The following is a 110,469-nucleotide window of genomic DNA, read 5'->3' as shown; positions in this document are numbered from 1 at the left end:
CCATCCGCATGCAGGGCACGCCAATCTACGAACTGGTGTCGGGCGCCTACCAGGTGCCGCTGGTCGGCGCCTTCGTGCCGCTGGTGTGCGGACTTTACTGGCGCCGCGCCACCACGCAGGGGGCACTCGCTTCGATTTTGTTCGGCATCGGCACCTGGCTGCTCTTCCTGTCGATGCCCTGGAGCGCCGAATTCCCAGCCCAGCTGGCCGGCGTGCTCGCCTCCTTCGGCGGCATGGTGGCCGGCTCGCTGGCGCCGCAGTGGGTGACCAACACCCGCACGCCGCATCGGATGCTGGCGACCGAGCCGGCCTGAAGCGGGGCCGGGGGAGGGCCGCCCTTATAATCGAGGGCTTTGCGAGCGGCTTCTGCTCGGTTTTTGCGCCGCTTTTTCATTCAATTCCATGCCCATTTACGCCTACAAGTGCAGCGCCTGCGGCTTTGCCAAGGACGCCCTGCAAAAAATGTCCGATGCGCCGCTCACGGTGTGTCCGGCGTGCGGCGCGAGTGCATTCGAAAAGCAGGTCACCGCCGCCGGTTTCCAGCTCAAGGGTTCCGGCTGGTACGTGACCGATTTCCGCGACGGCGGCGGCAAGAAGGCCGAAGCCGCCACCGCTGCACCCGCGAGCAATGGCGACAGCGCCGCCGCGCCAGCCGCCAAGACAGCGGAAGCTTCCAGTCCCGCGCCTGCACCCGCCCCCGCCTCCAGCCCTGCGCCGGCGCCAGCCGCCGCCAAGAGCGACTGACGAGCGACTGAGAACAACACACCATGCTCGCCCTGCGCAAATGGCTGTTTTCCGGCTTGCTGGTGATCGTTCCGCTGTTCATCACCCTGGCGGTGCTGAAGTGGATCATCGACACGCTGGACCAGACGCTCTTGGTGCTGCCCGGGGCCTGGCAAACATGGCTGCACGAAAACAACGTGCGCGGGCTGGGCGTGCTGTTCACTCTGGCCATCTTGCTGGGCGTGGGTGCCATTGCAAGCAACTTCGTGGGCAAGCGCCTGCTCGGATGGGGCGACGCGGTGGTGCGGCGCATTCCCGTGGTGCGCTCGATCTACTCCAGCGTCAAGCAGGTGTCGGACACGCTGTTCTCCGAGAACGGCAATGCCTTTCGCACGGCGGTGCTGGTGCAGTGGCCCCGCGAGGGCGTGTGGACCATCGCCTTCGTGACCGGCACGCCCGGTACCGGCGTGGTCGAGCACCTGGGCGGCGGCGACTACCTCGGCGTCTATGTGCCCACAACGCCCAACCCCACGGGCGGTTATTTCGTGATGCTCAAGCGCAGCGACTGCATCGAACTCAAGATGAGCGTGGACGAAGCGCTCAAATACATCGTCTCGATGGGCGTGGTCGTTCCCGGCGGCCCCTCGACCCTCGCGAACAAGTAAGAAACGCGCCTTTGCGGCGCTGGAAATCAAGATATGGCCATGCGTACTCACTATTGCGGTCTTGTGACCGAAGCCCTGATGGGCCAAACCGTCACCCTGTGCGGCTGGGTCAACCGCCGCCGCGACCATGGCGGCGTCATCTTCATCGACGTGCGCGACCGCGAAGGCTACGTGCAGGTGGTGTGCGACCCCGATCGCGCCTCGACCTTTGCCGTGGCCGAGAACCTGCGCAACGAGTTCTGCGTGCAGATCACCGGCCTCGTGCGCGCGCGCCCCGAAGGCACCACCAACGACCAGCTCAAGAGCGGCAAGATCGAAGTGCTGTGCCATGAGCTCAAGGTGCTCAACCCCTCGGTCACGCCCCCGTTCCTGCTGGACGACGACAACCTGTCGGAAACCACGCGCCTCACGCACCGCGTGCTCGACCTGCGCCGCCCGGCCATGCAGCGCAACATGATGCTGCGCTACAAGGTGACGATGGAAACGCGCAAGTTCCTCGACGCCAACGGCTTCATCGACATCGAGACGCCGATGCTCGGCAAGTCCACGCCCGAAGGCGCGCGCGACTACCTGGTGCCCAGCCGCGTGCACGACGGCAGCTTCTTCGCGCTGCCGCAGTCGCCCCAGCTCTTCAAGCAGCTGCTGATGGTGGCCGGCTACGACCGCTACTACCAGATCGTGAAGTGCTTCCGCGACGAAGACCTGCGCGCCGACCGCCAGCCTGAATTCACGCAGATCGACATCGAGACCTCGTTCCTCGCCGAAGAAGAAATCCGCGAGATGTTCGAAGGCATGATCCGCAACGTGTTCCGCAATGCCGCGGGCATCGACCTGCCGGTGTTCCCGACCATGACGTACGGGGACGCCATGTTCAAGTACGGCTCCGACAAGCCCGACCTGCGCGTGAAGCTCGAGTTCACCGAACTCACCGAGCTCATGAAGCGCGTGGAGTTCAAGGTGTTCTCCAACGCCGCCACCATGCAGGGCGGCCGCGTGGTTGCACTGCGCGTGCCCGGCGGCGGCGCCGAAGGCGGCCTGTCGCGCGGCGAAATCGACGCGTACCAGGAGTTCGTCAAGATCTACGGCGCCAAGGGCCTGGCCTACATCAAGGTCAACGACGCAGCCGCCGGCCGCGAAGGCCTGCAGAGCCCGATCGTCAAGAACCTGGACGACGCCTCGCTGGCCGAGATCATTGCCCGCACGGGTGCCCGCAACGGCGACATCCTGTTCTTCGGCGCAGACAAGGAAAAGGTCGTCAACGACGCCATTGGCGCGCTGCGCGTGAAGATCGGCCACAGCGCCTTCGGCAAGAAGTCCGGGCTGTTCGACGACCGCTGGGCGCCTCTGTGGGTGGTCGACTTCCCGATGTTCGAATTCGACGAGGAAGGCCAGCGCTGGAGCGCCGTGCACCACCCGTTCACGGCACCGAAGGACGGCCATGAAGACCTCATGGACACCGCGCCCGAGAAGTGCATTGCCAAGGCCTACGACATGGTGCTCAACGGCATCGAGATGGGCGGCGGCTCGGTGCGTATCCACCGCGAGGAAGTGCAGAGCAAGGTGTTCCGCGCGCTCAAGATCAGCGCCGAGGACGCCCAGCTCAAGTTCGGCTTCCTGCTCGACGCGCTGCAATACGGCGCCCCGCCGCACGGCGGCATTGCCATCGGCCTCGACCGCCTCGTCATGCTCATGACCGGCGCCGAGTCGATCCGCGACGTGATCGCCTTCCCCAAGACCCAGCGCGCGCAAGACCTGCTCACGCAGGCGCCGAGCCCGGTCGACGAGAAGCAGTTGCGCGAGCTGCACATCAAGCTGCGCAACACGCCCCAAACCGCCTGATGCGCGCATGACGACGAGCACCCGGCCCTGGAAGATCCCGGAGTCGGTGCTGGTCGTCATTCATACGCCGGCGCTCGACGTGCTCTTGATCCGGCGCGCCGATGCCAACGACTTCTGGCAATCGGTCACCGGCAGCAAGGACCTGGCCGACGAGCCGCTCATGCTCACCGCCGCGCGCGAGGTGGCCGAGGAAACCGGCATCCAGTGCGGCGAGGGCACGCCCCTGGCCGCGCGGCTGGTCGATTGGCAACTGAGCAACGTCTACGAAATTTACCCGGGCTGGCGTGCCCGCTATGAACCGGGCGTAACGCACAACACCGAGCACCTGTTCGGCCTGTGCGTGCCCGAGCGCCTGGTGCCCACCCTGTCGCCACGCGAGCACACCGACTGGAAGTGGCTGCCCTACCGCGAGGCGGCCGACGCGTGCTTTTCTCCGTCGAACGCCGAAGCCATTCTGTTGCTGCCAGAATTTGCCGGATGAACCTGCCGGCACACACACTCCGGGTCGCAACCTACAACATCCACAAGGGTGTGCAGGGCATCGGCCCGGCGCGGCGCCTGGAGATTCATAACCTGGGGCACGCTATCGAGCAGCTCGACGCAGACATCGTCTGCCTGCAGGAGGTGCGCAAGATGAACCGGCAGGCCGCGCTCCGCTTCGAGCGCTGGCCTGAGCTTCCCCAGGCCGATTTCCTCGCGCCCGAGGGCTACACCGCCGTTTATGAAACCAATGCCATTACCCGCCACGGCGAGCATGGCAATGCGCTGCTCACCCGCTGGCCGGTGATCCGCACCGGCCACCAGGACATTTCCGACCATCGCTTCGAACAGCGCGGGCTGCTGCACGTCGTCATCGAGGTGGAGGGCCGGCCCGTGCACGCCATCGTCGTGCACCTGGGGCTCATCAAGGGCAGCCGCGTGCGGCAGGTCGCACGGCTGCGCGAGTTCATCGAACGCGAAGTGCCGGCCGGCGAGGCGGTGGTCGTTGCGGGCGACTTCAACGATTGGGGCGCGCGCATGCGCTACGCCATGAACGCCATGGGCCTGCGCGACACCAGCGACCTGCGCGGGGCGCGAACGCTCACCTATCCTTCGCGCCTGCCGGTGGCTCAGCTCGATTTCGTCTATGGGCGGCAACTGGAGCCCGTCGCCTGCTCGGTGCCGCGAGGCCCGATCTGGGCACGCATGTCCGACCACCTGCCGCTGGTCGCCGATTTTGCGCTGGCATGAGCCGCGCTTTCGCTGGCTTCTCCCTGCTGGGCCCGCTAAATGCGTTCGCTGATACCATGCGCGGATGCTGAGGAAAACCGACGTGGAACCGCGCCCTGACGGAAACAACGACGACGAGGGCACCCCTGTCTCGGTGAAGATCCGCGAACGCCTGACTGCCGCGCGCAGGCGCTTCAACGCCAACGACAACATCGCGGAGTTCATCGAACCTGGCGAGCTCGAGTCGCTGCTCGACGAAGTCGAAGTGAAGATGAAGGGCGTGCTCGAAAGCCTGGTGATCGACCTCGAGAACGACCACAACACCGGCAACACCGCCCGCCGCGTGGCCAAGATGTACCTCAACGAAGTGTTCAGGGGCCGCTATGTGGCGCCGCCTTCGCTCACCGAGTTTCCCAATGCCGAGCACCTGAACGAGCTGATGATCGTCGGCCCGATCACCGTGCGCAGCGCCTGCTCGCACCACTTCTGCCCGATCATCGGCAAGCTGTGGATCGGCATCATGCCCAACGAGCACACCAACGTGATCGGGTTGTCGAAGTACGCGCGACTTGCCGAATGGGTCATGGGCCGGCCCCAGATCCAGGAAGAGGCCGTGGTGCAGCTGGCCGACCTGATCCAGGAAAAAACCCAGCCCGACGGCCTGGCGCTCGTCATGGAAGCCGAGCACTTCTGCATGGCCTGGCGCGGCGTGAAGGAAATGGACAGCAAGATGATCAACTCCGTGATGCGCGGCGTGTTCCTCAAAGACCCGAGCCTGCGCCGCGAATTCCTCTCCCTGCTGCCGAGAAAGAGCTGAACATGCTGGTCCGACTTCTCTACGCGAGCCGCGCCGTCGATACCAGTCCCGAGGCCATCGACGCCATCCTCGCGCAATCGCGCACGCACAACCCCTCCTGCGGCATCACGGGCATTCTTTGCTACGGCGCGGGCACCTTCCTGCAGGCCATCGAAGGTGGGCGCATGGCCGTGAGCGAGCTCTACGGCCACATCCAGCGCGACGCGCGCCACAAGGACGTGGTGCTGCTGCACTACGAAGAAATTTCCGAGCGCCGCTTCGGCGGCTGGACCATGGGGCAGGTCAACCTCTCCAAGCTCAATGCCTCGACGCTGCTCAAATACTCGGAAAAGCCCGAGCTGAATCCGTACGCGGTGTCGGGCAAGGTCTCGCTGGCGCTGCTCGAGGAATTGATGGCCACCGCGGCCATCGTCGGCCGCCACTGAAGATCGTGGTGCCCGCGCTCGGTACTTCGCATTCCCCCGGCCTCGCATAACCCGGGGTGCCGCTCTCTGCCTTTGCGCTGATCCTGCTCGCCGGGATCATCCACGCCAGCTGGAATATCGCCGCCAAGAAGGCGAACGGCGACGCGCGTTTCGCTTTGCAAAGCGGCGTCTTCATGGCCGTTGTGTGGGCCCCCGTTGGCCTTACGCTGGGCTGGAGCGTGGTGCCGACCTGGGGTTTCACGGAGTGGGGCTTCGTCGCGCTGAGCGGCGTGCTGCATGTCATCTACTACGTCATTCTGCTGCGCGGCTACCGCAAGTCCGATCTCACCGTCGTCTATCCGCTGGCGCGCGGTTCGGGACCGCTGCTGTCGTCCCTGGTGGCCATCTTGTTCCTTGGCGAGCGCATCAGCCTGATTGGCGTTGCGGGCATTGCGGGCGTGGTGCTGGGCGTGTTCCTTGTGGCCGGCGGACCCGGCCTGTGGCGAAAGAAGCATGACCCGGCCCAGCGGGCGCGCGTTCAGAAGGGCGTCCGCTACGGTGTTCTGACGGGGGCCTTCATCGCGGCCTATACGGTGGCCGACAGCTATGCGGTGAAATTCCTGGCCATGTCCCCGATCCTGCTCGACTACTTCGGCAACCTGGTGCGCGTGGGCCTGCTGCTGCCCGCCGGACTGCACGACCGCGCCGAAACAGCGCGGATGTGGCGCGCGCAGTGGAAATACGCGCTCCTGGTGGCGGTGATCAGCCCCGTTTCGTATGTGCTGGTGCTCTATGCGGTGCAGCAGGCGCCCATTTCACATGTCGCACCGGCGCGCGAGGTCTCGATGCTTTTCGCCGCGCTGATCGGCGGCCATCTGCTGCGCGAGGGCGACCGCTTGCTGCGGCTGCTGGGCGCCGCCTTCATCGCCGCCGGGGTGGTGGCGCTCGCGCTGGGGTGAGATGAACGCGCCGCTGCTGTTCGGATGCGATTTTTCCTGCGCGCCCACGTCGCGCAAGCCGATCGTCATTGCGAGCGGCCGCATGGGCGAAGCGGGAGATCTGGCGCTGGCGGGGCTCCAGTGCTTCACCACCCTCGACGCCTGGGCCGAGTGGCTGCGCAGCGAGCCGGCGTGGATCGGCGGCTTCGATTTTCCGTTCGGCCTGCCGCGTGAACTGGTCGAGCAATTGCGGTGGCCGCGGGAATGGAATGCGCTCATGGCCCACTATGCGAGCCTGAGCCGCGCGGAGATTCGCGCCACCTTTGCCGCCTTCTGTGCCGCCCGCCCGGTCGGTGGCAAGTTTGCGCACCGCGCCACCGACGCGCCCGCCGGTTCGAGCACGTCGATGAAATGGGTCAATCCGCCAGTGGCTTTCATGCTCCATGCGGGCGTGCCTCCGCTCCTTGCCGCCGGCGCGAGCCTTCCGGGGCTGCACATCGGCAGCAACAAGGACCGAATCGCGCTCGAGGCTTACCCCGGGCTGCTGGCCCGCGAGCTGATCGGCCGCCGTAGCTACAAGAGCGACGAGGCGGCCAAGCAGACGCCCGAGCGCCTGGCGGCGCGCACGAGCCTGCTCGCCGCGCTCGACGCGGGCACCACGCGCCTGGGCCTGCGGGTGGCGCTCAGCAAGGCGCAACGCACCGAATTGCTGGGCGACGCGCGCGGCGATCACATCGATGCGGTGCTTTGCCTTGTACAGGCTGCGTGGAGTGCTCAACGCGCCTCCACGCCCGGGCCGGGTTTCGGCTTGCCGGAGAACTTCGATCCGATCGAGGGATGGATCGTCACGGCCTGAGCCTCCTTGTCCTACAGGGTTTCGCGCCGGCCACGACTGCCGCGTCTTTAGACCGAAAGCTAGATTGAAAAGGCGGTTCGGCCTTGTCCGGACCCCCTGCGCGCAAGCTGCGCGCGTCACCCGCTCTTCGGAGCGAAACGGAGGATTCCAATGAAAAGAACTGGTCAGACTATCGCCATGCCGTTTTCGCGCTCATGGTTCACCATGCTGTTGCTGGCGGGCGCGGCGTTGACGCTTGCCGCGTGCGACGCTTCGGACAACCGCACTGCGGGCGAGAAACTCGACAGCGCCATTGCAAAGACCGAGAAGGCGGCCGAGACGGCCGCCGCCAAGACAGGGGAAGCCGTCAAGGACGCCAAGGCCAAGATCGATGCCTCCGGCACCACCGCCGAGGTGAAGGACGGCATGGCCAACATGACGGACGCCGCAAAGAGAGCCGGTACAGCCGCGAGCGCGACAGTGGACGATGCCGCGATCACTGCATCGGTGGCCGCGGGTCTGGCCAAGGACCCGGACCTGAGCGCGATCAAGATCGACGTGGACACCAAGGCAGGCGCAGTCAGCCTGAAGGGGCCCGCGCCCACGGCCGCCGCCAAGGCGCGCGCGGAGGAGATCGCCAAGGGCGTACAGGGGGTGACCTCGGTGGACAACCAGCTCGAAGTGAAGAGCTGAGCGCGCTTTGCCGATCCAAAACAAGAAGCCCGGTTCAACCGGGCTTTTTGCTGGGCGGAGCTATCGAGGCAGCAATCAGTGGCCGAGCCAGTCCTTGAGCTCGTCCGCGTGCTCTTCCTCGTCGGAAAGAATGTCTTCCAGCATGCGCCGGGTGGTCGGGTCCTTGTCGCCGATCAGCGCGATCATCTGCCGGTAGGTTTCCACGGCAATGCGCTCGGCCACGAGGTTGGCGCGCACCATGGCCTGCAGGTCTGTCGATTCGTCGTAGCCGGCGTGGCTGCGTTCGAGGAGGTGCGAGGGAGCAAAGTCGGGCTCGCCGCCCAGCTGCACGATGCGTTCGGCAATGCGGTCGGCGTGGGCCGACTCTTCGTTTGCGTGCACCAGGAATTCTTCTGCAATGGCAGGCGACGACACGCCGCTGGCGGTGAAATAGTGGCGCTTGTAGCGCAGCACACACACCAGTTCGGTGGCCAGCGCATCGTTCAGCAGCTTCACGACGTCGTCGCGCCAGGGGCCGTAGCTCGGCGTGACCGCGCCTTCGTCGAGGCTGTTGGCCGCCGCCTCGATGGCCTTTTCATCGAGCACCAGGTGCTCGTGTCTTGCCGGGTTGGTACCCGGGGAATTCGCATTCATGGGGGGTCCTTTCGTGGGCTGGTGTTTTTCTGATGCATCAATGTGTTGACGACGTCTGCCACATCGGATGTCTTGAGCAGAGCAGCCAGTACCGCCGTGAACGAGAGCAGGCGCCACGGCTTGATCAGCACGATGGCAGCGCCCGTGGCGGCGGCAATGGCCATGAGCTTGGCCGGCTCCCTGCGCGCATAGTGCTCGAGCAAGGGGCGTGCGAGCTGGCCCACCGCATGGGCCGGATGCCGGCGCCACCAGCGCTCGGTCATGCTGCGCGCCACGGACGTCCACCGATGCCGGCTGCTGCGCGGCGGCGCCTCTTGCTGCGCGCCTTCTGCGGCGTACATCTCCGGATGGTCTTCTTGCCCCGCGTAGCTCCTGCTGCGGCGGCTCTCGCGCGGCTCGTCGTCTTCGCCGTTCAAATGCCGCACGAGCGCGCGGCGCGAAAGCGCAAGGCGTTCCTGCGGCGTGAGCGAGCTGCGGTCAGTGCCGTTCATGGCGGGCTCCTGCTTCGTGCAACGCCTGCAAGTCTGCCTCGACCTGGGCGCGAAGATCGTCGAACGCGTAGCCCGGGAACGGACGGCTCGCCACCCAGGCGCAAATGCCGGCAATCACCAGCGCAACGCCCGGCACCGCCACCAGCACCCAATGGAAGCTGCCATGCAGCACGCCCATCAATACCGCAACCCCGATGAGGCCGAGCGCCAGCATGGCACTCGCCGCCGCGACCACGCCCGCAACGATGCGGGCGACGAGCCCGCGCCCCGCCTCGGAGGCTTCCTGCCTGACAAGAGCGGCGTAGTTGGCAGCGTGTTCGGCGATGAGTTCCGGATGCCCGAGCACCGTGGAAAAAATCGGATGAAGCATGGTGCGCGGAATCGGTGGAACGGGACGTCAGCGGATCAGTATTCGTCCCGGCGGCTGCGGCTGGCCAGCACGATGAGTGCGGTAATTGCGGCGCCGGCTGCGGCGGCAATCAGCACCGAGCGAACCGGCTGGTCGGAGATGTAGCGGCCGGTGACGTCCGCTGCCTGCTCCAGGCGGCGTTGTGCGCGTGCGCTGGTGGTCGAGGCGGCGTCGAGGCCACGCTGCACGGCTTGCTGCACGCGCGCTGCCAGCTGTTCGACCGCCGGTTCCGCGTCGCGGCGCAGTTCGCGGACCTTCTCGCCGGCCGCATTCACCGCGTTCTGTGCGTAGGCGCGGGTGGACTCGACAGCCTCGTTGGCGGTCTGGCGTGCCTCGTCGGCGAGTTGCGAGGGAGTCTTGGTCGTGTTCATGAGAATTTCCTTTCCGGGGAGATGAATTGCGGGAGCCCGTTGATCGTAACTACGCTACTTGCGCCTGAGCAAGCCGGCCAGGAAACTGGCAATGGCAAGTACGGCGAAGATCACGAAAAGGATCTTGGCGATTCCTACCGCGCTGGCGGCAATGCCGCCGAAGCCGAACACCGCGGCAATCAGCGCAATGACCAGAAACACCACCGTGTAATGCAACATGTGGACTCCTTCGAGACTTCGCTCGTTGTTGTGGGATTGCGCGTTCAAAAAGGTGAAATGAACGGCACAGGAGCAACCTTAAGTGGCGCCCCTGCAAGGCCCTGTCAGCGGCTGGGCGCGCGGAACGTAGGAGACGACCGAGTTCCCCCTTCACTTGCCGTGCATGGGCGTCCGCCCCGGCGCGCGATCGGCTGTGCCTCAGAGTGGCTTGACGACCGGCAGCATCGCGCTCAGGCGCGTGCCCCGGCCCGGCGTCGAAGAGATCGTGAGCTTGCCGCGCGCGGCCTCCACCCGGTGCCGCATGCCCGCGAGGCCGTGCGTCGAAGGGTGGATGCGGTGGGGGTCAAAGCCCTTGCCGTTGTCGGCAACTTCCACGATCACGTGGTTCTCGTAGTTCTTCAGCACGATGGTCGCCTCGCTGGCTTCGGCGTACTTGCCGATGTTGGTGAGGCTTTCCTGAACCATGCGGTAGATGGTGAGCTGGCGCGATTCGTCCATGGTCACGGGCTCGAGCGCCATCTGCACCTGGATGCCGGAGCGTTCGGCGAATTCGCGCCCGAGGATTTCGAGCGACGCAACCAGTCCGAGATTGGACAGCGACGACGGCCGGAGGTCCTCGATGATGCGGCGTTTGAGCGCGATGCCGCTGTTCAGCAGCTCGGTCAGGTGCTGCAGCCGCTGGGTGGCGTCAGGCGCTTCCAGCAGCCTCGACTTGAGGCGGGCGACGTCCAGCTTGGCCGCCGTCAGCAGCGAACCGAGCTCGTCGTGCAGCTCCCGCGCGAGAAAGCCGCGCTCGGTCTCCCGCACGTCCTGCAGGTGGGTGGCCAGCTCGGCCAGGGAGGCCGTGCGTTCGCGCACCTCGTCTTCGAGCGCGTTGCGCTCGCGCTGCAGCGTTTCCTGCTGGCGCTCGCCGATGGAGCGAAGTGCATGGGTCTGCCGCAGGTACAGGAAGAACGCGATGAGGGCGGCGATGGCCACGATGGCGGTGCCGAGGCGCGCGAGCTGCAGCGATTTCATCACCTGCACCTGGCTTTCCTGCAGGGTCTTGTTGCTGGCCGCCACAAGGTCGTAGGCGCTCTTGCGGATGGCTTCCATTTCCTCGCGTCCCACGTCCGTGGTGATGACGAACTTCCAGGCATCCTCCTTGCCGTCCTGCCGCAAGCGTACGCTCATGTCCATTTCGGCTATCTTGCGCAGCACGTGCTTGGAGAGCTCCGCCAATTGGGTACGCTCGGCGGGCCGTTCGGCGTAAAGTTGGCGCAATGTGGCAAGGTATCCATCGACCTGCTTCACGGCAATGTCGTAGGGTTGGCGGTAGCTGGTTTCGCCGGTCAGGAGGTAGCCGCGCTGCCCGGTTTCGGCATCGAGCATGCTCTGCAGGATCAGGTTGATCGTGGCGCGCACTTTTTGTGCCTCGTCGATGTTCGCCAGGGCCTGGGTCGACTGGCGGTAGCCGGCCTCGTTGATGCCGACGAGGGCCAGCGCAGCCAGCGCCGCGAGCAGCAGGCTCACGGCCATTTTTGGAGGAGCTAGCCAGTGCATGAAACTTTCAAAGGTGCTTTCAGCACAAGTTCGTGAATAATTGACAACAACCAGGGGATCGGCATGTTGCGGCTTCCTAGGTCGCAACACAACGAAGAAAGTAACAGATGATCAAAATTGGAATTGTGGACGACCACGCTATCGTGCGTTCGGGCCTGCGGCAGTTCTTCTCCGAGCACGTGGACTTGCGCGTGGCCGGCGAGGCCGCCAGCGGACGCGAGGCCATCGAGCTGGTGCGCACTACGGAACTCGACGTGCTGGTAATGGACCTTTCCATGCCGGGACAGAGCGGCATCGACGCGCTTGCCATGATCCGCGCCAAGGCGCCGGACGTCGGCATTCTCATCCTCAGCGGCTACCCCGAAGAGCACTACGCGATGAACCTCATCCGCCAGGGCGCGAGCGGGTATCTCAACAAGGAGTGCGATCCGATGGAGATCGTCAACGCGATCCGCACCATCTCGCTCGGCCGCCGCTACATCACGCCGGCCGTGGCAGAACTGCTCGCCCGCCAGCTCGACCGCAAGGACGACGCCGCGCCGCACGAGCAATTGTCGGAACGCGAATTCCAGGTGTTCCTGAAGCTTGCCAAGGGCGAGACCGCGGGCGACATCGCCAAGACGCTGTCGCTCTCGGTCAAGACCGTGAGCACCTACCGCACGCGCCTCATGGAAAAGATGAACCTGTCTTCCAACAGCGACCTCACCTACTACGCGCTGAAGAACAAGCTGATCGATTGAGATTGGAACCGGCCAGCGGCTGAAGAAGAAGAGGGCGGGGAAGTCCGGCGCGGCTTCTCCGGCCTCTTTTTCATTCCGTGCCGGCGGCGGGCCGATGAGCCACCGCCTCCAGGATGCAGAAGTCGACCAGCGCGTCGATCTCGTTCGACTTGTCGAACACCGCATCCACTCCGAACTCGGCGCAGCGCCGCCGGATGTCGGGCGTTGCATAGTTGCTGAGCACCACCACCTTCTGGTTCGGCCGGCGCGAGGTGCAGGCCTGGAGCACGCCCAGCCCGCTTCCCTGCTTGAGAAAAAGATCGACCACCGCGAGGTCCCACTCGTCGCTGTGGTCCTGCAGCCATTGGCGCGCGTGCGCCTCGGTCTCGGCAAAGCCGACAACCGTCGTGCAGGTGAGTTCTTCCAGGGTACCGATGAGGTTTTCACGGATCGTGAGGTTGTCTTCGACGATGTATGTCTGCAATCTGGTATCCATGCCGAACCGCGCTTCCTCTGTTGGCAGGTGTCGCGAATGCCCCTGCTGGCGATTGCCTGCGCATCGAAGATTGAGGCGTCGCCGAAACGCATCATGCAGGGTTCGGAGGATGGGTGTTGTAGGCGGGTTCTGACGACCCGGCCTCGCGAGCCCTTCCGTAGGCAATGCCGCACGGTTTCTGCGGTTTATTGCCGACCCGGGCAATCGAAGGGCGGGTATATCCACGTTCCATGGCGACGAACGTCCTTCGCAACCGGCCGCTCTGGCTCAAGCTGCTTGCAGCTTTCGTGCTGCTGTTCGCGGCGCTGGCGGTGGTGGTCGCGTTTTTTCCGTGGGACACGTTGCGCGAGCCCATCAACCGCTACGTCAGCGAGAAGACCGGTCGCAAGTTCGAGATCACCCGGCGGCTCGATGTGGGTGTGGGGCTGCGTGGCGCCACGGTGAAGTTCGACGGCATCGAGTTTGCCAATCCCCCCTGGGCCCGCGATCCGTACCTGGTCAAGGCCGAGCGCGCCGAGTTCGACATCCGGCTGTGGCCGCTGCTCACGCAGAAGATCGTGATTCCGCGCCTGGCACTGTTCTCGCCCACGCTGGGCCTTCAGATGGAACCGGACGGGCGGCGCACATGGGCGCTCGGCAAGGACACCTCCGATCCCGGAACCGTTCCCGTCATCGGGCTGATGCAGGTCGACAACGGCACGATCGATTTCCTGGCCACGCACCTGGGCGTCGATCTGCACGCCGACGTGAGCTACGACACCAGCCGCGGCACACTGCCGCTCAGCTACCACATCAAGGGTCGCTACAAGGGCCAGCCGCTCACGGCCGAGGGCCGCACGGGCAATGTGCTCCAGCTCAAGTCGGCGGGCCAGGAGCCCTTTCCGATGGAGATCAATGCTGCGGCGGGCCAGACCCGCTTCAAGGCAGAAGGCACCGTGACCGACTTCGCTGACCTCGACGGCATCGATGCCAAGTTCGAACTCAAGGGCCAGACGCTCGGTGCCCTGTTTCCGCTGCTTGGCATCGCGCTGCCGGAGACCTCTCCCTATGCGCTGAGCGGCGACCTGCGCAAGCGCGCCAAGCTGTGGGAGGTGGCAGGGCTCAAGGGCAGGCTCGGCCTTTCGGACATTGCCGGCGACATGCGCTTCGACCAGGCCGGACAATTGCCGCGGCTCGCGGGCGAGTTGCGCTCGCGCCTGATGGACATGGACGACCTGGGCCCCCTCATCGGCTTGCCGCCGACCGAGCGCTCGGCCAAGGCGGTCGAAGGCGTGGCACCGCCGCCCACCATCAAGCAGGCCAAGCGGGCGGCGGGCGACAAGGTGCTGCCTACCGCCACGCTGGATTTCGACCGCCTGCGCGCGATGAACGCCGACGTGAAGTACACGGCCGATCGCATCCGCAACGTGCGCGACGTGCCGCTCGACCGCGGCAGCGTGCAGGTCAAGCTGACCGACGGCGTGCTCGCCCTCGACCCGCTCGACCTGGGCGTGGCCGGCGGCAAGCTGGCCGGCGCCATCCGCATCGACGCCACCCAGAACCCGGCGGACATTCGCGCCTCGCTCGACCTGCGCAACATGCAGCTCAACCGCGTGGTGCCGAAGATCGAGACCATGCGAAGCAGCTTCAGCCGCCTGGACGGCCGGGTCAATCTCTCGGGGCGGGGCAACTCGGTGGCCAGCTGGCTCGGCGGCGCGTCGGGCGACGTGGCGGCCCTGACCGGACGAGGGCGGTTCAGCAACCTGCTGCTGGAGTTCATGGGGCTGGACGGCGCCGAGATCATCAAGTTCCTGCTGCGCGGCGACCAGAACGTCGAACTGCGCTGCGCCGCAATGGCGTTCGACGTCAACAAGGGCGTCATGACCAGCCGCAGTGTGGTGCTCGACACCGTCGACACAGTTTTCTATGCCACCGGCCAGGCCAACCTTGCAACCGAAAAGCTCGACTTCGTGGTGCGCCCCGAGCCCAAGGACGCGAGCTTCCTGTCGCTGCGCACGCCGCTCGTCATCGGCGGCACCTTCGGCTCGCCGTCCGGCGGCGTTCAGGTGGTTCCGTTGGCGGAGCGCGGCCTGGCAGCGCTGGTGCTGGGCGCGCTCAACCCGCTGCTGGCGCTGGCGGCGACCATCGAGACCGGGCCGGGCGAGGATGCGGACTGCAAGGGCGTGCTGTCGCAGGCCAACAAGCCCGGCACCGGCGCTGCGGCCAGCGGCGCGGCCAAGGCCAAGGGCGCGAAGCAGCGCTGAGGCCGCAACCGGACGAGGAGGGCGGCCGAAGGAGGAGGTGCCCTCAGGCGGCGCACGTGCGGTGCGCGCACACGCTGCAATGCGGATCGCGCGCAATCTGCAGCGTATCGAACGCCGTGCGGCGCCCATCGAACATCAGCAGCTTGCCTGCCAACGACGGCTCGATGCCCGCGAGCAGCTTCAGCGCCTCGCTCGCCTGCAGCGTGCCGATGGTGCCCACCACTGGACCGAACACGCCAAGCACCGCGCAGAGCGTTTCCTCGAAAGCCGCGTCGGGCGGAAAAATGCAGGCGTAGCAGGGAGAGGCCTCGTCGCGCGTGTCGTAGACGCTCAGCTGGCCGTCGAAACGGATGGCGGCGCCCGCCACCAGCGGCCTGCCGTGCGCCACGCAGGCGCGGTTCACTGCGTGCCGCGTCGCAAAGTTGTCGCAGCAGTCGATCACCACGTCCGCCGCCTCGACCAGGCGCGACAGCAGCGCCTCATCGGCGCGGGTGGCGTGCGTTTCGATGGAGATGCCGGGATTGATGTCGCGCATGGCCTGTGCGGCCGATTCGACCTTCAGGCCGCCCACCCGCGCATGGGTGTGGGCCACCTGGCGCTGGAGATTGGTCAGGTCGACCTCGTCGTCGTCCACCAACGTGACATGCCCGACGCCGGCCGCGGCAAGGTACAGCGCCACCGGGGAGCCCAGGCCGCCCGCGCCGATGACCAGCGCGCGGCCGGCACTGACGCGCGCCTGGCCGTCGATGCCGAATTCTTCGAGGAGGATGTGGCGCGAATAGCGCAGCAGGTCGTCGTCATTCATGGTGGCTCACCCCAGGCCTTTGCCAAACGAAAAAATACCGCGGCCCGGCAGCGCCGGTTCCGCGGTATTTCCGGATCTGAAAGCGCCGAGCTCCCGATCAGTTCTCTTTTTTCTCTTCCTTGTTGTCGACAATGACCTGCGTCTTGCTGACAAGCACCGGCTGGCCCTTGAGGCGGTTGAGCGCCTGCACCAGCGGAAAGTCCTTGTCGGTGCCGAACTCGGGCACCTTACGGTCCTGCGGCGGCTTCTTGGCTTCTTCCTCGAGGCGCTTGCGGGCTTCGTCGCGTGCCTTCTCGCGTTCCGGGTCCTTCGTCTCGGGGCCCTGGCCGCTGGCCAGATGCTTTTCGAGGTCGGCCTCGCGCATGCGCAAGGCGGCGAAGGGGCTGCCCTCGGCGCTCTCGTCGATCAGCACGTTGGGCACGATGCCCTTGGCCTGGATCGACGTGCCGCTCGGCGTGTAGTAGCGCGCGGTGGTGATCTTCAGGCCCGTGTCCGGTCCCAGGGGGCGCACCGTCTGCACCGAGCCCTTGCCGAAGGTCTGGCTGCCCATGATGGTGGCGCGCTTGTGGTCTTGCAATGCGCCGGCCACGATTTCGCTGGCCGAGGCCGAGCCTTCGTTCACCAGCACCACCAGCGGCACGGTCTTGAGGGCCGCGGGCAGGTTGCGCAGCGGGTCGCTGCCGGAGCGGCGCTGGTAGAACTCGGGAGCCGCCTTGTAGACCGACTTGCTTTCGGCCAGCTGGCCGTCGGTCGAGACCACGGTCACGTTCTCGGGCAGGAAGGCTGCGGAGATGGCCACCGCCGCGTCGAGCAGGCCGCCCGGGTCGTTGCGCAGGTCGAGCACCAGGCCCTTCAGGTTGGGGTCTTCCTTGTAGATGTCCTCGACCTTCTTCACGAAGTCGTCCACCGTGCGTTCCTGGAACTGCGACAGGCGGATCCAGCCGTAGCCCGGTTCCACGACCTTGCCGCGCACCGACTGGGTACGGATTTCCTCGCGCGTGATCGTTACCGGAAAGGTGCGGCTTTCGTCCTTGCGGAAGATGGTCAGCAGCACCTTGGTGTTGGCCTCGCCGCGCATGCGCTTGACGGCCTCGTTGAGCGACAGGCCGCGCACGGCCGTGTCGTCGATCTTGGTGATCAGATCGTTCGGCTTCAGGCCGGCGCGGAAGGCCGGAGAGCCCTCGATGGGCGACACCACCTTGATGAGGCCGTCTTCCTGCGAAATTTCGATGCCGACGCCCACGAAGCGGCCGGTCGTGCCTTCCCTGAATTCCTTGAAGGACTTCTTGTCGAAGTACTGGGAATGCGGGTCGAGGCCGGCGACCATGCCGGAAATGGCGTCGGAAATGAGCTTCTTCTCATCGACGGGTTCGACATAGTCGCTCTTGACCATGCCGAAAACGGCTGCGAGTTGCTGCAATTCCTCGAGGGGGAGCGGCGCGAGCGAGCCGCGTGCGACCGTCTGCAATGAGACGGTGGTCAAGACGCCGGCAACGGCGCCGGCGGCGACCCAGCCGGTAATCTTCAATTTGTGGCCCATCATGAGTGATTGTCCTTGTCGGCTGTCGAACCAATATACACAGCTTGGAAGCAAATTGCCTGCCGGGGTTCCACGGGGGAGCGCCGCCGAGGGGTTTTAATTCTTCAGGCCTTGCCTTGCGAGGCCACCGCTGCTGCAGCCTTTTCGGCGGCCGCGGCGTCGCCCAGGTAGTAGTGCCGCAGCGGCTTGAGATCGTCGTCCAGTTCGTAGACCAGCGGAATGCCGTTGGGAATATTCAGGCCGACGATGGCGTCGTCCGAAATACCGTCGAGGTACTTGACCAGCGCCCGGATCGAGTTGCCGTGCGCGGCCACCACCAGGCGGCGACCGGTGCGGATGGCTGGCGCCATCGATTCGTTCCAGAACGGCAGCACGCGCGCCACGGTGTCTTTCAGGCACTCGGTCAGCGGAATCTGCTCGGGCGAGAGCTTGGCGTAGCGCACGTCGCTGCGTTCGCTGCGCGGATCGTCGGCCTCCAGGGCTGGCGGCGGGGTGCCGTAGCTGCGGCGCCAGACCAGCACCTGCTCATCGCCGTATTTCTTGGCGGTTTCGGCCTTGTTCAGGCCCTGCAGGGCGCCGTAGTGGCGCTCGTTCAGGCGCCAGGAGTGCACCACGGGCAGCCAGGTGCGGTCGAGTTCGTCGAGGGTGTGCCAGAGCGTGCGGGTGGCGCGCTTGAGCACGCTGGTGTAGGCCACGTCGAAGTCATAGCCCTCGGCCTTGAGCAGCCGGCCGGCCTGCTTGGCCTGCTCGATGCCGGTTTCGGTCAGGTCGACGTCGGTCCAGCCGGTGAAGCGGTTTTCGAGATTCCAGGTCGATTCGCCGTGGCGGATCAGTACCAGTTTGTGCATGTGGGAGGCCTTTGGCAGCGCTTGGGAAAACCAGCATTCTAAAATCCCGGGTTTGCCATCCAAGGAACCCCCGTGAAATTGATCGAATTCGTCACCGCAAACTGGATGCTGATCCTGATCGCACTCAGCTCGGGTGGCATGCTGGCCTGGCCGCTGATTCGCGGCGGCGCCGGTGGCGGCACCCTCACGGCACAGGCGGCGGTGCACCTCATCAACCGCGAGCGCGCGGTGCTGGTCGACGTGCGCGATCCCGAAGAGTTCGCCACCGGCCACATGATCGGCGCCAAGAACGTGCCGCTGAACCTGCTGGAAGAAAAGCTGACCGGCGCGGTCAAGAACAAGAACGTGCCGCTGCTCTTGGTGTGCGCCACCGGCGCCCGCGCCCAGCGCGCCGTGGCCATGGCCAAGAAACTCGGTTACGAGCAGGCCCAAGCCGTCTCCGGCGGCCTCAAGGCTTGGAAAGAGGCTAACCTGCCGGTTGAAAAAGCCTAAAGTCTTCCCAAGGTACAGCGTATGCAAGCCGTAAAGATGTACACCACCGCGTTCTGCCCGTACTGTGTTCGTGCGAAGCAGATCCTCAAATCCAAGGGTGTCGACGAGATCGAAGAAATTCGCATCGACACCGATCCCGAGGCCCGCAGCACCATGATGGAAATCACCCAGCGCCGCACGGTGCCGCAGATTTTCATCGGCGACACCCACGTGGGCGGCTGCGACGACCTGATGGCGCTCGACAGCCGCGGCGGTTTGGTGCCCCTGCTGCAAGCCGCCTGAAAACGAATCAGCCGGGTGTCACGGAAGCGGTTCCGGGCGCCGGGCGATAATCGCCTGCTCATTCATCTGCAGCCCGCTGCGGGAACCTCTCCCCGGCGGGCATTGTTTTGATTCTCGAAAGTTCAGCCATGGCCGACCAGCAAGCCCAAGATCCCGTTTTCCAGATCCAGCGCGTCTACCTCAAGGACCTGTCGCTCGAACAGCCCAATTCGCCCGGCATCCTGCTCGAACAAGAGCAGCCAACCGTCGACATCCAGCTCGGCGTGGACGCCCAGCCCGTGGCTGAAGGCATCTTCGAGATCACCGTGTCGGCCACCGTGCAGACCAAGATCCAGGACAAGACCGTGTTCCTGGTCGAAGCCAAGCAAGCCGGCATCTTCGAGATCCGCAACCTGCCCGAAGACCAGATGGGCCCGATCCTCGGCATTGCCTGCCCGCAGATCGTCTACCCGTACCTCCGCGGCAACGTGGCCGACGTGATCCAGCGCGGCGGCTTCCCGCCCGTGCACCTGGCGGAAATCAACTTCCAGGCCATGTACGAGCAGCAGCAGGCACAGGCCGCTGGTCAGCCCGCCCCGACCCTCGCACAGTAAACCGGCACAACGCCGCCAACGCCGGTGAAGATCTGCGTTCATGGCGCCGGTGCCTGGGGCACGGCAGTGGCCGTCAATGCGGCCCTCAACACCGCCGTTGGCCACGAGGTCACGCTCTGGGCGCGCGATGCCGCCCAGGCCGACGCCATTTCAAAGGCGCGCGAAAACACCCGCTACCTTCCGGGGCTGGCCTTGCCGGCCTCGCTCGCGGTGCGGGCCGGCGAAATCGGCCAGGCGCATGCTGGCGCCGACTTGGTCATCGTGGCCACGCCCATGGCGGCCCTGCGTGAACAGCTCATTGCGCTGCGCGGCTGCATCGCGCCGGTCGCGTGGCTGTGCAAGGGCGTGGAGCCTGCGCTCGACCCTTCTTCTCCCACCTCCTTCGGCCTGCTCGCCCACGAGATCTGGGCGCAGGTTGCTCCAGATTTGATAGCGGGCGTGCTCAGCGGACCGAGCTTCGCGCAAGAAGTGGCCGAAGGCCGCCCCACGGCGCTGGTGGCCGCGAGCCCGCATGCCGTGGTGCGCGATGCGCTGGTCGAGGCGTTCCACGGCCCGGCGCTGCGCGTCTATGCCAATGAGGACATCGTCGGCGTCGAGGTGGGCGGCGCGGTCAAGAACGTGCTGGCCATTGCCACCGGGCTGTGCGACGGCCTGGCACTGGGGCTCAATGCGCGCGCCGCGCTCATCACGCGCGGCCTGGCCGAAATGACCCGCTTCGGGCTGGCGCTCGGCGCGCGGGCCGAGACTTTCATGGGCCTTTCAGGCCTTGGCGACCTGGTGCTGACCGCGACCGGCGACCTGTCGCGCAACCGCAAGGTGGGCCTGCTGCTGGCGCAAGGGCAAACCTTGGCGCAGGCCGTGGCCTCGCTCGGCCACGTGGCCGAAGGCGTGTATTGCGCGCGCACCGTGGTGCAGCGTGCGCGGGGCCTGGGGGTGGAAATGCCCATCGCCGAAGGCGTGGTTGCGCTGCTCGATGGCCGGGTGAGCCCGCAGGAAGCCGTCGCCTCGCTCACCGGCCGCGATCCGGTGCCTGAAACCGTCCGGACCCCCGGGTCCCGCGGTTCACCCTGACAAGACTGAAGAGACAAAAAAGAGCCATGAGCCCTCGCTTTGATTTTTCGGCGCCGGCCTTGGCCGCGCTGGCCCAGGCCGACGCCGCCCGCGCCTTGCAGGAAGACGTGGCCAACGGTGATCTGACCGCCTCGCTGGTCGACCCGGGCCGCAGGGCCCGCGCCCGCGTGCTGGCGCGCGAATCGGCCGTGCTGTGCGGTGCACCCTGGGTCGAAGCCACGGTACGGCAACTCGATCCGCAAGCCCGCATCGAGTGGCTGTGCGCCGAGGGCGAGCTCTGCGCGGCTGACCAGACGGTGCTCGAGATCGAAGGCTCGGCCCGCGCACTGCTGACGGCCGAGCGCACCGCGCTCAACTTTCTTCAGCTGCTGAGTGCGGTCGCCACCAAGACGGCGCTGTATGCCGACGCCGTTCGCGGCACGCGCGCAAGCATCGTCGACACCCGCAAGACCCTGCCGGGCCTGCGCCTGGCGCAGAAATACGCGGTGCGCACCGGCGGCGGCGTGAACCACCGCATCGGTCTTTACGACGCGGTGCTCATCAAGGAAAACCACATTGCGGCGGCCGGCGGCGTGGCTGCGGCGCTGCGTGCGGTGGCACCTGTGGCCGATCGCGCTGCGTTCGTCGAAGTCGAGGTCGAAACGCTGGCGCAGCTGCGTGAGGCCTTGGACGCAGGCGCGCGCATGGTGCTGCTCGACAACATGGACCTGCCCACGCTGCGCGAAGCCGTTCGCATCAACGACGCGGCCGGCGACGCACGCAAGGCGGTGCTCGAAATATCGGGTGGCGTCACGCTCGAAGGCCTGCGCACATTGGCCGAAACCGGTGTGGACCGTATTTCCGTCGGTGCGCTCACCAAAGACGTGAAGGCCATCGATTTCTCGATGCGCTTCCAGGAAGGCTGAGGACGGCGGCCGTGGCTTCTTCTTTCGTCATCGACGTCGACTACGAACAGCCGGCGGCCGAAGCCGGCTCGGCCTGCGACACCCGCCACGCATGGGCGCGCGTGCCGCCCGAACCTTCGCCCGACGAACGCATCGCCTTGAAGGAGCGCATTCGCCGCCTCCTGCGCGAGCGCAATGCGGTGATGGTGTCGCACTTCTACGTGCATCCCGACCTGCAGGACCTGGCCGAGGAAACCGGCGGCATCGTGAGCGATTCGCTCGAGATGGCGCGCTTTGGCCGCGACCACGCAGCGCAGACGCTGGTGGTGTCGGGCGTTCGTTTCATGGGTGAAACCGCCAAGATCCTCTCGCCCGAGAAGCGCGTGCTGATGCCCGACCTGGACGCCAACTGCTCGCTCGACCTCGGCTGCCCGGTCGACGAGTTCAGCGTGTTCTGCGACCAGCACCCGGACCGCACTGTGGTCGTCTACGCCAACACCAGCGCGGCCGTGAAGGCGCGCGCCGACTGGCTCGTGACCTCCAGCTGCGCGCTCGACGTGGTGAGCGCGCTGCACGCGCAGGGCCGCAAGATTCTCTGGGGCCCCGACCGCCACCTGGGCGACTACATCCAGCGCCAGACGGGCGCCGACATGGTCAGCTGGAACGGCGCCTGCGTCGTGCATGACGAGTTCAAGGCGCTGGAACTCGAACTGCTGAAGAAGGCGCATCCCGCCGCAAAGGTGCTGGTGCACCCTGAGTCGCCGGCCGACGTGATTGCGCTGGCCGACGCGGTGGGCTCCACCTCGGCGATCTTGAACGCGGCGCAGCGCATGGACGCGAACGAGTTCATCGTTGCTACAGACAGCGGCATGCTGCACAAGCTGCGCACGCTGAATCCGGGCAAGACATTCATCGAGGCGCCCACGGCTGGCAATGGCGGCACCTGCAAGAGCTGCGCGCATTGCCCTTGGATGGCGATGAACGGGCTGGTGGAGCTGGCGAATGCGCTGGAAACGGGGGCAGGCGAAATTCATGTCGACCCTGCGCTGGGGCTGCGGGCGCGGGTGCCGATTGACCGGATGCTGGCGTTTACTGCGGGCCTGAAGAATGGCCAGGCGGCCGGAAGCCTGATTGCAGGCATCGGCGCCGCCTGAAGTCTTGTTCCCTCTCCCTCCGGGAGAGGGCTAGGGTGAGGGCAGCGGCCTCACAACATCGCGCCGGCTTTGCTGCCGCGGCCCTCACCCCAACCCTCTCCCCAAGGGGCGAGGGAGCAAAACCTCAAAACTCCAGCGTACAGCTGTCCCCCAGCGCCTCTCTCCACACGCGCACCCGCGCGAGCGAAGCGCGAAAGTCCGGCAGCGCATCCGCAATGAACAGGCACAAATTTTCCAGCGTCGGCGGATGCAGCCCCTCCACGTCGTCCAGCAGGTGATGGTCCAGCAGCTCGCGCACGTCATCCAGTCGGCGGCGCAGCAGCCCCAGGTCGACCACCATGCCCGTGACCGGATCGCGCTGGCCCGCAAGCCACACCTCGGCGTGGTACGTATGGCCGTGAATACGGCGGCTGCCTTCCACCTCGATGTCGCGCTTCAGCGTGTGGGCGGCATCGAAGAAAAAGCGCTGGCTGATGGTGAATCGCATCTGAAAAGTCTCTCCGCGCTCAGCGGATTCCGGTGATCTTGTGGGTCTGCACGCTGAGGCGCCATGCGGGCTGGCGCATGCATTCGGCAATGCATAGTTCGGTGTTGGCCAAGCGGTCGGGCCCGTCCATCGGCTGCAGAAAGCGGTGCGTGAACTCGCCCGTGCGTGCCATGGTGTCGAGGTCGAACTCGGTCTGCGGCCACACCAGCTTCAGTTCCTGTCCGCGCTGCTGTACCCATGGCGCACCGGCCTTGGGGCTGATGCAGAGCCAGTCGATGCCCTCGGGCGCCACGACCGTGCCGTTGCTTTCCACTGCAATGCGAAAGCGCCGGGCATGCAGCGCATCGACCAGCGCCGCGTCCACCTGCAGCAGCGGCTCGCCGCCGGTGAGCACCACCAGGCGGTGCTCGACATCGCCGGCCGGCCATTGCGCGGCGATGGTGTCGGCGAGCAGATCGGCGGTCTTGAACTTGCCGCCGAGCGTGCCGTCGGTGCCCACGAAATCGGTGTCGCAGAACCGGCAGACGGCCGTGTCGCGGTCTTCCTCGCGGCCCGTCCACAGGTTGCAGCCCGCAAAGCGGCAGAACACGGCCGGCATGCCCGCCTGGCCGCCTTCGCCTTGCAGGGTGTAGAAGATTTCCTTGACGCTGTAGGTCATGAAGACGCCACGTTCTCGATCTCGAGGTTGTCGATCAGCCGCGTAGCGCCCAGCCGCGCCGCGGCCAGCGCCACGAGTGGCTCGCCGGCCAGGCCGAAAGTGGGCACCTGCAGGTCGGCACGCCGCCGCAGCACAAGATAGTCCGGTTGCCAGCCGCGCTCTGTGAGCGTCTGCATTGCCCGCGCTTCGATTGCGGCCAAATCGCGTTCGCCCGCTTGCACGGCCGCGGCCATGGCCTTCAGCGCCTTCGAGAGCTGCACGGCTTCCGCGCGCTCGGTCTCGCTCAGGTAGCCGTTGCGCGACGACAGCGCCAGCCCGTCGTCCGCGCGGAAGGTTTCGCTGCCGACAATGTCGATGGGCAGCGCGAACTGCCGCACCATGTGGCGGATCATCATCAGCTGCTGGTAGTCCTTCTTGCCGAACACCGCCACGCGCGGCTGCACGCACTGGAAGAGCTTCATCACCACCGTGCACACGCCGATGAAGAAGCCGGGGCGGAAATGGCCTTCGAGAATGTCGGCCAGTGCCGGGTCCGGGTGCACCTTGCAGGTCTGCGGCTCGGGGTAGAGCGCTTTTTCGTCGGGCGCAAACAGCACGTTGCAGCCGGCCGCGCGCAGCTTCTCGCAGTCGCTGTCCCAGGTGCGCGGGTAGGTGTCGAAATCTTCATGCGGCAAGAATTGCAGCCGGTTGACGAAGATGCTCGCGACCGTCACGTCGCCCAGCGGCCTGGCCTGTTCGATCAGCGCCAGGTGGCCGTCGTGCAGGTTGCCCATGGTGGGCACGAAGGCCGGGCGCTCGAAGGCCGAAAGGTGCTCGCGCAGCTCGGCGATGGTGTGTGCGATGTACATGGTCTGTGCTCCTTACCAGGCGTGCAGTCGGTCGTCGGGAAAGCTGCCGTCCTTCACCGCGCGCACATAGGCCTCGAGGGCCTGCGCGATGCTCGAGGAATCGGCCATGAAGTTGCGCACGAACTTCGGCATCTTGCCGAGATTGATGCCCAGCATGTCGTGCAGCACCAGCACCTGTCCGGCGGTGGCCTTGCCCGCGCCGATGCCGATGGTGGCGCAGTGCTTCAGTTCGGCGGTGAGCTCGGCGGCCAGCGCGGCCGGCACCATCTCGAGCACCAGCATGGTGGCGCCGGCATCCTGCAATGCGTGCGCATGCTGCTTCAGCAGCGCGCCGGCCGCATCGCCTTTGCCCTGGACGCGGTAACCGCCCAGCGCATGCACGGTCTGCGGCGTGAGGCCCAGGTGGGCGCAGACGGGAATGCCGCGCTCGACCAGAAAGCGCACCGTCTCGGTGGTCCAACCGCCGCCTTCGAGCTTGACCATGTGCGCGCCCGACTGCATCAGCACCGTGGCGCTGCGCAGGGCCTGTTCGCGCGATTCCTGGTAGCTGCCGAAGGGCAGGTCGGCAATCAGCCAGGCCGTGCCCTGCACGCGGCGCAGGCCGCGCGAGACGCTGTCGGTGTGATAGCGCATGGTGTCCAGGCTCACGCCCACGGTGCTGTTCAGGCCCTGGCAGACCATGCCGAGCGAATCGCCGACCAGAAGGCAGTCGACGCCCGCCGCGTCGGCCATGGCCGCAAAGGTGGCGTCATAGGCGGTGAGCATCGAGATCTTCTCGCCGCGCGCATGCATGTCGGCCAGGCGCGGCAGGCTCACCGGTTTGCGCGATGCGGGCGGCGATGCCGGGGGCAGCGTGCCGTAGGGCGTGCCGGCCGCCGGCGTTTCGGAAGAAGGGATTGCGTTGGTGTTCGACATGGTTGGGTTTCTCCCTGCGGGCGTCGGTGGCCGGGCATCCTTGAGTGAGGAAAGTTGAAAGCGGTGGGGTGTCAGCGCCCCGGCGGCGTCAGCACCGTCGGTGCGGTGGGCTCGGCAAGCGAAGGATAGTCCCGGCTGAAATGCAGCCCGCGGCTTTCATGCCGGGCCTGCGCCGAGCGCACGATGAGTTCGGCCACCTGCACCAGGTTGCGCAGTTCCAGCAGGTCGCGCGTGACGTGGAAGTGGGCGTAGAACTCGTGGATCTCGGCCTGCAGCAGCGCAATGCGGTGGCTTGCGCGCTCCAGCCGCTTGTTGGTGCGCACTATGCCCACGTAGTCCCACATGAAGCGCCGAAGCTCTTCCCAGTTGTGGGAAATGACTACGGCCTCGTCGGCGTCGGTCACGCGGCTGTCGTCCCACTGCGGCAACGCGATGCCGGTGCGCCCAGGCGTTGCCGCAATCGCGCCGGCCGCGGCGCGCGCGAACACCATGCATTCGACCAGCGAGTTGCTCGCCAGGCGATTCGCGCCGTGCAGGCCCGTGCAGGCAGTTTCGCCAATGGCGTAGAGGCCCGGCACGTCGGTGCGGCCGGCCAGATCGCTCAGCACGCCGCCGCAGGTGTAGTGGGCGGCCGGCACCACGGGAATGGGCTCGCGCGTGATGTCGATGCCCAGCTCGGCGCAGCGCGCGAGGATGTTGGGAAAGTGCTCGTTCAGGAACGGCGGGCTCTGGTGCGAGATGTCCAGGTACACGCAGTCGAGCCCGTGCTTCTTCATCTCGAAGTCGATGGCGCGCGCCACCACATCGCGCGGCGCGAGCTCGGCACGCTCGTCGTGCCGGGGCATGAAGCGGGTGCCTCCCGCAGATTCGGGCAGCTTCAGCACCCCGCCTTCGCCGCGCACCGCTTCGCTGATGAGGAACGACTTGGCATGCGGGTGGTAGAGGCACGTGGGGTGGAACTGGATGAATTCCATGTTCGACACCCGGCAGCCCGCGCGCCAGGCCGCGGCAATGCCGTCTCCGGTGGCGGTGTCAGGGTTGGTCGTGTACAGGTAGACCTTGCCCGCGCCGCCCGTCGCCAGGATGGTGTGCGGCGCGCGAAAGCTCAGCACCTCGTCGGTCTCATCGTCCAGCGCGTACAGGCCCAGGCAAGCCGGGTCGTCCAGCCCCAGCTTGGGCCCGGTGATCAGGTCGACCAGCGTGTGGTGCTCGAAGAGGGTGATGCTCGGCGTGCGGCGCACGCGCTCGATCAGCGTCTGCTGCACGGCCGCGCCGGTGGCGTCCGTCACATGCACGATGCGGCGCTGGCTGTGGCCGCCTTCGCGCGTCAGGTGGAGCCCGCCGTCGGCTTCGGCGGAAAACGGCACGCCCAATTCGCGCAGCCAGTCGATGGCCTCGGGCGCATGCTCGACGACGAAGCGCGTGGCCTCGGGGTCGCAAAGCCCGGCGCCGGCCACCAGCGTGTCGTCTACATGCGCATCGAAGCTGTCGCCCGCGGCCAGCACGGCCGCAATGCCGCCTTGTGCCCAGGCGCTCGAGCCGTCGTTGAGTGCGCGCTTGGTCAGCACCGCCACCCGGTGCGTCGGCGCCAGGTGCAGCGCCGCCGAGAGGCCTGCAAGCCCGCTGCCGACGATGAGGACGTCGAAGTCGCGCACGGCGGAATTCACAGGCGCAAGAGCCGGAAAGGTCAGGCCGGCGAGTACGCCAGCCGGACGTAGATGGGCGCGAAGGCCTCGGCCTGCGTGATGTCGATCAGCGTTTCCTTCGCGAGCTCGAGCATCGCGATGAAGGTGACGATCAGCACCGGCGCGCCGCGCGACACGTCGAACAGCTTTTCGAATTCCACGAAGCGCTGCCCCTGCAAGTGCCGCAGCACGATGCTCATGTGCTCGCGCACGTTGAGCTCTTCGCGCGAGATCTTGTGGTGCTGCACGAGCTTGGCGCGCTTCATGATGTCGGCCCATGCGTCGCGCAGCTCGACCACGTTCACGTCGGGGAAGCGGGGCTTGAGCGATTGCTCGATGTAGACCTGCCCCTTCCAGAAGTCGCGCCCGTAGGTCGGCATGGCGCTGATGGCGGCGGCCTGCAGCTTGGTCTGCTCATATTCGAGCAGGCGGCGCACCAGCTCCGCGCGCGGGTCTTCGGCCTCTTCGCCGTCGGCCACCTTCTTGGGCGGCAGCAGCATGCGCGACTTGATCTCGATCAGCATCGCGGCCATCAGCAGGTACTCGGCCGCGAGTTCCAGGTTGGTCTGGCGAATCTCGTCGACGTAGCTCAGGTATTGCCGCGTGAGCCCCGCCATCGGGATGTCGAGGATGTTGAAGTTCTGCTTCCTGATGAGGTAGAGCAGCAAGTCCAGCGGGCCTTCGAAGGCCTCGAGAAAGACCTGCAGCGCCTCGGGCGGGATGTACAGGTCCTTCGGCATCGCGAACAACGGCTCGCCATAGAGCCTGGCGAGCGCGACCTGGTCGACCACGTCGGGCATGCTGGCCACGAGCGTGTCGTTGTCCTCGTTGTCCTTCATCGGGCGCTTGCTATCATTTCAATAGCTGCGGGCGCGATGATGGCCAACGATGGATGCCGGCTGGGCACCATTATTTGCTTTGGGTCTGGTAGACGTACGGCTGCTGCGGCACGCGGGCTTCGCTGTATTCCTCGAGCAGGCTGCGGTCGAGGTGTTTGTCCCACAGCAGGGCGCGGCCGGCGCGCTGTTCGGCTTCCAGCGTCGGCTTCTTTTCTTTCATCTCCTCGATGAAGCTGGTGATCTCGGAGGTGTAGTGGGGGCGGCGGAAGATGGACATAGACTGGACCTTTGTAGCGCGAATTTTACCGGGGATGGCATGAAGCGACGACAACAGTGGCGGATCGGCACGGCAGCGGCCTTGCTGGCGGCGGTCATGGGGCTTGCGGGATGCGACCCGCAGCGCATTAGCGAACTGGAGGAAGGCGTGTCCACCGAGGCCGATGTGCGCGCCCGGTTCGGCGAGCCCGAGAACATCTGGGACGTGCCCAACGGCCGCGTGCTTGAGTACAACCGCCAGCCGCAGGGCCAGAAAAACTACATGATCACCATCGGCGCCGACGGCAAGATGAGCGCGCTGCGCCAGGTGCTCACACCCGAGAATTTTGCCAAGGTGCAGCCCGGCATGATGATGGAAGACCTGCGCAAGCTGCTCGGCAAGCCCGCCAAGGTCACGCCCTACGCGCTCAAGCGCGAAACCGAATGGGAATGGCGCTGGGTGCAGCCGCCCAATTCGCCCATGGTGTTTACCGCCACGCTCAACGACGACCAGCGCGTGGTGCGCAGCGGCTCCTCGCCCGACCGGAGCACCGAGGCGAACTAGCCTTCCGCGTCGTGCGGCCGGCCGCTCGTCAGCTCGTCGGCAAAGCCCGAGCGCACGATCACCTCGAGCGGCTGCGGCTGCAGCGACTCCAGCCGCAGCAGCCCGTCGCGCGCCAGCACCGCGCGATGCAGCTGCCGCAGCGAGTCGACGCCGGTCGCGTCCAGGTAGATGAGGTGCGTGGCGTCCAGCACCACCGTCATGCCGCGCGGGGCGCTCTCGGCCGCGTTCACGGCCTCGTCCAGCTTGGCCGCAGCCCCGAAGAACAGCGCGCCATACAGCCGGTAGGTGAGCACCGGCGGCTGCATGGTGACCAGTTCGACGCTGAAAAGCCCGCTCATGCGCCGGATGAAAAGCGCGCAAGCGAGCACGATGCCCACCTGCACCGCCACCGTCAGGTCGAATACGACGGTAAGAAAGAAGGTGCCGAGCATCAGCAGCCGGTAGTGGCGGCTGAAGTGCCGCAGCTGGCCGGGCGTGAACTCGCGCCACTCGCCCATGTTGAGGCCCACGAACACCAGAATGCCCGCCAGCACCGCGAGCGGCACATGGCGCGCGAGCGGTGCCGCCAGCAGCACGACCACCATCAACGTGACCGCATGCACGATGCCTGCGACCGGCGAGTTGCCGCCCGAGCGAATGTTGGTCACGGTCCGCGCAATGGTGCCGGTGGCCGGCATGCCGCCGAAGAAGGGCGTCACCAGGTTGGCGATGCCTTGGGCCATCAGCTCCTGGTTCGGGTCGTGGCGCGGCTGCCCGCTGATCTGGTCGGCCACCCGGGCGCACAGCAGCGACTCGATGGCGCCCAGCAGCGCGATGGTCAGCGTGGGTGTGACCAGCTGCTTGACCGTTTCCCATGAAAAGTCGGGCAGCGCGAAGGTCGGCAAGCCTTCGGGAATGCCGCCGAAGCGCGTGCCGATGGTTTCCACCGGCAGCTCGAAACCCCACGACACCAGCGTGAGCGTGACCAGCGCGACGATGGGCCCCGGCATGCGCGCGCCCACCTGCACCGCGCGTGTTCGTGCAAGGCGCCCCGCCAGCCGCTGCACCGCATGGCCCACCTTCGATTCACCCTGCAGCAGCAGCGGCCAGATCATCAGGCCGATCACGCAGGCCAGCCCCAGTGCAAAGGCATAGGGATTGAAGGTGCCGATCTGCAGCGCCATGGCGTGCAGCTGCGAGAACACGTCGGCCGGCATCTTCTCCACCGTGAGGCCGAGCAGGTCCTTGAGCTGCGACAGGAGAATGAGCACCGCGATGCCGTTGGTGAACCCGACCACGATCGACAGCGGCACGAAGCGCACCAGCCGGCCGAGCCCGAAAAGCCCCGCCGCGAACAGCAGCACGCCGGCGCAGGCGGTCGAGATCAGCAGGTTGGCAAGGCCGTAGCGTTCGACGATGCCGTAGACGATCACGATGAAGGCGCCGGCGGGTCCGCCGATCTGCACCGCCGAGCCGCCCAGGAGCGAGATCAGAAAGCCCGCGATGATCGCCGTCCAGATGCCCGCTTCTGGCTTGAGCCCGGAGGCGATGGCAAAGGCCATGGCCAGCGGCAGCGCGACGATGCCGACGGTGGCGCCTGCGCCCAGGTCCTTGAAGAAGCGTCCCCGGTCGTAGCCCGCCATGGCGTCCAGCAGACGCGGGCGAAAGCGGGTGATGTTCAGCGGTGAATGCATGGGGCACCCATTGTGTACCCCATGCCGGCATGGCCGGCCGCGCGGTTCAGTCGCTGTCGGGAATCACCGCGTCGGCCGCCGCACCCACGGCCTTGCCGGTGATGCGCGCAGTGCCGATGGCGGCATCGGCGGCCAGGCCCACCGCGCCGGCACCCACGCTCACGGCGGTACCTGCCACGGTCACCACCGCGCAGCCGCTCAGCATGGCCGCGAATGACAACAGAAGGATGGCTCGCTTCAGCATGGTGCGGTCCTCTCGAAAAATCAGCGAACCCGCATGCCGGGCGTGGCGCCGGGCCAGGGTTCGAGCACATGGATGCCAGGGTTGGCTTTTTCGTCGCCATGGCTGGCGGCCAGCACCATGCCTTCGCTGATGCCGAACTTCATCTTGCGCGGCGCCAGGTTGGCAACCAGCACCGTGAGCTTGCCCACGAGCTGCTCGGGCTGGTAGGCCGAGGCGATGCCGCTGAACACGTTGCGCGTCTTTTCTTCGCCCGCGTCCAGCGTCAGGCGCAGCAGCTTGGTCGAGCCTTCGACCTTCTCGCAGGCCACAATCTTCGCGATGCGCAGGTCGATCTTCGCGAAGTCGTCGATGGTGATGGTGGGCGCGATGGCTTCGCCGCCGGGCAGCGCACCGGCCGCGGCCTCCACGGCCGCGGCGGCTGTTGCCGCTGGCTCGGGCGCATCGAACAGCTTGTCGACCATCTTCGCGTCGGCGCGCTGCATCAGGTGCTTGTATTCGCCGATGGCATGGCCAACGGGCAGCGCCTGCGCGGCATCGGCCCAGGTCAGCGGTGCAATCTGGAGGAAGGCCTCGACGTTGACGGCGAGTGCCGGCAGCACCGGCTTCAGGTACAGCGTGAGCAGGCGGAAAGCCTCGATGCACACCGTGCAGACGTCATGCAGGCGCGCCTCCTGGCCTTCCTTCTTGGCGAGCTCCCAGGGCTTGTTCTGGTCGACGTACTCGTTCACCTTGTCGGCCAGCGCCATCACCTCGCGCAGCGCGCGGGCGTAGTCGCGGCCGTCGTACAGCGAATGCAGCTGCGGCGCCGCGTCGCGCAGCGCAAACAGCAGTGCGTCGCCGTCGGCCGAAATTTCACCCAGCTTGCCGCCGAAGCGCTTGCCGATGAAGCCCGCCGCGCGGCTCGCAATGTTGATGTACTTGCCCACGAGGTCGCTGTTGACGCGCGCTACGAAGTCTTCGGGGTTGAAGTCGATGTCCTCGTTGCGGCCATTGAGCTTGGCGGCGATGTAGTAGCGAAGCCATTCGGGATCGAGGCCGATCGAAAGGTACTTGAGCGGATCGATGCCGGTGCCGCGGCTCTTGCTCATCTTCTCGCCGCTCACCGTCAGGTGGCCGTGCACGTACACCGCATCGGGCGCCTTGCGGCCGCTGAAATGCAGCATCGCGGGCCAGAACAGCGTATGGAAGGTGATGATGTCCTTGCCGATGAAGTGCACCTGCTCCAGGTCGGGGTCGGCCATGTACTCGGTGTACGAGATGCCGTCGCCGCCGAGTTCGATGCAGCGCTTGTCCAGCAGGTTCTTCAGCGAGGCCAGGTAGCCTACGGGCGCGTCGAGCCACACGTAGAAGTACTTGCCCGGCGCATCCGGGATCTCGATGCCGAAGTACGGCGCGTCGCGGCTGATGTCCCAGTCGCCCAGGCCGCCCTTGCCCTCGTCGTCCTTGTAGAGCCACTCGCGGATCTTGTTCTGCACCTCGGATTGCACATGCCCCGGGGCCGCGGTCCAGTCCTTCAGGTAGGCCTCGCAGCGCGGGTCCGAGAGCTTGAAGAAGAAGTGGTCCGAGCTGCGCAGCTCGGGCTTGGCGCCCGAGAGGGCCGAGTAGGGGTTGATCAGCTCGGTGGGCGCGTACACGGCGCCACACACCTCGCAGTTGTCGCCGTATTGGTCTTTTGCGTGGCAGTTCGGGCACTCGCCCTTGATGAAGCGGTCGGCCAGGAACATGCCCTTGGCCGGGTCGTAGAACTGCTCGACGCTCTTGGTGCTGATGAAGCCGTTGGCGCGCAGGTCGCGGTAGATGTCCTGCGCAAGCTGGTGGTTCTCGGGCGCGTCGGTCGAGTGCCAGTTGTCGAACGAGATGTAGTAGCCGTCGAGGTAGGGCTTGCGGCCCGCCGCGATCTCGGCCACGAAGGCCTGCGGCGTCACGCCGGCCTTGTCGGCCGCAATGGTGATGGCCGCGCCGTGCGCGTCGTCGGCACAGACGAAGTTGACCTCGGCGCCATTCATTCGCTGGTTCCGCACCCAGATGTCGGCCTGGATGTATTCCATCATGTGGCCGATATGGAACTTGCCGTTGGCATACGGCAGGGCGGTGGTAACGAAGAGCTTGCGCGGGGCGGACATCGGGGAGGGCGCTTTCGGGAGTGGCTGACTGGCTTCGGAGGCAGCCTGCGGCCGCTTCCGGGAACCGGGCATTTTAGGTGGCTGTATTGCACCCTGCCGAATGCCCCCGATCTCACCGCCCGCACTTGCCGGAATTTCCCCCGGGCTACCCGGTTTGCCGCTTCGCCGCGTCCCAAGTGACCCGAAAGCCCGCGGGGTGTCTCCCGCGCGACGTATGCTCCACCCCGCGCATTTCGCCAACGCTCCCCCTGATATGGCGAAGAGATATACAAGATAGATACACAGAAAGCGAGTTTTCCGATGACCACCCCCATTCCCGCAACCCTGATTCCCGGCGATGGCATCGGCCCCGAAATCGTCGACGCCACGCTGGCCGCTTTCGATGCGCTGAAGGCTCCCTTCGAGTGGGACCGCCAGATTGCCGGCCTCGGCGGCGTCAAGGCCTCGGGCGATCCGCTGCCCCAGGCCACGCTGGACAGCATCCGCCGCACCCGCCTGGCGCTCAAGGGCCCGCTCGAAACCCCGTCGGGCGGTGGCTACCGCTCGTCGAACGTGCGCCTGCGCGAAGAATTCCAGCTTTATGCCAACCTGCGCCCCGCCCGCACCATCGTTCCGGGCGGCCGCTTCGACAAGATCGACCTGATGGTCGTGCGCGAAAACCTCGAAGGCCTCTACATCGGCCACGAGCACTATGTGCGCATCGACGGAGACCCGCATGCCGTGGGCATGGCCACCGGCATCAACACGCGCCAGGGCTGCCTTCGCCTGCTCGAATACGCATTCGAGACCGCCATTGCCACGGGCCGCAAGAAGGTCACGCTGGTCCACAAGGCCAACATCATGAAGGTGCTGACCGGCCTGTTCCTGGAGACGGGTCTCGACCTGTACGAGAGAAAGTACAAGGGCAAGTTCGAACTCGACTCGATCATCGTCGACGCCTGCGCAATGAAGCTGGTGCTCAACCCGTGGCAGTTCGACATGCTGGTGACCACCAACCTGTTCGGCGACATCCTTTCCGACCTGGTGGCCGGTCTGGTGGGCGGCCTGGGCATGGCACCGGGCGCCAACATCGGCGCCGACGCTGCAATTTTTGAGGCCGTACACGGCTCCGCGCCCGACATCGCCGGCAAGGGCATCGCCAATCCGACGGCGCTGCTGCTGGCCGCCGCGCTGATGCTCGAGCACGTGAAGCTGCCCGACCTGGCCACGCGCCTGCGCAAGGCCATCGACGACACGCTCAACATCGACAAGGTGCGCACCGGCGACCTCGGCGGCACCGCCAACACGGCGGCGTTCACCAAGGCGCTGGTCAGCCGCATCCAGAACGGCTGAAGCGCAGGCGGCTTTCCATCGCTTCATGAGAAAGCTGCTGCTTCTGCTGGCACTGTGCGCAGCCGGCGTGGCCAGTGCGGCCGGCATGGCCGCCACGGCAGCCGCGGCGGAAGATCCGCCGCGCTACACCGTCGTCAGGGTCGACCTGCGCACGGAGCGGCTCGAACTGTTCCTGCGCGACGACACCGGCGTCGAGTTCAAGAGCCTCGAACGCCTCGAAGCCTGGCTTGCGGGCCGCAACCGGCAGCTGCTGTTCGCGATGAATGCCGGCATGTACCACGCCGACTTTTCGCCCGTGGGGCTGCTGGTGCAGGAGGGGCGCGAGGTTTCGCCGCTCAACCTGTCGGCGGGCGCCGGCAACTTCTTTCTCAAGCCGAACGGCGTGTTCCTGGTGTCCGATGCCGGGCCGCGCGTGGTCGAATCGTCGGAATATCCGGCGCTTTCGAAGAAGGGCGTTCGGCTGGCGACCCAATCGGGCCCGCTGCTGCTGCGCCACGGCGTGGTGCATCCGGCCTTCATTCCCAATTCGGACTCGCGCAAGATCCGCAACGGCGTGGGCGTGTCGGGCCACACGGCAATTTTCGTGATCAGCGAGCAGCCGGTGAACTTCTACGAGTTCGCGCTCTACTTTCGCGACGTGCTGCATTGCCGCGATGCGCTCTACCTCGATGGCACCGTGTCGGCGCTGTATTCGCTTGCGTTGCGGCGCAGCGACCTCACGAGGGAGCTGGGTCCGATATTCGGCGTGACCGCACCATGAGCCGGCAGTTGCCGCCAACGTTTTCATCCAGAATTTCCGAGTCATGACCCAGGCCCTACCCATTCTTTCGCTCGTCGAAACCCGCGTGCTCGGTGTGCTGGCCGAAAAGCAGCGCACGGTGCCCGACAGCTATCCGCTGACGCTCAATTCGCTGGTATCGGGCTGCAACCAGAAGACCAGCCGCAACCCGGTGCTCGACCTCAGCGAGGCACAGGTGCAGGCCGCCATCGACAGCCTGAAGGGCTACAGCCTGGTGGCGGAAACCAGCGGCGGCCGAGCGTTTCGCTATGAGCACAACATCGATCGCGTGCTGCGCATTCCGTCCCAGTCGGTCATCCTGCTCACCGTGCTGATGCTGCGCGGCCCGCAAACGGCCGGCGAGCTGCGCATTGCCTGCGACCGCATGCACAACTTCGCCGACATCTCGTCGGTCGAAGGATTCCTTGACGAACTCGCCGAACGGCCGGCCGGTGCGCTGGTCGTCAAGCTCGCGCGCCTGCCCGGTGCGCGCGAAAGCCGCTGGGCGCATCTGCTGAGCGGTGCGCCGGCAGAAGAGGTCGCCGGACCTGGCGGCGCTTCGGCTGATGGAGCGTACGCGTCGCACGATGCATCGCTCGGCGAGGTTGCGGCACTCAAGGCCAATGTGGCGCGGCTCGAGGCCGAGCTTGCGTCGCTGAAGGCGCTGGTCGGGCGGGTGTGCTCGGAGCTCGGGATTTCCGAGGCGGGGTAGCCGGCGAACGGGCTGGCGCCTCGCGGACATCTTTGTTTCGGCCCCGATCAATCAACCGACATGCCTGAATACTCGATTCTTCCGGCGAACGACCCGCGCTCCGAAGCCTTCATCCGAGACGGCTTCCTTCGCATCGACAACGCCTTTTCACGCGAACTCGCAGAGGAGGCCCGCACGATTCTCTGGCGGGATACCGGATGCAATCCAGACGATCCGTCGACGTGGACGAAGCCCGTTGTCAGGCTCGGCATGTACCCGCAACGGCCCTTCGTCGAGGCCGCCAATACACCGCTCCTACACGATGCCTTCAACCTGCTCGTCGGCCCGGGCCGATGGCAGCCGTGCCGCAGCATGGGCACCTTTCCCGTGCGCTTTCCCTCGGCCGAAGATCCAGGCGACGCCGGCTGGCATATCGACGTGAGCTTCGGGTTGGAGAGCCCGGACTTCATGTCATGGCGCGCGAACATGCGCTCCAAAGGTAGGGCGCTGCTGATGCTCTTCCTGTTCTCGGATGTGGGCGAGGACGACGCGCCCACGCGCATTCGCGCCGGCTCGCATGCCGACATTGCCCGCGTGCTGGCGCCGGCGGGCGAGGAAGGCCTGTCGCTCGGTGAACTTGTGCGCAACGGCTTTGCAGAATCCGCCTCGCGGCCAGAGGTGCTGGCGACGGGCGCGGCGGGCACCGTGTACCTGTGCCATCCATTCCTGGTGCATTCGGCCCAGCCGCACCGCGGCACGCAGCCGCGCTTCATGGCGCAGCCGCCATTGCTTCCCGCACAACCGTTCAATCTCGATGCGCCGCCGCAGGCGCGCTGCCCGGTCGAAGAAGCGATCGTGCGGGCGGTGAACGGCTAGCCGGGCGCTACAGGCGCCATGAGCGGCGCCGCTTGCGAAGGCTGCCGCGCTTTGCTGGCCAGCTGCAGCAATTCGTCGACCTCCCAGTGGTCGTCCGCGTGCGCACCGTACTTGCAGGCCACGATGCGGCCCTCTGCATCCACAAAAAAATCAGCGGGCAGGCCAAGGATGCCGTTCTCCGCCTTTGTGTAGAAGCGCCTGGCGGTCAGCACCCACCGCAGCCCGCTCCAGAAGACGCGCGGGTTCAGCAGCGCCCGCACGGACGTTTCGACGCCGAACGCCTTGAAGTACTTCTTGCCTGGGTCAGCAACGCAATCGAACGGCAACTGTGCCTGGTACTTGAGCATTTCTTCGCGCGACGAATGAAAGAAGACGACCTGGCGAATTCCCGCGTCGGCAATTTCCGCCTGGCGCCTGCTCATCGTGAGCAGGTGGAAGTTGCACACGGGGCAGCCCGCGAACCGACGGAACTGCAGGTGCACATGGCGCGACATCGGGTCCGGAAGGTCGACCGGCTTGCCATGGATCGTGCTTGCAGCAATGACGGGGGCTACATCCCCGGACGCGAGTTTCATCTGAATTTCCTTTAACGTACGATGTACGTATTCAAATATGCTCGCCTCTTTCAAACTGCGTCAACATTCGCTTCCATGGGACGACCCGCCAAATTCACGCATTCGCAGCTCCAGGCCGCCGCACTGGCCCTTGTCGACAGGGAAGGCCTTGCGGGGCTTTCCATGCGCGCGCTTGCCGCCGAACTCGGCACAGGCGCCATGACGCTCTACAACTACGTGAAGCAGCGCGAGGACATCGATCTGCTGGTGGTGGAGGCGGTGATCGGCGAGGCTCGCTGGGCGCCCGACGCCTACCCGCAGTGGCAGGACGAAGTCCGTGCGATCGCTACCGCCTTGTGGCAGGCGGTGCGGGCGCATCCGCATGCCATTCCGCTGATCCTTACGCGCCGAAGCCGGTCGCCGGCGGTGTTCGAGGTGACCGAGGCGATGCTGCGCGCGCTGGCTCGCAGCGGGCGCTCGGGGGAGGGGCTGCTCGTCGCGTTCCGCGCGGTGTCGGCGCTGATCACGGGGCTTGCGCAAGCCGAGCTGGCCGGCCCGCTGGCGCTGCAGGCCACGGAGTCGGCGGAGCTCACCATCGCGCGTTTCAGGGCCTTGCCAAAGGACCGCTTCGCACACCTGATCGACGTTGCGAATGCGGCCGCAGGCAGCACGGCCGACGGCGAATTTCACGCGAGCCTGGATCTGCTTTTGACGGGCCTGTCCGCGAACGGCAGCGGCCGGCGCTGACCTGCCTCAGGCGGCGGCGTCCCACCCGAAGAAGCGCAGCACTTCGTCCTTCTGCCGCATCGCGTCGGCCCGCCCGAGCGCCATCAGCTCGCGCGTGTAACCCGATTCGAACAGCAAGTAGCTCGCAAGCGCGCCGCCCTTCACGTCGGCCGCAACCTTGGAGCCACCGAGCAGATGCCGCACCGCGCCGGGCAGCGCATCGACATGGCGCGCCGCAATGACGTCTAGCCGCTCCGACGGAGAAATCACCAGCAGGTCCAAAGGCCGTAGCGAGCTCGACTTGCGGGCTTCTTCGGGAATGAGGCCGAGCGTGTGGTTGATGCGCCGCAGGCGTTCGATGTCCACCGCCAGCGCGTCCAGAAAGATGCTCGATAGCGCATGGCCCGCGATCTGCGCCATGGTGGGATAGCCGCTGTAGGTGTTGGGCGCGTCGGTGTCGCGCGGCTCGTGCATGCGGCCCGCGCCAATCACCAGGATGCGCTCGGCGCCCAGGTGGATTGCCGCGGCAATGGGTGCGGATTGCCGCATCGAGCCGTCGCCAAAGTATTCGGTGTGCCCCTGCATCGGCAGCGCCGTGGCCGGAAAAACGAAGGGAATGGCCGACGATGCCAGCAGGTGCGCGTGGCTGATGCGGTCGCGCACGGAAAGCCGCTGCGAGCGCACCCACGGCTCCATGGGTGTGGCGGCTTCGAAGAAGGTGACGTGCTCGCCCGAGCTGTAGCTTGACGCGGTGACTGCCAGCGCGCGCAAGTGGCCTTGCTGCATGAGCTGCGGCAGGCGGTCGAGCGGCACCATGCGGGCCAGCAGGTCGGCCAGCGGCGCGTTGTCGAGCAGGGAGCGGGGCTTGATGCGCATCCAGTTGGCCGCAAAGCGCCCCAGCCCGAGCAGCATGCGCCAGCGCGTGCCACTGCCGAGCACGGAGAGCGAATCGGCACGGTAGACCTGCCCGGCGCGGAAGTCGCGCCAGACCTGGGCAATGTGCGCGACCACTCCTTCGAAATCGTCGGCGCCACAAGCCAGCGCGGCGGCGTTGATGGCCCCGGCCGAAGTGCCGGTGATCACGGGAAAGGGATTGGGCTGGTCCGCGAAACCGGCGGTTCGCCGCATCTCGGAGATGGCTTCGAGCACGCCGACCTGGTAGGCAGCCCGGGCGCCGCCGCCGGTGAGCAGGAGACCGGTGGCGGGGGGTGTCTCGGGCATCTTCTTGTTGCTGTTGTCTGTTGAAAAAGGGGCTTGCGCTCCCGGGTTCTCAGGAATTCGGCCTTGCCGGGCCGCCGGCGTTGCCCCCAGGTGCAGGAAGGCGAAGCCGCACGAAGTGCGCGGAGGCACCGGGCGAGCCACTAGACTACCCGCCATTCAGGAGTTAGATCAATGGCACTCACCCCAGAAGGGCTCATGGACGCGCTCAAGGCCGTCCAGGACCCGAACACCGGCAAGGATTTCGTGGCGACGCGGTCGCTCAAGAACCTGCAGATATCGGACGGCGACGTGTCGTTCGACCTCGAGCTCGGCTACCCGGCCAAGAGCCAGCATGCGGCCCTGCGCAAAGCGCTGGTGGCGGCCGCCAAGACGGTGCCGGGCGTGAGCAACGTCTCCGTCAACATCGTCACCAAGGTCATCAGCCATGCCGTGCAGCGCGGCGTGCAACTGATGCCCAACGTGAAGAACATCATTGCGGTGGCATCCGGCAAGGGCGGCGTGGGCAAGAGCACCACGGCGGCCAACCTGGCGCTGGCCCTCGCGGCCGAAGGCGCCGCCGTCGGCCTGCTCGACGCCGACATCTACGGCCCGAGCCAGCCGATGATGCTGGGCATCGAAGGCCGGCCCGAGAGCGAAGACGGCAAGACCATGGAGCCGCTGGAGAACCACGGCGTGCAGGTCATGTCGATCGGTTTCCTGGTCGACCAGGACGAAGCGATGATCTGGCGCGGCCCCATGGCCACGCAAGCGCTGGAGCAGCTGCTGCGCCAGACCAACTGGAAAGACCTGGACTACCTGATCGTCGACATGCCGCCCGGCACCGGCGACATCCAGCTCACGCTGAGCCAGCGCGTGCCCATGACCGGCGCCGTGATCGTCACCACGCCGCAGGACATCGCGCTGCTCGACGCCAAGAAGGGCATCAAGATGTTCGAGAAGGTCGGCGTGCCGATCCTGGGCATCGTCGAAAACATGGCGGTGCACATCTGCTCGAACTGCGGCCATGTCGAGCACATCTTCGGCTCCGAAGGCGGCAAGAAGATGGCCGCGCAGTACGAGATGGAATACCTCGGCGCGCTGCCGCTGGACATCAACATCCGCCTGCAGGCCGACAGCGGCAAGCCCACCGTGGTAGCCGACCCTGACGGCGAAGTGGCAGGCATCTACAAGGCCGTTGCGCGGCAAGTGGCCGTGGGCATTGCCGAAAAGGCCAAGGACTTCTCGTCGAAGTTCCCGACCATCTCGATCAGCAAGAACACCTGAAGAATGCTGCGCCCGCCCAGGTTTAGCGAGCACGTGCCGGAGCAGGCGAAGTGAATCTGCTGGCGTCGATGCGCTACCTGGTCGCGCTGAGCGAGCACAAGCATTTCGGGCGCGCGGCGCAGGCCTGCCACATCACGCAGCCGGCGTTGTCGAACGCGCTGCGCTCGCTCGAAAGCGAGTTCGGCGTGGTCATCGTGAAGCGGGGGCGCGTGTACGTGGGCCTCACGCACGAGGGCGAGCGGGTGCTCGCCACGGCGCAGCGCATGCTGCGCGACAACGAGGTGCTGCTGCAGGAACTGCGAAGTGAAGAGGGCCAGCCGCGCGGACGCTTGCGCATGGCGGCCGTGCCCACCGCCATTCCCATGCTGTCGCGCTTTGCCGCAATGCTGCACGAGTTGCACCCCGGCATCGTGCCGGCGGTGCTGTCGATGAGCTCGCAAGAGCTGGAAACGGGGCTCGAAAGCCTTTCGGTGGATCTGGCGCTCGGCTACACCGAACGCATGCACTTGCCGGGCATCAAGCTCACGGCCTGGCCGCAAAGTGTGGAGCACTACTACCTGTTGCGGCGCGCCGAGCGGCCCTCGGCCGACCGGTTGCGCATCGGCCAGCCGATGTCATGGGCCGATGCCGGCAAGCTGCCGCTGTGCCTGCTGACGCCCGACATGCACAACCGCTCCATCATCGACCAGGCGTTGCGCGAAGCCGACACCGCCGTGGCGCCGGCCATCGAGACCAACTCGGTACTTACCCTTGCCTTGGCCGTGCTCGCGGGCACCGTGAGCAGTGTGCTGCCCGGCGCCATGGTCGCGGCCGTGCGCAGCTATCGCGAGCTGGAGGCGCTGCCGCTCGTGGGTCCGGAGGTCAAGACGCCGCTCGGCTTCATGACCCAGACCGGCGTGCGCCCCTCGCGGGCGCTCGATGCCGCCCTGGTATTCCTGCAGACGCCGGCCTGGCGGGAGCAGGTGCGGCTGCACAGCGGCGCACTCGGCGAATAACCGGCCGGCTGGCGCGGCCGGCTCGGGCCGGCGCACCATTTAGTTATTGAATCGATCGATGCTCCGATCGAATTTGACGGGCCCAGGGCCGCCCCACACACTCGGTCAGCCCTCAAGCATTGGGGGCAGTTCCGAGACATCGAGAAAAGGCCCAGGCAGTGAACAACCACCCAGCCACGACCCGCGAGACGACCAAGGCGGCCCCGACGCACACCATCGTGCCGCTCGCCACAGCCGACGAGATGCGCGAGCGCATCCGCCGCAAGAGCAAGCTCAAGGGCCGGCAGCCCGTGGAGGCGGCGCTGCTCGAAGTGCGCACCCTCATCGGCGCGCGACCCGCCGAGGGCCACCGGCGCGACCTGCTCATCGAGCACCTCCACAAGCTGAACGACGCTTTCCGCTGCCTGCACGACCGCCACCTGGTGGCGCTGGCGCGGGAAATGAACATTCCCATGGCCGAGGTGTACGAGGTCGCAACGTTCTATCACCACTTCGAAGTGGTGCGCGGCGGCGACGAAGCGCCGGGCCTCACGGTGCGCGTATGCGACGGCCTGGCCTGCGAACTGGCCGGCGCCAAGGATCTGCTGGCGCGCCTGCCCGAACTGCTTGGCGTGGACGGCGATGACGTGCGCGTGATTGCGGCACCCTGCGTCGGCCGTTGCGAGCAGGCGCCAGCGGTGGTCGTCGACCGACAGGCCGTGCCGCTCGCGACCACGGCCAAGGTGCTGCAGGCCCTGAAGTCCGACCCCGATGAAGCCACGGTCGCGTATTTCGACGCGGCTGAGTTCGCCCTGAAAAGCGTATCCCCGGCGCCCGGCGCCATCGAGCGCATGCCGGCGTTTACCGACTACGCCACCTACCGCGCAAACGGCGGCTACACCCTCGCTTCGGCGCTGGTCAACGGCAAGAAAGACGCCGAGACCATCATCAAGACGATGGAAGACTCGGGCCTGCGCGGCCTGGGCGGCGCGGGCTTTCCGGCCGGGCGCAAGTGGCGCATCGTGCGCGACCAGCCCGCGCCCCGGCTCATGGCCGTGAACATCGACGAAGGCGAGCCCGGCACCTTCAAGGACCGCACGTATCTCGAGCGCGATCCGCACCGCTTTCTCGAAGGCCTGGTGGTGGCGGCGCAGATCGTCGGCATCGAGCAGTGCTACATCTACCTGCGCGACGAATACCACGACTGCCGCGCATTGCTGGAACGGGAGCTGGCCCGGCTGCAGGCCGATCCGCCGTGCGCGCTGCCGCGCATCGAGCTGCGGCGCGGCGCAGGTGCCTATATCTGCGGCGAAGAGTCGGCCATGATCGAAAGCATCGAAGGCAAGCGCGGCGAACCGCGCATGCGCCCGCCGTACATCGCGCAGGTGGGCCTTTTCGGCCGCCCGACGCTGGAGCACAACTTCGAAACCCTCTACTGGGTGCGCGACATCGTCGAAAAAGGCGCGGCCTGGTTCAGCGGTTTCGGGCGAAACGGCCGCAAGGGGCTGCGCAGCTTCAGCGTGAGCGGCCGGGTGAAGCACCCGGGCGTCAAGCTCGCGCCGGCCGGCATCACCGTGCAGGAGCTCGTCGACGAATACTGCGGCGGCATGCTCGACGGCCACTCGCTGTACGCTTACCTGCCCGGCGGCGCGTCGGGCGGCATTCTGCCGGCGCGAATGAACGACATTCCGCTCGACTTCGATACTCTGCAGCCCTACGGCTGCTTCATCGGATCGGCCGCCGTGATGGTGCTGAGCCAGCACGACCGCGCACGCGATGCCGCTCTCAATGTGATGCGCTTCTTCGAGCACGAAAGCTGCGGCCAATGCACGCCATGCCGCGTGGGCACCGCCAAGGCCGCGGCGCTGATGCAGGCCCCCACGTGGGACAACACCACGCTAGAAGACCTGGCGCAGGTAATGGGCGATGCTTCCATCTGCGGACTCGGACAGGCGGCCCCCAACCCGATTCGCTGCATCCAGCAATATTTTCCGGAGGAAATCGCATGAGCCCCCACGTTCATCACTGCGTGTATTCACTGCCCCCCGTGGGGGCGCAGACCGCCCTTGGGGCGGCCCGGCGGGCGGTCTGACATGAACGCCCCCTCCAAGCTCGCGGAGCTCATGCCGCAAACCATCGAATTCACGCTCGACGGCCAGCCCATCCAGGCCTTCGACGGCGAGACCATCTACAAGGCGGCCGAGCGCCACGGCGTGGAGATTCCCCACCTGTGCTTCAAGGATGGCTACCGCGCCGACGGCAACTGCCGCGCCTGCGTGGTCGAGGTGAAGGGCGAGCGCACGCTGGCGCCCAGCTGCTGCCGCAACGTGACGGCCGGCATGGAGGTAAAGGCCACCAGCGAGCGCGCCCTCAAGAGCCAGAAGATGGTCGTCGAGATGCTGCTGTCCGACATGCCCGACCAGGGCTACAAGTGGATCGGCGACGACGCCACCCAGCAGCATGGCGAGCTCAGCGCCTGGGCCAAGAAGCTCGACATCGCGGTGCGGCCCGAGCTCAAGGCCCTGCGCCGCGAGCAGCCCAAGACCGACATCTCGCACCCGGCCATGGCCGTCAACCTGGACGCCTGCATCCAGTGCAACCGCTGCGTGCGGGCCTGCCGCGAAGAGCAGGTCAACGACGTCATCGGCTATGCCATGCGCGGCGCGGACAGCAAGATCGTGTTCGACCTGGACGACCCGATGGGCGACAGCACCTGTGTGGCCTGCGGCGAATGCGTGCAGGCCTGCCCCACGGGCGCGCTCATGCCCAAGAGCCACATCGGCTCGCAGGAGGTCGATCGCAAGGTCGATTCGGTGTGCCCGTTCTGCGGCGTGGGCTGCCTGGTGACCTACAACGTGAAGGACGAGAAGATCGTCAGCGTCGATGGCCGCGACGGCCCGGCCAACCACAACCGCCTGTGCGTGAAGGGCCGCTTCGGCTTCGACTACGCGCACCACCCGCAGCGCCTGACCAAGCCGCTGATCCGTAAGGCCGGCGCGCCGAAGGACTTCGGCGATACGCCGCGTCCGGACGACTGGAGCGAGTATTTCCGCGAGGCCACCTGGGAAGAAGCGCTCGCGCTCACCACCGGCAAGCTCTCGGGCCTGCGCGACACCTACGGCGCCAAGTCGCTCGCGGGCTTTGGCTCGGCCAAGGGCAGCAACGAAGAGGCCTACCTGTTCCAGAAGCTCGTGCGCACCGGCTTCGGCAGCAACAACATCGACCACTGCACGCGGCTGTGCCACGCATCGAGCGTGGCCGCGCTGCTCGAAGGCGTGGGCTCGGGTGCGGTGAGCAACCAGGTCAACGACGTGGAGCATGCGGGGCTGATCTTCGTCATCGGCTCCAACCCCACGGCCAACCACCCGGTGGCCGCCACCTGGATGAAGAACGCGGCGCAGCGCGGCGCGAAGATCGTGCTGGCCGACCCGCGCCGCACCGACATCAGCCGGCACGCCTGGCGCACGCTGCAGTTCAAGGCCGACACCGACGTGGCCATGCTCAATGCGCTGATCCATGCGGTGATCGACGAAGGCCTGGTCGACCAGGAGTTCGTGCGCACGCGGGCCAGCAACTACGAGGCACTGCGCGAGAACGTGAAGGGCTACAGCCCCGAGGCAATGGCACCCATCTGCGGCGTGCCGGCCGAAACCCTGCGCGAAGTGGCGCGCGCCTTTGCCACCGCCAAGGGCTCGATGATTCTCTGGGGCATGGGCGTGAGCCAGCACGTGCACGGCACCGACAACGCGCGCTGCCTCATTGCGCTGGCCACCGTCACCGGGCAGATCGGCAAGCCGGGCTCGGGCCTGCATCCGCTGCGCGGCCAGAACAACGTGCAGGGCGCGAGCGACGCGGGCTTGATCCCGATGATGTTCCCCAACTACCAACGCGTCGACAACCCGGCGGTGCATGCGTGGTTCGAGAACTTTTGGGGCACGCCGCTGGACGCCACGCCGGGCTACACCGTGGTCGAGATCATGCACAAGGCGCTGGCGCCCGACACCGATCCGCACAAGGTGCGCGGCATGTACATCATGGGCGAGAACCCGGCCATGAGCGACCCCGACCTGAACCATGCACGCCATGCGCTCGCAAGCCTCGAGCATCTGGTGGTGCAGGACATCTTCATGACCGAAACCGCATGGCTCGCCGACGTGGTGCTGCCCGCAAGCGCCTGGCCCGAGAAGACCGGCACGGTAAGCAACACCGACCGCATGGTGCAGCTCGGCAAGCGCGCGCTCAACCCGCCGGGCGATGCGCGGCCCGATCTCTGGATCATCCAGCAGATTGCCAAGGGCATGGGCCTGCAGTGGAACTACCAGGGCGAAGAGTCCGGCGTGGCAGCGGTCTACGAGGAAATGCGCCAGGCCATGCATGCGGTGATCAGCGGCATCAGCTGGGAGCGGCTGCAGCGCGATTCGAGCGTGACCTACCCGTGCCTGAGCGAGGAAGACCCGGGCCAGCCCACGGTGTTCATCGACGACTTCCCGACCGCGGACGGCCGCGTGAAGCTGGTGCCGGCCGACATCATTCCGGCGAACGAGCGGCCCGATGCCGAATACCCGTTCGTGCTCATCACGGGCCGGCAGCTGGAGCATTGGCACACCGGCAGCATGACGCGCCGCGCCACCGTGCTCGACGCACTGGAGCCCATGGCGACTGCGTCGATGAACCAGGGCGACCTGCTGAAGCTGGGGCTCCAGGCCGGCGACGTGATCACGGTGCAGTCGCGGCGCGGCGACGTGGCCATCCACGTGCGGCGCGACGACGGCACGCCGAGCGGCGCGGTGTTCGTGCCCTTTGCCTACTATGAGGCGGCGGCCAACCTGATGACCAACGCCGCGCTCGACCCGATGGGCAAGATTCCGGAGTTCAAGTACTGCGCGGTGCGCATTGCGCGCGGCGGCCAGCCGATCGCTGCGGCTGGGTACGGAACCGGTTCAGGCGTGCTGGCAAAGGTGGATTGACACGGGGCGGTGAGGGTGTGGGCGCGGGCATGGTTTAACCTTTGCGCTCATCTCTCCCGCACCGCTCATCACCACCGGCATGAAAACCAGAGTCCAGTTCCGCCTTCGCATCTACAGGGACGACAGCATCGCCTTCGGCCCCGGCAAGATCGACGTGCTGGAAGCCGTGGCCGAGACCGGCTCGATCTCGGCGGCGGCGCGCAAGCTGGGCATGTCGTACCGGCGGGCCTGGATGCTCATCGACGAGATGAACAACGCCCTCAGTTCCCCCGCCGTGAACACCGCGGCCGGCGGCTCGCGCGGCGGCGGCACCGCGCTCACGCCCGTGGGTGAGGAAATCGTCAAGCACTACCGTGCCATCGAGAACGCCGCGCGCCTGGCCACGGCGGCGGACGTCCGCGCACTGACGCGCCTGCTCGCGCCCTGATTCGTTCCCGCGCTGTATCCGGAAGGATATCGGCGCCACCTTTCCTCACCTTCCACAGAAGCCTTGTCGAGGGGGAGGGGCGTTCGTGCAACAATTGCGTTGTATCTTCATGAATACGACGAACGCCCTCATCGCCTCGACCGACTGGTTCCCGCTGGTGCTGTCGCTGAAGGTCGCCTCGGTCGCGACCCTGCTGGCGCTCGTTGCCGGCGTGGCGCTCGGCTGGGTGTTCGCGCGCAAGCGTTTCCCGGGCCGCTCGGTGCTCGAAGCGGCGTGCATGCTGCCGCTGGTGCTGCCGCCCACCGTCATCGGCTACGCCATCCTGGTGGCCGCGGGGCGCCGCAGCCCGCTGGGCAACTGGCTGCGCGAGCACCTGGACTACAGCATCATCTTCAGCTGGCACGGCGCCGTCGTGGCCTCGGCCGTGGTGGCGCTGCCGCTGGTGCTCAAGTCGGCCAGCGCCGCCTTTGCGGGCGTGGACCGCTCGCTCGAAGCGGCGGCGAGCACGCTGCGCCAGTCGCCGTTCTCTGTTTTCGTGCGCGTCACGCTGCCGCTGGCCTGGCCCGGCATCCTGGCCGGCACGCTGCTCGCGTTCGCGCGGGCCATGGGTGAATTCGGCGCCTCGCTCATGGTGGCGGGGTCCATTCCCAAGCAGACGCAAACGCTCTCGATGGCCATCTACGACGCCGCGCAGTCCGGCAACGACGATCTGGCATTGCTGCTGGTGGCGGTGACCTCGCTGCTGTCGATCACCGTGCTGGTGCTGTCGAACCGCTTCTTCTCGCTGCGCTGAGCGATCCATTCCAAGAAACCAGGAACCCCGTCCATGTATTCGCTGCGCCCTTTTCTGTCCCTTGTGCTTGCCATGGTGCTGCCGCTTGGCGCGGCGGCCCAGCAGATCACTGTGTCCGCGGCCGCCAGCCTGACGGACGCGTTCAAGGAGCTCGGGCCGAAGTTCGAGGCCGCGAAGCCGGGCGCTACGGTGCGCTTCAATTTCGCGGGCTCGGGCGTGCTGCTGCAGCAGATCGGGCAGGGCGCGCCGGTCGATGTGTTCGCGAGCGCCGACCAGGAGACGATGGGCCGCGCCGCCGGGCAGAAGCTCATCGACCCGGCCACGCGCCGGGACTTCGCGAGCAACGGCCTGGTGCTGATCGAGCCGCTCCAGGGCGCAGTCGGCGTGAAATCGCTGCAGGACCTGGCCGGCGCGGGCGTGAGGAAAATCGCAGTCGGCAAGACCGCCACTGTACCGGTCGGCCGCTACACGCGGCAGGTGCTGGAGGGGGCGGGCCTCTGGAGCGTGCTGGAGCCGAAGTTCGTGCAGGCCGACAGCGTGCGCCAGGTGCTCGACTACGTGGCGCGCGGCGAGGTCGAGGCCGGTTTTGTCTACCGTACCGATGCGGCCGTGATGAGCGAGAAGGTCCGGGTCGCCTTCGCCCCCACGGGTTCCTCGCCGGTGACCTACCCGGTCGCGGTGGTCGCCGAAAGCCGGCAGAAATCGCTGGCCGGTGATTTCGTGGCCTTTCTTTCCAGCGACGCCGCGCGCGAGGTTTTGGCGCGCTACGGCTTCGGCAAGCCATGATCGACGTCGACCTGCAGCTCTCGGTCACTGACGGCGCCCGCCGCTTCGATCTCGCGGCGCGCTTCGCCACCGACGTGCCGTTTGCCGCGCTCTACGGCCCCTCGGGCGCGGGCAAGACACTCACGTTGCAGGCCATTGCGGGGCTGCTGCATCCGTCCGCGGGCCATGTGCGGCTCGACGGCCGCACGCTCTACGACTCCGCGCGCGGCATCGAGGTGCCCACGCAGGAGCGGCGCATCGGCTACCTGTTCCAGAACTACGCGCTGTTTCCGCATTTGTCGGTGCGCGAGAACGTGGCCTTCGGCCTGACCGCGTGGCACCGGCGCAAGCTGCCGCCGCGCGAGGCGGAGATGGTGCAGTCGCTGCTCGAAGGCTTCGGCCTGGCCGCGTTGGCCGACAGCCGGCCGCAAAAGCTTTCGGGCGGCCAGCAGCAGCGCGTAGCGCTGGCCCGCGCGCTGGCCTGCCAGCCGCAGGTGCTGCTGCTCGACGAACCCTTTGCCGCGCTCAACCCCATGCTACGCAGCGAACTGCGCAGCGAGTTGGCCCAGGTGCGCCGCCAGTGGGGCATTCCGGTGCTGATGATCACCCACGACATCGAAGACGTGCTGGCCCTGGCCGACGTGGCGTTTGTCTACGACAACGGGCGGGTGGTGCGCGAGATCGACCTGCACAACGCCGAGAGCCGCGACATTGCGCTGCGTGAAGCGGGCGGCGTGCCGGCCGCCGAATCCACGCCCCTGCACCGCAAACTGCGCAGCCTGCTGATGCAAGGCGCGCAGGGCGCCTGAGCAACGCGGAGCCGGCCCGCCGCCGCCGCCGCGGATGACCCTCAAACCAGAAGCGCCATGCCGCGGCGCTACGATTGGCGGATGAATCCCTCCATTGATGTTGCCGTCGTGATGCGCCGCGAGCGTGTCGAGAGCCGCTGGCAATCCTGGCGCTGGATTCTCGAAAGCGTCGGCCCCGACCAGCCCGGTTTCGGCACCGAACCGCGCCTGCTCGAAGCGGGCGAAAACACGCAGCGCTGGCTGCACCCGGGCTTCAAGGCCGAACTGTTCCGCGATGACGTGGAGGGCTACCACCTGAACGCCACCACGCCCGCGCCGTGCTGGTTCGTGCTGTGGCGCATGGACGAAGAGCCCACCATCGCCGACGAGCCGCTGGCCAGGCCGGTGGTGGTAAGCCTCAGCTACAACGAAGCCGGACGCTGGCTCGACGCGCAGGAAACCGTGGAGCAGGTGCCCGCGCCCGAAGAGGTGATCGAGTGGATGCGCGATTTCGTGCAGGCGCACTACGTGATCGAGCCCAAGCGCCGCAAGCGGCCCGAGAGTTTCCGTCCGCTGGTCGACCGCTTCGGCAATGCGGCCAGCGTGTCGACCGAGAAAAAGCGCGGACGCGGAGCAGGCGATGCCTGAGAATTTTTTCGACCGGTGGTCGCGGCGCAAGAAGGAAGCCCGTGAAGAAGCGCCGGCTCCTGCTGTTGCGCAAGAGGCCGAAAACCCGGCGGATGCGCTCGCCGGAACCGCCATGCCCATGCCCGCTGCGCCCGAGGCAGCGGCAGCGCTTCCCGCCGAAGGCCAGCCCGAGATCCCCCAGCCCGAGATTCCCCAGCCTACGCTGGCCGACGCCGAGGCGCTCACGCCCGAGTCCGACTTCCGCCCCTTCGTTGGCAGGAACGTCGCGCCCGAGGTGAAGAACACCGCCTTCAAGAAGCTCTTTGCCGACCCGCAGTTCAACGTGATGGACGGCATGGACACTTATATAGACGACTACTCCCAGTCGACGCCGATTCCGGGCAACGTGCTGCGCCAGATGGCGAGCGCCAAGTTCCTGAAGCTGTTCGACGACGAGGAAGAAGAGAAAGAAGCGCAGGAAACTGCCGGAAAATCAGCGGAAACCCCGCAAGACGCTGCGCCCACGGACGTGGCACAGTCAGAGCACCCGGGAGATTCCCTCCCCAGCCAGCAGGTTGCCGATGCGCAGCCCGCAAGCCAGAAGACCGATGACCACAACGCTGATCTGCGACTGCAACCAGACGATGCCGCTCGAGCCGAAGACGCTCGGCGCGGCGCTGGCTGAGTCGCTGCCCCTTCACTCCACCCTGTGCCGCCGCGAGGCGCCCGCTTTCCAGCGCGCCATCCGTTCGGGCGACGACGTGGTGGTTGCCTGCACGCAGGAGCGCAAGCTGTTCACCGAGCTGGCCGAACAGACCGAAGGCGCGACCTCGCCGATCCGATTCGTGAACATCCGCGAGACCGGCGGCTGGAGCCGCGACGCGAAGAACGCCAGCCCAAAGATTGCTGCCCTGCTGGCGCTGGCCCACCTACCCGAACCCGAGCCGGTTTCGACCGTGAGCTACGTGAGCCAGGGCCGCCTGCTCATCGTCGGCCCGATCGACCAGGCAGAGAAGGCCGCGGCGCTGGTGGCGGATTCGCTGCAGGTCTCCATCTTTTCCACCGGCCCGGGCGCCGCCGGCGGCGGACAGGAGCGCCGCTGGCCCGTGATGGCGGGACGCATCGGCGCGCTCACAGGCTGGCTGGGCAAGTTCTCGCTGCGCTGGACGCGCGACAACCCCATCGACCTCGACCTGTGCACGCGCTGCAACGCCTGCCTGGGCGCCTGCCCCGATCAGGCGATCGGGCTCGACTACCAGATCGACCTGGCGAAATGCGGCTCGCACCGCGACTGCGAAAAGGCCTGCACCGTGGCCGGCGCCATCAACTTCAGCCGCGCGCCCGAGGCGCTCGATGCCGATTTCGACCTGGTGCTCGACCTGGGCGTGAGCGCGCTGATCGACTGGCATGCGGCGCCGCAGGGGTATTTCCACCTGTCGGGCGGGCTCGCGCATGCCGAAGGCTTGTCGACCCTGCTGCGCCTGCGCGAAATGGTGGGCGAGTTCGAGAAGCCGAAGTTCTTCGACTACAAGCAGAAGCTCTGTGCCCACAGCCGCAATGAGGTGGTGGGCTGCAACGCCTGCGTCGAGGTGTGCTCGGCGCATGCCATCTCCAGCGACAAGGAACGCCAGCGCATCGTCGTCAATCCGCAGCTTTGCGTGGGCTGCGGCGCTTGCACCACCGTGTGCCCGACCGGCGCGCTGGGCTACACCTATCCGCGCACGCCCGACCAGGGCCGCAAGCTGCGCACGCTGCTGTCCACCTACACCGGGGCCGGCGGCCGCGACGCCGCGGTGCTGCTGCACAACGAAGAGGGCGGGCAGGCGCTGGTCGAACAACTCGGCCGTGCGGCGCAGCTCTCGCGCGGCAGGCGCGACGGCCTGGCCGGCGTGCCCGCGCATGTGCTGCCCGTGGCGCTGATGCATGTCGCCAGCACCGGCATCGATCTCTGGCTCAGCGCCGTTGCCTTCGGTGCCTCGCAAGTGGTGGTGCTTTCCACCGGCGAAGAGGCGCCGCAATACCTCGACGCATTGAAGAAGCAGATGGCCGTTGCGCAGGCGCTGCTCATGGGCCTGGGCTACACCGGAACGCATTTCCACCTGGTCGAGGCCGCCACGCCGGCCGCGCTCGATGCGGCCCTGGCCGGCCTGCGCGCCACACGGCAGCGCGTGCCGGCCGCCGCGGCACGCTTTGCAGTGGGTGGGGAAAAGCGCGGCACGCTGGAGATGACCCTCGACCACCTGATGGCGCAGGCGCCAGTGCTTGCGGCACCGTCGAACGATGCGGCCGCACCCCTCGCCCCAGCCCTCGCAATTCCGCTGCCCGCCGGTTCCCCCTTCGGCGCGATCACGGTCAACAAGGACACCTGCACGCTCTGCCTGGCCTGCGTGAGCGCCTGCCCCGCCAGCGCGCTGCAAGACAACCAGAACGCGCCGCAGCTTCGGTTCATCGAAAAGAACTGCGTGCAGTGCGGCCTGTGCGAAACCACCTGCCCCGAGAACGCAATTGCGCTCGTGCCGCGCCTGTTGGCCGCCCCCGAGCGCAAGCAGCCCGTGGTGCTCAACGAGGCCAAGCCCTGGGCCTGCATCCGCTGCAGCAAGCCCTTCGGCACGCAGAAGGCCATCGAAGCGATGCTCGGCAAGCTGGCGGGCCACGCCATGTTCCAGGGCGAGGCGCTCGAGCGGCTCAAGATGTGCAGCGACTGCCGGGTCATCGACCTGTACAGCGCGCAGAACGAAATGAAGATCACGCAGCTATGAGCCAGTTTCCCCCGATGACCTCCGCGCTTGACGAGGAGATTGCGCGTGCCGAGGTCTACGGCCTGCTTGCGCGCCTCTGGTATGCCGCGCCCGACGCCGAGCTGCTCGGCGCCTTCAGCGTGGCGCCCACCGAGGCGCCGGCGGCCGGTGCCTTCCTTGAGGAGCCCTGGCGCCAGCTGGTTGGCACGGCGCGCGGCACCGACGCCGCCGCAGTGCATGCCGAATACGACGCGCTTTTCGGCGGCATGGGCAAGCCCGAGATCTACCTGTTCGGCTCGCACTACCTGAGCGGCTTTCTCAACGACAAGCCGCTGGCGCAGCTGCGCACCGATCTGGCGCGGCTGGGCCTCGCGCGGGACGAGGCCGTGTCCGAAAGCGAAGACCACGTCGCCTGCCTCTTCGAAGTGATGCGCTACCTGATTGCAGGGGACGACGCGGCGGTGTCCAACCTCGCGCAGCAGCAGGCGTTTTTTTCAGCGCACCTGCAGTCCTGGCTGCCAGTCTTGTGCGACGCCGTCGCGCAGCATCCCAAGGCGCATTTCTACGCGTCCCTGGCCGGTTTCACCCGCGCCTTTGCCGAGGTCGAAGTCCAGGGCTTCGACATGCTCGACTGAGCTTTTTGCTCCGTAGAAATACGATTGTTAGAAATTAGGGTCTAGACTAGTATCCAGATGTACGAAGATCAGTTCACATCTGATTTGCCCCCAGCCACTCCTGGAGATCACATGCAGGACAGCCAAGCGGCCGGTATCAAGCCGGCCTCGCGTCGAGGTTTCTTTTTTGGCGCCGCCACCGCAGGTGCCGCGGTCGCCGCGGTTTCGGTGCTTCCCAAGGTGGCCGAGGCCCCCGCAGCCGTCGAAGCTGCCGCTCCCGAGCTGAAGCCCGCGCCTGAAAAAGGCGGCGGCTACTCGCTCAGCGAACACGTCAAGCACTACTACAAGACCGCTTCGGCCTAAGGCGGACACCCACGATGTTGCTGACCAAGAAAACGACCGCCGCGAACAGTGTGTCGCGGCAAGGGGAGCGCGAGTCTTCCGCGTTCATTCACAGCCTGCGGCGCGGCCTTTCCGGCGCGCTGCCCACCATGGACCGGCGCGCCTTCCTGCGCCGCTCCGGCCTCGGCGTAGGCGTCGGGTTGGCCGCGGGCCAGCTCACGCTGATGCGCAAGGCCGAGGCGGCGGGCGATGCCCGACCCACCGCGGTGGGCGCCGGCAAGGTTGAAATCAAGCGCACCGTGTGCTCCCACTGTTCGGTAGGCTGCGCCTCCGACGCCGTGGTGGAGAACGGCGTGTGGGTGCGCCAGGAGCCGGTGTTCGACTCGCCCATCAACCTGGGCGCCCATTGCGCCAAGGGCGCCGCGCTGCGCGAGCACGGCCATGGCGAGTACCGGCTGCGCTATCCCATGAAGCTGGTCGACGGCAAGTACCAGCGCATCAGCTGGGACACGGCGCTCGACGAAATCACCGCCAGGCTGAAGGAACTGCGCCAGGCCAGCGGTCCCGATTCGATCTACTGGATCGGCTCGTCCAAGCACAGCAACGAGCAGTCGTACCTGATGCGCAAGTTCGTGAGTTTCTGGGGCAGCAACAACTGCGACCACCAGGCGCGTATCTGCCACTCGACCACCGTTGCGGGCGTTGCGAATACATGGGGCTACGGCGCCATGACCAATTCGTACAACGACATGCGCGGTGCCAAGGTGGCGCTGTACATCGGTTCCAACGCCGCAGAGGCCCACCCCGTCAGCATGCTGCACATGCTCCATGCCAAGGAGCACGGCTGCAAGATGATCGTGGTCGACCCGCGATTCACGCGCACCGCGGCCAAGGCCGACGAATATGTGCGCATCCGCTCGGGCTCGGACATTCCGTTCCTGTTCGGCGTGCTTCATCACATCTTCAAGAACGGCTGGGAAGACAAGAAGTACATCAACGACCGCGTCTTCGGCATGGAGAAGGTGCGCGAGGACGTGCTCGCCAAGTGGACGCCGGACAAGGTCGAGGAGGCCTGCGGCGTTCCTGAAGCCCAGGTGCTCAAGGTAGCGACCTGGCTGAACGAAAACCGCCCGGGCACCATCGTCTGGTGCATGGGCCAGACCCAGCACACCATCGGCAATGCCATGGTTCGCGCGTCGTGCATCCTGCAGCTTGCGCTCGGCAACGTCGGCAAGTCGGGCGGCGGCACCAACATCTTCCGCGGCCACGACAACGTGCAGGGCGCCACCGACGTGGGCCCGAACCCCGATTCGCTGCCCGGCTACTACGGCATCGTCGATGGCTCCTGGAAGCACTTTGCTTCCGCATGGGGCGTCGACTACGAATGGATCAAGGGCCGCTTCGCATCGCCCGCGATGATGACCAAGCCCGGCATCACCGTGTCGCGCTGGATCGACGGCGTGCTCGAGAAGAACGAGCTGATCGACCAGGACTCGAACCTGCGCGGCGTGTTCTATTGGGGCCATGCGCCCAACTCGCAGACGCGCGGTCTCGAGATGAAGCGCGCCATGGACAAGCTCGACCTGCTTGTGGTGGTCGACCCGTACCCTTCGGCAACGGCGGCCATGGCCGCGATGCCGGGCCGGCCGGAAGACCAGAATCCGAGCCGCGCCGTCTACCTGCTGCCGGCCTGCACGCAGTTCGAGACCAGCGGTTCCGTCACCGCGTCCAACCGCTCGCTCCAGTGGCGCGAGAAGGTGATCGAGCCGCTGTGGGAGAGCCGCAGCGACCACATGATCATGCAGCAGTTCGCCGACCGCCTGGGCTTCGGCAAGGAACTGAGCAAGAACTACAAGATGCAGAAGGTCAAGGGCATGGACGAGCCCGTGCCCGACGACATCCTGCGCGAAATCAACAAGTGCGTCTGGACCATCGGCTACACGGGGCAGAGCCCCGAGCGGCTGCAGGCTCACATGCGCAACATGGGCGCCTTCGACGTGCGCACGCTCAAGGCCAAGGGCGGCACCAAGGACAAGGTCAACGGCTACGACATGACGGGCGACTACTTCGGCCTGCCGTGGCCCTGCTTCGGCACGCCCGAGCTCAAGCACCCGGGTTCGCCGAATCTCTACGACACCTCCAAGCACGTGATGGACGGCGGCGGCAACTTCCGCGCGAACTTCGGCGTGGAACGCGATGGCAAGAACCTGCTGGCCGAAGACGGCTCGCATTCGGTGGGTGCCGATATCACCACCGGCTACCCTGAGCTGGACCACGTGCTGCTCAAGAAGCTGGGCTGGTGGGACGAACTCACCGAGGCCGAGAAGCCGAAGGCCGAGGGCAAGAACTGGAAGACCGACAGCTCGGGCGGCATGATTCGCGTGTTCATGAAGAACCACGGCTGCCACCCGTTCGGCAATGCCAAGGCGCGCGCATTGGTCTGGAACTTTCCGGACGCGATTCCGCAGCACCGCGAGCCGCTGTACGGCAACAGGCCCGACTTGATGGCCAAGTACCCGACGCACGACGACAAGATGGCGTTCTGGCGCCTGCCCACGCTCTACAAGACCGTGCAGCAGAAGAACATCGCCGACAAGGTGCACGAGAAATTCCCGTACATCATGACCTCGGGCCGACTGGTCGAGTACGAAGGCGGCGGCGAGGAAACCCGCTCGAATCCCTGGCTCGCGGAACTGCAGCAGGAGATGTTCATCGAGATCAACCCGAAGGTCGCGGCCGAGAAGGGCATTCGCAACGGCGAGCGCGCCTGGGTGCACACGCCCACCGGCGCAAAGCTCAACGTGCAGGCCCTGGTCACAGAGCGCGTGGGGCCCGACACGGTCTTCATGCCGTTCCACTTCTCGGGCCGCTGGCAGGGCGTCGACATGCTCGGCTACTACCCGGCGGGCGCTGCCCCGGTGGTACGCGGCGAAGCCATCAATACCGCAACGACTTACGGTTACGACAGCGTGACCATGATGCAAGAGACCAAGACCACGGTCTGCAATGTGGAAAAGGCATAAGGAAGCACCATGGCGCGAATGAAATTTGTGTGTGACTCGGAACGCTGCATCGAATGCAACGGCTGCGTCACTGCCTGCAAGAACGAAAATGAAGTGCCGTGGGGCGTTAACCGCCGCCGCGTGGTCACGCTGAACGACGGGGTGCCGGGCGAAAAGTCGATCTCGGTGGCCTGCATGCATTGCTCCGACGCACCCTGCATGGCCGTGTGCCCGGTGCAATGCTTCTACCGCACCGACGAAGGCGTGGTGCTGCATGACAAGGACGTGTGCATCGGCTGCGGCTACTGCTCGTACGCCTGCCCGTTCGGCGCACCGCAGTTCCCCTCGCAAGGCACCTTCGGCGTGCGCGGCAAGATGGACAAGTGCACCTTCTGCGCCGGCGGCCCCGAGGCCAACGGCTCCGAAGCCGAATTTGAAAAGTACGGCCGCAACCGGCTGGCCGAAGGCAAGCTGCCGGCCTGCGCCGAGATGTGCTCGACCAAGGCCCTCCTGGCCGGCGACGGCGACGTGGTCGCCGACATCTTCCGCACCCGCGTCGTGCAGCGCGGCAAGGGCGCCGAAGTGTGGGGCTGGGGCACCGCCTACGGTTCGCAGCAAGCAGGCACGCCGCCGGCGAACGGGGTGCAGAAGTGAAGCGGCAGGGCCTCGTCGTCCTGGGCGTTGCGCTGGTCGCAACCTTCCTGGCGGCCTGCGGCGAAAAGCCGCAGACCAACGCGCAGGGCGTGAAGCACGACGCCGTTCCGTGGAGCGGCACCGGCACCAAGGAGAACGCCGGCACGGTGTTCACCGCGCCCGACTGGAAGGTCGGCGACAAGACCGCCTGGCAGCAGCAGCTCAAGACCCGCACGCAAAACGGGCAGAACGAATACAACAAAGAGAACTGAACGGAGAGCCCATGAAGCAAGCGCTGACCGCTCTCGTTCTTTCCGCCGCGCTGGGCTCGGCCCTTGCGCAGGCGCAGCCGCCGGCCGCACCGGGAACCACGGCCGCACCGGCACCTGCCGCAGCCGCCGCACCGGCGCCCGCCGCAGGCGGCATTCGCGGCCAGAACATCTTCGAGGTCAAGCCCGAAGCGAGCGCCGACCCGAATTACCCGAACCAGACCAACGGCGAGCGCATGAAGGTGCAGCCCGGCAACAACGCGCCCATGTGGCGGCAGGTGGGGCAGGGCGTTAACGGCTACAGCAGCCTGCCGAAAAGCGAGGCGCCCGAGGCCGGCAACCTGATCCAGCCGTTCGTGCAGTACCCCGGGTCGCGCTTCACCAATGCCGGCGAAGCCTGGCGCCAGGTGCGCAACGACTGGATCATTCCCTACGGCGCGGCGCTGCTGTTCGTCACGCTGCTGGCACTGGCCATCTTCTATTTCACGCGCGGGCCCATTCGCCTGCACGGCCAGGAAACTGGCCGCAAGATCGAGCGCTTCACGCCGTTCGAGCGGGCCACGCACTGGTCGAACGCCTTCGCGTTCGTCACGCTCGCCATCTCCGGCATCGTGATGGCGTTCGGCAAGTTCTTCCTCTTGCCATGGATGGGCTTGACGCTGTTCGGCTGGATTACCTACGCGCTCAAGAACGTCCATAACTTTGTCGGCCCGCTGTTCGTGGTAACGACGGTGTTCATGGTGTTCACCTTCATCCGCGACAACATTCCGCACGCGATGGACCTGAAATGGCTTGCGCGTTTCGGCGGCCTCTTCGGCGGCAAGGAAGTGCCTTCGCACCGCTTCAACGCGGGCGAGAAGCTGGTCTTCTGGGGCGGCGTGCTGTTCCTTGGGCTCTTCGTCATCGGCTCGGGGCTCTTCCTCGACAAGCTGCTGCCGGGCTTCGTCTACACCCGCGGCGAGATGCAGGTGGCGCACATGATCCACGGCGTTGCAACGCTGCTGATGATGGCGATGATCATGGGCCACATCTACATCGGCACGCTCGGCATGACGGGCGCCTACAAGGCCATGCGCACCGGCTATGTCGACGAGACATGGGCCAAGGAACACCACGAACTCTGGTACGACGACATTGCCGCGGGCAAGATTCCCGCGCAGCGCACGGTTCCGGCCGATGCGTCGGCACCTGTCGCAGTGCGGGCGCCGCGGCCCGCCGAAGGAACGTCCTCATGAAGAAGCTGTCTGTATCGTTGAAGCTTTCCGCGCTGGTGCTTGCGCTGGCCGCGCCCATCGCATGGGCCAAGCTGCCGCCGCCGCCCGCCACGCCTGAGGCCAAGGCCAAGGCCGCTGAAGCCGCCGCCAAGACGGCGTGGAGCGGAAAGGTCGACTCCTACAAGCTCTGCCTGGCGCAGGACCGCGTGGCCGCAAGGTACCGCGCCAGTGCGGCCGCCGCCGGCAAGCCGGTGCCCACGGCCGCCGCAATGCCGCCTTGCACCGACCCCGGGCCCTTCGCCTATACGCCGCCGGTGGAGCAAGCCAAGCCGCTCGAGGTTTCGGGCGCGCATTCGCCCGCCCCCACGGCCGCATCGCCGCCCAGCACCAACCAGCCGGCGGCCACCGTCAATCCCACGCCCAAGGCGCAGTGACGACGCGTTTGCCGTTGCAGCTTCCGCGTCTTACCGAGGCCCGCGCCGCGCTCACGCGCGAGGTCGAGGTCGTCGATGAGCATGGCGCGCGCGGCACCGTTTCCATTCCGGCCGAGCGCGACCTCACCGTGTATGTGGACCGGCGCGAGCTGGTCACGCTGATGACGCTCGGCGCCCAGCCCGAACTGCTGGTGCTGGGCTACCTGCTGAACCAGCGCCTCATCGAATCGGCCAGCGACGTCGAGTCGGTCACGGTCGATTGGGAGGTGGGCGCCGCGGCCGTCAAGACGCACGCCGGCATCGACCGCATCGAAGAGCGCACCGCAAAGAAGGTGGTGACCACCGGCTGCGGCCAGGGCAGCGTGTTCGGCGACCTGATGGCCGACATCGACAAGCTCCAGCTGCCGCCCACCCGCATGACACAGGCGCAGCTCTATGCGCTGGTCAATGCCATCCGGCTCCAGGAGAGCACCTACAAGTCGGCCGGCTCGGTGCACGGCTGTGCGCTGTTCACGCTCGAGCCCGGCGGTACCGAGGCCACGATGCACTGCTTCGTCGAAGACGTGGGCCGGCACAACGCCATCGACACCATTGCGGGCTGGTGCGCCATGCAGCCGGCTGGCGCGCTGGCGGGCGACCGCGTTTTCTACACGACCGGCCGGCTCACGAGCGAAATGGTGATCAAGTCGGCGCAAATGGGCGTGCCCATCGTGGTTTCGCGCAGCGGCATCACGCAAATGGGCCATGAGGTGGCCACGCGCGTCGGCCTCTGCGCCATCGGCCGTGCCACCAACCGGCACTTTGTCTGCTATGCAGGGGTCGACCGGCTCGTGCTGCAGCCGGAACTCGCGCGCCGCAGTCCGGCCTAAGGGCTGTTCTCCCTACTCGCGGTAAGTCCCTGAAAGGCGCCGGCGCGCCCGCGTCGGCTATCGTCTCGCCCATGAATGCCTCCCTCCGCCTTGGCTGGCGCACCCTCTGGCGCGATTTGCGCGCCGGCGAACTGCGCCTCTTGATCGTTGCCGTGCTGCTGGCCGTGGCCGCCCTCACGGCGGTCGGCTTCTTTGCCGACCGATTGCAGGGAGGCTTGCAGCGCGACGCGCGGCAGCTGCTCGGCGGCGACGCCGTGGTAGTAAGCGACAACCCCACGCCTGAGGCTTTCATTGCGCAGGCACGCGCGTACGGCCTCCAGGGCACCAGCACCTACGGCTTTCCCACCATGGCACGGGCCGACGACGCCCAGGGCGGCGCCAGCAAGCTGGTGGCGCTGAAAGCCGTGACCGCGGGCTACCCGTTGCGCGGCAACCTGCAAACTGCGAATGCGGCCGATGCGTCCGGCAGCATCACGCGCGACATTCCCCCGGCGGGCGAGGTGTGGGTCGATGCCTCGCTGCTCGATTCGCTCGCGCTCAAGGTGGGAGACATGCTTCTTCTTGGCGACAGCAGCCTGCGCATCGGACGCGTGATCACGCTCGAGCCCGACCGTGGCGCGGGTTTCATGAGCTTTTCGCCGCGCGTCATGCTCAACCAGGCCGACGTGCCGCGCACCAGGCTCGTGCAGCCCGCGAGCCGTGTCGGCTACCGCTATGCCGTCGCGGGCGACGATGCAGACGTCAAGCGCTTTTCCGATTGGGCCGAGGCCACCATCAAGAAGGGCGAAATGCGCGGCGTGCGGCTCGACTCCTTCGAAGGCGGACGCCCCGAAATGCGGCAGACGCTGGACCGGGCCGAGAAATTCCTGAGCCTGGTCGCGCTGCTCGCGGCGCTGCTCTCGGCCGTGGCCGTGGCGCTGGCCGCGCGCGGCTTTGCGGCCAACCATCTCGATGATTGCGCGATGCTGCGCGTGCTCGGCCAGAGCCAGCGCACCATCGCCATGGCGTATTCGTTCGAGTTCGCAGTCGTCGGCATCGTCGCCAGCGGTCTTGGCGTGGCCATCGGCTTTGCCGTGCACTACGTGTTCGTGGTGCTGCTTGCGGGGCTGGTCGAAACGGCGCTGCCGGCAGCCACCTTGTGGCCCGTGGCCTTCGGCCTGGGCATGGGGCTCACGCTGCTGTTCGCCTTCGGCCTGCCGCCGGTTCTGCAGCTGGCCAAGGTGCCCCCCCTGCGGGTGATCCGGCGCGATGTCGGCGGGCTCAAGCCCGCATCGCTCGCGGTGCTGGGTATTGGCGTCGCCGGCTTTGCCGCATTGCTGATTGCGGCCAGCAGCGACCTGAAGCTCGGCCTGATCGCCGTGGGCGGCTTTGCGGGCGCCGTGGCCGTGTTCGCTCTGCTGAGCTGGCTGGCTGTGAAGGTGCTGCGCCGCAGCGTCAACGAAACAACCGCGCCGCGCTGGCTGGTGCTGGCCACGCGCCAGATCTCGGCGCGGCCGGCCTATGCGGTGGTGCAAGTCAGCGCGCTGGCGGTCGGCCTGCTTGCACTGGTGCTGCTGGTGCTGCTGCGCACCGACCTCGTGGCGAGCTGGCGCAGGGCCACGCCGCCCGATGCGCCCAACCGCTTTGTCATCAACGTCATGCCCGACCAGAGCACCGCGTTCCAGAAATCGCTGCGCGACGCCGGCGTGCGCAAGTTCGACTGGTACCCGATGATCCGCGGCCGGCTGGTGGCCATCAACGACAAGCCGGTGTCGCCCGACGACTACGTGGAAGACCGCGCCAAGCGCCTGGTGGATCGCGAGTTCAACCTCAGCAACAGCGTGGAGGCACCGGCGCACAACAGCATCGTGGCGGGTGCGTGGAAGCCCGATGCGCCCGGCGAAGTGAGCGTGGAAGAAGGCCTGGCCGAAACGCTTGGCCTCAAGCTGGGCGACGTGCTGCGCTTCGACATCGGCGGCATGCAGAACGATGCGCGCATCACATCTCTGCGCAAGGTCGACTGGGGTTCGATGCATGCGAACTTCTTCGTGATGTACACCGTGGCCGCTTTGCCCGACGTGCCCGTGACCTACATGGGCGCCTTCCGCGCACCCGAAACCCGGGGCTTCGACAACGCGCTGGTGCGCAGCTACCCCAATGTGACCAACGTGGACATGAGCGCCACCATCAACCAGGTGCAGCGCGTGCTCGACCAGGTGATTCGCGCGGTCGAGTTCCTCTTCGGCTTCACGCTTGCGGCGGGCCTTGTGGTGCTGTTTGCCGCGGTCACCGCCACGCGCGAAGAGCGCGCCCGCGAGTTCGCGGTGATGCGCGCGGTCGGCGCCCGCGCCAGTTTGCTGCGCCAGGTGCAGCGCGCGGAGCTGGCCGGTGTCGGCCTGCTCGCCGGCTTCCTGGCGAGCATCGTGGCCTCCGTTATCGGTTGGGGGCTTGCGCGCTACGTGTTCGACTTCACCTGGACCGCATCGCCCGTGGTGCCGGTGGCCGGTGCGCTCGCGGGCGCCGTGCTGGCGCTGGCCGCGGGATGGTGGGGCTTGCGCGACGTGTTGCGCAGGCCGGTGGTGGACACGCTGCGGCGCGCGGCCGAGTAATAGATTTTTTTCTTCGGTCGCGGGCGGGAAGGGCCTGGGAATGCAATACATTCCCCGGCCCTGCATTCATTCGATGAGAACCCCCCTACATGCGCTTGGCGTCATTCCAGATCACCAACTTTCGCTCGATCAACGACAGCGGCTCCATCGATTCCACGCAGCTCACCGCGATCCTCGGCCGCAACGACAGCGGCAAGTCGAACCTGCTGCGCGCGCTGCACAGCCTGAACCCCGCCGAAGGCATGACCGAGCTCAGCCCGATCAAGGACTTTCCGCGGCACCGCCGCCTTGAAGAGTGCCAGGCCGATACACCGGTCGTTGCCACACGCTGGGCCCTCGACGAGGGCGAGCGGGCCGAGCTCACGGAGATGCTTCCACGCGCGGCCAACGTGCGGCACGTCACCGCCGGTCGCGGCTACGGCACGGCGCGCTGGACGGGGCTCGAAGGCCTGGCGGAGTTGTCGCTCGACGTGTCGGACATCAAGGGCAAGGTCCGCAAGATCGTGCCGGCGGTGAAGGCCGCGGCCGAGAAAGTCGCCGAGGAGGCAAGGGCGACGCTGGAGCAGGAGGCCGACGCCTTCGACGCCGCCATGATCCTGAGCCCCGACTACATCCGGTGGTCGGAAGGCGCGGTCAAGGCGCTGCAAACCTTGCGCAAGGCGCTGGCCGTTGCGGATGCCGAGCTCAGCGACAAGCAGGAGCAGATGCTGCTCGAACTGGAGGACATGGCCCGTGCGATTGCCAACGACACGCCGGCGCTCGCAAAGGCGAAGCAATGGGTGCTCGAGAAGCTGCCGCGCTTCATCTACGTGGACGAATATCCGGCACTGCCCGGCCGCCAGAACATTGCGGACTACCTGGTGCGCAAGGGCTGGGGCCAGGCGGCGCCTGAGCAGCAGGGCTTCGAAAAGCTCTGCAAGGTGGCCGGACTCGACCCGCAGCAGTTGCAGGACCTGCTCGACAAGAACGACCTTGCCACGCGCAACCAGCTCGTCAATCGCGCGGGCGCCGTCGTCACTTCGGAGATCCGCAGGTTGTGGAAGGACCGTGAGCTCAAGGTGCGCTTCAACCTCGACGGGCCGTACATGGACACGCTGGTGTCCGATCCCGACGACACCTACGAGGTGGAAGTGAACCTCGACGAGCGCAGCCGCGGCTTCCAATGGTTCTTCTCGTTCTACGTCACCTTCTTTGCGGACACAAAGGGCGGCCGTGCAGGCGATGCCATCCTGCTGCTGGACGAGCCCGGCCTGCACCTGCATGCGCGCTCGCAGGCCGACCTGCTCGAGCACTTCGAGCGGGACTTCGGCAACCAGATCATCTACACCACTCACTCGCCGTTCATGGTGCCGGTTCATCGGCCCGATGCGGTGCGCACGGCCAGCATGGGGCCGTCGACCGGCACCATCGTGAGCAACAAGGCAGAGGGAGATGAGCGCACGCTGTATCCATTGCGGGCCGCGCTCATGCTGAGCCGCATGGTGAACGAGGCCGCTGCATCAGTCGACGAAAGCGCTCTGGCGGCGGTTCCTGTCCAATAGAGGCATGGAACACCTACCGGACGACATTGCAGAGCGGCTGACTGAACTCGAGATCAAGTCGAGCTACGCGGAAGACCTGCTGGAGCAGCTGAACATGACGATCTATCGTCAACAGCAGCAGATCGACAGCTTGATTCTTCAGGTGACGCAGCTGAAACAGCAGAGCCAGAACGCGGGGCAGGAAGGGGCGGCGCGCAGCTTGCGGGATGAGTTGCCGCCGCATTACTGAGGAGGGCTGCTCCTGCAGTTTTCGGCGCTGCTGTTCAGGGCGGCGCACCCGCCGACGGGGTACCTTTCTCCGCGAATGTCCCCCGGCCTGCGGCCTCCTCCTTTATTTCGCTGCGCAAGGCACCCCGCCAGCGGGTGCGTTGCACAGAGCGGAGGTTGATCAGCGGTACACCAGCAGCGCGTCCAAGTGCACAGGGCATCGGGTGCTCCGCGCAGCGAAATAAAGGAGGAGCCGAAGGCGGGGGACATTCGCGGAGGGGAGTACCCGGTGGCCTTTGCACGCGCCCTGAACAACGGCGCCCTGAACAACGGCGCCCTGACCAACAGCGCCAAGAACAAGATCAGCCGTGCGAATGCCAGAGCACAGCAAAGAAGTGGCAAGAACTACCAGCCAACACGAACAGGTGCCATACAAAGTGGGCAAACCGCACCTTGTTGTCGAACAAGAAGACCACCGCACCGGCGGTGTAGAACAGCCCACCGGCCACGAGCCAACCCAGCCCTGCCGGCGACATGCGTTCGTACAGCGGCACCGCCGCCATCAACGCCATCCAGCCCATTGCCACATAGAGCCCGGTCGACCACAGCGGATGCTGCAGCCGGTTGAACAGCTTGGCACCCACGCCCAGCGCCGCCGCCGCGCAGATGGCTCCGAACAGCGTCCAGCCCCATGGCCCACGCAGCACACCGAACAGAAATGGCATGTAGCTGCCCGCGATGAACAGGTAGATGGCTGCGTGGTCGAGTCGGTTGAACCACGCCTTGGCCTTGCCGGTAGGCAGCGCGTGGTACAGCGTCGAAATGAGATACAGCACGATGGCCGTGCCTGCGAAGAGCGAGGCACCGACGATGTTGGCGGCCTGCCCCTTCTGCGCGGCGCTGTAGACCAGGATAGGCAGCGACGCAATGGCCAGCAGCAGGCCGAGGCCGTGGCTCAGTGAGTTGAAGATCTCTTCCAGCGTGGTCTGGCTACGCACTGCGGATGTCGGCTTGCCGGAGTTCATGTCGATGTCGCCTTGCTATTTGACTTGCTGCTTGCCGAGCTTGCGCGCCAGCGTGCGCCGGTGCATGCCAAGCCGCCGCGCGGTCTCCGAAATGTTGAAGCCCGTCTCGGCAAGCGTCTCGTGAATGCGCTCCCACTCCAGCGTCTTGATCGACGTCGAGCGGTTGGTCAACTCTACCTCGGTGGTGCCCGTCGCCCGGCCGAACGCGGCTTCGATGTCGTCGGTGTTGGAGGGCTTGGCAAGATAGTGGCAGGCGCCCAGCTTGATGGCCTCCACGGCCGTGGCAATGCTCGCAAAACCTGTGAGCACCACGATCAGCATCTCGGGGTTGTGCCGGTGCAGCATCTGCACGCAGGCCAGGCCCGAGGCCTCGCCGTTGAGCTTCAGGTCGACCACCGCGTAGCCGGGCGAATGGCCTTGCAGCAGCGTTTCGACCTCGTCGGCATTGCTTGCGTGCGTGACCGCATAGCCGCGGCGCTCGAACGAGCGGCCAAGCGTGCGCGCAAAGGCCGCGTCGTCCTCGACGATCAGCAACTGGCGCTCGGCTTCGGCGGCGTCCGTCATGGGCTTGTGGTTCCAGTCATGGCAATGGTGTCGTCCATGGCTTCATCGTCCTCTTCCTCCAGCACCACCGCCGATAGCGGCAGCGTAATGGCCACAGTGGCGCCGCCTTCGGGCCGGTTGCGCACCGCCACCCGGCCTCCGAGCGTGCGCGCCACGTTCACCACCAGGAACAGCCCGAGCCCGCCGCCCGGCCGGCCCTTGCTCGACTGGTAGGGCTTGCCGAACTGCTTCAGCATCGCGGGCGGAAAACCCGGCCCTGCATCGGTGACAGTGAGCGTCAGCGCATCGGCGTCTTGCACCACTTCCAGGCGCAACCAGTGCGGCGAGGCTTCCAGCGCATTGTCGAGCACGTTGCAGATCATCTGCTTCACGGCCGAGTCGGAAACCATGGGCAGGTCGCGGCCAAAACGGTTGTCGTAGTCGAACTCTTCCACAGGGCGTGTGGTGCGCCATTCCTCCACCAGTTCGTCGAGGAAGGTGCTCACCGTCGTTTCTTCGGACGATTCGCCCCGCGCTTCGCCAGCCGACAGCAGGATGCCGCTCACGATGCTCTTGCAGCGCTGGATCTGCAGCTCCATCTCGGCCACTTCGGTCAGCAGCTCGGGGTCTGAACTGAAATGCGGCAGGCGGCGCCAGTCGCCGAGGATCACTGCCAGCGTGGCAAGCGGCGTGCCCAGCTCATGCGCGGCGCCCGATGCGAGCAGGCCCATGCGAACGATGTGCTCTTCTTCCGATGCGCGTTGTCGCAGGTCGGCCAGCCGTGCATCGCGCGCGCGCAGGTTGCGGCTGATGCGCGTGATGAACACCACCAGCAGCGCCGCGTTGAGCGCAAAGCAGATCAGCATGCCCTGCACATAAGGGCTCCAGAGTCCGCGGTCGTGGTCGAGCGGCAGCGCGAGCGGGCGCGAGAAAAGCGCCAGCCCTGCAAAGCACAGGCTGGCAATGACCACGATGGTCCATGTCGACCATGCCTTGAGCAGCACCGCGCCCAGAATGACCTGCAAGAGATACAGAAAAACGAACGGATTGGTCGCGCCGCCGCTCAGGTAAAGCTGCGCGGTGAGCGTGGCCACGTCGACCAGCAACGCAAGAAACAGCTCGCCGTTGGTCACCTTGCGAAGGGTGCGCGAGCGCAGCAGGCTCACCACGTTGAAGAGGGCCAGGCACGCCAGCACCAGCAGCATCTGATCGAGCGGCAGCCGGATGCCGAAGCCGTAGTGCACGAACAGGATGGTGATCACCTGCCCGACCACCGCAAACCAACGCAGCTGGATCAGCTGCTGCATGTTCTTGTGGCCGGTGGCGTTGTCCAGGCTTGCGACGCCCGCGCGGGGCGCGTGCAGTTCCCCCGCTACGGCGGAGACTTCAGTCGGGGCGGGGGCCGTCTTGGCGGTGTCTTCCGTCGGCATGAGAGGCATTGTCGCCGCTGCGGTCGGCTGAGTTGGCGAGCTTGCGGCGGCGATCGTCACGCCACACGAACCATGCCGCGCCCGCGACCATCAGCGCCAGGCCGTACCAGGTAATGGCATAGACGAGATGGCTGTTGGGAAAGGCGATGACCGTGAGGCCGCCAGCGGGCCATGCCGGTGCCGTGCCTTGGGGGGAGGGCATGGCCTCGGCATCGATGAAGTAGGGCGCCGCATTGTCCAGGCCGCGCGCGGCGGCAATGGCCTGCACGTCGCGCGAGAACCAGCGATCGGCGGCCGGGTCGTTCTTGCGCAGGAAGCCGCCCTTGGGCTCGGTGATGCGTAGCAGGCCGGTCACGGCGGTCTCGCCCTTGGGCTCGGTGGCCGTGCGCGACGAGCGCTCGCGTGCCTCGGGCGGCACGAAGCCGCGGTTGACCAGCACCGTGGTGCCATCGGCCGCCTGCAGCGGCGTCAGCACCCAGAAGCCGGCGCCGAGGCGGGTGCTGGCCTGCACCAGGGTCTCCTTGTCGTGCAGAAAAGTGCCGGTGATGCGCAGGTGACGGTATTCGTCGGCGGCCGCGCTGATCTGCGGCCAGCGGTCGCGCGCTGGGGCTTCGGAGGGCGGCGCGTGCACGCGCTGTTCGACGCGGGCGATGAGATCGAGCTTCCAGGCCCTGCGCTCGACCTGCCAGTTGCCGAGCGCGACAAAGCCGGCAAAGGCAAGCGCCGCGCAGACCATGAAGATCACCCGCGCGGCCGTGGAGCGCTGCCGTGCGGCCATTGTGTTGCGGGTGCTGTGGTCTGGCGGCAGGGTCGTCGTCAAGGCATGTTCTTCATGTCGTGCACCGACATCGGCATCATGTTGGCGTTCATGTGGTACATGACCCAGAGCGAGCCGGCCAGCGTGATGACGACGAGCACGATGGTGAAGATCAGCGCCAGCATGTTCCACCCGCTCTCGGACTTGGCGTCCATGTGCAGGAAGTAGATCATGTGCACGACGATCTGCACCGCGGCAAAGCCGAGGATGATGAGCGAAGTGGTGTGCGTGTTGACAAGCACCTTGCCCATCACGAGCCAGAACGGAATCGCGGTCAGGATCACGGCCAGCACGAAGCCGGTCATGTAGCCCTTGAAGGTGCTGTGGCTCACGGGGCCATCGTCGTGATGGTCGTCGTGTGCATGGTGCTCGTGGTGCGCGTCGTGGCCGTGCGCGGCGGCAGTGTTGGTGTGGGCGGTGCTCATGCCATCGATCCCATCAGATAAACGAAGGTGAAGACGCCGATCCACACCACGTCCAGGAAGTGCCAGAACATCGACAGGCACATCAGGCGGCGGCGGTTGGCGGCGGTGAAGCCGTGCTTGGGCAACTGGAACATCAGCACGACCAGCCAGATGATGCCGAAGGTCACGTGCAGGCCGTGGGTGCCGACCAGCGCGAAGAACGACGACAGGAATGCGCTGCGCTGCGGGCCCGCGCCTTCATGGATGAGGTGCGCGAACTCGTAGAGCTCCAGGCCGATGAAGCCGGCACCCAGCAGGCCCGTGATGGCAAGCCACACCAGCGTGCCGCCCATGCGCTTCTTCTGCATCTCCAGCATCGAGAAGCCGTAGGTAATGGAAGAGAGCAGCAGCAGCGAGGTGTTGACGGCCACCAGCGGCAGGTCGAACAGGTCGGCGCCCGAGGGGCCGGCCGCGTAGCTGCGGCCCAGCACGCCGTACACCGCGAACAGGCAGGCGAAGATGAGGCAGTCGCTCATCAGGTAGAGCCAGAACCCGAGCAGCGTGCCGTTCTCTGGGTGGTGGTCGTTGCCGACGTGGAACAGCTCGAACACGGGCGGCTTGCCCGTCTGGTCGCTGTGGGCGTGGCCGGCCGCGGGGGAGTGGAGGGCGGTGGTATCAGACATGGGCTGCTGCCAGGAGGCGCGTGCGTTCGGCTTCGGTACGGACGACATCTTCCGCGGGAATGTAGTAGTCGCGCTTGTAGTTGAAGGTGTGAATGATCACGGCGGCCAGCATGGCGACAAAGCCGATGCCCGCCACGAGCCACATCTGCCAGATCAACGCAAAGCCGCAGACCGCTGCCAAGGCCGCGATGATGAAGCCCGCGCTGGTGTTCTTGGGCATGTGGATGGGCGTGAAGCCTTCGAGCGGGCGGGCATAGCCGCGGCGCTTCATGTCGGTCCAGGCGTCGTTGTCATGGATGCGCGGCGTGAACGCGAAGTTGTAGGCCGGCGGCGGCGACGAGGTCGACCATTCGAGCGTGCGGCCGTTCCACGGGTCGCCCGTGGTGTCGCGCAGCGACTCGCGGCGCACGAAGCTCACCACCAACTGGATCAGGAACGACGCAATGCCCAGTGCGATCAGCACCGCGCCGAAGGCCGCGACCTGGAACCAGAACTGCAGCGACATGTCCTGGAAGTGGCTCATGCGGCGCGTGACGCCCATCAGGCCCAGCACATACAGCGGCATGAACGCGACCCAGAAGCCCACGAGCCAGAACCAGAACGAGCACTTGCCCCAGAACGGATCGAGCTTGTAGCCGAAGGCCTTGGGGAACCAGTAGGTAATGCCCGCCAGCATTCCGAACAGCACGCCGCCGATGATCACGTTGTGGAAGTGGGCGATGAGGAACAGGCTGTTGTGCAGCACGAAGTCGGCCGGGGGCACTGCGAGCAGAACGCCCGTCATGCCGCCGATCACGAAGGTGACCATGAAGCCGACAGTCCACATCATGGGCAGCTCGAAGCGGATGCGGCCGCGGTACATGGTGAAGAGCCAGTTGAAGATCTTCGCGCCCGTCGGTATCGAGATGATCATCGTCGTGATGCCGAAGAACGAATTCACGCTGGCGCCGGAGCCCATGGTGAAGAAGTGGTGCAGCCAGACGAGGTACGACAGGATGGTGATCACGATGGTGGCGTACACCATCGAGGCGTAGCCGAAGAGGCGCTTGCCGCTGAAGGTGGACACCACTTCGGAGAAGATGCCGAAGGCCGGCAGGATGAGGATGTACACCTCGGGGTGGCCCCAGATCCAGATCAGGTTCACGTACATCATGGCGTTGCCGCCGAGATCGTTCGTGAAGAAGTTGGTGCCGGCATAGCGGTCGAGCGACAGCAGCGCGAGCACGGCGGTGAGGACCGGGAAGGCGGCCACGATGAGCACGTTGGTGCACAGGGCGGTCCAGGTGAACACCGGCATCTTCATCATGGTCATGCCCGGCGCGCGCATCTTCACGATGGTGGCCAGCAGGTTGACGCCCGAGAGCAGGGTACCTACCCCCGCTATCTGCAGCGACCATATGTAGTAGTCGACCCCTACGTCGGGACTGAACAGAATGCCCGAGAGCGGCGGGTAGGCCAGCCAGCCGGTCTTGGCGAACTCGCCCACGAAGAGCGACGCCATCACCAGGCCGGCGCCGAAGGTGGTCATCCAGAAGCTGAAGTTGTTCAGGAACGGAAAAGCCACGTCGCGCGCGCCTATCTGCAGCGGCACCACGAAGTTCATAAGGCCCGTGACCAGCGGCATGGCCACGAAGAAGATCATGATCACGCCGTGCGCGGTGAAGATCTGGTCGTAGTGGTGCGGCGGCAGGAAGCCGGCGTTGTCGCCGAAGGCAACGGCTTGCTGGGCCCGCATCATGAGTGCGTCGGCAAAGCCGCGCAGCAGCATGACAAGGCCGAGCACGATGTACATGATGCCGATCTTCTTGTGGTCGATGCTCGTGATCCAGTCGCGCCAGATGGTGCCCCAGAGCTTGAAGTAGGTAACGGCGCCCAGGATGGCAAGGCCGCCCAGCACCACGGCCGCAAAGGTCGCCAGCAGAATGGGCTCGTGGTATGGAATCGCCTCCCACGTGAGGCGGCCGAAGACAAGCTTCGTCAGGTCAAGGTTTTCGAGCATCGTCATTCTTCGGTGGTGCACATCGCCGTGACGTACTTGCGCCTTGGCGAATTGATGAGGGTGTCAGCCTGCCAGGCCTGCATGGTGGCAATGTTGAACGCGCCGGGCTTGCCCAGCCCGCCACTCGCGTCGATGGCCATCATTTCCTTCATGCACATCTTGTTGCGGTCCACGCAGAGATTGAGGATGGCGTCGTACAGGTCAGGGGCCACGGTGGCGTAGTGCCGCACCGGCTCCCGCTCGCTCGGCACTTCGAGCTTCTTGTACTGCTCGCGCGTGAGTTCGCCGTCCTTGCCCGCCTTGACCTTCCGCACCCACTGGTCGAAGTCGGTGTTGCTCAGGCCGTGGAACTTGAAGCGCATGCCCGAGAAGCCGGCGCCGCTGTAGTTGGCCGAGAAGCCCTCGAACTCGCCGGGCTTGTTGATGACGGCGTGCAGCTTGGTCTCCATGCCCGGCATGGCGTAGATCTGGCCGGCGAGCGCGGGAATGAAGAAGGAGTTCATCACCGAGGAGGCGGTGATCTTGAAAGTGATCGGCCGGTCGACCGGCGCGGCCATTTCGTTCACCGTGGCAAAACCCTGCTCGGGGTAGATGAAGAGCCACTTCCAGTCGAGCGCCACCACTTCGACCACCAGCGGCTTGGCTTCGGCGGGAATCGGGCGCTCGGCGTCGAGCCGGCTCAGTGGACGGTACGGGTCGAGCGTGTGCGTGCTGATCCAGGTGATGGCACCCAGCGCGATGATGATCAGGAGCGGCGCGCCCCAGATCGCGAGTTCGAGCTGGGTGGAGTGGTCCCAGTCGGGGCTGTAGTCGGCCTCCTTGTTCGACTGGCGATAGCGCCAGGCGAAGAAGAGCGTCAGCGCGATCACCGGAACGATGATGATCAGCATCAGCACGGTCGAGACGACGATGAGCCGCCCCTGCTGATTGGCGATGTCGCCGGGAGGATTCATGAGCACCGTGTTGCAGCCTGCCAGCAAGGCAAGGGGAAGCAACAAGGACCATCGCCGAAGAGATTTGAGGGTGGGCATGCCGAAAGAAAGAAGTGCAGGGGCTGCGCAAAGACCCCACAATCTACGACCAAAGGTTGCGCCCCGCTATTGGACGTTTTGTCCTATGGCGGGAATCCCCGTTCGGTGAGACGCTTGGAGCCTCCCTGTTCATGGTCTACCTTTGTCACTGCACGTGACACCCGAATTACAAAACGCAATGACGACGACGTCCAGCATCCTTCCGCAAGGCGCACCGCCGGTGCCGAACACGTCCGACAACGGCGCCCGGCAGGGCGACGAGCATTCCCACATCGCGCCGGGCGAAATCGCCGTCGGCGTGATCATCGGGCGGGCATCGGAATACTTCGATTTCTTCGTTTACGGCATTGCCTCGGTGCTGGTGTTTCCGGCGGTGTTCTTTCCGTTCGAGGCGCGGCTCGAAGGAACCCTCTACGCCTTCGTGGTTTTTTCGTTCGCCTTCATTGCACGGCCGTTCGGAACCGTCATTTCGATGAGCATCCAGAGGCGGTTCGGGCGAGAGGCCAAGCTGACCATTGCGCTGTTCCTGCTGGGAACCTCCACCGCGGGCATCGCCTTCCTGCCGGGGTACGCGAGCATCGGGTTCACATCCATCGTGCTGCTGTCGGTGTTCCGCTTTGCCCAGGGCCTGGCGCTCGGCGGCTCGTGGGACGGGCTGCCGTCGCTGCTGGCGCTCAATGCACCGCAGAACCGACGCGGCTGGTACGCCATGCTTGGCCAGCTGGGCGCACCGCTCGGCTTCTTCGTGGCCAGCGCACTTTTTGCGTATCTCTACGGCAGCCTGGCGCTCAAGGACTTTCTCGACTGGGGCTGGCGCTACACCTTCTACGTTGCGTTCGCGATCAACGTGGTGGCACTGTTCGCGCGGCTGCGGCTGGTGGCTACTGATGAGTATTCGCGCCTGCTCGAGGAGCGCGAACTGCAGCCCACCAGCGTTCTGGAGCTGACTCGCTCGCAAGGTGCCAACCTGCTGATCGGTGCCTTCGCGGCGCTGGCGAGCTATGCGCTGTTCCACCTGATCACGGTGTTCCCGCTGTCGTGGATCACGCTGTATTCGGACCAGTCGATCACCGAGTTCTTGGTGGTGCAGATGATCGGCGCGGTGCTGGGTGCCGGCGGCATCGTGGCTTCGGGCCTGATTGCCGACCGCGTGGGGCGGCGCTTCACCCTGGGTGGGCTGGCCGCGATGATCGCGGTGTTCAGCGGCTTTGCGCCCACGTTGCTCGACGGCGGCCGCATCGGGCAGGACATCTTCATTCTGCTGGGCTTCGTGCTGCTGGGCCTGTCGTACGGCCAGGCCGCCGGCGCTGTGACCTCGAACTTCGAACCCAAGTACCGCTACACCGGCGCGGCCCTCACGGCCGACCTGGCCTGGCTCATCGGTGCGGCCTTTGCGCCGCTGGTGGCGCTCGGGCTGTCGGCGAATTTCGGGCTGGCGTATGTCAGCGTCTACCTGCTCTCGGGCGCGGTCGGCACGCTGGCGGCACTGGGCCTGAACCGGGCGCTGGTGCGGGACTGATCTCCGTCAAACGAGGGTGTTCTGAAAAAGGGGCCGCCGGCCCCTTTTTCTTTTCGGGCGCCGCGGCGCCGGCTGGCTTAGGATTCGCCTCATGTTCGCCGCCGCAATTTTCGACATGGACGGGCTGCTCATCGATTCGGAGCGGCCCATCATGGCTGCCTGGATCGAAGCCGCCCGCACGCTCGACATCGAGCTTTCGCACGCCCAGTACCTGCAATGCGTGGGGCTGGCCATGGCTGAGTCGAAGCAGATCCTTGCTGCGCTGCTCGGCGGCGCGGCCGCCTACCAGCACGCGGCGACGCAAGTGACCGCCGCGCTGCAGCTGCAGCGCGCCGACGGCGACCTCCGGCCGCTCTTTCCCATCAAGCCCGGCGCGGCCGAGTTGCTCACCGCCTTGCGCGGACGCGGCACACGCTGCGCGGTTGCTTCGTCGTCGAGCAGCGGGCAGATCCAGGCCTGTCTCGGCAGCCTCGATGTGCTGCACCATTTCGAGGCTTTCGCGGGCGGCGACGAAGTGGCCCGCGCCAAGCCCGACCCGGCGCTGTACCTGCTTGCGGCAGAGCGCCTCGGCGTGGAACCGGCGGATTGCGTGGCCTTCGAAGACAGCGAGAACGGCGCCAAGGCGGCTTTGGCGGCGGGGCTGCGCGTCGTCATCGTGCCGGACCTCAAGCACCCGCCGGAGCCGATCATCGGGCAGGCGTTTCATGTGCTCGATTCGCTGCACGATGCCATGGCGCACGTGCCGCTGTGGTTTCCCACGCCAGCGCAGGAGCGCGCCTGACCTGCAGGGTCAGAGCACTTCGTCGCGCAACTGCGGGAACACCTTCGACACCTTGGCGAGCAGGTAGTCGCCGTAGCGGCCGCTGAAGGCGTGCACATTGGCGCGGTCCCAGCGCTCGGCGCTGTCGTCGCGCGCCTCTGCACCTTGCAGCCCTTCGATGCGCTGAACGCGGGCCTCGAAGTTCGGATCGAAGAACAGCGGAAACGAAAGCCGGTCGCGCCTCGAGGTGTTGCGCTTCACGCGGTGCGGAGTCGACTTGTAGAGCCCGCCCGTCATGCGGTCGAGCATGTCGCCGATGTTGCAGACGAACGATCCGGCAATTGGCGGTGCGTCGATCCAGCCGCCCGGCGTGTGCACGGCAAGGCCGCCCACGTTGTCCTGGTGCAGGATGGTGAGCAGGCCGTAGTCGGTGTGCTCGCCCACGCCCCATTGCACGTCCAGGCCTTCGGGCACGGGCTGCGAGGGGTAGTTGAACAGGCGGAACAGGATCAACGGATCGGCGGTGTAGCGCTCGGCGAAATACGTTGCGGGCAGGCCGAGGCTCAGCGCAATGCCTTCCATCAGGCGATGGCCGAGCCGAGTGACGGCCGCCATGTAGCCGAGGATGGTTTCGCGAAATTCCGGCACGTCGGGGAACAGGTTCGGCCCGTGCACCGGCGTTCTGGCCTGCACCAGCGGATGCGTGGCCGGCAGTTCGGTGCCCAGGTACAGGCCTTCCTTCCAATCGGGTCGCCCGGAGGTCAGCTCGCCGCCCAGCGGAAAGTAGCCGCGCCACGCGCGCCCGCCCAGTGCCATGCGCCATTGCATCTTCGTTTCTTCAGGCAGCTCGAAGAAGCGGTGGCTCAGCACTTCGAGCCGCTGCACCAGCGCGGAGTCGACGCCATGGCCGGTGACATAGAAGAAGCCGTGCGCGCGGCAGGCGGCGCCGATCTGCGCGGCCACACGGTCGCGTTCAGGCGCACCGGCCACGAGCGGCGCGACATCGATCAGCGGAAGAGTCTGCGTGTCTGTCATGAGTGTGGAGAGCATGTCATGCGCCGCGCGAGAACGGCGACCGGATGTCCGAAAGAAACTGCTGCGCGCGCGGGTGCTGCGGCCGGTTGAAAAAGTCGTCGGGCGTTGCGCGCTCTAGCACCTTGCCTTCGTCCATGAACAGCACGCGGTCGGCCACCTCGCGGGCAAAGCCCATCTCGTGCGTGACGCAGACCATGGTCATGCCGTCGCGCGTGAGGTCGCGCATCACCAGCAGCACTTCGCCCACCATCTCGGGGTCGAGTGCGCTGGTGGGCTCGTCGAACAGCATCAGCGGCGGCTGCATGGCGAGCGCGCGCGCAATGGCCACGCGCTGCTGCTGGCCGCCCGAAAGTTCGCTGGGCCACGCATTCGCCTTGTGCGCCAGGCCCACGCGCTGCAGCAGCGCCATCGCGCGCTCGTCGGCTTCCTTGCGCGTAAGGCCGCGCAGCTGCATGGGCGCCATCGTGCAGTTCTGCAGCACGGTGAGATGCGGAAACAGGTTGAACTGCTGGAACACGAAGCCGATGCGCGAGCGGAACGCGTTCACGTCGGTGCCCGGCGCATGGATGTCCTTGCCCTCGATGAGGATGCGGCCCGACTGGATCGGCTCCAGCCGGTTGAAGGTGCGGATCAGCGTCGACTTGCCCGAGCCCGAAGGCCCGCACACCACGACCACTTCACCCTTGTGGATGGTCTCGCTGATGTCGACCAGGGCGTGGTAGCTGCCGTACCACTTGTTGACGTTCTGAAGTTCGATCATGCGGACACCTTGGGGGCCGTGGCGGGGTCGGCCACCGACATGCCGCGCCGCGCGAGGCGGCGCTCCAGCCAGTAGGCGAAGCGCGACAGCCCGAAACAGAGAATGAAATAGGTCCCGCCCAGGATCAGGTAGATCTGGGCCGGCTTGGTGAATACCTGCGTGTTGATCTGCGTCGCGATGAACGACACCTCGGCCAGGCCGATGATGTAGCCGAGCGAAGTTTCCTTGATGGTCGAGACGAACTGGTTCACCAGCGAAGGCAGCATGCTGCGCAGGGCCTGCGGCAGCACCACCAGCCGCATCGCGCGGCCGTAGCCCAGGCCCAGCGCGCGCGCGGTTTCCATCTGCCCACGCGGCAGGCCCTGGATGCCGGCGCGCACGATTTCGGCGAGGTAGGCCGCATCGAAGATCACGAGCGCAATCAGCATGGTGGTGAACTGGTCGGTCTTCACGCCCGTGACGCTGGGCAGGAAGAAGTAGGCCCAGAAGATCACCATCAGCAACGGCAAGCCGCGCACCACGAAGACGAAGCCGGTTACCGGCCAGCGCAGCCAGCGCCACGGGCTCACGCGTGCCAGGCCGAGCACAATGCCCAGCGGCAGCGCGAGCACCAGCCCGCAGGAGGCCAGCAGCAGCGTGAGCACCAGCCCGCCCAGTGGCCCGTTCGGGTACTGCCCGATGAGGAAGTACACCCAGTAGTCGTTGATGATTTCGAGCATCTGGTGGGGCCTCAGATGGTTCGCACCGGAAACCGATGGTGGTACCACGTGGCCAGCCCCGTGATCGCGAGCGATACCGTCAGGTACGCCGCGCTCGCGAACGCGAACGACTCGAAGCTGCGGAATGTCGCGCTCTCGACCTGACCGGCCTGGTACATCAGCTCGGCCACGCCGATCACCGTGGCAATGGAGGTGTTCTTCCACAGGCTCAGCGTCTGCGAGATGAGCGGCGGCACCGTCACCCGAAGCGCCTGCGGCAGCACCACCCGGCGCATGGTGCCCATGAAGCCGAAGCCCAGCGCACGGCCGGCCTCGAACTGCACCGCGGGAATCGCGCGGATGCCGCTGCGGATGTCTTCCGCCATGAAGGCGGCGGTGTAGAGCGCCAGCGCGATGATGGCGCTGTACGCCTCGATGTGGCCTTCATACAGCCACTGCTTGATGCCCTCAGGCAGTAGCTCGGGCGCGCCGAAATACCAGAACAGCATGTGCGCGAGCAGCGGAATGTTGCGGATCGACTCCACATACGCAAAGCCCAGCCAGCGCAGCGGGGCAAGCGGAGAAAGGCGCAGCAGCGCCACCACCAGCGCGATGGGCAGGGCCAAAACAAGCGAAGCGGCCAGCAGCTGCAGCGAGAGCAGCAGGCCCGCGACCAGCATGTCGTGGTACTGGCCGGTGAGCAGCAGCGAATAGTCGAACAGGGGCATGAGGGGCGACAGTATCACCGCCGCAATGGGATTTTCTCCCTCCCCCGCTGGGGGAGGGTCGGGGTGGGGGCACGGCACTCAACGCGCCGCTGGCCGTTCGAAAGCCGCAAGCCCCCATCCCTGCCTTCCCCCAAAGGGGGAAGGAGAAACGCGGGATCAGTCGATCTTGTCGCTCTCGAACTTGAAGTCGCGCGTCTGGAAGCCCGACGCCGTGTTCGGCCCGTACCACTTGACGAAGATCTTCTGCGCTTCGCCCGACTTCTCGAGCTCGCGCAGCGTATCGTCCACCACGGCCTTCAGGCCGCTCTCACCCTTCTTGATGCCGATGGCCAGCGCCTCGGTGCTCAGGTTCTGCTTGAGCACCACGTACTTGGCCTTCTGCGGGCCAAGCTTGGCGTAGCTGCGCAGCAGCGCGGCCTCGTCGTCCACATAGCCCACGCCCTTGCCCTGCTGCAGTGCCTGGAAGGCCTGCTGGCTCGTGTCGAAGGTCACCACTTCGGCGGTGGGCACGGCCTTGCGGATGTTCGGCTCCTGCGTGCCGCCGCGGATGGTCAGCACCTTCTTGCCGGCGAGCTGCGGCACGTCGGTAATGCCGCTGTCCTTCTTCACGATGGCCTTCTGGCCGGTGACGAAGGTGGTCAGCGAAAAGTCGATTTGCGCCTCGCGCTCCTTGTTGTGCGTGAGGCCCGCAGCCACCAGGTCGACATGGCCCTGCTGGAGCTCGGGAATGCGCGCGGCCACGGCAATCTGCTTGAGCACCGGCTTCACGCCGATCTTCTTGGCAATCGCGTTCACCAGGTCGACTTCGTAGCCGACGATCTGCCGCGTCTTCGGGTCGATGAATGTCGCGGGCTCGTCGGTGCCGAGCACGCCCACCACGAGCTCGCCTTTTTTCTTGATGTCGGCAAGCTGGTCTGCATGGGCGGCAATGCCCGCGAAGAGGGCGGAAGCGGCGAGGGCCGCGGCAATGAGGTTCAAGCGCATGTTCTTCTCCTTGGAAAACAGGACGGGACCATATCAATAAAACCGTGGATTATTAAATCCTCAATCGACATATACATATGGGTGCCCGAATGGTCCTGATGACGGTACTGGATTCGCCGGAATTCAAGCCGCGTGCGGCCTCGGACCGCGGCTGGAGGGATACTCCCGCCATGCAGATTCACGAAAAGCCCCCCGTCGACACCCCCTTCGAATGGATCGGCGGCGAACCCAAGGTACAGGCGCTGGTCGACCGCTTCTACGACCTGATGGAGCTCGAACCCGCCTATGCGCAGCTGCGTGCGGTGCACGGCACCAGCCTGGACAACGCGCGCCAGCGACTCTTCTGGTTCCTGTGCGGTTGGCTCGGCGGCCCGCAGCACTACACCGACCGCTTCGGCCATCCGATGCTGCGCGCGCGGCACCTGCCGCAGAGCATCGGCGGGCACAGCATCGGCATCAAGGAGCGCGACCAGTGGCTGGCCTGCATGGACCAGGCGATGGGTGAAACCGGCGTGCCGGAGGGGTTGCGCGCCAGGCTGCGCGATTCGTTCTTCCAGACGGCGGACTGGATGCGAAACCGCGGCGAGCAATAAGACACACAACGACTCCGAAAGAGACTCTCTTCAATGAATTCCATCGTCATCATCGGCGGCGGCCATGCCGCGGCCCAGCTTTGCGCGGGCTTGGCGGAAGCCGGGCAGGGCGCGCGCGTGCACCTGGTTTGCGAGGAGGCCTGCGAGCCGTACCACAGGCCGCCGCTTTCCAAGGCTTTTCTCAAGAGCGCCGAGGAGACCAGGCAACCGCACAAGGCCGCCGACTGGTACCGCGAAGCCGGCATCACGCTGCACCTGGGCGATGCGGCCGTGGCCATCGACCGCGAGGCGCACACCGTGACGCTGCACTCGGGTGCCGTTCTGCCGTGGGAGCGGCTGGTGCTGGCCACCGGCACCCGTGCGCGCCAGATGCCCGACCTGAAGCCGGGCCTTGAAAACGTCGCAACCCTGCGCGCGGCCGAAGAGGCGCATCGCCTGCGCGAACGGCTGGCCGATGCGCAGCAGGTCACGGTGCTGGGCGGCGGGTTCATCGGGCTCGAAGTGGCGGCCACCGCCAATGCGCTCGGCAAGCGTGTGCAGGTGATCGAAAGCGCGCCGCGCCTCTTGGGCCGCGCTGTGTCGCCCGAGCTGTCGGCTCATGTGCTCGCAACGCATCGCGCGGCGGGCATCGACATCGTGCTTGGTGCGCGTACCGGTGCGTTCGAGGTCGAAGGCGACCGGCTGCTGTCCATCCAGGTCAACGGTGCGAAGCAGCCGGTGGACCTGCTGCTGCTCGGCATTGGCGCGGTGCCTGAAACCGCGTTGGCGCAGGCCGCGGGCATCGAATGCGCGGACGGCATCGTGGTCGACAGCCATATGCAGACCAGCGCGGCCGACGTGCTCGCAGTAGGCGATTGCACGCGCTTTCCCGATCGGCGCGCAGGCCGCGCGCTGCGGCTGGAGTCGGTGCAGAACGCGAACGACCAGGCACGCACGGCAGTGGCCACGTTGACCGGCGCCGCGCGGCCGCACGACGCGGTGCCGTGGTTCTGGTCGGATCAGGGCGGGCTGCGGCTGCAGATGGTCGGGCTGATGCCGGCCGAGGGCACCCCGGGGCTGGCCAGCGTGCGGCGCGCCGGACCCAAGCCCGATGCGTTCTCTCTGTTCCACTATGTGGATGGACAGCTGGTGTGCGTCGAATCAGTGAATGCGCCGGTCGATCACATGATGAGCCGCAAGCTGCTCGAAGCAGGGCGCAGTCCGGATGCGGCGACGGTGGCGGATGCGGCGATTCCGCTGAAGAACCACCTGACGTAAGCCGCAGCGCGGCGTTCAGCGTCAGCGCCGCGCTGGCGCCAAAAGCACCACCAGCGCGCCTGCGCCGCCCTCCGCGGGCTTGGCCTGCACGAAGGCCAGCACCTCGTTCTTCTGGATGAGCCAGCGCTGCGTTTTTGTCTTGAGCACCGGCTGCTTGCCGGGTGAGCCCAGGCCTTTGCCGTGCACCACGCGCACGCAGCGCAGGCCCTGTTTGTAGGCATTGCGAATGAAGCCGCCGAGCGCCTCGCGGGCCTCGTCGCTGCGCAGACCGTGCAGGTCGATTTGCGCCTGGATGCTCCAGTCGCCCTTGCGCAGCCGCGCTGTCACGTCGGTGCCGATGCCCGGGCGGCGAAAGCTCATGGCGTCGTCGACGTCGAGCAGGGTCGTCACATCGAACTCGTCGGAAAGCGATTCGCGCAGCACGCGCTGTTCGTCGAGCTGGTGCTGCACTGGAATGGGCGCGGGCGGCTCCGGCGCAAGCGGCACCACGGCCGCCTTGCGGCGAAGCGGCTCCGTGGCGCCGATGGCGCGCGTGAAAAGGTCTTTTTCGGCCGCGCGCTTGCGTTCGGCGGCGGCCTTGGTGGCTGTAGCGGCCGCTTCGCGCTCGCGGGTCTCGGCCAGTGCGCGCTGCACCTGCTTCAGGTCTGCCAGGTTCTTGATGGGCGGCGTGCGGGAAGCCATCAGAGCAGCCCTTTCTCGGCCATCGAAAAGCTCTGGCCGGCGCTGACGATCACGTGGTCGAGCACGCGCACGTCGATCAATGAAAGCGCCGCCCTGAGCGTTTGCGTCAGGGATTCGTCGGCGCGCGAGGGCTCGATGCTGCCGCTGGGGTGGTTGTGCGAAAGCACCACGGCCGCGGCGTTGTGGTGCAGCGCGCGCATGACCACCTCGCGCGGGTAGACGCTCGTTTGCGCGAGCGTTCCGCGAAACAGTTCTTCAAGCACGATCAGCCGGTGCTGCGCATCGAGAAACAGCACCGCAAACACCTCGTACGGGCGCGACCCGATGTGCATTTGCAGATATTCCTTCACGGCCCCGGGCGAATCGAAGACCGCGCGCTCCCTAAGCCGCTCGGCCATGGCGCGGCGCGCGAGCTCGAGCACCGCAATGAGCTCGGCACGCTTGGCGTCCCCACCCATGCCCTTGATCACCTTCAGGTCGTCGGCGCCGGCCTGCAGCAGGCCCGAAAGGCCGCCGAAGTGGTCGAGCAGCTCCTGGGCGAGCTGGAGCACGTTTTTTCCCGCCACGCCGGTGCGCAGCAGCAACGCCAGCAGTTCGGCGTCGGCCAGCGCGGCGGCGCCCCGCGCGATGAGCTTTTCGCGCGGGCGGGCGTGGGCGGGGAGATCCTTGAATGCCATCGAAAACCTGGGTGAAACCTTGAAAGAGCGGGTGGAAGCCCCGGCTCCTTAAAATGCAGTCCAGTTTATCGGGACACCCACCTTGTCTTTGCCTACCTCCGCTGCACCCATGTCCCACGTCGTGACTTCCGGCTCGTTCCTTACCCTGCATTACCGGCTGGCCGGTCCGGCGGGCGACATCATCAACACTTTCGCCGACAAGCCCGCCACCCTGTCGCTGGGCACGGGCGAGCTTTCGCCGGCCATGGAGCAGCGGCTCATGGGCCTGGAAGAGGGCACGCATGCCACCTTCGAACTGCCCGCGGGCGAGGCCTTTGGCGAGCGCAACCCCGAAATGCAGCAATGGGTGGCCCGCAAGCTGCTGGCCCAGATGGGCGACCCCGACGAGCAATATGCGGTCGGCGACGTGGTGCAGTTTCCTACGCCCGATGGCACGGGCAGCTACGCCGGCGCGGTGGTCGAATCGAACGAAACCGCAGTGCGCTTCGACTTCAACCACCCGTTGGCCGGGCAGCCCGTGACCTTCGAGGTGCGGCTCATAGGCGTGCTATGAACAAGAGCATCGAGGAGGTCATCCTCGCCGAACCGCGCGGCTTTTGCGCGGGCGTGGACCGCGCCATCGAAATCGTCGAGCGTGCGCTGGCCAAATTCGGCGCGCCCATCTACGTGCGCCACGAGATCGTGCACAACACCTACGTGGTGAATGAGCTCAAGGCCAAGGGCGCCATCTTCATCGAAGACCTGGCCGACGTGCCACCCGGCGCCACGCTCGTGTTCAGCGCCCATGGCGTGAGCAAGGCGGTGCAGCAAGAGGCGCGCGACCGCGGCTTCGACGTTTTCGACGCCACCTGCCCGCTGGTGACCAAGGTGCACGTCGAGGTCGCCAAGCTCGCCAAGGAAGGCTACGAGTTCATCATGATCGGCCACAAGGGGCACCCCGAGGTCGAAGGCACCATGGGCCAGCTCTCCAGCGGCATTCATCTGGTCGAAGACGTGGAAGACGTGGCGAAGGTATCGCCCGCGCAGACCGAAAAGCTCGCCGTGGTGACGCAGACCACGCTCAGCGTGGACGACGCTGCCGAAATCGCGGCCGCCGTGCGCGCGCGCTTTCCGATGGTGCGCGAGCCCAAGCAGCAGGACATCTGCTACGCCACCCAGAACCGCCAGGACGCGGTGAAGATATTGAGCCCCCAGGTCGACCTGGTGATCGTGGTCGGCAGCCCCACCAGCTCCAACAGCAACCGGCTGCGCGAACTGGCGCAGCGCCTGGGCACAGAAAGCTACATGGTCGATTCGGCCGAAGAGCTCAAGCCGGAGTGGTTCGAAGGCAAGGGGCGGGTGGGCCTCACGGCCGGCGCCTCGGCGCCCGAAGTGCTGGTGCGCGAGGTGATCGAGCGCGTGAGGGCGCTCGGCGCGGTGTCGGTCCGCAAGATGGACGGCATCGAGGAAACCATCAAGTTTCCGCTCCCCAAGGGCCTCAAGCTCGACGACATTCCTCCCCCGGGACACATCTCTTGAACAATCAAACGACCAACTGGCGCCTTGAAGCCGAGAGCGCCTCCCGCAGGCTGCGCGCGGGTGCCGCCCATTTCCTGCGCGAGACCCCGCTCTGGAAGCTGCCGGCCTCCGCCCTCGGCATCGAGGTGCCGGGCGTGGAGGTGTGGCTCAAGCTCGAGCACACGCAGGTGAGCGGCAGTTTCAAGGCGCGCGGCATGATGAACCGCCTGCTGGCCAACGACATTCCCGAAAGCGGCGTGGTCGTGGCCTCGGGCGGCAACGCCGGCATTGCCACCGCGGCGGCGGCCAAGGCCCTGGGCGTGCACTGCCAGGTGTTTCTGCCCGGCGTCTCGCCTGAAGCCAAGCGCGCCCGGTTGCGGGCTCTGGGGGCCGAGGTGGTCGTGGTCGGCGAGCTGTACCCCGACGCGCTGGCCGCCTGCCTGGTGCGCCAGAAGGAAAGCGGTGCCTTGCTGACCCATGCCTACGACCAGCCGGAAGTGGTTGCGGGCGCGGGCACGCTGGGCGTCGAGATCGAAGCGCAGGGCGGCCTGCCCGATTCAGTGCTGGTGAGCGTGGGCGGCGGCGGCCTGATCGGCGGCCTGGCCGGCTGGTTCGAACAGCGCGCCCGCGTGGTGGCGCTGGAGCCCGAAAAGGCGCCCACGCTTTTCCGCGCCCGGCAGGCCGGCGAGCCGGTCGATGTCGACGTGGGCGGCATTGCCGCCGATTCGCTCGGCGCGCGGCGCATCGGTGCCATTTCCTGGGAAATCACCCAGAAATACGTGAAGGACGCGCTGCTGCTGTCGGACGAATCCATTCGCGCCGCCCAGCAGTGGCTGTGGAAGGAGCTGAAGCTGGCCGTGGAACCCGCCGCCGCACTGCCGCTGGCGGCGCTGCAAACCGGCGCCTACGTGCCGCGCGAAGGCGAGAAGGTGTGCCTGATCGTCTGCGGGGCGAATGTCGATCCGGCCACGGTCGGCTGACGGCGCAGCTCTGGTTTATTTCTCGCAGTTCACCATCCAAGGCACGCCGAACTTGTCGGTCAGCATGCCAAAGCCGACGGCCCAGAACTGCGGGCCGTAGGGCATCGTGACCTCGCCGCCCTCGGCCAGCGCCTCGAAGAGCTTCTTTCCTTCGTCCACGTTGTTGCCCTGCACCGAGAGCGAAAAGCCCTTGTAGCCTTCGAACGCCATGCCCGGCGGCATGTCGGAAGCCATCAGTTGGTGGCCGCGGGCTTCCAGCGTGGCGTGCATGATCTTGCCCTTGTAGGCATCGGGCGTTTCGGCGCCCATGGGGCTTTCGCCGAAAGTCATGCTGAAGATGATCTTGCCGCCTAGCGCCTTGGCGTAGAAGGCCAGTGCCTCGGCGGCGTTGCCGTTGAATGTCAGATAGGCTTGCATCGCTCTTTCCCTTCGGTCGGGTTGTGGGGAGCAAGATGCTACGCCCACCTAAAATCCCCCCATGCTCGACATCACCCTGCTCCGCAAAGATTTGGCCTCCGCTGTGGCCGGCCTCGAAAAACGCAAGAAGAACCAGCCTTACCTCGACGTATCGGCGTTCACCGCGCTCGAGGCCGAGCGCAAGACGCTGCAAACCCGCACCGAGGAAATCCAGGCCCGCCGCAACACGCTGAACAAGCAGATCGGCCCGCTCAAGGCCAAGGGCGAATCCGTCGATGCACTGATGGCCGAGGTCAACGCGCTCAAGGCCGAGCAGGAATCGCAGTCCAAGCGCCTGGAAGAAATCCAGCCCGAACTGCACGCCTTGCTGCTGGCGGTGCCCAACCTGCCGCATGCCAGCGTGCCGATCGGCGAAGACGAAACCGGCAATGTCGAAATGCGCCGCTGGAGCCCCCAAGGCGGAGCCGGCGCCAACGCCACGCCGCTGGCCTTCACGCCAAAGGACCATGTGGACCTTGGCGCACCGCTCGGCCTCGACTTTGAAATGGGCGCCAAGCTCTCGGGCTCGCGCTTCAGTGTCATGAAAGGGCCGATTGCCCGGCTGCACCGCGCGCTCGCGCAGTTCATGCTCGACACCCAGACCGAGAAGCACGGGTACACCGAATGCTACGTGCCCTACATCGTCAATGCGGCCACGCTCAGCGGCACCGGCCAGTTGCCCAAGTTCGAAGGCGACCTGTTTGCGGCCAAGAAGGGCGGGCAAGACGGCGAGCCCGCGCCCGACCATTCGGCGCTGTATCTCATTCCGACCAGCGAAGTGCCGCTCACCAACTTCGTGCGCGACGAAGTCGTGCCCGAGGCGCAGCTGCCGATCAAGCTCACCGCCCACACGCCTTGCTTCCGTTCCGAAGCCGGCAGCGCCGGGCGTGACACGCGCGGCATGATCCGCCAGCACCAATTCGACAAGGTCGAGATGGTGCAGATCGTGCACCCCGAAAAGAGCTACGACGCGCTCGAGCAGATGACCGGCCACGCCGAAGCCGTGCTGCAGGCGCTGGAACTGCCGTACCGCGTGGTTCTGCTGTGCACCGGCGACATGGGCTTTGGCTCCACCAAGACCTACGACCTCGAGGTGTGGCTGCCCGCCCAGAACACCTACCGCGAGATCAGCTCGGTTTCGAACTGCGAAGCCTTCCAGGCCCGCCGCCTGCAGGCCCGTTTCAAGAACGCACAGGGCAAGAACGAACTCGTCCACACGCTCAACGGCTCGGGCCTGGCCGTGGGCCGTACGCTGGTCGCTGTGCTGGAAAACCACCAGAACGAAGACGGCTCGATCAACGTGCCCGCGGCACTGCGGCCCTACCTGGGCGGGCTGGAAGTGTTGCGCGCCTGATGCGCCCGGGGCTTTAAAACCCCCGTTTTTGTCTGCTAGAATCGCAGGCTCGACAGCACCGGAGAGGTGGCAGAGTGGTCGAATGTACCTGACTCGAAATCAGGCGTACTAGCGATAGTACCGAGGGTTCGAATCCCTCCCTCTCCTCCAAGAATGGCCCCGCAAAGGGGCTATTTTTTTGCCTGTTCTTCATTGAAACGCGCGGCTACCATCCGGCATGCGCCTCCCTTTCCTTGCTTTGCTGTTTGTGGCCCTCGGCGCCATTGCCCAGGCCGAGGCCCAGCAGGTCTACCGCTGCGGCAACCAGTACGGCAGCGATCCGTGCGAAAAGGGCCGGGTTGTGGACGTGTCCCCGCCGGTGCGCAATCTCGATTCGGCTGGTTCGGCCCAGGTGTTTCTCTGCGTGAGCAATAGCGGCGGGCGCTTCTGGTCACCGGACCACTGCAGGGAGCGCGGTGCGTTGGTGGAGCGGATAGAGGCTGTTCCTGGCGGCCTTTCGTGGGAGGAGCGGGTCCAGATTGCCGACCAGCAAACCCAGCAAGGGTACGCAGTGCAGCGCCAGGCGATGGGGCAGCGCGGCGCGGCCACGGCTGGCGTAACGGCCGGCGATTCTTCACGCTGCGCGCACTGGAACCAGCAGGTCGAGCACTACGACGGGCTCGCGCGGCAGCCGCAAAGCGGCGCATCCCAGTCCTGGATTGCCGAGCGGCGCAAGGAAGCCAGGGATCAGCAATTCAGGGCGAGGTGCTGATGGTTAAAACGCGAAGGTCTCATTCGCCTTCGTTGTAAGTCTCCGCCAGAGCCACAAAGTCGGACAGCTTCATGCCGTAGGCGTTGGCAATTCTGGAAGCGGCCAATATCGTCAGATTGCGTTGCCCGCGTTCCAGGAGGCTGATGTAGCTCGTACTCATGTCGGTCAGCTCGGCAAGCGCCTCCTGGCTGAGGTCGAGGTCCCTGCGGCACTTGCTGATGGCGTTCGCAAACATCCGCCGCAAGGCGTGTTCGAACGGATCAATTGCGGACTGAGGCATCGGCCTGCAGTTTCCGGGCGCGCACTATAGTACGCCAGCGACTATAGTACGTCCTTCCGTTTTGCCTTTCGACTTCTTTGCCTTTCTACCGCCGGAGCCTTGATGCCTATCGACCGCGTATCTGCGCCCGCGCAAGGCACTGAAGTCCTCAAGCCCGCCGCGCCTCTGTTCGAAACCGGCGCGGTGGTGATTACGCCGGCCGTCCTGGCATTTCTCGCGAAACATGCAATCTGCCCGGCGGCTCTGTTGTCTCGTCACCAGTGCGGCGACTGGGGTAGCGTGGGCCACAAGGAAGCGAAAGCCAATGATCGAGCCCTGCGGTCAGGCGCGCAGCTGATGGGAGTCCACGTGGTCGGGCATGTCGTGGTCTGGGTGGTCACGGAGGCTGCCAGCCGCGGCGGGAACAGGACCAGCACTCGCTTGCTGTTTCCCGAGGAGTACTGACGCGGCGCCAAGCCAGAAGCAGCACCGGTGCGAGCAGCGGCCCAAAGCGGAGACTTTCGTTTTCGTGACAGCCGAATCGTTTTGCCCTCGTGCGCTCCGCACCCCGTTCTTCCCTCAAAACAGCGGTACCGGGCCGTTAAGATCGCCACCTCTTCATGCCCGGCGTGCTGAGGGAATTCCTGTAGTCGAATAAAGAGGGGGCGAAGCGCCACATGGCCAATGCGTCGATCGCAAGCGTGACACCGGTCCCGGCTTCAGCTGACGAGGCCGAATCGTGGGTGCGCGGCGAGCTGATCCGCAGCCTGATGCGCTCCGCGCGCGGCTCCTACATCGTCTCGGCGGCGCTCATGCCGTTGATGGTCGGCCTGAACTGGAGCTACGTGCCCCACTGGGAGCTGCTCACGTGGCTTGCCTTCGGCTTTGCTGCCACGGGCTTCCGCGCCTGGGGGGCCAGGGTCTATGCGGTGCGCTACGCCGGCCGGAGCGCCGCGGCGCAGCTGCAGTTCACCGAGCGCTACGGCTTCGTGTGGAGCACCAGCGCCATCGTATGGGGCGCATCGATCCTGCTGTTCTTCGAGCGCACGCCGCAGGTCAACCAGTTCATGAGTTGGCTCATCGTCGCCGGCGTGGGCACGTTCCCGCTCAACGGGCTGGCGCTGCACCCGCCGCTGCTCAAACGCTACGTCAACACGCTGTTCATCACCATGCTGGGGGCGGTGCTGATCCGGCTGGTGAGCATCAACATCGTGGAGCCGCATTTCCAGTACGGCTACCTGATGCCGATCCTGCCCATCCTGCATTGGTTCTTGCTGCTGCGGGCTGGCCGCCATATTCACGAAACGGCGCGCAACAGCCTGGAGCTGCTGTTCCACAACCACATCCTGATCAAGTCGCTCACGCAGCAGCGGCAGGCCGCAGTGGCTGCCGTGGCCATGAAGAACCGCTTTCTCGCGAGCGCCGCGCACGACATGCGCCAGCCGGTATTGGCGCTGTCGCTCTATGCCGACTGGCTGCGCAACGAGCCTGAACTGGTGCTGGAACTCGCGCCCAAGATCGTTCGCGCCACGCACGCGGTGAACGCATTGTTCGATTCGATGTTCGACCTGGCACGCATCGATTCAGGCCAAGTGCGCCTGCACATCGAGCGCGTGGACGTGGCCGAGCTGCTGCACGACCTCGAGCTGCAGTACCGCCCGGTCGCCGAAAGCCGGGGGCTCGATTTCCGGGTGCACGTGACGGAAGGCAGCTTTCTGACCGACCCCATTCGCGTGCGCCGCATGATCGGCAACCTGATCGCAAATGCCATCAAGTACACCTCCGACGGCGGCGTGCTGCTCGCTTCGCGTCAAACGCGCGAGGGCATGCGCATCGAGGTGTGGGACACCGGCATCGGCATTGCCCCCGAACACCTGCGCGACGTTTTCCTGGAGTTCTACAAGGTGGCCGACCATGCCGGCACGTCCGACGGCTTCGGCCTGGGCCTGGCCATCGTCGCCCGGCTCTCCCACGTGCTCGGCCACCCCGTCAGCGTGCGCTCGCGCCTCGGCAGCGGCAGCGTATTCCGAGTTGCACTGCACGACGCCGACGAAGCCGTGGCCCAAGCCCGCGTCAGCGCCTCGGGCGGCGGCTGACTGCCGACCGGCTTGCAGCCATAAAAAAACCGCGCCTCAGCGCGGTTTTCAGCAGTCCAACAATTCGCCCCAGTCTCCCTTTCAGAAACACCGAGGAACCGGCTTCGCCGGGCCTCTGGTGTTGCCCCCGGTAGGGGGAAGGAGAAGCGCACGAAGTGCGCGGAGCCTCGGGGCGAGCCTCAGTCTCGAGACTAGTTATTTGAAATCAGCCCGTTGGTCCGCGCGTAGTGCAGCGCCTGCGTGCGGCTCTTCACGCCCAGGCGGCGGAACAGGCGCCACAGGTGCACCTTCACCGTGTGCTCGCTGATCTCCAGGTCTGTGGCGATGTCGCGGTTGCTCATGCCCTTGTCAAGCATGGCGATCAACTGCGTCTGGCGCTTGGACAGCTTGCTGTTATTGGCCAGCGCGGGCTCGTCCGCTTCCTCCGAACCGGCCATCAAGAGGCCGCGCAGCACGGCGGCCAGTTCGGCCGAGCTGGCCGACTTCTCGATGTAGGTGTCCGCGCCTGCTTCGATGCACGCGTCTTCCATGTCCGCAGCCGGTGCCGCCGAGTAAACGGCGATCGGCACGTTGGGGTAGACCTGCTTGACTGCGACCACACCCGAAACGCCGTTGGTGTCGGGCAGCTTCAGGTCGAGGCAGAAAAGGGTCGGTGCGCCGCGCTGCTGAACCGAGCTCGCGAGCTTGTCCAGCCGCTCGAGCTCGACGATGTTTTCGGCCGGCCGCAGGCGCCGCAACACCATCACGATTGCGTCGCGCATCAGGGGATGGTCGTCGATGACATAAATGCTCATGTTTTCTTCCTTTGTGATCGCCCGTCTACTCTCGTCTGTCCCCGGCGGGTGAGCCGATGGACATATGCCGGATCAACTTCCGCTGGTCGCGGTCGCTGCCTCCGCCAGTGCTTCCAGCGCCGCGTTCGCGGCGCTCAATTCTTCCGTGCCAATCGGCTCCAGCTGGTCGGCGAGCGCGGTCAATGCCGCGCCGCGCTGTTGCTGCAGGGTGGCAATCGCACGCCCGGCCTCCTGCGGCGACGCGAAACCGCGGCTTTGGAGTAGGGCTGCGCCGTTCGCATCGAGCAGCTTGAAATAGAACAGCCCGTCGCGCTCGCGGTACTGCTTGAAGCTCGGCTTGGCGACCTTGGCCGCCTTGCGTGCGCCGCCCTTGTCGCGGCCCGCCGCAAGGTTGCGCAGCCCCACTGCATGGCGCAGTTCGGTCATGAAGGGACGCGAAAGCTTGCGGGCCTTTTCGGCGCCGACAAGCAGAATGCGCTCGATCTCCGCCGGGTTGTTCATCAGCTCTTCATAACGGGCGCGCAGCGGCGCCACCTCGCGGTCGATGCGCTCGAACAGCATCTGCTTGGCGTCGCCCCAGCCGATGCCTTCGGCGTACGCCTTGCGCAGCGTTTCGGTCTCTTCGGCGGTGGCAAAGGCCTGGTAGATCTGGAACAACGCGGAGCCTTCGGTGTCCTTGGGTTCGCCGGGCGCGCGCGAGTCGGTGACGATGCTCGCAATCTGCTTTTGCAGCTGGCCGCGCGGCGCAAACAGCGGAATGGTGTTGCCGTAGCTCTTGCTCATCTTGCGGCCGTCCAAGCCGGGCAGGGTGGCGACGGCATCGTCGATCTCGGCGTCCGGCAGCGTGAAGTGCTCGCCGTACTGGTGGTTGAAGCGCTGCGCCATGTCGCGCGCCATTTCGATGTGCTGCACCTGATCACGGCCCACGGGCACCTTGTGCGCGTTGAACATCAGGATGTCTGCACCCATCAGCACCGGGTACATGAACAGGCCGGCGGTCACGTCGGAATCCGGGTCTTCGCCCTTGGCCACGTTCTTGTCGAGCTGGGCCTTGTAGGCATGGGCGCGGTTGAGCACGCCCTTGCCGGTCACGCAGGTCAGAAACCAGGTGAGCTCGGTAATTTCGGCAATGTCCGACTGGCGGTAGAAGGTCACGCGCTCGGGGTCGAGCCCGCAAGCCAGCCAGCTGGCGGCAATTTCGAGCGTGGAGCGCTGGATGAGCGCCGGCTCCTGCACCTTGATGAGCGCGTGGTAGTCGGCCAGGAAGAAAAAGCTCTCCACGCCCGGCGCCACGCTCTGCCGCACCGAATGGCGGATCGAGCCGACGTAGTTGCCGAGGTGCGGCGTGCCGGACGGCGTGATGCCGGTCAGGACGCGCAGGGGAGCTGAAGAAGACGAAACCATGGAGAGGAACTTAACGCAGCAAAGCCGTGAGCGGGGAAATAAGCACGTTGATGACCGTGTAGCCGACGTCCATCAGCGGACGCAGCCAGAAGGTGCCGACGATGCCGGCGATGACCAGGCCCATCACGATGAAGAAACCGAAGGGCTCGATGCGCGCCAGGAAATTTTGCGCCGGGCCGTTGGGGAGCAGGCCTGCGAGCACGCGCCCGCCGTCCAGAGGGGGCAGCGGAAACAGGTTGAAGGCCCACATCACCAGGTTGACCAGCACGCCGCCTTGCGCCATTTTGATGAAAAAGGTTTCATCGATGCCCGCTGCAACGAGCCCGACCAGCAGCAGGGCCCAAAGAATCGCTTGCACAAAGTTGGACGCCGGGCCGGCCAGCGCCACCCAGATCATGTCGCGTTTCGGATGGCGAAGGCGCCCGAAGTTCACCGGCACCGGCTTGGCATAACCGAACAGGAACGCACCAGAGGTTGCGAAGTACAGCAGCAACGGCATCAGGATGGTCCCGATGGGATCGATGTGCTTGATGGGATTGAGCGTCACGCGTCCCATGACTTCAGCGGTGTTGTCGCCAAAATGGCGCGCCACATAACCGTGCGCCGCCTCGTGCACCGTGATCGCGAAAACCACGGGCAGTGCGTAAATAAGTACGGTCTGTATCAGGTTGGAAATATCCACTGGGCGATTGTGTCAGACAGACTGAAAGCTTCGGTGCCGCTCGTCAGAGACCAAGCACCGCCAGCGCGCCGCGGCCTTGCCGCACCACGACCGGATCGTCGCCCGCGCCCATGGGCGTGAGGTCGACCACGGTGGTGGGCTGCGAAGGGCAGGCGCCCGCGTCGATCACCGCGCCGATCTGCTTCTCGAAACGCTCGCGAATGGTTTGCGCATCGTTCAGTGCTTCGGTTTCGCCGGGTGCGATCAGGGTCGTGGCCAGGAGCGGCGCGCCGTGCAGCGCCAGCAGTTCGAGCAGCACCTTATGGTCGGGCACGCGCAGGCCGATGGTCTTGCGCTGCGGGTGGCTCACGCGCCGCGGCACTTCCTTGGTGGCTTCGAGCAGGAAGGTGTAGGGGCCCGGCGTGGCGGCCTTCAGCAGGCGGTACTGCTTGTTGTCGACGCGCGCATAGTTGGCCAGCTCGCTCAGGTCACGGCAGATCAGCGTGAGATGGTGCTTCTCGTCGACCTGGCGAATACGGCGCAGCTGGTCGACCGCGTCCTTGTCGTCGAGGTGGCAGGCCAGCGCGTAGCTCGAGTCGGTGGGCACGGCCACGATCTCGCCGCGCTGCAGCAGCGTGGCGGCCTGCTTGAGCAGGCGTTGCTGGGGGTTGTCGGGGTGGACTTCGAAGTACTGGGCCATGAAGAAGACTCCTGATTACGATTCTGCCGGCTCGATGGGCACGCGGCGCTCGCGCACCGTGAGCCAGGCGCCGGCCGCGCCGCAAACCGCAATCATCGAAATGCCGATGAGCGAGACACGGTCGGGCACGTGGGAAAAAACGAGCCAGCCGCCCAGCATGGCAAAGGCGATCTGGGCATAAAGGTAGGGCGTGAGCGTGGAGGCCGGCGCGCGCTGGTAGGCGAGGATAAGAATGAAGTGCCCCACCGTGCCCATGAAACCCATGAGGCACAGCAACGCCCACCAGTGCCACGAGGGCAGGGCCGTCCACACGAACGGCAGCGCCAGGGATGCGATCAACGTGCCCACCCAGCCGGTGTAGAAATGCATGGTGAGCGGGTTCTCGGTTTGCGCCAGCTTGCTCGTGAGCACCTGGAACCATGCATTGGTCAGCACCAGCCCGATGGGCAGCAGCACGGCCCAGCTGAATGCATCGCCGCCCGGCCGCAAGATGACCAGCGTGCCGGCAAAGCCGCCCGCCACCAGCGCCCAGCGCAGCACCGAAACGTGCTCCTTCAGCGTGGTGGCCGCCAAGAGCGTAATGACCAGCGGCGCTATCAGCACGATGGAGGTGAACTCTGCCAGCGGCATGTAGCGCAGGCTCAAAAAGGCCAGCGTGCTCGACGCCAGCAGCAGGGCACCGCGCAGCAACTGGTAGCGCGGGTGCTGCGTGCGCAGCAGCGCCGTGCCGTGCTTGGGCAGCAGCACCGCCGTGGTGGCCACGGCCTGGAAGGCATAGCGGAACCACACGCCCATGAGAATCGGCACGGCGGCGGTCGATGTCTTGGTTGCCGTGTCGAGCGTGGCAAAGCAGGCCACCGCCACCAGCACCAGGCCAATGCCCGCGAGGATGCGTTCAGATTCGACGTCGCGCGTTTGCTGTGCGGCGGCGCGGGCGTTCGCCAGTGCGGCGGTTGCCGCGCTGTCGGTGCCGGGCCCGGGGCTCTGGCTCACTGCTGGATGCGGTGGCTGAGCAGTTCCCACACCGGCGTGAGCGCGCCGGGCAACGGTGGCAGCTTGCCGAGATCGCAATGGCTTTCGTCGGGGCTGTGGAAATCGCTGCCGCGCGAGGCGGCGAAATCGAACTCGAGCGCCTTGTCGGCGTATTCGACGTATTCGGCTGTCGTATGGCTGCCGGTGACAACTTCGATCGCCTGCCCGCCATGTGCCTTGAACTCGAGGAACAGCGCGTATTCCTCGTTGGCGGTGAACTTGTAGCGGCCCGGGTGCGCAATGACGGCCATGCCCTTGGCGGCCGTGATCCACTGGACCGCGTCTTTCAGCGAGGCCCAGCGGTGCGGCACATAGCCGGGCTTGCCTTCGGTCAGGAACTTGCGAAACACCTCGGGGGTGTCGCGGCAATGCCCTTGCTCGACCAGGAAGCGCGCAAAGTGGGTGCGCGAGATCAGTTCGGGGTTGCCCACGAACTTGAGCGCGCCTTCGTAAGCGCCGTGAATGCCGACCTTGGCCAGCCCCTCGGCCATTTCCTGCGCGCGCTTGCCGCGGCCGCCGCGCGTGTCGTAGAGGCCCTGCGTCATGGCGGCGTCGTCCGGATCGAAGCCCAGGCCGACGATGTGCACCGTTTCGTTGGCAAAGGTGACCGAAATTTCGGTGCCGGTGAGATAGCGCAGGCCGTTGGCGCGCGCCGCTGCGGCCGCGCGGTGCTGGCCGCCGACCTCGTCATGGTCGGTGAGCGCCCAGAGCTCGACCCCGTTGGCAGCGGCGCGCGCCGCGAGTTCTTCGGGCGTCAGCGTGCCGTCGGAAACCACGGAATGGCAGTGCAGATCGGCATTGAGAATAGAGGACACATGATCATTCTATTGGGTCTGCAACACCGATGCGGGCGCATGGATGCTATTGTGGTTGCTATTAAATAAATAGCATTACTGCGGCAGCCGACGCGGCTTAGCGCTTCTTGCGAAAAGCCGTCCACGCGGCCACGGCGGTAAAGCTCGCAACGATGGCCACCACGATCCAGAACCCGTGCTTGTGCTCGGCCAGCGGAATGCCGCCCACGTTCATTCCGAACAGGCCCGCAAGAATGTTGATGGGCAGCGCGAGCACCGTTACCACCGTCAGCACGAACAGGCTGCGGTTGTTGTCCTCGTTCACATCGGCGGCAATTTCTTCTTGCAGCAGCTTGATGCGCTCCTGCAGCGCCTGCATGTCGCGCAGCACCACTGAAAACTCTTCGGTCGAGCCGCGCAGCTCTTGCGCATCGGGCTCGGCCATCCAGGCCGGTGGCCCTTGCAGCAGGCGGAACAGGGCGGCGGGCTCGGGCGCCAGCAGCCGCTGCAGCCGCACCAGCAGCCGGCGCAGCACGCCGAGCCGCGCGCGCTTGTGGTCGAGCCGGCCGGCCAGCAGTTCGTCCTCGATGCGGTCGATGCGCGAAGTGACGCCGCGCACGATCTTTACCAGCACGTCGGCCTGGGCGCGCAGCAGGTGCTCGAGCAGTTCGGTGCTGGAGCGCGGGGCGTCTCCAGCCTTGACGGCCGTTCGCAGCGCGTCGACCGAGCGCAGCGGCTTGGCGCGCGCCGTGACCACCAGGCGCGGCCCCACGCTGATCCAGAGCGTGGAGATGTCCGAGGGCTCGAAGCTGAATTCGAAGTGCACGTCGTTGATGACCGCGATCAGCGAATCGTCGGCGCGCTCGATGCGCGTGGAGGGCAGGCCCTCGTGCAGCGCTTCATAAAAGGTGCCCGAGAGTTGCGCGTGGCGCAGCAGCCAGCGCTCGGCCTGGGCGTGGCTCAAATTGAAGTGGAGCCACAGGAATGCGGAGTCCGACGAGGGAGGCGCACCGGTGTCCAACCACGCCGCGGCCTGCGCCGAGTCGATCGCCCGCACCGGCTCCGGCGCGGCGGCGTCGAAAAGGTAGCCGCAGATCAGCCCGGCTTCGTCGCCGCCATACGAGTTGGCGGCCAGGTCATGGAGTGCCGGCAAGGTGCGTCTGGATCAGGAAAGCCAAAGGGGTGCACGGATGGTGTTCGACCTATGTGACAACCTCGTGTCCGCCGACGCCGAACAGTCACGCAACGGTCATACGCTGCGTGCAGCATGCCTTGCTCCACCTCACACATCCCTCCTTCCTTGCCATGATGCTGACGAGCGCACTTCCAGACCACGAAGAACTGATGCAACGCATCGCCCGCGATTTGATCGACAGCTATGACGAGGAGTTGGAGCTGGAGATCGAAGACCGCGACATCGGCGACCTCGATCCCGCCGCCCGCGCCACCGACAAGGCCGCGCGGCAGGCCTACTTCAAGGAGCTGTTCCGCCTTCAGGGCGAACTCGTCAAGCTGCAGGACTGGGTTCAGCACAGCAAGCAGAAGGTGGTCATTCTTTTCGAGGGCCGCGACGCGGCAGGCAAGGGCGGTGTCATCAAGCGCATCACCCAGCGCCTGAACCCGCGCGTGGCGCGCGTGGCCGCGCTGCCGGCGCCCAACGACCGCGAACGCACCCAGTGGTACTTTCAGCGCTATGCCGCGCACCTTCCGGCGGCCGGCGAAATGGTGCTGTTCGACCGCAGCTGGTACAACCGCGCCGGCGTCGAGCGCGTGATGGGCTTTTGCACCGACGACGAGTACGAGGAGTTCTTCCGAACCGTGCCGGAGTTCGAAAAAATGCTGGTGCGCTCGGGCATCAAGCTCATCAAGTACTGGTTCTCGATTACCGACGACGAGCAGCACATGCGCTTTCTCGGGCGCATTCACGATCCGCTCAAGCAATGGAAGCTGAGCCCCATGGACCTCGAAAGCCGCCGCCGCTGGGAGGAATACACCAAGGCAAAGGAAATCATGCTGGAGCGCACCCACATTCCAGAGGCGCCCTGGTGGGTGGTGCAGGCGGTCGACAAGAAGAAGGCGCGGCTCAATTGCATCAGCCACCTGCTGGGCCAGCTGCCCTACCAGGAAGTGGCGCATTCGCCGGTTCAGCTGCCCGCACGGGAGCGCCACGCCGACTACCTGCGCCAGCCGGTGCCGGCGAGCATGATGGTGCCGGAGATCTACTGAGGCACGGGGCGGGGCTCCAGGCCTTCACCGCCCGTTTGGACGGCCGGCGCTTTGCCTTCACACTGCGCCCATGGTTCGTCGTTCCACCGCTGCTTCTCTCTTTGCCCGCGCCTATGAGCGCAACCTGAAGGCCCTGACCAAGCTCACGCTGAGCAACAGCAAGCGCGTGACCGGGCAGGTGCAGCGCGCCACCGCAAAGCGCCTCAAGCCGCCGCCGGGCCGGGGCGACTGGCTCAGCGGCATGGCGCTGGGCCCGGGCGGCGCGCGGGGCTATCACCTCTTTCGCCCGGCCGACCTGAAGCTGAAGCCCGGCGAGAGATTGCCGCTCATGGTCATGCTGCACGGCTGCGGTCAGACCGGGCGCGACTTTGCGGCCAGCACTCGCATGAACGCGCTCGCGGTACGGCAGCGCTTTCTGGTGCTTTATCTGGAGCAAGACAGGCTGGCCCACCCGCAAGGTTGCTGGAACTGGTATGAGCGACGCTCGGGCAAGGCCGACGCCGAGGCCGCCACGCTGATGGCTGCCATCGATCAGGCCTGCGTGCTGTACCCGGTAGACCGCGAGCGCATTGCGCTGGCCGGCCTCTCGGCCGGAGCCAGCATGGCGGCCCTGCTGGCAACGCGCTACCCGCTGCGATTTCGCGCCGTGGTCATGCATTCAGGCGTGGCGCCTGGCGCCGCGAAGTCCTCGGCCACCGCCTTGGGCGCGATGCGCGGCCAGCACACGCCGCCGATGCCCTCCACCGCGGTCGGCAAGGCAATGGGCGCCGCCGCCGTCTTCGCGACATTGCCACCGATGCTGGTGCTGCATGGCGATGCCGACGCCGTGGTCGCGCCGAGCAACGCCGTCAATAGCGCGGCCGTGTGGGCCACGGCGGTAGGTGCTAAGCCAGGCCTCGCGCGCACGCTCCAGCGTGGCAAACGGCACCCCATGCGCGTGACCCAGTTCCGCCGCAAGGGCCGCACGCTGGTCACGCTGTGCGAGATTGCAGGCCTGGGCCACGCCTGGAGCGGCGGCGCCGCCAGCCTGCTTTTCAGCGACCCGGCCGGGCCGGACGCGACGCGGATGGTCTGGGCCTTTGCGGCGGCGCAGTTCAAGCTGGAGGCGCCGAGTTTCATTTCGGCCGCGAACGTCTAGTCGGGCTTGGGTGGAGGCAGTTCAGAAAGCTTAGAGGAGACGCGTTGGCATGCGGCGATCAGATCGCGAACGATGCGCTCGTCTACATTCATGTCGCCCTCGTACTCTCCGAGATTACGTATTTCATGGCACTTGGCCAGTACCCGCCACACCTCCGGGCCCAGCTCCAATGTATGAGGCAGCACCTGAAAGACAATGAAGCGGTTGCCTGAGCGGTAGCCATGCCAACGCAGCGCCGCGAGGCACATGGCATGCGCTGCGTTGTAGGCAAGATCGAATCGGCCCTCGACGGAAAGTTGCATCACCTGAGCGTCCGCCAGGCGCGCGAGTCCGGAACGCACCAGGCCCGCGAATTCGCGAGCATCCGGAGGTTCTGCGGCGAGCGGCTTGGTCGGGCCGCACAGGTTTTCAAGCGGGGAGGGCATGCGCGTTGCCGATGATCCAGAGCTTGGGCTGCTCCATGACGCGCTTCACGAACGATTCGCCGTCTTTGTGCTTTCGCATCAGTTCTTTTCTTGTGAACATGGTCGGGTTCACTGTACGGCCCAGACGTGCCGACACTGCATCGAGAGCGAGAAACAGATCCGAATACGCAAGTTCTTCACTGATCAGCAGCAGGTCGATGTCGCTCGCGGCCGTGTCGCTCTTCTTGGCCACAGAGCCGAACACGAACGCGGCTTCGATCTTTTCGGCCAGCGGTTCCAGCGCTTCGCGCAGTGGACCTGCGAGTCCGAAGGTCTTGCGAACGATGCTGCTCAATTCGTCGAAGATCGGAGCCGCGGCATTGGCTTGATAGTGCTTCTGGTTGCCGACGCGCGATGTGATGAGCAGGCCACTGTCTGCCAACTGTTTGAGTTCGCGTTGCACGGCGCCGGAGCCTGCGCCGGTCAACTTGATCAGCTCGGTGGAAAAGAAACTCCGGTCCGGCTGGCCGAAGAGATAGCCGAGCACGCGCTGCTGGGTGGTCGTGAACAGGGCATCCGCCAGGCTGGCGGACCTTGCGGTCTGTTTTACTTGCGACGAGGACATGCCCATTTTGGGTATTTTAAAGCCCAAAATGGGTTTTTGTGTTGCGGCTCGACACTCCCGCCCTGAGTACCTCCGTGTACGCCACCCGGCGTATTTCTCGCGCGCGGTCGAATCCGCAGACTCCCCTCCATCGTCCGGCGAGCCCGGCGAGCAGGTTTCAACCACCCCGGAGCAGGAGTCCACATGCAACGTCGTTTCACCCTCAAGGCGCTCACCGCCGCCGTCGCCCTGGCCAGCATCTCCGCTGCGCCGGCCTTTGCCGCCGACACCATCAAGGTCGGCGTGCTGCACTCGCTGTCGGGCACGATGGCCATTTCTGAAACCGTGTTGAAAGACACGGTGCTGATGGCCATCGACGACATCAACAAGAAGGGCGGCGTGCTGGGCAAGCAGCTCGAGCCCGTGGTGGTCGACCCGGCTTCCAACTGGCCGCTGTTCGCCGAAAAGACCAAGCAACTGCTCGGCCAGGACAAGGTTTCGGTGATCTTCGGCTGCTGGACCTCGGTGTCGCGCAAGTCGGTGCTGCCGGTGGTCGAGGAAATGAACGGACTCTTGTTCTACCCCGTGCAGTACGAAGGTGAAGAGCTCTCCAAGAACGTGTTCTACACGGGCGCCGCGCCCAACCAGCAAGCCATTCCGGCTGTCGACTACCTCATGAGCAAGGAAGGCGGCGGCGCCAAGCGCTGGGTGCTGCTGGGCACCGACTACGTGTACCCCCGCACCACCAACAAGATCCTGCGCGCCTACCTCAAGAGCAAGGGCGTGAAGGACACCGACATCGACGAGAAGTACACCCCCTTCGGCCACAGCGACTACCAGACCATCGTCGCCGACATCAAGAAGTTCTCGGCCGGCGGCAAGACGGCCGTGGTGTCCACCATCAACGGTGACTCCAACGTGCCCTTCTACAAGGAACTGGGCAACGCGGGCCTGAAGGCCAAGGACGTGCCGGTGGTGGCCTTCTCGGTGGGCGAAGAAGAACTGCGCGGCGTGGACACCAAGCCGCTGGTCGGCCATCTGGCCGCATGGAACTACTTCATGTCGATCAAGAACCCGACCAACACGGCGTTCATCAAGCAGTGGGGCGACTACGCCAAGGCCAAGAACATCGCCGGCCACAAGGACAAACCGCTCACCAACGACCCGATGGAAGCCACCTGGATCGGCATCCACATGTGGAAGCAGGCGGTCGAGAAGGCCAAGAGCACGGACACCGACAAGGTGATCGCAGCGATGGCCGGCCAGACCTTCACGGCGCCTTCGGGCATCGTGTCCAAGATGGACGAGAAGAACCATCACCTGCACAAGAGCGTGTTCATCGGCGAGATCAAGGCGGACGGCCAGTTCAGCGTAGTGTGGAAGACGCCCGGTCCGGTCAAGGCCAAGCCGTGGAGCCCGTACATCGAAGGCAACGACAAGAAGCCGGACCAGCCGGCTGGCAAGTCGATGTAAGTGTGTTTCTTTCTCCCTCCCCTCCGGGGGAGGGCAGGGGTGGGGGCTGACGGCGGTCGATTCGAGCACTGCGCTTGTCGAGGCGCCGCGTGCCCCCCATCCCAACCTTCCCCCGGAAGGCGAAGGAGCCAATCCCAACTTCCACTTTCACAATGCTTCGACGACCCCTTCACTGTGCACTCGCCGCCTTGCTGCTCATGGCGACGGCCGTCCACGCGCTGACCGCCGACGAAGCCAAGGCCATTGCCTCGGGCGAATCCGAATCGCGCATCACCGCCCTCAACAAGGCCGTGCTCACGGCCGACGAAAAAACCGCGGCCTTCATCCAGGCCATGTCGGAAGGCGCGGTCAAGTACACCGAAGACAAGGTCTTCGTGATGAAGGACGACAAAGGCTACGACCCCGTGACCGGCGCCGAGTTGAAGGTGCCCGACACGGCCGAGGACGTGGTCAACAACAACCTGATGCGCGGCGCGCTCGATGCCGCGCAGGCCGCGCTCAAGCTCACGAGCAAGGACGATGCGGTGCGCGCCGAAGCCGCGCAGGCGCTCTTCAAGGAACCCGACGAGTCGCGTGTACCCATGGTCGAGAAGGCGCTGGCCGCCGAGACCAACCCAGGCATCAAGGCGCAGCTCCAGCTGGTGCGCGCTGCCAGCATGCTCGGCAGCGCCGACAAGGCCAAGCGCCTGGCCGCCGCGAAGGAGCTCGGCGCCAACAGCAGCCCCGACACCAAGCTGCTGCTCAACCAGCGCCTGGCCGATGAAACCGAGGCGGACGTCAAGGCCGCCATCGTCGCTTCCATTGCAAGCATCGACGGCTCGCTGGTGTGGGGCGACCGCATCAACGCCGTGTTCAGCGGCATCAGCCTGGGCTCGGTGCTGCTGCTCGCCGCGCTAGGCCTCGCCATTACCTACGGCTTGATGGGCGTCATCAACATGGCGCATGGCGAGCTGATGATGATCGGCGCCTACGCCACCTATGTGATGCAGGGCATCTTCCAGAAGTACATGCCCGAGGCGGCATTCGGCTGGTACCTGGTAGCAGCCATTCCGGTTTCGTTTCTGGCATCGGCGCTCGTGGGCGCGGTGCTCGAACGCGGCGTGATCCGATTTCTTTACGGCCGCCCCCTCGAAACGCTGCTTGCCACCTGGGGCATCAGCCTGATGCTGCAGCAGCTTGTGCGATCGCTCTTCGGCGCGCAGAACGTCGGCGTGGAAAACCCCGGTTGGATGAGCGGCGGCTTCACCATGCTGAGCAACGTCACGCTGCCGTGGAACCGCATCTGCATCATCATCTTCGCGGCGCTGGTGCTGCTGGCCATGGGCTGGCTCATCGCCCGCACGCGCCTGGGCCTGTTTGTGCGCGGCGTGACGCAAAACCGGCCCATTGCCTCGTGCATGGGCGTGAACACGGCGCGCATCGACACCTACGCCTTTGCGCTTGGCTCCGGCATCGCGGGCCTTGCGGGTTGTGCGCTGAGCCAGATCGGCAACGTGGGGCCCGACCTCGGCCAGAGCTATATCGTCGACAGCTTCATGGTGGTCGTGATGGGCGGCGTCGGCCAGCTTGCGGGCACCGTGTATGCGGCCCTGGGTCTTGGCGTTCTCAACAAGTTCATCGAGGGCTGGGCGGGCGCGGTGCTCGCGAAGATCGCGGTGCTCGTTTTCATCATCATCTTCATTCAGAAGAGACCTCAAGGCATCTTTGCCATGAAGGGCCGGAGCGCAGAAGCATGAGCAGCGAGGTCGTACTTCCCACCAAGGGGCCGCTGTTGAGCGGCAAGGGCTGGACAGCCTTTTTCGTTGCGCTGATCGTGGTGTGCGCGGTGGCGCCGGTGCTCAACATATGGGTGCCCGCGGACAGCCCTGTGCACATGAGCGACTACGCCGTGGCGTTGGTCGGCAAGATCATGTGCTACGCGATCTGCGCGCTGGCCATGGACCTGATCTGGGGCTACACCGGCATTCTCTCGCTGGGCCATGGCCTCTTCTTCGCGCTGGGCGGCTACATGATGGGCATGTACCTCATGCGGCAGATCGGCCGCGACGGCAACTACAAGAGCGACCTGCCGGACTTCATGGTGTTTCTCGACTGGAAGACGCTGCCTTGGCACTGGACCTTCAGCGACAGCTTCATCGCCACGCTGATCCTCATCGTCGCGGTGCCGGGGCTCATCGCCTTCGTGTTCGGCTTCTTCGCCTTCCGCTCGCGCATCAAGGGCGTGTATTTTTCGATCATCACGCAGGCCATGACTTTCGCGGCCATGCTGCTGTTCTTCCGCAACGAGACGGGCTTCGGAGGCAACAACGGCTTTACCGACTTCAAGCGCATCCTGGGTATTCCGATTGCGACGCAAGAAATGCGCATGACGCTGTTTGCGCTCACGGGCATTACGCTGCTGGGCTTCTTCCTGTTTGCCAGGTGGCTCATCGGCAGCAAGTTCGGCCGCGTGCTGCAGGCCATTCGCGATGCGGAAACGCGTGTGATGTTCTCGGGCTACAACCCGCTGCCCTACAAGCTCACGATCTGGGTCATCTCGGCCATCATGTGCGGCGTTGCCGGTGCGCTGTATGTGCCGCAGGTCGGCATCATCAACCCCGGCGAGATGAGCGCGGCCAACTCCATCGAGATCGCGATCTGGGCGGCCGTGGGCGGTCGCGCAACGCTCATCGGACCGATCATCGGCGCTTTCATCGTCAACGGTGCGAAGAGCTGGCTCACCGTCGCGTACCCGGAATACTGGCTTTACTTTCTGGGTGCGTTGTTCATTGCCGTCACGCTGTTCCTGCCGAACGGCATCGTGGGGCTGGTGAAGAAATGGCTGTCCCGCGAGAAGGCGGCGCCCGCTGCACCGAGTGCCGGCCGCGAGGAAGCGCAGCGCGCCATGGCTGCCGCGCAGGGCATGGAGCCCGAGGCGCTGCATGCGCCGCTCGCGCCCGAAGTGAAGGGAGCGCGCGCATGAGCCGCCGGGCCGCTCCCAAGGCGAATACCGCAGCGCAAAGCGCGGAGGTTTCTGAATGACACCCGACCTGATGGAAGCCGGCGCCGAGCGCGCCGCACGCGCCCACGGCATTCACTATGTGAGTGGCAGCACCGAGTCCGGCGGCCGTTCCGCTGGCTTCGGCCGCATTGCCACGCCGGGCGAGGTCGACGTGACGCACGGCCGCATCCTGTACCTTGAAGACGTGAGCGTGAGCTTCGACGGCTTCAAGGCCATCAACAAGCTGTCTCTCGACATTGCGCCGGGCGAGCTGCGCTGCATCATCGGCCCCAACGGTGCGGGCAAGACGACGATGATGGACATCATCACCGGCAAGACCCGGCCCGACGAAGGCACGGTGTTCTTCGGCAGCACCATCGATCTGCTGCGCCACCGCGAAGCCGAAATTGCGCAACTCGGCATCGGCCGCAAGTTCCAGAAGCCGACCGTGTTCGAGCATCTCACCGTGTTCGAAAACCTCGAGCTCGCGCTCAAGACCAACAAGGGCGTACGGGCGTCGATGCTGTTCAGGCTCGACTCGGCGCAGAGCGACCGGCTGGCCGAAGTGCTGCACACCATTCACCTGGCCGAGAGCGTGTCGCGCCTGGCGGGCAACCTGAGCCACGGACAGAAGCAATGGCTCGAGATAGGCATGCTGCTGATGCAGGACCCGAAGCTGCTGCTGCTCGACGAACCCGTGGCCGGCATGACCGATGAGGAAACGGCGCGCACCGCCGAGCTTTTTCTCACGCTCAAGGGCAAGCACTCGCTGATGGTGGTGGAGCACGACATGAGCTTCATCCGCACGATCTCCGAGATCGTGACGGTGCTGTGCGATGGATCGGTACTGGCGCAGGGCACGTTGGACGAGGTGCAGGCCGATGAGCGCGTGATCGAGGTTTATCTTGGCCGCTGAGGAATCGATTTCATGCTGACAGTCAAGAACATCCACCAGTACTACGGCGGCTCCCACATCCTGCGCGACGTGAGCTTCGAGGCCACGCTCGGCAAGGTCACGGTGCTGCTGGGCCGCAACGGCGTAGGCAAGACCACGCTGCTCAAGTCGCTGATGGGGCTCGTTCCCATCAAGAGCGGCAGCATCGAGCTCGAGGGCAAGCCGATCCACAAGGCCACGCCATACGAGCGGGCAAGAGCCGGCATCGGCTTCGTCCCCCAGGGCCGCGAAATTTTTGCGCGACTCACCGTCGAAGAAAACCTGCGCATGGGCCTGGCCTACAAGAGCGGCAGCACGCCCATTCCATCAGAACTGTTCGAGCTGTTCCCCGTGCTCAAGCAGATGATCAACAGAAGAGGCGGCGATCTCTCGGGCGGGCAGCAGCAGCAATTGGCCATTGCCCGCGCGCTTGCACCCAAGCCCAAGCTCCTGATCCTCGACGAGCCCACCGAAGGCATTCAGCCCAGCATCATCAAGGACATCGGCCGCGTCATCCGTATGCTGGCCGACCGCGGCGACATGGCCATCGTGCTGTGCGAGCAGTACTACGACTTTGCAGAGGAGCTGGCCGACGACTACCTGGTGATGGAACGCGGCGAGGTGATCGCGCGCGGCTTGGGCAAGGACATGGAAGCACAGGGCGTGCGGCAGCTCGTCGCTATCTGACCGTTCGGGTCAGAAGCCATAAAAGCCCATTCCGGGTATCGGCCCTTCGCCATCTGCGTATCGGCAGCAGTTCAGGGTTTACCCTAAAATCGGGCTCTGCCCGTCGCCGCCGGGCACCCTCCCAGGAGCCTGGCCTTGAACGCCTCCCCACCCGCGCCCGATGTTGGCGCGGACACCGACATTTCCTCTTCTTCGTCTGCGTCGCCTCGGCCCGTCAACTTCTTGCGGGCCGTGCTCGCGCTCGGCGTGGGCGGCTTTGCCATCGGTACGGGTGAATTCGTCATCATGGGCCTGCTGCCCGAGGTTGCGCGCGACATCGACGTCACCATTCCTCAGGCGGGCCACGTCATCAGCGCCTATGCGCTGGGTGTGGTCATCGGCGCGCCCGTGCTCGCGGTGCTTGCCGCGGGTTGGCGCCGGCGCGCGCTGCTGATTGTGCTCATGGCCATTTTTGCCGCCGGCAACTTTGCCAGCGCCATGGCGCCGGGCTACATGTCGCTCAACCTGCTGCGCTTTGCGACCGGCCTGCCGCACGGCACCTACTTTGGCGTTGCCGCGCTGGTGGCGGCCACGCTTGCGCCACCCGGACGGCGCGCGCGGGCCGTGGGCCTTGTCATGCTGGGTCTCACAGGCGCCACGCTCGTCGGCGTGCCGATTGCCGCGTGGCTCGGCCAGCTGTTCGGCTGGCGCGCGGCCTTCGTGTTCGTCGGTGTCATCGCGCTCATTGCCGTGGCGCTGCTGCGCCGCGACATTCCCGATCTTGCGGCGCCCGCGGGTGCCAGCCCCTGGCGCGAGCTTGGCGCGCTCAAGCGCAAGCAGGTGTGGTTCACGCTCGGCATCGGCGCCATTGGCTTCGGCGGCATGTTCTCCGTGTTCAGCTACATCAAGCCCACGCTCATCGAAGTGGCTGGCTTGCCTTTGGGCGGCGTGCCCTTCGTGCTTGCGCTGTTCGGCCTGGGCATGGTCACGGGCAACCTCGTCGGTTCGCGGCTGGCCGACAAGTCGCTCATGCGCACCATCGGCGGCCTGCTGGTGTATGCGGCGCTGGTGCTCGCCATGTTCACGTTCGCGGCGCACAACGTCTTTACCGCGGCGTTCAACGTGTTTCTTATCGGCACTACCGTCGCCATCGGCCCGGCGCTGCAGATCCGCCTGATGGACGTAGCGGGCGACGCGCAGACGCTTGCCGCCGCGCTCAACCACTCGGCCTTCAACATGGCCAACGCGCTCGGCGCGTGGCTCGGCGGCGTGGCGATTGCGGCGGGCCTGGGCTGGACCTCGACCGGGTGGGTCGGGGCGCTGTTGGCGCTGGCCGGCATCGGCATCTTCGGCTGGGCCGTGATGAGCGCACGCGCCGGCGCGCGGCAGGGCGGCCGGCTCGAAGCGACCTGAAAGACCGGGACATGCAGGATTGCGCGGCCGTGTCTATGATGACCGCCGCCCTTCCACACCTCTCTCATCGCTTCGGATCGAGACCACCATGAGCATTCCCACCACCCGGCTCGGCCGCACGGGCCTGACCGTGTCGCGCCTTGCGCTCGGCACCATGACCTTCGGCCTGCAGACCGACGAGGCCGTGTCGCACCGCATCCTCGACAAGGCCGCGGAAGGCGGCATCAACTTTCTGGATACGGCCGACGTGTACCCGCTGGGCGGCACGGTCGAGACCACGGGTCGCACCGAAGAGATCATCGGCCGATGGCTGCAAAAGCAAGGTCCCACCGGGCGCCGCCGCTTCGTGGTGGCCACAAAGGCCGTAGGCAAGGTCGGCCCCAACAGCTGGGACCAGGGTGCATCGCGCAAGCACCTGCTCGACGCCATCGACGCTTCGCTCAAGCGGCTGCAGACCGACCATGTCGACCTGTACCAGCTGCACAGCGACGACCGCGAGACACCGCTCGAAGAGAGCCTGGAGGCGCTCGACGTCATCGTCAAGTCCGGCCGCGCGCGCTACATCGGCGTGTCCAACTTCCTGGCCTACCGGCTGGCCCGCGCACTCGGCAAGGCCGAGCTGCACAAGCTCACGCGCTATGTGTCGGTGCAGCCGCGCTACAGCCTGCTGTTCCGCGAAATAGAGCGCGAGCTGCTGCCGCTCGCAGGCGAAGAAGGCCTGGGCGTGATTCCGTACAACCCGCTGGCCGGTGGGCTGCTCACCGGCAAGTACAAGCCCGGCGCCAAGCCCGAGGAAAACACCCGCTTCACGCTCGGCACCGCGGGCGGCATGTATCAAGACCGCTACTGGAACGAGCGTAGCTTCAACACCGTGACGCAGTTGCACAAGCTCGCCGACGAAGCCGGGGTGCCGCTGGCCACGCTGGCGGTGGCGTGGGTCATGGCCAACCCGCTCATCACAGCGCCGCTGCTCGGCGCCAGCCGGCCCGAACAGCTCGACGCCACTCTTGCAGCGGCGGAATACAAGCTCGACCCTGCCCTGAAGCAGAAGCTCGACGAGCTCACGGCCGAATACCGCAAGGGCGACGCGCCCCGTTAGGCCCCGAACAAGTGACCCCCCACCTCGCGGTGCTGCCATGGCACAGCTGATGTCGCTGCTGGTGCAGAACGCGATCGCGATCGTCTTCGCGGCGAGCTTTGCCGCGCGCCTCGGTTTGCCGGTGCCCGCCGCAGCCGTGCTGGTGGTTTCGGGCGCGCTGCTGGCGGCAGGCAACGTCTCGGTGGTGGGCGTGGTGCTGGCTGCAGTGCTGGCCAACCTGCTGGGCGACGGCGCCTGGTTCTATGCCGGGCGGCGCTTCGGCTACCGTTTCATGCGCCTTCTGTGCCGCATCTCGCTGTCGCCCGACTCATGCGTGCGGCGCGGCGAATCGCTCATCGGCCGATGGGGCGGCCTCTCGCTGGTGGCCGCCAAGTTCGTGCCCGGCGTCTCGGTGGTGGCGCCGCCGATGGCCGGCGCGCTGGGCATGTCGGTCTGGCGCTTCATCGGGTTCGACATTGGTGCCGCGCTCATCTGGACCGGCGTTTTCCTGGGGCTTGGCTGGGCCTTTCGCGAGCAGATCCAGGAGGTGCTGGCCATGCTCGCGCAGGCCGGCGGCATCGCAACGCTCGCGCTGGTGGTGGTGCTGGCCGTGATGCTGGTGGTGCGCTACTGGCGCCGCCGCGCGTTCATGCGGCTCACCGGCATGTCGCGCATCACCGTGGACGAGCTGCACGATCTTCTGGCCGGCGAAGCGCCGCCGCTGGTCATCGACGTGCGCGGCGAGGCGGGCCTGCAGGTCGACCCGCGCCGCATTCCGGGTGCGCTGTCGTACACGCTCAAGGCGCTGCAGCAGCGGCACGGAGAACTGCCGGTTATCGGCGGGCGCGACGTGGTGCTTTACTGCAATTGCCCCAACGAGGTGTCGGCCGCCCAGGCCGCGCGCGTGCTGCTGGCCCGCGGTGCGCGCCGCGCGCTCCCGCTCACCGGCGGGCTCGATGCATGGGTGGCATCGGGCCGGCCCACCAGCCTGCACTGATCAGTCCAGCGCTTTATCGGGCAGGACAGACCTCGCCCCGGTGGTAGTCTTCTCCCCCGATGAACCTCCGCACCAAGATCGTCGCGCTGGCCGTTGCACCGCTGCTCATCGCGCTGGTGCTGGTTGCCCTGGCGGTGCGCCACCAGGAGCATGACCTGGCGCGGCGCGAGCGTGCCCTCATCGAGAAAAGCTACATGGACCAGCGGCGCAGCGAACTGCGCAGCTATGTCGACCTGGCGGTAAGCATCGTGCGGCCGCTGTACGACGCGGGGCTGGACGACGAAGAAACCCGCAACGAGGCCCTGCGCCGCCTGGCCGCGCTCGACTACGGCGACGATGGCTACTTCTTCGTCTACGACATGCAGGGCCGCTCACTCATGCATTCGCGCCAGCCCGACCTCGTGGGCAAGAACCTCTGGGACATGCGCGACTCCCGCGGCCGCTTCACCATACAAGACCTGATTGCGGGGGCGCGCGCGGGCGGCGGCTATGTCGAATACGAATGGCGCAAACCCTCCAGCGAGCAGATGGCGCCAAAGCTCGGCTACGTGACCGCGCTGCCGCGCTGGAACTGGATGGTCGGCACCGGCCTGTACCTGGACGACATCGAAACCACCATGCAGGCGCTCGACCGGCAGATGAGCGCCAATGTCACCACCACGCTGCTGTGGATTGCCGGCATTGCCGCGCTCTGCCTGGGCGTGGTGAGCGCCACCGGGCTGCTGCTCAATCTCAGCGAACACCGCGTGGCCGAGGCCAAGCTGCGGCTGCTCGCGCGGCGCGTGGTCCAGTCGCAAGAAGAAGAGCGCGGCCATCTGGCGCGAGAGCTGCACGACGGCACCAGCCAGACGCTGGTGTCCGCCAAGCTGCTCATCGAATCCGCCGTGGACGCGCTCGACCGTGAAAGCCAGGCCGCACCACCCGCACTGACCAAGGCGCTGCAAAGGCTCAACGATTCGCTGCTCGAAGTGCGCCGCATTTCGCACCGCCTGCGCCCGGCGCTGCTCGACACCCTTGGCCTGCCCGCCGCGCTGCAACGACTGGGCGACGAGTTTGCGGAAGAGGGCGCCATCGATGCGTCCATCATGATCGAAGGCGAGGCCTTCGAGCTCTCGCAAGAAGCCAAGACAGCGCTCTTCCGCGTCACGCAAGAGGCGCTGACCAACGTGCGCAAGCATGCAAAGGCGAACCGCGTGCACATTGCCCTCGGCTTCTCGGACGAAGACGGCGTGCGGCTCGAAATTGGCGATGACGGCGAGGGTTTTGATGTGGACGCCATGCAACTCGACCCGCGCCGCGGCATCGGCCTGCGCAACATGCGCGAGCGCATGGAGTCGATCGGCGGGCGCCTCAGCGTGCGGTCCGGCGAAGGCGGAACAACCATCGTGGCCGAAGTGCCGACCCAGAGTGCCAAGCCCGACTAGCCGGATCACGCGATGAAAGACCCCGCCCGAATCATCCGCCTTTTCCTGGTCGACGACCACCCGCTGGTGCGCGACGGCCTGCGCGCGCGGCTCGGCTCCATGTCCAACCTCGAGATCGTCGGCGAGGCGGGCAGCGCAGCCGAGGCGCTTGCGCTCGTCGAAGAGCTGCGCCCCGACCTGCTGCTGATGGATGTCGGCATGAAAGACATGAACGGCATCGACCTGGCAGCGCTCGTGCTGCAACGCCAGCCCGCGCCGCATGTGGTGATGCTCAGCATGTACGACAACCC

The 110,469-nt window shown here is 66.1% G+C and carries 118 protein-coding genes and 1 tRNA gene (2 of these 119 cut by a window edge); 71 read left to right on the top strand and 48 right to left on the bottom strand.

What is annotated here, in order from left to right:
* The 11 genes from GOQ09_RS21015 to GOQ09_RS20965 form a co-directional block, all read left to right on the top strand.
* On the top strand, positions 1-314 hold the 3' portion of the coding sequence (locus GOQ09_RS21015) for a sodium:solute symporter family protein (protein WP_157615395.1). Its footprint begins 1,135 nt before the window's first position; only the last 314 of its 1,449 coding nucleotides appear in the window; its start codon lies off the left edge, out of view; it ends in the stop codon at positions 312-314.
* Between the two features lie 88 nt (positions 315-402).
* On the top strand, positions 403-744 hold the full coding sequence (locus tag GOQ09_RS21010; protein ID WP_157615393.1) for an FmdB family zinc ribbon protein: 342 nt from the start codon (positions 403-405) through the stop codon (positions 742-744).
* 23 nt (positions 745-767) lie between these two features.
* Positions 768-1,388 carry a DUF502 domain-containing protein gene (locus GOQ09_RS21005; protein ID WP_157615391.1) on the top strand — a complete coding sequence of 207 codons (621 nt, stop codon included), beginning with the start codon at positions 768-770 and terminating at the stop codon, positions 1,386-1,388.
* A 33-nt stretch (positions 1,389-1,421) separates the two neighbouring features.
* Positions 1,422-3,227 carry an aspartate--tRNA ligase gene (gene aspS, locus GOQ09_RS21000; protein WP_157615389.1) on the top strand — a complete coding sequence of 602 codons (1,806 nt, stop codon included), beginning with the start codon at positions 1,422-1,424 and terminating at the stop codon, positions 3,225-3,227.
* Between the two features lie 7 nt (positions 3,228-3,234).
* The gene (nudB, locus tag GOQ09_RS20995; protein WP_157615387.1) at positions 3,235-3,708 is read left to right on the top strand and encodes a dihydroneopterin triphosphate diphosphatase; all 474 of its coding nucleotides are present in this window, start codon (positions 3,235-3,237) and stop codon (positions 3,706-3,708) included.
* The gene (locus GOQ09_RS20990) at positions 3,705-4,457 is read left to right on the top strand and encodes an endonuclease/exonuclease/phosphatase family protein (RefSeq protein WP_157615385.1); all 753 of its coding nucleotides are present in this window, start codon (positions 3,705-3,707) and stop codon (positions 4,455-4,457) included. Before nudB ends, GOQ09_RS20990 begins: the two co-directional genes overlap by 4 nt.
* Before the next feature lie 64 nt (positions 4,458-4,521).
* Positions 4,522-5,253, top strand: coding sequence for a GTP cyclohydrolase I (gene folE / locus GOQ09_RS20985; protein WP_157615383.1), 732 nt, complete (start codon positions 4,522-4,524; stop codon positions 5,251-5,253).
* Between the two features lie 2 nt (positions 5,254-5,255).
* A complete protein-coding gene (locus tag GOQ09_RS20980) occupies positions 5,256-5,678 on the top strand; it encodes a BLUF domain-containing protein (RefSeq protein WP_126748385.1) in 423 nt (140 codons plus the stop codon).
* Between the two features lie 56 nt (positions 5,679-5,734).
* Entirely contained in the window at positions 5,735-6,616 is an 882-nt protein-coding gene (locus tag GOQ09_RS20975) for a DMT family transporter (RefSeq protein ID WP_157615381.1), read from the top strand.
* A 1-nt stretch (position 6,617) separates the two neighbouring features.
* Positions 6,618-7,451, top strand: coding sequence for a DUF429 domain-containing protein (locus tag GOQ09_RS20970; protein ID WP_157615379.1), 834 nt, complete (start codon positions 6,618-6,620; stop codon positions 7,449-7,451).
* Positions 7,452-7,601: 150 nt separating this feature from the next.
* The gene (locus tag GOQ09_RS20965) at positions 7,602-8,123 is read left to right on the top strand and encodes a BON domain-containing protein (protein ID WP_157615377.1); all 522 of its coding nucleotides are present in this window, start codon (positions 7,602-7,604) and stop codon (positions 8,121-8,123) included.
* A 75-nt stretch (positions 8,124-8,198) separates the two neighbouring features.
* On the opposite strand, the gene GOQ09_RS20960 is transcribed toward GOQ09_RS20965, so the two are convergent.
* From GOQ09_RS20960 to GOQ09_RS20935, 6 genes are all read right to left on the bottom strand, one after another.
* Positions 8,199-8,756, bottom strand: a complete 558-nt coding sequence (locus GOQ09_RS20960) for a ferritin-like domain-containing protein (protein WP_157615375.1) — start codon at positions 8,754-8,756, stop codon at positions 8,199-8,201.
* On the bottom strand, positions 8,753-9,247 hold the full coding sequence (locus GOQ09_RS20955; RefSeq protein ID WP_157615373.1) for a hypothetical protein: 495 nt from the start codon (positions 9,245-9,247) through the stop codon (positions 8,753-8,755). Before GOQ09_RS20955 ends, GOQ09_RS20960 begins: the two co-directional genes overlap by 4 nt.
* The gene (locus GOQ09_RS20950; RefSeq protein ID WP_157615371.1) at positions 9,234-9,617 is read right to left on the bottom strand and encodes a phage holin family protein; all 384 of its coding nucleotides are present in this window, start codon (positions 9,615-9,617) and stop codon (positions 9,234-9,236) included. Before GOQ09_RS20950 ends, GOQ09_RS20955 begins: the two co-directional genes overlap by 14 nt.
* A gap of 35 nt (positions 9,618-9,652) precedes the next feature.
* The gene (locus GOQ09_RS20945) at positions 9,653-10,027 is read right to left on the bottom strand and encodes a hypothetical protein (protein ID WP_157615370.1); all 375 of its coding nucleotides are present in this window, start codon (positions 10,025-10,027) and stop codon (positions 9,653-9,655) included.
* A 54-nt stretch (positions 10,028-10,081) separates the two neighbouring features.
* Positions 10,082-10,246 carry a DUF1328 domain-containing protein gene (locus tag GOQ09_RS20940; protein WP_157615369.1) on the bottom strand — a complete coding sequence of 55 codons (165 nt, stop codon included), beginning with the start codon at positions 10,244-10,246 and terminating at the stop codon, positions 10,082-10,084.
* 198 nt (positions 10,247-10,444) lie between these two features.
* Positions 10,445-11,764 carry a sensor histidine kinase gene (locus GOQ09_RS20935; RefSeq protein WP_157616793.1) on the bottom strand — a complete coding sequence of 440 codons (1,320 nt, stop codon included), beginning with the start codon at positions 11,762-11,764 and terminating at the stop codon, positions 10,445-10,447.
* Positions 11,765-11,895: 131 nt separating this feature from the next.
* On the opposite strand from GOQ09_RS20935, the gene GOQ09_RS20930 reads away from it, so the two are divergent.
* Positions 11,896-12,528, top strand: a complete 633-nt coding sequence (locus tag GOQ09_RS20930; RefSeq protein ID WP_015866882.1) for a response regulator — start codon at positions 11,896-11,898, stop codon at positions 12,526-12,528.
* A gap of 70 nt (positions 12,529-12,598) precedes the next feature.
* Here GOQ09_RS20930 and GOQ09_RS20925 read toward each other — a convergent pair whose 3' ends face one another.
* Positions 12,599-13,003: a response regulator gene (locus tag GOQ09_RS20925; RefSeq protein WP_157615368.1), complete on the bottom strand. Its 405-nt coding sequence runs from the start codon at positions 13,001-13,003 to the stop codon at positions 12,599-12,601.
* Positions 13,004-13,233: 230 nt separating this feature from the next.
* Here GOQ09_RS20925 and GOQ09_RS20920 point away from each other — a divergent pair, with 230 nt between their 5' ends.
* Positions 13,234-15,246, top strand: coding sequence for an AsmA family protein (locus GOQ09_RS20920; protein ID WP_157615367.1), 2,013 nt, complete (start codon positions 13,234-13,236; stop codon positions 15,244-15,246).
* A 43-nt stretch (positions 15,247-15,289) separates the two neighbouring features.
* Here GOQ09_RS20920 and GOQ09_RS20915 read toward each other — a convergent pair whose 3' ends face one another.
* From GOQ09_RS20915 to gpmA, 3 genes are all read right to left on the bottom strand, one after another.
* Positions 15,290-16,051, bottom strand: a complete 762-nt coding sequence (locus GOQ09_RS20915) for a HesA/MoeB/ThiF family protein (RefSeq protein WP_157615366.1) — start codon at positions 16,049-16,051, stop codon at positions 15,290-15,292.
* Between the two features lie 97 nt (positions 16,052-16,148).
* A complete protein-coding gene (locus GOQ09_RS20910; protein WP_157616792.1) occupies positions 16,149-17,591 on the bottom strand; it encodes a S41 family peptidase in 1,443 nt (480 codons plus the stop codon).
* Between the two features lie 104 nt (positions 17,592-17,695).
* Entirely contained in the window at positions 17,696-18,439 is a 744-nt protein-coding gene (gene gpmA / locus GOQ09_RS20905; protein ID WP_157615364.1) for a 2,3-diphosphoglycerate-dependent phosphoglycerate mutase, read from the bottom strand.
* 72 nt (positions 18,440-18,511) lie between these two features.
* On the opposite strand from gpmA, the gene GOQ09_RS20900 reads away from it, so the two are divergent.
* The 6 genes from GOQ09_RS20900 (at position 18,512) to nadA (ending at position 22,915) form a co-directional block, all read left to right on the top strand.
* Complete coding sequence (locus tag GOQ09_RS20900) at positions 18,512-18,931, top strand: rhodanese-like domain-containing protein (protein WP_157615362.1); 420 nt, start codon at positions 18,512-18,514, stop codon at positions 18,929-18,931.
* A gap of 21 nt (positions 18,932-18,952) precedes the next feature.
* A complete protein-coding gene (gene grxC, locus GOQ09_RS20895) occupies positions 18,953-19,213 on the top strand; it encodes a glutaredoxin 3 (protein WP_126748399.1) in 261 nt (86 codons plus the stop codon).
* A gap of 128 nt (positions 19,214-19,341) precedes the next feature.
* Complete coding sequence (gene secB, locus GOQ09_RS20890; protein ID WP_157615360.1) at positions 19,342-19,806, top strand: protein-export chaperone SecB; 465 nt, start codon at positions 19,342-19,344, stop codon at positions 19,804-19,806.
* 24 nt (positions 19,807-19,830) lie between these two features.
* A complete protein-coding gene (locus GOQ09_RS20885; RefSeq protein ID WP_157615358.1) occupies positions 19,831-20,877 on the top strand; it encodes an NAD(P)H-dependent glycerol-3-phosphate dehydrogenase in 1,047 nt (348 codons plus the stop codon).
* A gap of 26 nt (positions 20,878-20,903) precedes the next feature.
* Positions 20,904-21,782 carry a carboxylating nicotinate-nucleotide diphosphorylase gene (nadC, locus tag GOQ09_RS20880; RefSeq protein WP_157615355.1) on the top strand — a complete coding sequence of 293 codons (879 nt, stop codon included), beginning with the start codon at positions 20,904-20,906 and terminating at the stop codon, positions 21,780-21,782.
* Between the two features lie 11 nt (positions 21,783-21,793).
* The gene (gene nadA, locus GOQ09_RS20875; RefSeq protein ID WP_157615353.1) at positions 21,794-22,915 is read left to right on the top strand and encodes a quinolinate synthase NadA; all 1,122 of its coding nucleotides are present in this window, start codon (positions 21,794-21,796) and stop codon (positions 22,913-22,915) included.
* A gap of 124 nt (positions 22,916-23,039) precedes the next feature.
* Here nadA and GOQ09_RS20870 read toward each other — a convergent pair whose 3' ends face one another.
* The 7 genes from GOQ09_RS20870 to GOQ09_RS20840 form a co-directional block, all read right to left on the bottom strand.
* Positions 23,040-23,402 carry a 6-carboxytetrahydropterin synthase gene (locus GOQ09_RS20870; RefSeq protein ID WP_157615351.1) on the bottom strand — a complete coding sequence of 121 codons (363 nt, stop codon included), beginning with the start codon at positions 23,400-23,402 and terminating at the stop codon, positions 23,040-23,042.
* Between the two features lie 19 nt (positions 23,403-23,421).
* Positions 23,422-24,060, bottom strand: coding sequence for a 7-carboxy-7-deazaguanine synthase (gene queE / locus GOQ09_RS20865; RefSeq protein WP_157615349.1), 639 nt, complete (start codon positions 24,058-24,060; stop codon positions 23,422-23,424).
* The gene (gene panC / locus GOQ09_RS20860) at positions 24,057-24,908 is read right to left on the bottom strand and encodes a pantoate--beta-alanine ligase (RefSeq protein ID WP_157615347.1); all 852 of its coding nucleotides are present in this window, start codon (positions 24,906-24,908) and stop codon (positions 24,057-24,059) included. Before panC ends, queE begins: the two co-directional genes overlap by 4 nt.
* A 12-nt stretch (positions 24,909-24,920) precedes the next feature.
* Positions 24,921-25,823: a 3-methyl-2-oxobutanoate hydroxymethyltransferase gene (panB, locus tag GOQ09_RS20855; protein ID WP_157615345.1), complete on the bottom strand. Its 903-nt coding sequence runs from the start codon at positions 25,821-25,823 to the stop codon at positions 24,921-24,923.
* A gap of 71 nt (positions 25,824-25,894) precedes the next feature.
* Complete coding sequence (gene nadB / locus GOQ09_RS20850; protein ID WP_157616791.1) at positions 25,895-27,478, bottom strand: L-aspartate oxidase; 1,584 nt, start codon at positions 27,476-27,478, stop codon at positions 25,895-25,897.
* 32 nt (positions 27,479-27,510) lie between these two features.
* The gene (locus GOQ09_RS20845; protein WP_157615343.1) at positions 27,511-28,347 is read right to left on the bottom strand and encodes a segregation and condensation protein A; all 837 of its coding nucleotides are present in this window, start codon (positions 28,345-28,347) and stop codon (positions 27,511-27,513) included.
* A 70-nt stretch (positions 28,348-28,417) separates the two neighbouring features.
* Positions 28,418-28,624 carry a DUF3460 family protein gene (locus GOQ09_RS20840; RefSeq protein WP_126748409.1) on the bottom strand — a complete coding sequence of 69 codons (207 nt, stop codon included), beginning with the start codon at positions 28,622-28,624 and terminating at the stop codon, positions 28,418-28,420.
* 39 nt (positions 28,625-28,663) lie between these two features.
* On the opposite strand from GOQ09_RS20840, the gene GOQ09_RS20835 reads away from it, so the two are divergent.
* Entirely contained in the window at positions 28,664-29,167 is a 504-nt protein-coding gene (locus GOQ09_RS20835) for an outer membrane protein assembly factor BamE (protein WP_157615341.1), read from the top strand.
* Here the strand turns inward: GOQ09_RS20835 and GOQ09_RS20830 are convergent.
* The 3 genes from GOQ09_RS20830 to metG are packed head-to-tail and all read right to left on the bottom strand — an operon-like array spanning position 29,164 to position 33,207.
* On the bottom strand, positions 29,164-30,840 hold the full coding sequence (locus tag GOQ09_RS20830) for a SulP family inorganic anion transporter (RefSeq protein ID WP_157615339.1): 1,677 nt from the start codon (positions 30,838-30,840) through the stop codon (positions 29,164-29,166). The genes GOQ09_RS20835 and GOQ09_RS20830 overlap by 4 nt on opposite strands.
* 46 nt (positions 30,841-30,886) lie before the next feature.
* A complete protein-coding gene (locus GOQ09_RS20825) occupies positions 30,887-31,084 on the bottom strand; it encodes a hypothetical protein (RefSeq protein WP_157615337.1) in 198 nt (65 codons plus the stop codon).
* Positions 31,085-31,104: 20 nt separating this feature from the next.
* The gene (gene metG, locus GOQ09_RS20820) at positions 31,105-33,207 is read right to left on the bottom strand and encodes a methionine--tRNA ligase (RefSeq protein WP_157615335.1); all 2,103 of its coding nucleotides are present in this window, start codon (positions 33,205-33,207) and stop codon (positions 31,105-31,107) included.
* A 300-nt stretch (positions 33,208-33,507) separates the two neighbouring features.
* On the opposite strand from metG, the gene GOQ09_RS20815 reads away from it, so the two are divergent.
* Genes GOQ09_RS20815 through GOQ09_RS20800 form a run of 4 tightly spaced genes read left to right on the top strand, consistent with a single transcriptional unit; the run spans position 33,508 to position 36,884 of the window.
* Complete coding sequence (locus GOQ09_RS20815) at positions 33,508-34,539, top strand: isocitrate/isopropylmalate dehydrogenase family protein (RefSeq protein WP_126748415.1); 1,032 nt, start codon at positions 33,508-33,510, stop codon at positions 34,537-34,539.
* 25 nt (positions 34,540-34,564) lie between these two features.
* Positions 34,565-35,299 carry a phosphodiester glycosidase family protein gene (locus GOQ09_RS20810; protein ID WP_157615333.1) on the top strand — a complete coding sequence of 245 codons (735 nt, stop codon included), beginning with the start codon at positions 34,565-34,567 and terminating at the stop codon, positions 35,297-35,299.
* A gap of 43 nt (positions 35,300-35,342) precedes the next feature.
* Positions 35,343-36,029: a YceH family protein gene (locus GOQ09_RS20805; protein WP_157615331.1), complete on the top strand. Its 687-nt coding sequence runs from the start codon at positions 35,343-35,345 to the stop codon at positions 36,027-36,029.
* Between the two features lie 60 nt (positions 36,030-36,089).
* The gene (locus GOQ09_RS20800) at positions 36,090-36,884 is read left to right on the top strand and encodes a phytanoyl-CoA dioxygenase family protein (RefSeq protein WP_157615329.1); all 795 of its coding nucleotides are present in this window, start codon (positions 36,090-36,092) and stop codon (positions 36,882-36,884) included.
* On the opposite strand, the gene GOQ09_RS20795 is transcribed toward GOQ09_RS20800, so the two are convergent.
* The gene (locus GOQ09_RS20795; protein WP_157615327.1) at positions 36,881-37,459 is read right to left on the bottom strand and encodes a peroxiredoxin-like family protein; all 579 of its coding nucleotides are present in this window, start codon (positions 37,457-37,459) and stop codon (positions 36,881-36,883) included. The genes GOQ09_RS20800 and GOQ09_RS20795 overlap by 4 nt on opposite strands.
* A gap of 75 nt (positions 37,460-37,534) precedes the next feature.
* On the opposite strand from GOQ09_RS20795, the gene GOQ09_RS20790 reads away from it, so the two are divergent.
* The gene (locus GOQ09_RS20790; RefSeq protein WP_157615325.1) at positions 37,535-38,185 is read left to right on the top strand and encodes a TetR/AcrR family transcriptional regulator; all 651 of its coding nucleotides are present in this window, start codon (positions 37,535-37,537) and stop codon (positions 38,183-38,185) included.
* A 6-nt stretch (positions 38,186-38,191) separates the two neighbouring features.
* Here the strand turns inward: GOQ09_RS20790 and GOQ09_RS20785 are convergent, their stop codons facing one another.
* Complete coding sequence (locus GOQ09_RS20785) at positions 38,192-39,385, bottom strand: patatin-like phospholipase family protein (RefSeq protein ID WP_157615323.1); 1,194 nt, start codon at positions 39,383-39,385, stop codon at positions 38,192-38,194.
* A gap of 171 nt (positions 39,386-39,556) precedes the next feature.
* On the opposite strand from GOQ09_RS20785, the gene apbC reads away from it, so the two are divergent.
* The 22 genes from apbC (at position 39,557) to GOQ09_RS20675 (ending at position 64,462) form a co-directional block, all read left to right on the top strand.
* Positions 39,557-40,648 (top strand): iron-sulfur cluster carrier protein ApbC, encoded by a 1,092-nt coding sequence (gene apbC / locus GOQ09_RS20780; RefSeq protein WP_157615321.1) that lies wholly within the window; start codon positions 39,557-39,559, stop codon positions 40,646-40,648.
* A 50-nt stretch (positions 40,649-40,698) separates the two neighbouring features.
* Positions 40,699-41,643, top strand: coding sequence for a LysR substrate-binding domain-containing protein (locus GOQ09_RS20775; protein WP_157615319.1), 945 nt, complete (start codon positions 40,699-40,701; stop codon positions 41,641-41,643).
* 242 nt (positions 41,644-41,885) lie between these two features.
* Positions 41,886-43,631 (top strand): NAD(P)H-dependent oxidoreductase subunit E, encoded by a 1,746-nt coding sequence (locus GOQ09_RS20770; RefSeq protein ID WP_165442146.1) that lies wholly within the window; start codon positions 41,886-41,888, stop codon positions 43,629-43,631.
* Positions 43,632-43,715: 84 nt separating this feature from the next.
* Entirely contained in the window at positions 43,716-46,589 is a 2,874-nt protein-coding gene (gene fdhF / locus GOQ09_RS20765; protein ID WP_157615315.1) for a formate dehydrogenase subunit alpha, read from the top strand.
* A gap of 79 nt (positions 46,590-46,668) precedes the next feature.
* Positions 46,669-47,016, top strand: a complete 348-nt coding sequence (locus tag GOQ09_RS20760) for a winged helix-turn-helix domain-containing protein (RefSeq protein WP_157615313.1) — start codon at positions 46,669-46,671, stop codon at positions 47,014-47,016.
* Between the two features lie 109 nt (positions 47,017-47,125).
* On the top strand, positions 47,126-47,809 hold the full coding sequence (gene modB, locus GOQ09_RS20755; RefSeq protein WP_157615311.1) for a molybdate ABC transporter permease subunit: 684 nt from the start codon (positions 47,126-47,128) through the stop codon (positions 47,807-47,809).
* 42 nt (positions 47,810-47,851) lie between these two features.
* Entirely contained in the window at positions 47,852-48,595 is a 744-nt protein-coding gene (gene modA / locus GOQ09_RS20750) for a molybdate ABC transporter substrate-binding protein (RefSeq protein WP_157616790.1), read from the top strand.
* On the top strand, positions 48,592-49,383 hold the full coding sequence (locus GOQ09_RS20745) for an ABC transporter ATP-binding protein (protein ID WP_157615309.1): 792 nt from the start codon (positions 48,592-48,594) through the stop codon (positions 49,381-49,383). Before modA ends, GOQ09_RS20745 begins: the two co-directional genes overlap by 4 nt.
* A 57-nt stretch (positions 49,384-49,440) precedes the next feature.
* Complete coding sequence (locus GOQ09_RS20740) at positions 49,441-50,010, top strand: DUF3305 domain-containing protein (RefSeq protein WP_157615306.1); 570 nt, start codon at positions 49,441-49,443, stop codon at positions 50,008-50,010.
* The gene (locus tag GOQ09_RS20735; RefSeq protein WP_157615304.1) at positions 50,003-50,674 is read left to right on the top strand and encodes a DUF3306 domain-containing protein; all 672 of its coding nucleotides are present in this window, start codon (positions 50,003-50,005) and stop codon (positions 50,672-50,674) included. Before GOQ09_RS20740 ends, GOQ09_RS20735 begins: the two co-directional genes overlap by 8 nt.
* The gene (locus GOQ09_RS20730) at positions 50,598-52,748 is read left to right on the top strand and encodes a 4Fe-4S dicluster domain-containing protein (RefSeq protein WP_207309882.1); all 2,151 of its coding nucleotides are present in this window, start codon (positions 50,598-50,600) and stop codon (positions 52,746-52,748) included. Before GOQ09_RS20735 ends, GOQ09_RS20730 begins: the two co-directional genes overlap by 77 nt.
* The gene (locus GOQ09_RS20725) at positions 52,745-53,362 is read left to right on the top strand and encodes a TorD/DmsD family molecular chaperone (protein WP_157615303.1); all 618 of its coding nucleotides are present in this window, start codon (positions 52,745-52,747) and stop codon (positions 53,360-53,362) included. Before GOQ09_RS20730 ends, GOQ09_RS20725 begins: the two co-directional genes overlap by 4 nt.
* A 111-nt stretch (positions 53,363-53,473) precedes the next feature.
* Positions 53,474-53,704, top strand: a complete 231-nt coding sequence (locus tag GOQ09_RS20720) for a formate dehydrogenase (RefSeq protein WP_157615302.1) — start codon at positions 53,474-53,476, stop codon at positions 53,702-53,704.
* A 14-nt stretch (positions 53,705-53,718) separates the two neighbouring features.
* The gene (locus tag GOQ09_RS20715) at positions 53,719-56,706 is read left to right on the top strand and encodes a formate dehydrogenase subunit alpha (RefSeq protein WP_157615300.1); all 2,988 of its coding nucleotides are present in this window, start codon (positions 53,719-53,721) and stop codon (positions 56,704-56,706) included.
* Between the two features lie 9 nt (positions 56,707-56,715).
* Entirely contained in the window at positions 56,716-57,339 is a 624-nt protein-coding gene (gene fdh3B, locus GOQ09_RS20710) for a formate dehydrogenase FDH3 subunit beta (protein WP_157615298.1), read from the top strand.
* Positions 57,336-57,590: a hypothetical protein gene (locus GOQ09_RS20705; RefSeq protein ID WP_157615296.1), complete on the top strand. Its 255-nt coding sequence runs from the start codon at positions 57,336-57,338 to the stop codon at positions 57,588-57,590. Before fdh3B ends, GOQ09_RS20705 begins: the two co-directional genes overlap by 4 nt.
* Before the next feature lie 11 nt (positions 57,591-57,601).
* Positions 57,602-58,822 (top strand): formate dehydrogenase subunit gamma, encoded by a 1,221-nt coding sequence (locus tag GOQ09_RS20700; protein WP_157615295.1) that lies wholly within the window; start codon positions 57,602-57,604, stop codon positions 58,820-58,822.
* Positions 58,819-59,235, top strand: a complete 417-nt coding sequence (locus GOQ09_RS20695; protein ID WP_157615293.1) for a hypothetical protein — start codon at positions 58,819-58,821, stop codon at positions 59,233-59,235. Before GOQ09_RS20700 ends, GOQ09_RS20695 begins: the two co-directional genes overlap by 4 nt.
* Positions 59,232-60,104: a formate dehydrogenase accessory sulfurtransferase FdhD gene (locus GOQ09_RS20690; protein WP_157615291.1), complete on the top strand. Its 873-nt coding sequence runs from the start codon at positions 59,232-59,234 to the stop codon at positions 60,102-60,104. Before GOQ09_RS20695 ends, GOQ09_RS20690 begins: the two co-directional genes overlap by 4 nt.
* Before the next feature lie 71 nt (positions 60,105-60,175).
* Positions 60,176-62,692: an ABC transporter permease gene (locus GOQ09_RS20685; protein WP_157615289.1), complete on the top strand. Its 2,517-nt coding sequence runs from the start codon at positions 60,176-60,178 to the stop codon at positions 62,690-62,692.
* Positions 62,693-62,781: 89 nt separating this feature from the next.
* The gene (locus GOQ09_RS20680; protein ID WP_157615287.1) at positions 62,782-64,233 is read left to right on the top strand and encodes an AAA family ATPase; all 1,452 of its coding nucleotides are present in this window, start codon (positions 62,782-62,784) and stop codon (positions 64,231-64,233) included.
* A gap of 4 nt (positions 64,234-64,237) precedes the next feature.
* The gene (locus GOQ09_RS20675; protein ID WP_126748443.1) at positions 64,238-64,462 is read left to right on the top strand and encodes a SlyX family protein; all 225 of its coding nucleotides are present in this window, start codon (positions 64,238-64,240) and stop codon (positions 64,460-64,462) included.
* Between the two features lie 340 nt (positions 64,463-64,802).
* Here the strand turns inward: GOQ09_RS20675 and trhA are convergent, their stop codons facing one another.
* From trhA to cyoA, 8 genes are read right to left on the bottom strand one after another with little or no spacing between them, the layout of a single operon-like run.
* Positions 64,803-65,465, bottom strand: coding sequence for a PAQR family membrane homeostasis protein TrhA (gene trhA, locus GOQ09_RS20670; RefSeq protein ID WP_157615285.1), 663 nt, complete (start codon positions 65,463-65,465; stop codon positions 64,803-64,805).
* 15 nt (positions 65,466-65,480) lie between these two features.
* Entirely contained in the window at positions 65,481-66,029 is a 549-nt protein-coding gene (locus tag GOQ09_RS20665; RefSeq protein ID WP_157615284.1) for a response regulator transcription factor, read from the bottom strand.
* A complete protein-coding gene (locus GOQ09_RS20660) occupies positions 66,026-67,438 on the bottom strand; it encodes an ATP-binding protein (protein ID WP_157615282.1) in 1,413 nt (470 codons plus the stop codon). The genes GOQ09_RS20665 and GOQ09_RS20660 overlap by 4 nt, the downstream gene beginning before the upstream one ends.
* The gene (locus GOQ09_RS20655) at positions 67,395-68,216 is read right to left on the bottom strand and encodes an SURF1 family protein (RefSeq protein ID WP_157616788.1); all 822 of its coding nucleotides are present in this window, start codon (positions 68,214-68,216) and stop codon (positions 67,395-67,397) included. The genes GOQ09_RS20660 and GOQ09_RS20655 overlap by 44 nt, the downstream gene beginning before the upstream one ends.
* A 38-nt stretch (positions 68,217-68,254) precedes the next feature.
* Entirely contained in the window at positions 68,255-68,680 is a 426-nt protein-coding gene (gene cyoD / locus GOQ09_RS20650) for a cytochrome o ubiquinol oxidase subunit IV (RefSeq protein WP_207309881.1), read from the bottom strand.
* A complete protein-coding gene (gene cyoC, locus GOQ09_RS20645) occupies positions 68,677-69,342 on the bottom strand; it encodes a cytochrome o ubiquinol oxidase subunit III (protein ID WP_157615280.1) in 666 nt (221 codons plus the stop codon). The genes cyoD and cyoC overlap by 4 nt, the downstream gene beginning before the upstream one ends.
* A complete protein-coding gene (gene cyoB, locus GOQ09_RS20640) occupies positions 69,335-71,347 on the bottom strand; it encodes a cytochrome o ubiquinol oxidase subunit I (RefSeq protein ID WP_157615278.1) in 2,013 nt (670 codons plus the stop codon). The genes cyoC and cyoB overlap by 8 nt, the downstream gene beginning before the upstream one ends.
* Positions 71,344-72,372, bottom strand: coding sequence for a ubiquinol oxidase subunit II (cyoA, locus tag GOQ09_RS20635; RefSeq protein ID WP_157615276.1), 1,029 nt, complete (start codon positions 72,370-72,372; stop codon positions 71,344-71,346). Before cyoA ends, cyoB begins: the two co-directional genes overlap by 4 nt.
* Positions 72,373-72,550: 178 nt before the next feature.
* On the opposite strand from cyoA, the gene GOQ09_RS20630 reads away from it, so the two are divergent.
* Both GOQ09_RS20630 and GOQ09_RS20625 read left to right on the top strand, forming a co-directional pair.
* Entirely contained in the window at positions 72,551-73,891 is a 1,341-nt protein-coding gene (locus GOQ09_RS20630) for an MFS transporter (protein ID WP_157615274.1), read from the top strand.
* Positions 73,892-73,982: 91 nt separating this feature from the next.
* The gene (locus GOQ09_RS20625; RefSeq protein ID WP_157615272.1) at positions 73,983-74,672 is read left to right on the top strand and encodes an HAD family hydrolase; all 690 of its coding nucleotides are present in this window, start codon (positions 73,983-73,985) and stop codon (positions 74,670-74,672) included.
* 9 nt (positions 74,673-74,681) lie between these two features.
* On the opposite strand, the gene GOQ09_RS20620 is transcribed toward GOQ09_RS20625, so the two are convergent.
* From GOQ09_RS20620 to GOQ09_RS20600, 5 genes are all read right to left on the bottom strand, one after another.
* Positions 74,682-75,701 (bottom strand): isopenicillin N synthase family dioxygenase, encoded by a 1,020-nt coding sequence (locus GOQ09_RS20620; RefSeq protein WP_157615270.1) that lies wholly within the window; start codon positions 75,699-75,701, stop codon positions 74,682-74,684.
* Position 75,702: 1 nt separating this feature from the next.
* The gene (locus tag GOQ09_RS20615; RefSeq protein ID WP_157615268.1) at positions 75,703-76,446 is read right to left on the bottom strand and encodes an amino acid ABC transporter ATP-binding protein; all 744 of its coding nucleotides are present in this window, start codon (positions 76,444-76,446) and stop codon (positions 75,703-75,705) included.
* Positions 76,443-77,165, bottom strand: coding sequence for an amino acid ABC transporter permease (locus GOQ09_RS20610; protein ID WP_126748454.1), 723 nt, complete (start codon positions 77,163-77,165; stop codon positions 76,443-76,445). The genes GOQ09_RS20615 and GOQ09_RS20610 overlap by 4 nt, the downstream gene beginning before the upstream one ends.
* A gap of 11 nt (positions 77,166-77,176) precedes the next feature.
* The gene (locus GOQ09_RS20605; RefSeq protein ID WP_157615266.1) at positions 77,177-77,872 is read right to left on the bottom strand and encodes an amino acid ABC transporter permease; all 696 of its coding nucleotides are present in this window, start codon (positions 77,870-77,872) and stop codon (positions 77,177-77,179) included.
* Between the two features lie 156 nt (positions 77,873-78,028).
* Positions 78,029-78,856, bottom strand: a complete 828-nt coding sequence (locus GOQ09_RS20600) for an ABC transporter substrate-binding protein (RefSeq protein ID WP_157615264.1) — start codon at positions 78,854-78,856, stop codon at positions 78,029-78,031.
* Positions 78,857-79,026: 170 nt separating this feature from the next.
* On the opposite strand from GOQ09_RS20600, the gene GOQ09_RS20595 reads away from it, so the two are divergent.
* Complete coding sequence (locus tag GOQ09_RS20595; protein WP_126748457.1) at positions 79,027-79,449, top strand: group II truncated hemoglobin; 423 nt, start codon at positions 79,027-79,029, stop codon at positions 79,447-79,449.
* 33 nt (positions 79,450-79,482) lie between these two features.
* Positions 79,483-80,706 (top strand): NAD(P)/FAD-dependent oxidoreductase, encoded by a 1,224-nt coding sequence (locus GOQ09_RS20590; protein ID WP_157615263.1) that lies wholly within the window; start codon positions 79,483-79,485, stop codon positions 80,704-80,706.
* 21 nt (positions 80,707-80,727) lie between these two features.
* On the opposite strand, the gene GOQ09_RS20585 is transcribed toward GOQ09_RS20590, so the two are convergent.
* Entirely contained in the window at positions 80,728-81,387 is a 660-nt protein-coding gene (locus tag GOQ09_RS20585) for a Smr/MutS family protein (RefSeq protein ID WP_157615261.1), read from the bottom strand.
* A complete protein-coding gene (gene radC / locus GOQ09_RS20580) occupies positions 81,387-82,064 on the bottom strand; it encodes a RadC family protein (protein ID WP_157615259.1) in 678 nt (225 codons plus the stop codon). The genes GOQ09_RS20585 and radC overlap by 1 nt, the downstream gene beginning before the upstream one ends.
* Before the next feature lie 109 nt (positions 82,065-82,173).
* On the opposite strand from radC, the gene GOQ09_RS20575 reads away from it, so the two are divergent.
* From GOQ09_RS20575 to GOQ09_RS20565, 3 genes are read left to right on the top strand one after another with little or no spacing between them, the layout of a single operon-like run.
* Positions 82,174-82,617: an FKBP-type peptidyl-prolyl cis-trans isomerase gene (locus tag GOQ09_RS20575; RefSeq protein ID WP_157615257.1), complete on the top strand. Its 444-nt coding sequence runs from the start codon at positions 82,174-82,176 to the stop codon at positions 82,615-82,617.
* Complete coding sequence (ispH, locus tag GOQ09_RS20570) at positions 82,614-83,582, top strand: 4-hydroxy-3-methylbut-2-enyl diphosphate reductase (protein WP_157615255.1); 969 nt, start codon at positions 82,614-82,616, stop codon at positions 83,580-83,582. Before GOQ09_RS20575 ends, ispH begins: the two co-directional genes overlap by 4 nt.
* Complete coding sequence (locus tag GOQ09_RS20565; RefSeq protein ID WP_157615253.1) at positions 83,579-84,541, top strand: threonine/serine dehydratase; 963 nt, start codon at positions 83,579-83,581, stop codon at positions 84,539-84,541. Before ispH ends, GOQ09_RS20565 begins: the two co-directional genes overlap by 4 nt.
* 15 nt (positions 84,542-84,556) lie before the next feature.
* Here the strand turns inward: GOQ09_RS20565 and GOQ09_RS20560 are convergent, their stop codons facing one another.
* Positions 84,557-84,958, bottom strand: coding sequence for a VOC family protein (locus GOQ09_RS20560; RefSeq protein WP_157615251.1), 402 nt, complete (start codon positions 84,956-84,958; stop codon positions 84,557-84,559).
* Positions 84,959-85,019: 61 nt separating this feature from the next.
* Here GOQ09_RS20560 and serS point away from each other — a divergent pair, with 61 nt between their 5' ends.
* The 3 genes from serS to GOQ09_RS20545 all read left to right on the top strand — a co-directional run bounded on the left by serS (position 85,020) and on the right by GOQ09_RS20545 (position 87,102).
* Entirely contained in the window at positions 85,020-86,351 is a 1,332-nt protein-coding gene (gene serS, locus GOQ09_RS20555; RefSeq protein ID WP_157615249.1) for a serine--tRNA ligase, read from the top strand.
* Between the two features lie 60 nt (positions 86,352-86,411).
* A tRNA-Ser gene (locus GOQ09_RS20550) sits at positions 86,412-86,501 on the top strand.
* 67 nt (positions 86,502-86,568) lie between these two features.
* Positions 86,569-87,102 (top strand): hypothetical protein, encoded by a 534-nt coding sequence (locus GOQ09_RS20545; protein WP_157615248.1) that lies wholly within the window; start codon positions 86,569-86,571, stop codon positions 87,100-87,102.
* 19 nt (positions 87,103-87,121) lie between these two features.
* Here the strand turns inward: GOQ09_RS20545 and GOQ09_RS20540 are convergent, their stop codons facing one another.
* Positions 87,122-87,382, bottom strand: coding sequence for a helix-turn-helix domain-containing protein (locus GOQ09_RS20540; RefSeq protein WP_157615246.1), 261 nt, complete (start codon positions 87,380-87,382; stop codon positions 87,122-87,124).
* Positions 87,383-87,484: 102 nt separating this feature from the next.
* On the opposite strand from GOQ09_RS20540, the gene GOQ09_RS20535 reads away from it, so the two are divergent.
* Positions 87,485-87,826 carry a hypothetical protein gene (locus tag GOQ09_RS20535; RefSeq protein ID WP_157615244.1) on the top strand — a complete coding sequence of 114 codons (342 nt, stop codon included), beginning with the start codon at positions 87,485-87,487 and terminating at the stop codon, positions 87,824-87,826.
* 212 nt (positions 87,827-88,038) lie between these two features.
* Entirely contained in the window at positions 88,039-89,457 is a 1,419-nt protein-coding gene (gene shkS / locus GOQ09_RS20530; protein ID WP_157615242.1) for a surface-behavior sensor histidine kinase ShkS, read from the top strand.
* Positions 89,458-89,648: 191 nt separating this feature from the next.
* Here the strand turns inward: shkS and GOQ09_RS20525 are convergent, their stop codons facing one another.
* The 7 genes from GOQ09_RS20525 to GOQ09_RS20495 form a co-directional block, all read right to left on the bottom strand.
* Complete coding sequence (locus tag GOQ09_RS20525) at positions 89,649-90,251, bottom strand: response regulator transcription factor (protein WP_126750085.1); 603 nt, start codon at positions 90,249-90,251, stop codon at positions 89,649-89,651.
* A 72-nt stretch (positions 90,252-90,323) separates the two neighbouring features.
* A complete protein-coding gene (locus GOQ09_RS20520) occupies positions 90,324-91,655 on the bottom strand; it encodes a tryptophan--tRNA ligase (protein WP_157615240.1) in 1,332 nt (443 codons plus the stop codon).
* A gap of 10 nt (positions 91,656-91,665) precedes the next feature.
* A complete protein-coding gene (locus tag GOQ09_RS20515) occupies positions 91,666-92,337 on the bottom strand; it encodes a site-2 protease family protein (RefSeq protein WP_157615239.1) in 672 nt (223 codons plus the stop codon).
* Positions 92,338-92,380: 43 nt separating this feature from the next.
* Positions 92,381-93,016, bottom strand: a complete 636-nt coding sequence (locus GOQ09_RS20510) for an L-threonylcarbamoyladenylate synthase (RefSeq protein WP_157615237.1) — start codon at positions 93,014-93,016, stop codon at positions 92,381-92,383.
* Between the two features lie 15 nt (positions 93,017-93,031).
* Entirely contained in the window at positions 93,032-94,009 is a 978-nt protein-coding gene (locus tag GOQ09_RS20505) for a DMT family transporter (RefSeq protein ID WP_157615235.1), read from the bottom strand.
* A complete protein-coding gene (locus GOQ09_RS20500) occupies positions 94,006-94,863 on the bottom strand; it encodes a 3',5'-nucleoside bisphosphate phosphatase (RefSeq protein ID WP_157615233.1) in 858 nt (285 codons plus the stop codon). Before GOQ09_RS20500 ends, GOQ09_RS20505 begins: the two co-directional genes overlap by 4 nt.
* Positions 94,864-94,960: 97 nt before the next feature.
* Positions 94,961-95,995, bottom strand: a complete 1,035-nt coding sequence (locus GOQ09_RS20495; protein WP_157615231.1) for a transporter — start codon at positions 95,993-95,995, stop codon at positions 94,961-94,963.
* 155 nt (positions 95,996-96,150) lie between these two features.
* Between GOQ09_RS20495 and ppk2 the strand changes: the two genes are divergently transcribed.
* Together ppk2 and GOQ09_RS20485 are read left to right on the top strand one after the other, a co-directional pair.
* Positions 96,151-97,068: a polyphosphate kinase 2 gene (gene ppk2, locus GOQ09_RS20490; RefSeq protein ID WP_431769316.1), complete on the top strand. Its 918-nt coding sequence runs from the start codon at positions 96,151-96,153 to the stop codon at positions 97,066-97,068.
* A 70-nt stretch (positions 97,069-97,138) separates the two neighbouring features.
* Positions 97,139-98,206 carry an extracellular catalytic domain type 1 short-chain-length polyhydroxyalkanoate depolymerase gene (locus tag GOQ09_RS20485; protein ID WP_157615227.1) on the top strand — a complete coding sequence of 356 codons (1,068 nt, stop codon included), beginning with the start codon at positions 97,139-97,141 and terminating at the stop codon, positions 98,204-98,206.
* On the opposite strand, the gene GOQ09_RS20480 is transcribed toward GOQ09_RS20485, so the two are convergent.
* Positions 98,203-98,631 carry a hypothetical protein gene (locus tag GOQ09_RS20480; protein WP_157615225.1) on the bottom strand — a complete coding sequence of 143 codons (429 nt, stop codon included), beginning with the start codon at positions 98,629-98,631 and terminating at the stop codon, positions 98,203-98,205. The two genes, GOQ09_RS20485 and GOQ09_RS20480, sit on opposite strands and share 4 nt — an antisense overlap.
* Complete coding sequence (locus GOQ09_RS20475) at positions 98,615-99,241, bottom strand: nucleotidyltransferase domain-containing protein (RefSeq protein ID WP_207309879.1); 627 nt, start codon at positions 99,239-99,241, stop codon at positions 98,615-98,617. The genes GOQ09_RS20480 and GOQ09_RS20475 overlap by 17 nt, the downstream gene beginning before the upstream one ends.
* Positions 99,242-99,418: 177 nt before the next feature.
* Here GOQ09_RS20475 and urtA point away from each other — a divergent pair, with 177 nt between their 5' ends.
* The 10 genes from urtA to GOQ09_RS20425 form a co-directional block, all read left to right on the top strand.
* A complete protein-coding gene (gene urtA, locus GOQ09_RS20470) occupies positions 99,419-100,687 on the top strand; it encodes an urea ABC transporter substrate-binding protein (protein WP_157615223.1) in 1,269 nt (422 codons plus the stop codon).
* 188 nt (positions 100,688-100,875) lie between these two features.
* Positions 100,876-102,423 (top strand): urea ABC transporter permease subunit UrtB, encoded by a 1,548-nt coding sequence (gene urtB / locus GOQ09_RS20465; RefSeq protein ID WP_157616785.1) that lies wholly within the window; start codon positions 100,876-100,878, stop codon positions 102,421-102,423.
* Entirely contained in the window at positions 102,420-103,649 is a 1,230-nt protein-coding gene (urtC, locus tag GOQ09_RS20460) for an urea ABC transporter permease subunit UrtC (RefSeq protein ID WP_157615222.1), read from the top strand. Before urtB ends, urtC begins: the two co-directional genes overlap by 4 nt.
* A gap of 55 nt (positions 103,650-103,704) precedes the next feature.
* On the top strand, positions 103,705-104,583 hold the full coding sequence (urtD, locus tag GOQ09_RS20455) for an urea ABC transporter ATP-binding protein UrtD (protein WP_157615220.1): 879 nt from the start codon (positions 103,705-103,707) through the stop codon (positions 104,581-104,583).
* Positions 104,584-104,595: 12 nt separating this feature from the next.
* Positions 104,596-105,288, top strand: coding sequence for an urea ABC transporter ATP-binding subunit UrtE (gene urtE / locus GOQ09_RS20450; protein WP_157615218.1), 693 nt, complete (start codon positions 104,596-104,598; stop codon positions 105,286-105,288).
* Between the two features lie 135 nt (positions 105,289-105,423).
* Positions 105,424-106,680, top strand: a complete 1,257-nt coding sequence (locus GOQ09_RS20445; RefSeq protein ID WP_157615216.1) for an MFS transporter — start codon at positions 105,424-105,426, stop codon at positions 106,678-106,680.
* A gap of 88 nt (positions 106,681-106,768) precedes the next feature.
* Positions 106,769-107,779, top strand: a complete 1,011-nt coding sequence (locus GOQ09_RS20440; RefSeq protein ID WP_157615214.1) for an aldo/keto reductase — start codon at positions 106,769-106,771, stop codon at positions 107,777-107,779.
* A 37-nt stretch (positions 107,780-107,816) separates the two neighbouring features.
* On the top strand, positions 107,817-108,755 hold the full coding sequence (locus GOQ09_RS20435; protein ID WP_157615212.1) for a VTT domain-containing protein: 939 nt from the start codon (positions 107,817-107,819) through the stop codon (positions 108,753-108,755).
* Positions 108,756-108,814: 59 nt separating this feature from the next.
* Positions 108,815-110,179, top strand: a complete 1,365-nt coding sequence (locus tag GOQ09_RS20430) for a cache domain-containing protein (RefSeq protein WP_157615210.1) — start codon at positions 108,815-108,817, stop codon at positions 110,177-110,179.
* A gap of 12 nt (positions 110,180-110,191) precedes the next feature.
* Positions 110,192-110,469, top strand: the start of a protein-coding gene (locus GOQ09_RS20425) for a response regulator transcription factor (RefSeq protein ID WP_157615208.1). It continues 364 nt past the right edge of the window; only the first 278 of its 642 coding nucleotides appear in the window; it begins with the start codon at positions 110,192-110,194; its stop codon lies off the right edge, out of view.

The sequence above is a fragment of the Variovorax paradoxus genome (assembly GCF_009755665.1).
Lineage (GTDB): Bacteria > Pseudomonadota > Gammaproteobacteria > Burkholderiales > Burkholderiaceae_C > Variovorax > Variovorax paradoxus_G.
Note: the sequence above shows the minus strand (reverse complement) of the source record. Positions and strands in the feature narration are given on the sequence as shown.

Bases quoted from the DNA above. Each gene is read 5' to 3' on its own strand.
- GOQ09_RS20720 (WP_157615302.1), top strand. From the start codon at position 53,474: ATGCAGGACAGCCAAGCGGCCGGTATCAAGCCGGCCTCGCGTCGAGGT.
- GOQ09_RS20510 (WP_157615237.1), bottom strand. From the start codon at position 93,016: ATGGCCCAGTACTTCGAAGTCCACCCCGACAACCCCCAGCAACGCCTG.
- queE (WP_157615349.1), bottom strand. From the start codon at position 24,060: ATGACCTACAGCGTCAAGGAAATCTTCTACACCCTGCAAGGCGAAGGC.
- GOQ09_RS20910 (WP_157616792.1), bottom strand. From the start codon at position 17,591: ATGGGCCACAAATTGAAGATTACCGGCTGGGTCGCCGCCGGCGCCGTT.
- GOQ09_RS20590 (WP_157615263.1), top strand. From the start codon at position 79,483: ATGAATTCCATCGTCATCATCGGCGGCGGCCATGCCGCGGCCCAGCTT.
- GOQ09_RS20605 (WP_157615266.1), bottom strand. From the start codon at position 77,872: ATGCCCCTGTTCGACTATTCGCTGCTGCTCACCGGCCAGTACCACGAC.
- urtE (WP_157615218.1), top strand. From the start codon at position 104,596: ATGCTGACAGTCAAGAACATCCACCAGTACTACGGCGGCTCCCACATC.
- fdhF (WP_157615315.1), top strand. From the start codon at position 43,716: ATGAACGCCCCCTCCAAGCTCGCGGAGCTCATGCCGCAAACCATCGAA.
- GOQ09_RS20785 (WP_157615323.1), bottom strand. From the start codon at position 39,385: ATGCCCGAGACACCCCCCGCCACCGGTCTCCTGCTCACCGGCGGCGGC.
- gpmA (WP_157615364.1), bottom strand. From the start codon at position 18,439: ATGCACAAACTGGTACTGATCCGCCACGGCGAATCGACCTGGAATCTC.
- urtC (WP_157615222.1), top strand. From the start codon at position 102,420: ATGAGCAGCGAGGTCGTACTTCCCACCAAGGGGCCGCTGTTGAGCGGC.
- GOQ09_RS20560 (WP_157615251.1), bottom strand. From the start codon at position 84,958: ATGCAAGCCTATCTGACATTCAACGGCAACGCCGCCGAGGCACTGGCC.
- GOQ09_RS20915 (WP_157615366.1), bottom strand. From the start codon at position 16,051: ATGAATGACGACGACCTGCTGCGCTATTCGCGCCACATCCTCCTCGAA.
- nadC (WP_157615355.1), top strand. From the start codon at position 20,904: ATGAGCCCTCGCTTTGATTTTTCGGCGCCGGCCTTGGCCGCGCTGGCC.
- GOQ09_RS20715 (WP_157615300.1), top strand. From the start codon at position 53,719: ATGTTGCTGACCAAGAAAACGACCGCCGCGAACAGTGTGTCGCGGCAA.
- GOQ09_RS20615 (WP_157615268.1), bottom strand. From the start codon at position 76,446: ATGATCGAACTTCAGAACGTCAACAAGTGGTACGGCAGCTACCACGCC.
- nudB (WP_157615387.1), top strand. From the start codon at position 3,235: ATGACGACGAGCACCCGGCCCTGGAAGATCCCGGAGTCGGTGCTGGTC.
- GOQ09_RS20960 (WP_157615375.1), bottom strand. From the start codon at position 8,756: ATGAATGCGAATTCCCCGGGTACCAACCCGGCAAGACACGAGCACCTG.
- GOQ09_RS20745 (WP_157615309.1), top strand. From the start codon at position 48,592: ATGATCGACGTCGACCTGCAGCTCTCGGTCACTGACGGCGCCCGCCGC.
- GOQ09_RS20600 (WP_157615264.1), bottom strand. From the start codon at position 78,856: ATGCGCTTGAACCTCATTGCCGCGGCCCTCGCCGCTTCCGCCCTCTTC.
- cyoD (WP_207309881.1), bottom strand. From the start codon at position 68,680: ATGAGCACCGCCCACACCAACACTGCCGCCGCGCACGGCCACGACGCG.
- GOQ09_RS20680 (WP_157615287.1), top strand. From the start codon at position 62,782: ATGCGCTTGGCGTCATTCCAGATCACCAACTTTCGCTCGATCAACGAC.
- GOQ09_RS20610 (WP_126748454.1), bottom strand. From the start codon at position 77,165: ATGCTCGAAATCATCAACGACTACTGGGTGTACTTCCTCATCGGGCAG.
- GOQ09_RS20940 (WP_157615369.1), bottom strand. From the start codon at position 10,246: ATGTTGCATTACACGGTGGTGTTTCTGGTCATTGCGCTGATTGCCGCG.
- GOQ09_RS20440 (WP_157615214.1), top strand. From the start codon at position 106,769: ATGAGCATTCCCACCACCCGGCTCGGCCGCACGGGCCTGACCGTGTCG.
- GOQ09_RS20535 (WP_157615244.1), top strand. From the start codon at position 87,485: ATGCCTATCGACCGCGTATCTGCGCCCGCGCAAGGCACTGAAGTCCTC.
- cyoA (WP_157615276.1), bottom strand. From the start codon at position 72,372: ATGCCCACCCTCAAATCTCTTCGGCGATGGTCCTTGTTGCTTCCCCTT.
- GOQ09_RS20920 (WP_157615367.1), top strand. From the start codon at position 13,234: ATGGCGACGAACGTCCTTCGCAACCGGCCGCTCTGGCTCAAGCTGCTT.
- GOQ09_RS20620 (WP_157615270.1), bottom strand. From the start codon at position 75,701: ATGCTCTCCACACTCATGACAGACACGCAGACTCTTCCGCTGATCGAT.
- GOQ09_RS20660 (WP_157615282.1), bottom strand. From the start codon at position 67,438: ATGCCGACGGAAGACACCGCCAAGACGGCCCCCGCCCCGACTGAAGTC.
- GOQ09_RS20830 (WP_157615339.1), bottom strand. From the start codon at position 30,840: ATGCATTCACCGCTGAACATCACCCGCTTTCGCCCGCGTCTGCTGGAC.
- GOQ09_RS20810 (WP_157615333.1), top strand. From the start codon at position 34,565: ATGAGAAAGCTGCTGCTTCTGCTGGCACTGTGCGCAGCCGGCGTGGCC.
- GOQ09_RS20800 (WP_157615329.1), top strand. From the start codon at position 36,090: ATGCCTGAATACTCGATTCTTCCGGCGAACGACCCGCGCTCCGAAGCC.
- GOQ09_RS20935 (WP_157616793.1), bottom strand. From the start codon at position 11,764: ATGGCCGTGAGCCTGCTGCTCGCGGCGCTGGCTGCGCTGGCCCTCGTC.
- panB (WP_157615345.1), bottom strand. From the start codon at position 25,823: ATGTCGAACACCAACGCAATCCCTTCTTCCGAAACGCCGGCGGCCGGC.
- GOQ09_RS20965 (WP_157615377.1), top strand. From the start codon at position 7,602: ATGAAAAGAACTGGTCAGACTATCGCCATGCCGTTTTCGCGCTCATGG.
- GOQ09_RS20675 (WP_126748443.1), top strand. From the start codon at position 64,238: ATGGAACACCTACCGGACGACATTGCAGAGCGGCTGACTGAACTCGAG.
- serS (WP_157615249.1), top strand. From the start codon at position 85,020: ATGCTCGACATCACCCTGCTCCGCAAAGATTTGGCCTCCGCTGTGGCC.
- GOQ09_RS20695 (WP_157615293.1), top strand. From the start codon at position 58,819: ATGAAGAAGCTGTCTGTATCGTTGAAGCTTTCCGCGCTGGTGCTTGCG.
- metG (WP_157615335.1), bottom strand. From the start codon at position 33,207: ATGTCCGCCCCGCGCAAGCTCTTCGTTACCACCGCCCTGCCGTATGCC.
- GOQ09_RS20795 (WP_157615327.1), bottom strand. From the start codon at position 37,459: ATGAAACTCGCGTCCGGGGATGTAGCCCCCGTCATTGCTGCAAGCACG.
- GOQ09_RS21010 (WP_157615393.1), top strand. From the start codon at position 403: ATGCCCATTTACGCCTACAAGTGCAGCGCCTGCGGCTTTGCCAAGGAC.
- panC (WP_157615347.1), bottom strand. From the start codon at position 24,908: ATGTACATCGCACACACCATCGCCGAGCTGCGCGAGCACCTTTCGGCC.
- GOQ09_RS20540 (WP_157615246.1), bottom strand. From the start codon at position 87,382: ATGCCTCAGTCCGCAATTGATCCGTTCGAACACGCCTTGCGGCGGATG.
- GOQ09_RS20735 (WP_157615304.1), top strand. From the start codon at position 50,003: ATGCCTGAGAATTTTTTCGACCGGTGGTCGCGGCGCAAGAAGGAAGCC.
- GOQ09_RS20825 (WP_157615337.1), bottom strand. From the start codon at position 31,084: ATGCTGAAGCGAGCCATCCTTCTGTTGTCATTCGCGGCCATGCTGAGC.
- GOQ09_RS20740 (WP_157615306.1), top strand. From the start codon at position 49,441: ATGCCGCGGCGCTACGATTGGCGGATGAATCCCTCCATTGATGTTGCC.
- GOQ09_RS20945 (WP_157615370.1), bottom strand. From the start codon at position 10,027: ATGAACACGACCAAGACTCCCTCGCAACTCGCCGACGAGGCACGCCAG.
- grxC (WP_126748399.1), top strand. From the start codon at position 18,953: ATGCAAGCCGTAAAGATGTACACCACCGCGTTCTGCCCGTACTGTGTT.
- GOQ09_RS20585 (WP_157615261.1), bottom strand. From the start codon at position 81,387: ATGGCTTCCCGCACGCCGCCCATCAAGAACCTGGCAGACCTGAAGCAG.
- secB (WP_157615360.1), top strand. From the start codon at position 19,342: ATGGCCGACCAGCAAGCCCAAGATCCCGTTTTCCAGATCCAGCGCGTC.
- GOQ09_RS20630 (WP_157615274.1), top strand. From the start codon at position 72,551: ATGACGACGACGTCCAGCATCCTTCCGCAAGGCGCACCGCCGGTGCCG.
- GOQ09_RS20990 (WP_157615385.1), top strand. From the start codon at position 3,705: ATGAACCTGCCGGCACACACACTCCGGGTCGCAACCTACAACATCCAC.
- GOQ09_RS20725 (WP_157615303.1), top strand. From the start codon at position 52,745: ATGAGCCAGTTTCCCCCGATGACCTCCGCGCTTGACGAGGAGATTGCG.
- cyoB (WP_157615278.1), bottom strand. From the start codon at position 71,347: ATGACGATGCTCGAAAACCTTGACCTGACGAAGCTTGTCTTCGGCCGC.
- cyoC (WP_157615280.1), bottom strand. From the start codon at position 69,342: ATGTCTGATACCACCGCCCTCCACTCCCCCGCGGCCGGCCACGCCCAC.
- GOQ09_RS20790 (WP_157615325.1), top strand. From the start codon at position 37,535: ATGGGACGACCCGCCAAATTCACGCATTCGCAGCTCCAGGCCGCCGCA.
- GOQ09_RS20805 (WP_157615331.1), top strand. From the start codon at position 35,343: ATGACCCAGGCCCTACCCATTCTTTCGCTCGTCGAAACCCGCGTGCTC.
- GOQ09_RS20665 (WP_157615284.1), bottom strand. From the start codon at position 66,029: ATGACGGACGCCGCCGAAGCCGAGCGCCAGTTGCTGATCGTCGAGGAC.
- GOQ09_RS20870 (WP_157615351.1), bottom strand. From the start codon at position 23,402: ATGCGATTCACCATCAGCCAGCGCTTTTTCTTCGATGCCGCCCACACG.
- GOQ09_RS20545 (WP_157615248.1), top strand. From the start codon at position 86,569: ATGCGCCTCCCTTTCCTTGCTTTGCTGTTTGTGGCCCTCGGCGCCATT.
- GOQ09_RS20595 (WP_126748457.1), top strand. From the start codon at position 79,027: ATGCAGATTCACGAAAAGCCCCCCGTCGACACCCCCTTCGAATGGATC.
- shkS (WP_157615242.1), top strand. From the start codon at position 88,039: ATGGCCAATGCGTCGATCGCAAGCGTGACACCGGTCCCGGCTTCAGCT.
- GOQ09_RS20475 (WP_207309879.1), bottom strand. From the start codon at position 99,241: ATGGGCATGTCCTCGTCGCAAGTAAAACAGACCGCAAGGTCCGCCAGC.
- GOQ09_RS20835 (WP_157615341.1), top strand. From the start codon at position 28,664: ATGAAGCGACGACAACAGTGGCGGATCGGCACGGCAGCGGCCTTGCTG.
- GOQ09_RS20435 (WP_157615212.1), top strand. From the start codon at position 107,817: ATGGCACAGCTGATGTCGCTGCTGGTGCAGAACGCGATCGCGATCGTC.
- GOQ09_RS20520 (WP_157615240.1), bottom strand. From the start codon at position 91,655: ATGGTTTCGTCTTCTTCAGCTCCCCTGCGCGTCCTGACCGGCATCACG.
- GOQ09_RS20700 (WP_157615295.1), top strand. From the start codon at position 57,602: ATGAAGCAAGCGCTGACCGCTCTCGTTCTTTCCGCCGCGCTGGGCTCG.
- aspS (WP_157615389.1), top strand. From the start codon at position 1,422: ATGGCCATGCGTACTCACTATTGCGGTCTTGTGACCGAAGCCCTGATG.
- GOQ09_RS20925 (WP_157615368.1), bottom strand. From the start codon at position 13,003: ATGGATACCAGATTGCAGACATACATCGTCGAAGACAACCTCACGATC.
- GOQ09_RS20845 (WP_157615343.1), bottom strand. From the start codon at position 28,347: ATGAAGGACAACGAGGACAACGACACGCTCGTGGCCAGCATGCCCGAC.
- modB (WP_157615311.1), top strand. From the start codon at position 47,126: ATGAATACGACGAACGCCCTCATCGCCTCGACCGACTGGTTCCCGCTG.
- GOQ09_RS20730 (WP_207309882.1), top strand. From the start codon at position 50,598: ATGACCACAACGCTGATCTGCGACTGCAACCAGACGATGCCGCTCGAG.
- GOQ09_RS20770 (WP_165442146.1), top strand. From the start codon at position 41,886: ATGCGCGAGCGCATCCGCCGCAAGAGCAAGCTCAAGGGCCGGCAGCCC.
- GOQ09_RS20760 (WP_157615313.1), top strand. From the start codon at position 46,669: ATGAAAACCAGAGTCCAGTTCCGCCTTCGCATCTACAGGGACGACAGC.
- GOQ09_RS20980 (WP_126748385.1), top strand. From the start codon at position 5,256: ATGCTGGTCCGACTTCTCTACGCGAGCCGCGCCGTCGATACCAGTCCC.
- apbC (WP_157615321.1), top strand. From the start codon at position 39,557: ATGGCACTCACCCCAGAAGGGCTCATGGACGCGCTCAAGGCCGTCCAG.
- GOQ09_RS20970 (WP_157615379.1), top strand. From the start codon at position 6,618: ATGAACGCGCCGCTGCTGTTCGGATGCGATTTTTCCTGCGCGCCCACG.
- radC (WP_157615259.1), bottom strand. From the start codon at position 82,064: ATGGCATTCAAGGATCTCCCCGCCCACGCCCGCCCGCGCGAAAAGCTC.
- ispH (WP_157615255.1), top strand. From the start codon at position 82,614: ATGAACAAGAGCATCGAGGAGGTCATCCTCGCCGAACCGCGCGGCTTT.
- urtD (WP_157615220.1), top strand. From the start codon at position 103,705: ATGACACCCGACCTGATGGAAGCCGGCGCCGAGCGCGCCGCACGCGCC.
- GOQ09_RS20575 (WP_157615257.1), top strand. From the start codon at position 82,174: ATGTCCCACGTCGTGACTTCCGGCTCGTTCCTTACCCTGCATTACCGG.
- GOQ09_RS20840 (WP_126748409.1), bottom strand. From the start codon at position 28,624: ATGTCCATCTTCCGCCGCCCCCACTACACCTCCGAGATCACCAGCTTC.
- GOQ09_RS20655 (WP_157616788.1), bottom strand. From the start codon at position 68,216: ATGGCCGCACGGCAGCGCTCCACGGCCGCGCGGGTGATCTTCATGGTC.
- GOQ09_RS20525 (WP_126750085.1), bottom strand. From the start codon at position 90,251: ATGAGCATTTATGTCATCGACGACCATCCCCTGATGCGCGACGCAATC.
- GOQ09_RS20485 (WP_157615227.1), top strand. From the start codon at position 97,139: ATGGTTCGTCGTTCCACCGCTGCTTCTCTCTTTGCCCGCGCCTATGAG.
- GOQ09_RS21005 (WP_157615391.1), top strand. From the start codon at position 768: ATGCTCGCCCTGCGCAAATGGCTGTTTTCCGGCTTGCTGGTGATCGTT.
- GOQ09_RS20955 (WP_157615373.1), bottom strand. From the start codon at position 9,247: ATGAACGGCACTGACCGCAGCTCGCTCACGCCGCAGGAACGCCTTGCG.
- GOQ09_RS20815 (WP_126748415.1), top strand. From the start codon at position 33,508: ATGACCACCCCCATTCCCGCAACCCTGATTCCCGGCGATGGCATCGGC.
- GOQ09_RS20430 (WP_157615210.1), top strand. From the start codon at position 108,815: ATGAACCTCCGCACCAAGATCGTCGCGCTGGCCGTTGCACCGCTGCTC.
- GOQ09_RS20480 (WP_157615225.1), bottom strand. From the start codon at position 98,631: ATGCCCTCCCCGCTTGAAAACCTGTGCGGCCCGACCAAGCCGCTCGCC.
- fdh3B (WP_157615298.1), top strand. From the start codon at position 56,716: ATGGCGCGAATGAAATTTGTGTGTGACTCGGAACGCTGCATCGAATGC.
- GOQ09_RS20625 (WP_157615272.1), top strand. From the start codon at position 73,983: ATGTTCGCCGCCGCAATTTTCGACATGGACGGGCTGCTCATCGATTCG.
- GOQ09_RS20930 (WP_015866882.1), top strand. From the start codon at position 11,896: ATGATCAAAATTGGAATTGTGGACGACCACGCTATCGTGCGTTCGGGC.
- GOQ09_RS20685 (WP_157615289.1), top strand. From the start codon at position 60,176: ATGAATGCCTCCCTCCGCCTTGGCTGGCGCACCCTCTGGCGCGATTTG.
- trhA (WP_157615285.1), bottom strand. From the start codon at position 65,465: ATGAACTCCGGCAAGCCGACATCCGCAGTGCGTAGCCAGACCACGCTG.
- urtA (WP_157615223.1), top strand. From the start codon at position 99,419: ATGCAACGTCGTTTCACCCTCAAGGCGCTCACCGCCGCCGTCGCCCTG.
- GOQ09_RS20950 (WP_157615371.1), bottom strand. From the start codon at position 9,617: ATGCTTCATCCGATTTTTTCCACGGTGCTCGGGCATCCGGAACTCATC.
- ppk2 (WP_431769316.1), top strand. From the start codon at position 96,151: ATGCTGACGAGCGCACTTCCAGACCACGAAGAACTGATGCAACGCATC.
- folE (WP_157615383.1), top strand. From the start codon at position 4,522: ATGCTGAGGAAAACCGACGTGGAACCGCGCCCTGACGGAAACAACGAC.